We start from the raw sequence: 98,933 nt of genomic DNA, 5'->3' as shown, positions 1-98,933 counted from the left end.
GTGCGGCCATAGTGGGTGATAGCCCTGTACGCGAAAGTCTCTTGGCCATGAAATCGAGTAGGACGGGGCACGAGAAACCTTGTCTGAATATGGGGGGACCATCCTCCAAGGCTAAATACTACTGACTGACCGATAGTGAACTAGTACCGTGAGGGAAAGGCGAAAAGAACCCCGGAGAGGGGAGTGAAATAGATCCTGAAACCGTATGCGTACAAGCAGTGGGAGCAGACTTTGTTCTGTGACTGCGTACCTTTTGTATAATGGGTCAGCGACTTATATTCAGTGGCGAGCTTAACCGAATAGGGGAGGCGTAGCGAAAGCGAGTCTTAATAGGGCGTTTAGTCGCTGGGTATAGACCCGAAACCGGGCGATCTATCCATGGGCAGGTTGAAGGTTAGGTAACACTGACTGGAGGACCGAACCGACTACCGTTGAAAAGTTAGCGGATGACCTGTGGATCGGAGTGAAAGGCTAATCAAGCTCGGAGATAGCTGGTTCTCCTCGAAAGCTATTTAGGTAGCGCCTCACGTATCACTCCAGGGGGTAGAGCACTGTTTCGGCTAGGGGGTCATCCCGACTTACCAAACCGATGCAAACTCCGAATACCTGGAAGTGCCGAGCGTGGGAGACACACGGCGGGTGCTAACGTCCGTCGTGAAAAGGGAAACAACCCAGACCGTCAGCTAAGGTCCCAAAGTCATGGTTAAGTGGGAAACGATGTGGGAAGGCTTAGACAGCTAGGAGGTTGGCTTAGAAGCAGCCATCCTTTAAAGAAAGCGTAATAGCTCACTAGTCGAGTCGGCCTGCGCGGAAGATGTAACGGGGCTCAAACCATGCACCGAAGCTACGGGTGTCACGCAAGTGACGCGGTAGAGGAGCGTTCTGTAAGCCTGTGAAGGTGAGTTGAGAAGCTTGCTGGAGGTATCAGAAGTGCGAATGCTGACATGAGTAACGACAATGGGTGTGAAAAACACCCACGCCGAAAGACCAAGGTTTCCTGCGCAACGTTAATCGACGCAGGGTTAGTCGGTCCCTAAGGCGAGGCTGAAAAGCGTAGTCGATGGAAAACAGGTTAATATTCCTGTACTTCTGGTTATTGCGATGGAGGGACGGAGAAGGCTAGGCCAGCTTGGCGTTGGTTGTCCAAGTTTAAGGTGGTAGGCTGAGATCTTAGGTAAATCCGGGATCTTAAGGCCGAGAGCTGATGACGAGTGTCCTTTAGGACGCGAAGTGGTTGATGCCATGCTTCCAAGAAAAGCTTCTAAGCTTCAGATAACCAGGAACCGTACCCCAAACCGACACAGGTGGTTAGGTAGAGAATACCAAGGCGCTTGAGAGAACTCGGGTGAAGGAACTAGGCAAAATGGCACCGTAACTTCGGGAGAAGGTGCGCCGGTGAGGGTGAAGGACTTGCTCCGTAAGCCCATGCCGGTCGAAGATACCAGGCCGCTGCGACTGTTTATTAAAAACACAGCACTCTGCAAACACGAAAGTGGACGTATAGGGTGTGACGCCTGCCCGGTGCCGGAAGGTTAATTGATGGGGTTAGCGAAAGCGAAGCTCTTGATCGAAGCCCCGGTAAACGGCGGCCGTAACTATAACGGTCCTAAGGTAGCGAAATTCCTTGTCGGGTAAGTTCCGACCTGCACGAATGGCGTAACGATGGCGGCGCTGTCTCCACCCGAGACTCAGTGAAATTGAAATCGCTGTGAAGATGCAGTGTATCCGCGGCTAGACGGAAAGACCCCGTGAACCTTTACTATAGCTTTGCACTGGACTTTGAATTTGCTTGTGTAGGATAGGTGGGAGGCTTTGAAGCGTGAACGCCAGTTTGCGTGGAGCCATTCTTGAAATACCACCCTGGCAACTTTGAGGTTCTAACTCAGGTCCGTTATCCGGATCGAGGACAGTGTATGGTGGGTAGTTTGACTGGGGCGGTCTCCTCCTAAAGAGTAACGGAGGAGTACGAAGGTGCGCTCAGACCGGTCGGAAATCGGTCGCAGAGTATAAAGGCAAAAGCGCGCTTGACTGCGAGACAGACACGTCGAGCAGGTACGAAAGTAGGTCTTAGTGATCCGGTGGTTCTGTATGGAAGGGCCATCGCTCAACGGATAAAAGGTACTCCGGGGATAACAGGCTGATACCGCCCAAGAGTTCATATCGACGGCGGTGTTTGGCACCTCGATGTCGGCTCATCACATCCTGGGGCTGAAGCCGGTCCCAAGGGTATGGCTGTTCGCCATTTAAAGTGGTACGCGAGCTGGGTTTAGAACGTCGTGAGACAGTTCGGTCCCTATCTGCCGTGGACGTTTGAGATTTGAGAGGGGCTGCTCCTAGTACGAGAGGACCGGAGTGGACGAACCTCTGGTGTTCCGGTTGTCACGCCAGTGGCATTGCCGGGTAGCTATGTTCGGAAAAGATAACCGCTGAAAGCATCTAAGCGGGAAACTTGCCTCAAGATGAGATCTCACTGGAACCTTGAGTTCCCTGAAGGGCCGTCGAAGACTACGACGTTGATAGGTGGGGTGTGTAAGCGCTGTGAGGCGTTGAGCTAACCCATACTAATTGCCCGTGAGGCTTGACCATATAACACCCAAGCAATTTGCGTCGAATGAGCAGATTGCGGTATATGAAGACGAAGTGAACCGAAAGTTTGCCACGCACAAAACACCAAAGACTGTCACATACCCGATTCGCTGGAGCGTTGTCCAAGCAACGAGCCGGCTACCGAATTTCTTGACGACCATAGAGCATTGGAACCACCTGATCCCATCCCGAACTCAGAAGTGAAACGATGCATCGCCGATGGTAGTGTGGGGTTTCCCCATGTGAGAGTAGGTCATCGTCAAGATTAAATTCCAAAACCCCTATCTGCGCAGGCAGGTAGGGGTTTTGTCTTTTCTGGGCTCCGACGCGGCGCACCCCGACAAATTTGCACAGTTATTTTCGAGCCAGCCCACTAGAATAGGCTCAATTTCCTACAGAGTCAGAGCCTCTATCTATGCCGGATCCGGTTGACACCCCTCAGGTGTCGGAACTGCCCCTGGACGAGCTGGTGGCTTGCCACGAGTGCGATCTGCTGATGCGCAAGCCCCAGCTCGGCCTGGGTGAAAAGGCCCAGTGCCCACGCTGTGGGTACGAACTCTATGCCCACCGCCACAATGTCGTCGAACGCAGCCTGGCGCTGGTGATCGCGGCCCTGCTGCTGTACGTCCCGGCGAACTTTTTGCCCATCATGCAACTCAATCTTCTGGGGCGTACTTCCGACGACACGGTGTGGAGCGGCGTCCTGGGCCTGCACCACACCGGCATGACCGGCATCGCCGTCGTGGTGTTTCTGTGCAGCATGGGCATTCCCCTGCTCAAGCTGCTGTGCCAGCTGGCGGTGCTGCTGAGCATCCGCTGGGATATCGGCCGCAGCTATGGCCTGCTGCTCTATCGCATTTACCATCACCTGCGTGATTGGGGCATGCTCGAGGTCTACCTGATGGGCGTGCTGGTCGCCATCGTCAAGTTGGCGGACCTCGCGGAGTTGAGCCTGGGTCTTGGCCTGGCCTGTTTTGTCGGTCTGTTGTTGCTGCAGATCCTGCTGGAGGTGGTGATGTCTCCCCATCAGATCTGGCAGGCGTTGTCGGGAGAGGATGAACATGCGGGCGATTGATGCAGGTATCCTGATCTGCACGGAATGCCATGAGCTGAACCGGCACGAGCCGGATACCGACGGGCAGCTTTGCACCCGCTGCGGTGCCCAGGTGCATCCGCGCCGTCCCAACAGCCTGATGCGCACCTGGGCCCTGCTGCTGACCTCGGCGATTCTCTATATCCCGGCCAACATGCTGCCGATCATGACCGTCAGCTCCCTGGGCAAGGGCGACCCGGACACCATCATGTCCGGCGTCATCACCCTGGTGCAACATGGCATGTTTCCGATTGCCGCCGTGGTTTTTGTCGCCAGTATTCTGGTACCCACGTTCAAACTGGTGGGCATCGGCCTGCTACTGTTCTCGGTACAGCGTCACCAGCCGCTGTCGGCCCGGCAGCGAATCATCATGTACCGTTTCATCGAATTCATTGGCCGCTGGTCAATGTTGGATATTTTCGTGATCGCCATCCTGGTGGCGATCGTCAACTTCGGCAGAATCGCCAGCGTCGAGGCCAACCTCGGCGCGGTGGCCTTCGCCAGTGTGGTGATATTGACGATGCTTGCTGCAATAACCTTTGACCCCCGACTGATTTGGGACAACACGGAGTCGGACGACGACAATGAGTGATCTGCCAAAAGCCAAAACCCGCCCGGCATCGAACTGGTCGGCCATCTGGGTTCTGCCACTGATCGCCCTGATCATCGGCGGCTGGCTCGGCTGGCGGGCCTACAACCAGACCGGTATCGAGATCCAGGTACGTTTCGAGAGCGGCCAGGGCATCCAGGCCAACAAGACCGAAGTCGTCTACAAGGGCATGCCGATCGGCAAGGTTAAGGCCTTGACCCTGGACACCGAGGGCTCTACCAAGGGGGTGAACGTCACCATCGAGATGAACAAGGACGTCGAGTCGTCCCTGCGCACCAACACCCGCTTCTGGCTGGTCAAGCCGAATGTCTCCCTGGCCGGTATCACCGGCCTGGAAACCCTGGTCTCGGGCAACTACATTGCCGTCAGCCCGGGTGATGGCGAACCGGCGCGCAAGTTCAAGGCACTGTCCGAGGAGCCGCCGCTCTCGGACCTCAAGCCCGGCCTGCATATCACCATCAAGGCTGACCGGCTGGGTTCGCTCAATCGCGGCAGCCCGGTGTTCTACAAGCAGATCCAGGTCGGCCAGATCAAGAGCTATGCACTGTCGCCGGACCAGAACATGGTTGAGCTGAAGGTTTTCATCGAGCCGGCCTATGCCAGCCTGGTGCGCAAGCACACGCGTTTCTGGAACGCCAGCGGCATCAGTATCGACGCCAACCTGTCGGGGGTGAAGTTGCGCAGCGAGTCCCTGGCCAGCATCGTCGCCGGTGGCATCGCCTTCGCCACGCCGGAAAACCGCAAGGACAGCCCGCCCACCGACCCGAGCCTGCCGTTCCGCCTCTACGAGGACTTCGATGCGGCCCAGGCGGGGATCCGGGTGAAGGTGAAGCTCAGCGATTTCGAAGGCTTGCAGGCCGGCCGTACGCCGGTGATGTACAAGGGTATCCAGGTCGGCAGCCTGAAGACCCTGAAGATCGATCCCGACCTGACCAGCGCCAATGCCGAACTGACCCTCGACCCCCTCGCCGAGGATTACCTGGTGGAGGGCACGCAGTTCTGGGTGGTCAAGCCGTCGATTTCCCTGGCCGGGATCACCGGCCTGGAAGCGCTGGTCAAGGGTAACTACATTGCTGTGCGGCCTGGCGACAAGGGCGGCCGTCCCCAGCGCGAGTTCGAGGCACGGGCCAAGGCGCCACCGCTCGACCTGCGTTCACCCGGCCTGCACCTGGTGCTGTTCACCGACAACCTCGGTTCGCTGGAAGTCGGCAGCCCGATTCTCTACAAGCAGGTCAAGGTCGGTTCGGTGCAGAGCTACCAGTTCTCCCGCGACCGCAAGCAGGTGGTGATCGGCGTCCATATCGAGAAAGAGTACGAGGGCCTGGTCAACGCCTCGACCCGCTTCTGGAATGTCAGCGGCATCACCCTGACCGGCGGCCTCACCGGCGGCATCCAGGTCAAGAGCGAGTCGTTGCAGACCCTGATCGCCGGCGGGATCGCCTTCGAGACCCTGCGCGAGAAGGCTCCGCTGAAACGGCGTATTCCACGTTTCCGTCTGTTCCCCAACCACGAGGCGGCCGAGCAGCAGGGTACCCTGATCACCATCCGGGTCGACCGTGCCGACGGCTTGCGCCCTGGTACGCCGATCCGTTTCAAGGGGCTGGATGTCGGCAAGATCGAAAGCGTCGACCTCAGCGATGACCTGCAGTCGGTACTGCTGTCGGCACGCATTACCGAGGTGCCGGAGAAGATCGCCCGGGTCGGCAGCCAGTTCTGGGTGGTCAAGCCGGAGCTGGGCCTGATCAAGACCGCCAACCTGGAAACCCTGGTCACCGGCCAGTACATCGAGGTGCAGCCGGCGACGAAGAAGCAGGGCGCACAGACGAGCTTCGTTGCGCTCAAGCAACCACCGGAGGCACAGGTGGCCGAGGCCGGCCTGAGCCTGACCCTGAGTGCCCCGCGCCGTGGTTCGCTGAAGGAGGGTGTTCCGGTGACCTATCGCGAGGTGGCGGTGGGCAAGGTCACCGGCTACGAACTGGGCGCGACTGGCGACCGGGTACTGATCCATATCCTGATCGAGCCGCGTTATGCGCCGCTGGTGCGCACTGGCAGCCGCTTCTGGAACAGCAGCGGGTTCGGTTTCGATGTCAGCCTGTTCAAGGGCGCGACGGTGCGTACCGAGTCGCTGGAGACCCTGATCCAGGGCGGTATCGCCTTCGCCACGCCGGATGGCGAACGGATGGGCGCGGCGGCACGGCCGCAGCAGACCTTCGCGTTGTTCGACAAGTCAGAGGATGAATGGCTGACCTGGGCGCCGAAGATCCCGCTGGGCAAGTAGCCACGAATCCGGGACAAACAAAAACGCCGCGATCCAATGATCGCGGCGTTCTTGTTTACAGCCCGTGGAATCAGGCCTCGTCCAGCTCCGGCTCCGCAGCCTCGCTGTTGAGCGTGGCCCGAACCTGGTCCAGGCGACGAATGTACTTCCAGTCCGCTTCGTCGATATAGATTCCGTTCGGGCCGCTGCCGCCTTCCAGGTCGATGGCCACATGGGCCGAGACCTGCGGCTTCACGCTCGCCAGGATCGGCACGAAGCCCAGTTGCAGGCTGGTCTCCAGCAGCGCCGCCTGGTTGCGCTCGTCGATGTCCGCCGCCTCGTCGAGGTAGTACGGCAGGCGCACGCGACCGGCCAGGTCACGGTCCATCAGGTGCAGCAACAGGTACATGTTGGTCAGCGCCTTGATGGTCATGGTGGTGCCGTTGGACGCCGCGCCATCGATGTCGGTGTGGATCACCGGCTGGCCATGGACCTTGGTGATTTCGAACGCCAGTTCGAACAGGTCCTTCAGGCCCAGCTGGTTGTGGTTGGCCGCCACCAGCCGCGCCAGGTATTCCTTGGCCTCTTCGTTCTTGTTGTCCTGCTCGGCGCTCTGGGTCAGGTCGAACACCGACAGCGTCTCGCCTTCCTCGTACTGGCCGGCGCTGTGGATGATCTGGTCGATGTGCTTGAGCGCTTCCTTGTTCGGCGCCAGAACGATGCGGAAGCTCTGCAGGTTGGACACCTGGCGCTTGTTGATCTCGCGGTTGAACAGCGCCAGTTGGTGCTCGAGGCTGTCGTAGTCGCTGCGGATGTTGCGCAGGGTCCGGGCGATGTCGGTGACCGCGGCGCGACGGGCCTTGCCCAGGGTCAGGGCTTCGTCGGTGCGATGGTCATAGGCGTTGATCAGCAGTTGCAGGCGGCGCTCGACGTCGTCTTCGCTGTCGAACTTGGCCACGCCCTTGAGGCGGACCTGGGCATACAGCGCCTCGATCTGCCCATCGACCCGCTGCAGGCCCTGCCAGCTGTCCTGGTAGTCGTTGAGCAACGGCAGCAGGTTGTCCATGGAGTCATCGACCGGCTCCATGAACGGCGTACCGAACGGCAGGTCCGCCGGCAGCAACTGCCGACGACGCAGGGCATCGTCGAGGGTGCGTTGCTTGGCTTCCATGTCGCCGATCTGCCGGCCGACCAGTTGCAGCTTGGCCGACAGTTGCTGGACGCGTTCGGTGAAGGCATCGCTGGAACGCTTGAGTTCGTCCTGGGCGGCTTCCATCTGCGCCAGTTGTTCCAGCTTCTCGGGCTCTTCGGCGGACAATGTCTCGGCCCGGCGGAAGTCTTCCAGCGCCTTCTGCGCATCCAGCACCTGCTGGTACAGCGCTTCGGTCTGCGACTTGCTCGTTGCCCGGTCGGCGGCCACGGCCTGCTGGGTCTTGAGCTGCTTGAGTTCCTTTTCCAGGCGCTCCTTCTGGTCACGCAGGGCCGCGCGGTCGGCCAGGGCCTGCAAGGCCGGCGGTTCGATGTGCGACAGGTCGATGGCAAGGCCGGGAGCGACGAAGCGTTCACCCTTGAAGCCGTCGAGGATCAGTTCCAGCGACTTGACCCACTCGCCCTCGTCATCCAGGGCGATGCCATGTTCACCCAGCGGCAGGCTGAACAGCGAACTGTTGAACAGGCGCATCAGGCGCTCGACGTCCTGCTGCGAGAACTCTTCGCGCAGGCGGGCATAGCTGTTGTTGTCGGCGTGATCGAGTTGCTGCTTGACCGACTTGAGGCGTTTTTCCAGATCGCGCAGGCGCTCTTCCAGGTCCTCGGCACTGAACTGCCGGGACTGGGCCAGGGCGCCGGCGAGTTCGTCGTGGGCATCCTTGGCGGCCAGCAGTTGCTGTTCCAGCACCTTGACGTCGTCGACCAGGGCGAAGCGATGCTTGAGCACCGACAACTCGCCGAGCCAGCGCTGGATACCGCTGATCTCCCGCTCCAGGCGCATCAGTTCCTGGGTGCTGCCGCGCTGGTCGTTCTGCAGGGCGTCCTGTTCCCGGCGGTAGTGCTCGGACTGGATCACCAGTTCTTCCTTGCGCGCTGTGGCGTAGTCCGACCAGGTGCCCAGCAGCGAGTCCAGCAGCGGCGAGATGCGGTGCAGCTTGCCGCGCAGCACGTCGCGCTGGCGTACCCCGGCGGCCAGCGCCTCCACCAGCGGACCGGCGGCGACCAGCGAGTTGTAGTCCTGCTCCATGCGCCGTACATCGCGGAACGCTTCCTCGCAGGCGGCGATATAGTCGACGCTGCCGGAGCGCAGGCTGTGCTCGAAGGCATCGAGGAACAGCTGCTTGAGCTTGGCCGCGGTGATCTCGCGCATGTGCAGCAGGTTGATGAACAGCGCGCGGAAGGTCTTCAGGCTCTGCTCGCTGGTGGAGCGCAGCGGGATCAGGGTCAGGTCCAGCGGGATCGAGGTGTGCCCGCCGACCAGCAGCCGCCGCAGCTCATCGGGCTTGAGCTCATAGGCCTTCAGGCCGTTGCGCTCGAGGTTGTTGAACAGCTCCTTCTGGCGCAGGCAGGTGTCGTCCTTCTGGTAGTGCGCCAGGTCCAGTTGTCCGGCATAGGCGAAGAACTGGTGGCCGAAACCGCCGCCCGGGCCGCGCCCGACCACGCCGATCACATGCGGGCCGTGGGGCAGCGAAACTTCCACGAGGATGTAGCTGGTGTCGCTGGCGAAGTAGAAGCGGCGCGACTGCTCCAGGCTGTACTTGCCGAAACTCATGTCCGACATGCGCGCCAGGATCGGGAACTGCAGGGCGTTGATCGACGCCGACTTGCCGAGGTTGTTCGCCCCGTACACCGACAGCGGGTTTTCCAGCGGGAACAGCCCGAGGCTGTAGCCGGCGGTGTTCAACAGGGCGAAGCGGCGAATGCCGTAGCGTTCCTGGCTCATGCATCCATCTCCTGCTGCTCGTCGGCGATGGCCCGGGCCAGCGCGTCTTCTTCACTTTCTTCCCGGGTTTCGTCGAATTCGCTGAGGTCCAGCGGGTCGTCGGTCTCCAGGAGTTTTTCGTCGCTGTCCTCGTCGACGATCACCGGCGTCGGCAACGGCAGCACGCTGTGCAGGCTGGCCGCCATGTCGCGGTCCTGCTGGACCGACAGGCAGACATCGAGGAAGCGGTGCATCGGCGGCAGGAAGCGGAACAGGCCGGGCTCTTCCAGGGCGAAGCCGAGCTGGCTCATGCGGCGCAGGATCTTCTCTTCCAGCTCTTCCTGGCTGGTGACTTCGGCCTGGACGAACAGGTCGCGGTACTTCTCCAGCAGCGAGGGCAGTTCGTCACGGCCGAGACTGCCGCCGTCGAGCACGGCGATCGGGTCGCGGCCCTGGTCGGCCAGGTGCTCGACCAGGATGAAGGTGAACAGCGCCAGGCGCTGGGCGGTCTTGTTCACCTGCGCCGTGGCATTGTCCGGGACGAAGTAGTAGAAGCCGCGGGTATCGCAGACCAGTTCGAAGCCGAGCGCCTTGAACAGCGTGCGGTACTGGTCCTGGCAGTTCGACAGTTGGGCGTACAGCTCCGGATCGCGGCGGCTGATGTGATAACCCTTGAACAGCTCGCGAAAGATCGGCGCCAGCTGGGACAGTTCGGAAAGATCAAGATGCATGAGGTGTGCTCGCGGAATTCTCGGCGCTGTCTTCGACACGCGAGAGCAGGGCGAAGGAGCGTAGGCTGACCAGGTGCTCCTGTGTGTAGTAGTCGCGGCGTTCGAGACGCTCGCGCTGGAAACGTTTCTCCCGCGACAGGCGCGAGAACCAGTAGAGCAATTCGTCGGTGGCGCCGTCCGGCTCCTGTTCCAGCAGCCAGCTCATCAGGTCCGGCATCGGCAGGGCGTCGGTGCAGCGTTCGAGCATTTCCTTGACCGTGCGCGGGGCTCGTGGCGAATCGCCGCCGCGGGTTGCCTTGTGCGCCTTGGGGAAGCGCGACGGCTTGGCCTCGAAGCGGGCCAGCGCATAGACATAGGCTTCGACCTGGCCGGAACTGCCGAGGAAGGTGCTCTGCGGTCGGGTGAACATCGGCATCGCCGCCTGCGGCACGGCGTCGAGGCCCTTGCGACGGATCACCGACAGTGCCAGCGCCGCGCCACGGGTCACGGCGTTGTGCCGGCGGGCTTCTTCACGCAGTGGCAGCAGCAGTTCGCGGGCATGACGCAGGGTCAGCTGGGCGCTGGTCTGCATTTCCAGGATGCGCGCGTGGGTGCGCAGCAGCATGTCGTCATCGACCAGGTGACCCAGGCGCTGCTGCTCGCCGAGCATGCGCAGCAGGACGTTCTCGACCTTGCGCACGCCCTGTTCGAAGGCACCGTCGGCGTTCACCAGCTGGATCATCGGCTCGACGTACTCGTCCCAGGTCGCCAGGACCTCGGCATAGCGCTGGCGCAGCGGAATCTGCCGGTCGCTGGTCTTGGCCCGTTCGGCGACGGCGACCAGGGCCTGTTCGTCGTTGGCGAGCTTTTTCAGCACGTCGCGCACGCGCATGTCGAGCAGGCGCAACTGGCGCGCCAGGTCGTTGCCATCGCGGATCTCGAAGGCATCCTGGATGTAGCCGGCCAGGCGTTCGAGGTGACGCAGGTAGGCTTCGATCTCCAGGCACAGGCCCAGGCGATGCTCGCGGCGCAGGTAGGCCAGGAAATCATGGATCTGCGCGTTCAGCTCGAAGCGGTTCGGGCTTTTCGCCACCGGCACCAGGATGTCGAGGCGGATCCACACGTCCAGCAGGCTGGTGATGTCCTGGGGCGTGCTTTCCAGTTGCTGGGCGGCCAACTGCTGACGCAGCTCGCCAAGGCTCATGGTGCCTTGGTCGAAGTGTTCGCACAGAGGCTCCAGGAGTGCCCAGTGTTCGGCGAGGGCGCGCAGGACGCGCTTGGGTTCGATCATGGGAATGGCCGACTGATTGGCAAATTAAAAGGGGAGATTGTACTGCATGAAACGGCTTGTTGACCCGCGGGTGATCAGAGGTACGCGGTTATTGCGATCAACTGCGGGCGATCTTGGCCGAAGGGCGGTAGAATCAGCGCCCTGAACTTATCCACAGATGGCCGCCCCTTGTTGATCGAGTCCCGCCGCCGCGCCTATCTGACCGCCATGCAGGTGGTCCACTGGCTGCCCCGCACCGAACTGCCGTTCGCCGCGCCGTCGCGCCCGGAACTGTTTGTCGAGCCCGAACCGCTGGTCGAGATACCGGCCGAAATCACCGCGCCGGCCCCTGAAGTGCGCAAGGTCGCGGAACCGTCGGCCAGGCCCGCCGAGCGGCCGAAAATCGAAGTGCCGCGGCCGTCCGCGAGTGCCCGTGCCGAAAGCAAGCCAAAGGTCGAGGCAGAGGAAACTCCCGCACCGGTCAAGGCGCCCGTGGTGCCGCCGCCGCGTTTCTCCCTGCAATTGCTGCGGGCCGGGCGTTGCCTGCTGCTGGTCGAGCTGGTGACCGGCCAGCCGTTCCAGAGCCGCGATCCGTCCTACCTGCTGCTCAAGGACATGTTGCGTGCCGCCGGCCTGCCGGATGCGCCGCAGATCATCGGCGAGCCGGTACGTTGGCCGCTGCTGGCCCGCGGCAACCTGGACCAGGGCCCGGACGCGGCCCGCGAGTTCGTCCAGGGCTTTGTCCAGGCACGGCTGGAAGAGGCCGAGTGCGCCTGTCTGTGGCTGATCGGTCTGCCGGCGGTGCGTTTCGCCGGTGAGGTCGATGCCCAATCCTACAACCGCGAGCTGCAGGTCGAAGGCCTGGGCTCGGCCTGGGCGCTGCCTGGCCTGGAATTACTGATGGACGAGCCGCAGCGCAAGGCGGATGTCTGGCAAGCCATGCGTCGGCTGATGGCGCGTTGGAAACACAACGATGAGTGATGCGGTAAGTTTTCGCCTGGCCACCGAGGCGGACCTGGATGCAATCCTGAAGATCGAATACGCGGCGTTCAGCCATCCCTGGACCCGCGGCATCTTCACCGATGCCCTGAAGTCCTACCAGGTGTGGCTGATGTTCGAGGGCAACCAGCAGGTGGGGCATGGGGTGATCCAGGTGATCATCGATGAGGCGCACCTGTTGAACATCACCGTCAAGCCGGAAAACCAGGGCCGTGGCCTTGGCCTGCGGCTGCTCGAAGAGCTGATGAAACGGGCCTACGACCTCGGCGCCCGCGAGTGTTTCCTGGAGGTTCGCGACAGCAACCAGACCGCGTACCGGCTGTACGAGCGCTATGGCTTCAACGAGGTCGGCCGTCGTCGTGACTACTACCCGGCGGTCGGTGGGCGCGAGGATGCGCTGGTGATGGCCGCGACGCTGGTCGACTGATCCGGCCCGATTCGAGAGTGCTGCAAACGACGGCGTGACCCCGAGCGCGGGTCGGTTGTCAGAGAACAGTGCATCAATCTCGAGGCTTTACAGCATGAACGAACTACAAGACCTGATTGATAACAACGAGCGCTGGGCCGCTGCGATCAAGGAAGAGGACCCGGAGTTCTTCGCCAAGCTGGCACGCCAACAGACGCCGGAGTTCCTCTGGATCGGCTGTTCCGACGCCCGTGTACCGGCCAACGAGATCGTCGGCATGTTGCCGGGTGATCTGTTCGTCCACCGCAACGTGGCCAACGTGGTGTTGCACACCGACCTCAACTGCCTGTCGGTGATCCAGTACGCGGTGGACGTGCTCAAGGTCAAGCATATCCTGGTCACCGGCCACTACGGTTGCGGCGGCGTGCGTGCGTCGATGCAGGACCGCCAGTTCGGCCTGATCGATGGCTGGCTGCGCTCCATTCGCGATCTCTACTACGAGAACCGCGAAGCGCTGGCGAAGCTGCCGACCGAGGAAGAACAGGTCGACCGCCTGTGCGAGTTGAACGTGATCCAGCAGGTGGCCAACGTCGCCCACACCAGCATCGTCCAGAACGCCTGGCATCGCGGGCAGAGCCTGTCGGTGCATGGCTGCATCTACGGGATCAAGGATGGTCGCTGGAAGAGCCTGGACACCACCATCAGCGGCTTCGAGCAACTGCCACCGCAGTATCGCCTGCGGCCGGTCGGCGCGCCCTGAGTCAAGGCTGCCGGGTTCCGGTAGGAGAGAAAGACGGGGGGAGCCGGCAAGCTGGCTCCCCCCGTCTGCTTTTCAGGATCAGATATGGGGGGCTTCGGTGGTCGGTTTCGGCGCCGGCTCACGCAGTTGCTTGAGCTGGGTCTTGACTGAAGTCGTGGTGCATTTCTTCTGCGCATCGGCCTTGCTCAGGTTGCGCACCGAGACATAGAACAGCTCACAGGTCTGTTCCTTGTTGGTCACCTGCCAGTTCTGCGTGCAACGGGTGAGCAGGGTCTTCGGATCGCTACCCGGCTTCTGCCCCATGCCCGCCTGCCAGCAGGCCGCGCTCAGGTCCTGGCCCATCACTTTCAGGCCGGCCGCATCGGCCTTGGCCTGGTCGCCGTTGTAGTTCGACGGATCGGCCGCATACCAGATATAGCTCGGATGGTTGGAGCCCAGTACCGGTACCGTCACCCCGGTCGTCGGGCTGATCTCGGCCAGGCCGAGCACCGCCACCGTGGCGCCATACTGCTGCTTGATCCAGTTACGCACCGGCGCACCGAACGCCACCATCGGCAGGGCCGTGCCCTTGGCGGTCACGCTGACTTGCTTGACCATGGTGGTCTGGTAATCGGTGAAGTAGCCGTACACGCCTTCCAGGGTGCTGCCGGCGCTGGCGGGTGCGGCGATCGGGGCGATGTCGATGATGGTCTGGTAACCCGGCGTCTGCTCCTTGGGAATGCCGTTGTCAGTCAGCAGTTCGGCCCAGCGGTCGGTGGTCTTCGACTCCAGATAGTCCTGGGCCTGGGTCAGCGAGTAATCCGGCGGGAAGTGCAGCAGTTCGACGCTCTTGCGGTTGTCCAGGGCCATGCCCAGCGGCAGGAACAGGTACCAGCTGTACTCCCACTTGCCGTCGGTATTGAGTTTCGACGCCCCCTTGTAGGCCAGGTCGCCAGCGTCCAGCAGGGCCGCCAGCGGCTTTTCGTAGCCATCCGGAACACCGCTGAAGTGGGCGTAGAGCTGGCCGTTGTCGGTTTTCACCGTCACCTTGGCACTGCTGTAGCCGTCGCGTTGCACGCTCTGGTTCAGGTAGTGCTCGGCGGTCTGTTCCAGTGTCCAGTTGCGGTAGCAGATCACGTTGCAGTTGTTGGGGTAGGCGAACAGTTGGGTGACCCGTTCGGTGCTGCCCAGTTTCAGGTCGGCGTCGGCGTGGGCAGTGGCCATGCCCAGGGTCATGGCGGCGAGGGTGAACGTCAGTCCTGCGAGTTTCGACATGCTCATATCCTTTTCAGCGTAGGGCCCCCGTGTGGGGGAAGTACATAAAGGTACAGCCGGAACAGCGTGGAGCGGTTTTTCAGAAATCTTTTCTGATAATTTGCGGTGGCCAGGGACTAGTGCGACTTGGAGCTGGTCAACGGAAAACCGGGAAAGAAGTGCACGCAAAGGCTGCTGACGACCAGCATCAGTGCGGCGAAACACCACTGCCGCGTGCTCCACTGGGTCCAGTAGCAGACTGTCTGCCAGGGGCTGCGCCAGAAGGAGCCCGCCGGTTCGATGGGCTTGCGCTGGCTGTCGGTCAGGCCGACCAGGCCAATGCCCAGCACCGAGACCATTCCCAGCAGCCCCAGGGCCGCCCAGAACACGCCGGTGATGATCAGTTGCAGCACACCGTGGCGGATCAGCAGGACACGACCGTTGGCAGAAAGACGCTTGGGCAGCAGGTGTTCAGTCAGCCAGACATCGAGGGGGGAGAGGTTCCAGGCCAGCACCACCCACCAACTGGCCACGGTCCGCCCCAGCAGCGCCAGTGCGCCGGCGATGATCAGCGAGCCGAACACGGCCCCCTCCATGGTTTGGCCCTTGCCCAGATGCCCGGCCATGCCCGGAACCAGTGCCAGCAGGTAGGCCAGCGTCAGCAGCAGCCCGAACAGAATCCAGCCATGGTCCGGCACGTTGCGGGGCAGGTACTTGTGCCAGAAGAATACATCCGGTTCGGGCAGGCGCTCGATCAATCGCGGGTGGCGGTGGGTCAGTTGTTCGCTCAGTTGCTGGCAGGCCTGCCAGTCGGCACCGGAGAACTTGCGGATCTTGCGGAATTTCTGCCAGCGACTGCCTGAACCGAGCAGCAGGTGCGCCGCCATGTGTTCCGACGACGGTGAAGGTTGCACCTGGGCGCGGGCCAGCAGGTTCTGATAGAAGCCTTCTTCATGGCAGCGGCCCAGCAGCGCCTGCCACAGCCACTCGGGCTCCGGTGTCACACCGGTACGCTCGTCCCAGCCGAACAACTGGCAGACCCGCTCGAACAGCGGCAGGCTCCACTGGTTTTCGTGAAGCATCTGCAGCAGCAGGTGTTGCCATTGCAGGCGACGGTCGAAGATTCTCAGCCAGGGCTGCCCGCTGTAGTGCTGCAACTGGTTGATGAACTCGCGTTCCTGGCCGGCCTCCAGCTGTGCCTGGAGTTCCTGCCGGTACCCTTGCAGCAGGTCGGCGGACAAGGTCTGCTCCTGCTCCGGCGCCATCCGTACGGTCTGCCAGGGCGTCAGCCATTCCCGTTGCTGCACGGCCCAACCGAGAATGGCGCCGCGCAGGCCCGGCTGCTCGAAGCACAGGCGCAGCAACGCCTGCTCGAAGGCGCTGGCACAGTCCTGCTGGACAGCCTGTTCCCAGCGTTCGGGCAGATGCTCGGGGCTCAGGCCGGACATCAGCGCTCGGGCCCGGTCCTCGGCCTGCTGCGCTGCGGATGGCCCGTTCGGCGGCTGCAGTGGCGGCAGCCTCGACCCGTCCGGCTGTTCGGGCGCCTCGACGACCACTGCGGGCTCGGGAGGACGTCTTTCGACCACGACCTCGTCGTCATCGCGCCAGCGGGCAATGTCCAGAGCCTCTTCATAGGCTTCGCGCAGGCGCTGGAAGGCCTCGGCATTCTCGTCCGGGCGGGTGACCTTCAGCAGTCGCGCATAGCTGCGCTTGATACTGCGCTCATCGGCGTCTTCGGTCAGTTGCAGGATCGACCAACAGTCCATGTCGCAACTCCCTTAGTGCCAGATGCCGTTGTCGAGCCTGTTCAGCTGTTCGGTCAGTTCACTGCGTGCCTCGCGAATCCGCCGTTCGTCCTGGCTGTCCAGCACCTGCTGGAACTGGCCGGCCAGGTAGCCGATGCGTTCGCGCAGCTCGCCCAGGCTTTCCTGGTAGAGACGCTCCAGGCGGGCGGTCAGCACGGTATTGACCTGCTGGTCGCGTGGGTGGATCTTGAGCTGGCTCAAGGCCTGCAGGCGTTGCCGGATTTCCTCTGGAGTGAGCACGCCAGGGTTGTTCTCGATCACCAGCGAGTGCTGTTCACCGGTCAGCGGCACGGTGACCTGGGCTTCGAGCAGGCCGTTGTTGTCATAGGTGAAGCGCACATCCAGCTCGACCTCGCCGGCCTTGCGCTTGGGCACCGGCATTTCCAGTTCGCCGAGGAAGACGTTGTCGCGCACCAGGCGGCTTTCGCCCTGGTAGATCTTCAGTTTCACCACTTCCTGGTTGTCGTGCAGGGTGTACACGTTCTTGACCCGGCTGACCGGGACAATGCTGTTGCGCTCGATGATCGGCAGGTAGTGCCCGCTTTCGATCTGCTGGCCGTACTGCTGGGAGGTCTCGATACCCAGGGTGTAGGAGCAGACATCGGTCAGCACCACTTCCTCGAGGGCCGCCGAGCGGGCCTTGAGCGCGGCCTGGACGGCCGCACCGTGGGCCACCACCTCATCGGGGTTGAGGCTGATGGACGGGAAGCGGCCGAACAGCCCGGCCGCGAGCTTGCGCACCAGCGGCATGCGGGTGGTGCCGCCGACCAGGAGGATCTCATCGAGATCGCTGACGCGAATCCGCGCATCGCGCAGGGCGCGTTCGATCGGGCCGCGCAGGCGTTCCAGCAGCGGCGCGTAGAGATCGGCCAACTGCTGCTGGGTGAAGGTCTGGCTCCACTGGCGGCCATCGACCCGCAGGGTGAATTCGGCGCTCGGTTCCTGGCCGAGGGCCTTGCGTACCCGCTCGGCCTCACGGCGCAGGGGCTGGATCACGCTGGCCTGGTCCGGGAAGTCCGGTGCGTTGCGCTGGCTGTCGACAAAGCATTCGAGCAGCGCGGCATCGAAATCCTCACCGCCGAGGAAGTTGTCGCCGGCGCTGGCGCGAACTTCCATCACGCCATCGAACAGCTCGAGGATCGACACGTCGAAAGTGCCGCCGCCGAGGTCGAAGACCAGGAACGAGGTTTCCTTGTCGCGCTGGTGCAGGCCGTAGGCGAGGGCCGCCGCAGTGGGCTCGTTAATCAGTTTGTCGACCTTGAGCCCGGCCAGTTCACCGGCGATTCGCGTGGCCTTGCGCTGGGCATCGCTGAAGTAGGCCGGGACGCTGATCACCGCTTCGTGCACGGTTTCGCCGTAGGCGCGTTCGACGTCTTCCTTGAGGCTCTTGAGCACCAGTGCGGAAAGCTCTTCTGGGCGGAACAGGCGATCGCCCAGGCGCACTTCCTGGGCACTGCCCATGTGGCGCTTGAACAGCGCGGTGGTGCTGCGCGGGTGGGTGTGCAGACGCTCCTTGGCGGCTTGGCCAACGAGGATCCGGCCTTCGTCGTCGAGTCCGACCACGCTCGGCGTGAGGAACTGGCCGAGTGCATTGGGCACCAACTCGCTGGCCTCACCGCGCCAGACGGCGACAAGGCTGTTGGTGGTTCCCAGGTCGATCCCTACGATCATTGCGCTGAACTCCCTTTGCGATCTGCAAAAAACTGAAACAGAAATAATCCGCTCAGGATATTACCTGAGGATGGAGGGGGTAAAGAGGGTGGTAGCACTTGGCCATTATTGGTTTGGGGAGGGGGAAGTCCTGGTAGGCTTTGAGGGTCCTGTTCGCGGATGAACCGGGGCGCCGGCGGTCCGGCGCTCCGGTTTATGCGCGAACGGGGCCCCGAATCAGGCGGTAAAGCGCAGGGCGTTGGTCAGGTCGCCCATCGGCTTCTGCCCGCGGGCGTTCATCGCCTCATCGCGCTCCCTGATGCCGTCGAGTTTCTCCAGCTGGAACACGCGAGTGATCAGGCGCAGGATCGACGCGGTGTCGTACACCGTGTGGTCCACCGTGCCCTTGCGCGCGAAGGGCGAGACCACCAACGCCGGAATCCGCGTGCCCGGGCCCCAGCGGTCGCCCTTGGGCGGTGCCACGTGGTCCCACCAGCCGCCGTTCTCGTCGACCGTGACCACCACCACCATGTTCTGCCACTGCGGGCTTTCGCGCAGTACCTTCAGGGCCCGCACGATATGCCGGTCGCCGGCGGCCACGTCGGCGTAGCCGGCGTGCATGTTGAGGTTGCCCTGGGGCTTGTAGAAGGTCACAGCCGGCAGTTTGCCGGCTGCGGCGTCGGCGAGGAACCTGTTGGTGGCGGTCTCGTCGCCCAGCCCGCCATCACGCAGGCGCTTGGCTCGTTCTGCAGGATTTTCCGGGCCCTGGCGGGTGAAGTAGTTGAACGGCTGGTGGTGATACTGGAAGTTCGGGATCTTCGGAATGCCGCCCGAGTCCTTGAACTGCTCCAGGGTCACCTGCCAGGCACCGGCATACCAGGCCCAGTCGATGTTCTTCTTCGACAGCTTGTCGCCGATGTGCTCGTGGGTCTGCGGCACCAGCACGGTCGGCAGGTCCGGCTTGGCGTAGTCCGGACGCTCGGGGTCGCGGATCCAGGTCGGCCAGTACGGCGGCGCCATGGTGTTCACCGCGTAGCCGTCGGGGGTCAGCGCGCTCGGGCCGAACTGCGGCGGGCCGCTCATGGCGCTGGCCGGGGACTTCTCCAGCGGCATCAGGCGCGGGTCGGTCGGATCATCGCTTTGCACCTTGGCGATCTGCGACTTGGCCACCGAGTTGGCGGCATCCGGGTAGAACGGCACCTTGGCGCTGATCAGGTACTGGTGGTTGAGGAACGAGCCGCCGAAGGCGCCCTGGAAGAAGTTGTCGCAGAGCACGAACTCCTTCGCCACGTCCCACAGACGCAGGGAGTAGCGGGTCTGGGCGTAGTAGCCCATGGTCAGGCCGCCAGAGTCGGCCCAGGCGACGAAACGGTCGTTCTTGCCGCCGTTGATCTGCATCTGGTTCTGGTAGAACACGTGCCACAGGTCGCGGGTGACCAGGCCCAGGGGCAGGTCTTCGCCGTTCGGGCCCTTGAGGGCGTAGGGGGCGTTGGGCAGGTTTTCCTGGAACTGGGTTTCCACCGGGTAAGTCACGCCGTCGAGGCTTTGCGGGCCGACCTGGAGCACGCCGCCCCAGGTCGGAGGCAGGGTCTGCAGCAGGCTGCCATCGCGGTCGTATTGCTGGTAGTCGGCCGGCTTGAGCGAGGACAGCGGTTTCTCCACGCCCGGGAAGTCGCCGAACAGGTTGTTGAAGCTGCGGTTCTCGGCGTAGATCACCACCACGGTCTTGACCTGTCCCTGCAACGCCTTGTCCAGCGCGGCACCGGACAGCTCCTTGACCTCGGGCTGCTTGCCCGGCTCGCCTGGCGAGCCACAGGCACTCAGGGTCGCGCCAGCCCCCAGCACGGCGACACCACCGAGAAAACGGCGGCGGCTGGTATTGGTCGGGGTGTCGGCATCGGCGGCCGGCGACTGCTCGGGGGCTTTCTCGTCACTCATCCTGGGTTCCTGCTGGCTGGGTTAGACGTAACAAAATATTTCGCATCGCACGCTAGCAACGCAATATGACAGAACGGCGACGACCGCTCTGCGTCGGGCCATGCAGTATGCCTGTTGGGGACGGGGAGGAAAGTGCTGGCGTTAGGCCGACGAACGCTGGCCTGGCTGGCGCGTGTCTTGGCCAGCCAGGCTGAATGCCCCGCTACGGCATCACCGGCCCGCTATAGGCCAGGGTCGTCCCCAGCGCCCACAGCAGCACCAGCACCAGCGGCGCATGCACCAGCAACTGCACGAAGGAGAAACCGATCAGGTCGCGCGCCTTCAGGCCCAGCACGCCGAGCAGCGGCAGCATGTAGAACGGGTTGATCAGGTTCGGCAGGGCCTCGGCTGCGTTGTAGATCTGTACCGCCCAGCCCAGGTGGTACTTGAGTTCGTTGGCGACCTGCATCACGTACGGCGCCTCGATGATCCACTTGCCGCCACCGGACGGAATGAAGAAGCCCAGCACCGCCGAGTACACGCCCATCAGCAGCGCATAGGTGTCATGGGAGGCGATCCGGGTGAAGAAGGTCGAGATGTGATGCGCCAGGGTCTGGGCATCGCTGCCCTTGACCGTGGTCATCAGCGCCGCGATCGAGCCGTACAGCGGGAACTGGATCAGCACCCCGGTGGTGGTCGGCACGGCCCGCGATACCGCGTCGAGGAAACTGCGCGGGCGCCAGTGCAGCAGGGCGCCCACCATCAGGAACAGGAAGTTGTAGGTGTTCAGCCCGGAGATGGCGCTGATCGCCGGCTTGCTCGAGAACTCGTGGAACAGCCAACCGGCGGCCAGCAGGGCCAACAGCAGGGTCAGCAGCGGGCTGTGTTCCAGCCATTCGCCAGGCCGGGTGCGCGGGCTCAGCGGTGGCAGGTTGAAGCTCGGGTCGACGCCGCAGGCCCTGGCATCGCGAGCCGTGTTGGGCCCGGGCGCGGTGGCGTAGGCCACCACCAGCGAGACCACGATCAGCGCCAGCAGCAGTGCCCCGGATTGCCAGAGGAAAATGGTCTGGGTGAAGGGAATGACCCCGGTGATCGACAGGATCGACGGCGGCAGGCTGGCCGGATTGGCCTGCAACTGTGCGGCGGACGACGACAGGCCCAGTGCCCACACCGCGCCAAGACCGAGGTAGGCGGCGGCCCCGGCGGCGCGGTAGTCCATGTGCAGGTCGGTACGTCGGGCCAGGGCCCGCACCAGCAGGCCGCCGAACACCAGCGACAGCCCCAGTTGAGCAGTGACGCGACCATCGAAATCAGCGCCACCCAGGCCACGGCCGAGCGGCCGTTGCCGGGAATGCGTGCCAGGCGGTCGATCAGCCTCACCGCGGGCGGTGAGCTGGCGACCACATAACCGCCAATGACCACGAAGGCCATCTGCATGGTGAAGGGAATCAGGCTCCAGAAGCCATCGCCGAACGCCATGGCGGCATCGGTCGGTTTGGCGCCCATGGCCAGGGTACCCAGGGCGACGACGATCACCGCCAGTGCGGCGAACACCCAGGAGTCGGGAAACCAGCGCTCGGCCCAGTTCGAGCAGCGCAGGGCAAAGCGGGCATAGCGGCTTTCATCAATGTCGGCAGCCATGGAAGTACCTCGGTTTTCTTATGATTGTAGGGAGGACAGCCGCCCCGATGGAGGCGACCGGAACCGCTCAAGAATGCGGTATTCACCGCTCGCTGCAAAGGGCTGGCGAATGAGTACGGACGGGTACTGATTGTCGAAAAATGGAACCGGCTACGCATATTTCTGCTAAAAAGTGACCCGATGACAGGTTTGAGGTTGTGGTCGCCGCCGAGTGCACTAACCTTTGCCCCTTGCCGGCCGAGTGCTGATTCGGCTCACTTGTCTGTTTCCGTTACAGGTTGGCCCGCCCCTGCGGCTGTCCCCGAATACGCTATTCCGAGTTCTTTATGACCGTTGATGCCTATCCACGAAACCGCCGTTTCTCCCGGTCCGACTACAAGACCCTGGGCCTCGCTGCATTGGGCGGTGCGCTGGAAATCTACGATTTCATCATCTTCGTGTTTTTCGCCCTGACCCTCAGCCAGTTGTTCTTCCCGCCGGAAATGCCCGAATGGCTGCGGCTGCTGCAGAGCTTCGGGATTTTCGTCACCGGTTACCTGGCGCGGCCGCTGGGCGGCATCCTGATGGCGCATTTCGCCGATCGGCTGGGGCGCAAGCGGGTGTTCAGCCTGAGCATCCTGATGATGGCCTTGCCCTGCCTGCTGATCGGGGTGATGCCGACCTACGCCCAGATCGGCTACTGGGCGCCGCTGCTGCTGTTGCTGCTGCGGGTGCTGCAGGGCGCGGCAGTGGGGGGCGAGGTGCCCAGTGCCTGGGTGTTCGTGGCCGAGCATGCACCGCCCGCGCATCGGGGGTATGCCCTGGGTGTGCTGCAGGCCGGGTTGACCTTCGGGTACCTGCTGGGCGCGCTGACGGCGACCTTGCTGGCGCGGGTCTACAGCCCGGCGGAGATTCTCGATTTCGCCTGGCGCTTGCCGTTCCTGCTCGGTGGGGTGTTCGGCGTAATCGGGGTCTGGCTGCGCCGCTGGCTCAGTGAAACCCCGGTGTTCATGGCCTTGCAGGCCCAGCGCGAAGCGGGCGGCGAGTTGCCGCTGCGCACGGTGCTGCGCGAGCACCGGCGCTCGATCGTGCCGGCGATGCTGCTGACCTGCGTGCTGACTTCAGCGGTGGTGGTGCTGGTGGTGATCACCCCGACCGTCATGCAGAAGACTTTCGGCATGAGTGCCAGTCATACCTTTGCCCTGAGCAGCCTGGGTATCGTGTTCCTGAATATCGGCTGTGTACTGGCCGGCCTGCTCGCCGACCGCATCGGCGCCTGGCGCGCCGTGTCGTTCTACAGTCTGTTGCTGCCGGTGGGTATCGGCCTGCTGTATGCCTGTCTGATCCAGGGGGGAGCCTGGATCAACCTGGCCTATGCCGTGGCCGGGCTGGCCTGTGGCGTGGTCGGCGCGGTGCCGTCGGTGATGGTCGGGCTGTTCCCCAGTCGCATCCGCGTGTCCGGTATCTCGTTCACCTACAATATTGCCTACGCTCTCTGGGCCAGTACCACGCCGCTGCTGCTGATCGGCCTGATGCCCTGGAGCCCGTGGGTCTGCGTGGGCTACTGCCTGGTCATGGGGGCGGTCGGGTTGCTCACGGCCTTGTATTTCGGCGGTCGGATCGCAATGAGTGTCGATTCGCGGCCTTGTATCGGGCACTGACCGGCAATGGAGGGGCATCCGCCGGAAAGCGGTTTTTCGAGGAGATAAAGGTTCTGACATCCTGAACAGGACAATGCACGGAGTGGCGGCGTCGGTTCAGGCATTTTCCCGCAAGAGGCATTTCGAAATGGATTTTCGTGTACTTCTGGCCGTGGGCATCACCTTCGGCATTTCCCTGGCAGCCCCGCTGGCGGGATCCGCCGACGGGCCGTGGCCCCGCAACGCGTCGTCCGGGGCCAGCGCCTCACCTGTCCCGGCCTGGCCGGCTTGTCCGCAAACGCCAGTGCCGCATGGCGTCGGTTACCCTGTCCGAACGGACTTCATCCAGCATTCCTCGTCCCTGACGAGAGCGGTGTTTCGTTCGGCTCTCCATCGGCGGCAGGCCGAAGGCGCGCGATTGAGCGGCCATCTCGATGAGCTGCCACTCAAGGAGCATTTGCCGGTGTGGGTGTTCTGAGCCGACTCAGCGGGTCTGCGTGACTTTTTTCAGGAAGCGCGGTTGATCCGGATTGCGCCCGCGCAACTCGGCCAGTTTCGCCGCCATCAGGTAGAAACCCTGGATCATGGTGAATGGCTCCAGCAGCGGATGGGCAGTGGCAACGCTGGGCAACTCCGCGCCGGGTGTGCCGCTGGGTGCGACCACCATGACCTGGGCCCCACGCAGACGCATATCGTCGGCGAAGGCCAGGGTGCCGGCCTGCTCCGGTCCGGAGGGTGCGAATATCAGCACCGGATAACCGGCCTCGATGATTTCCATCGGTCCGTGGCGCACTTCGGCGCTGGAAAAGGCTTCGGCCTGGATACCCGAGGTTTCCTTGAGTTTCAGCGCGGCCTCCTGGGCGATCGGCAGCGCCGGGCCGCGGCCGATGACGATCATCTTATCGGCATGCCGCAGCACCTTCAGGGCCAGTGTCCATTCCTCGTTTGCCGCCTCGGCCAGGGCCCCGGGCAGGCTTTGCAGGGCTTCTTGCAACGCGCTGTCGTGGCCTCGCCGGGCGCCCAGGGCCGCGACGGTCTGCACGCCGGCCATCAGCATCGCCACGTAGCTCTTGGTCGCCGCCACGCTCTGCTCCAGCCCGGCCGGCAACAGCACCTCGGCATCACTGGCGGCGGCCAGCGGCGAGTCGGCGGTGTTGACGAAGGCCGCGACGCTGGCGCCCAGGCGCTTGAGATAGTCGACGCTGGCGATCAGGTCCGGGCTCCTGCCCGATTGGGACAGCGCCGCCACCCAGCATTTCTTCAGGCGCAGCGGTGGTTGTTGCAGGCTGACCAGTGACAGCGGGATCGACAGCCAGGGAATTCCCAACTGGCTCATCATGGCGTAGCCGAAGAAGGCGGCGGCGTGATCGGAGCTGCCGCGGGCGACACTGATGACCAGCTCCGGCAGGTCGCTGGCCAGTTGCTCCGCCAGTGAATGGATCGCGCGGTCCTCATCGAGCATGTGTTGCACGACGGCGGGGATCGACAGGGTTTCCTGGTGCATCAGCGACATGACAGTGTTACCTGGGTGCTTCAGCCACGCGGGCTGTCGGGTAGGGAGAGAAGGTCGCCGGGAATGAAACTCAACCCGGCGGCGTCCATGGCCATGCTCAGCGCGCCCACAGCGGCGCGTCATGGGTGAAATGGGCGGCGACGATCTCTGGCGGAAACGGCACCACCTGGCGGATCAGTTGTTCGAGCACCGGGGCCAGGGTCGACGCCTGGTGGAACAGGCCGCCGCCAATCGCGATGCGGCTGACATCCAGCGCCACCGCAAGGTTGGCAACCTGCACCGCCATACCGGCGATCCGTTGTTCCAGGGCCTGGCGTACGGCGCGGTCGTCACTGTCGAACAGGTCCAGGGCACGGTGGCCTTGGCCGAGCATCTCGTTCGCCAACTGGGTGAGGGCGCTGCCCGAGAAGAACTCCTCCAGCGGCGCCGCGCCTTTTTCGTGGGTTCGCCACAGATCCGTGCGCGACGGGTCGAGAAAGGGTTCCAGCATATAGCCGATCTCCATGGCCGCGCCGTTACGACCACGAATCAGGCGGCCGTTGGCGATGGCCGCGGCGGCGAGGCCGGTGCCGAGGTTGAGGTAGATCGCATCCTCGATCCCCGCCAGCGACCCCCAGCGTGCTTCCGCCAGGGCCCCGGCCTTGACATCGTTGTCGAGCATCACGGCGGCGGTGCCCAGGCCGCCGCCGAGCAGCGCCGGCAGGTCGAGTGCCTCGAACCCAGGCGTATTCGGTGCCATCAGCAGCCGGCTGCCGCGCACCACGCCGGGAAACACCGCCGCCACGCTGGCTACCGGCACCTCCCCAAAGTCGGCAATACAGCCACGGGCGGCCTGGAGGATACGCTCCAGCGCGGGCTCGCCCCGCAGGCCATCGGCATGGGTCGCCAGCCTGCGGGTACTCAGGTGCCGGCTCGACGGGTCATAACAGGCGACCTGGGTCTTGGTGCCGCCGACATCAATCGCCAGCAGCACGCCTGGGCTGGGCACCTGGGCGCCCGGGGTATTCAACGGCTCGAACATCGTCGCGATCACTTCTTGTCGAAAGGCCAGAGCCGGTGTGCCCGTGCCCAGAGCAGATAAGCCACGCAGCCTGCGGCGACCCACACCAGCGACCATTGGATCGGGTAGGCGCCGGGGGCGTTGTGGTTGGAGGCGAAGTAGATATAGACCCAGCCCACCAGCGCGACGAGCGCCGGGATCGGGTACAGCCACATCTTGTAGGGGCGCTCCAGGTGCGGCTTGGTCTGGCGCAGCACGAACAGCGAAATGATCTGGGCCACCGACTGCACCAGAATCATCACCGTGGTCAGCAGCTGGATCAGCGTGGTCAGGTCGGTGAGGCGGCCGATCATGAACCCGACCGAGGTCAGCACGCCCATGCTCAGGATGCCGTAGACGGGGAAATCATGCCTGGCGTGAGTGACGCTGAAGGCATTGAAGAACACCTTGTCCTTCGCCGCCTCGAACGGCACCCGCGAACCGCCCAGCAAGCCGGCGAATACCGAGGCGACGGCGGTGATCAGGATCAGCACGGTGACCACGTCCGCGGCGGTGCTGCCCCAGGTTTCGCTCAACACCACCGAGGCCACGGACTTGTAGGCTGCGGAGTCCGGGTCGAGCATGCGGTGCCAGTCCACCACACCCAGCACGCCGACCTGCATCAACAGGTAGACCGCGAGGATGCCGAGGATCGACAGCACGATCGACCTGGGAATCACCCGGCCCGGCTGTTCCACTTCACCGGCCAGATAGGCCGAGGTGTTGTAGCCCAGGTAGTCGTAGATGCCGATGGTCAGGCCGCCGGCCACGCCTAGCCAGAAACTGCTATCGCCGAGGTTGAACGCGCCTTCCGGGAAGCTGAAGGCCAGGTCGGCATGGAAGTGGCTGAGGGCGGCGACAATCAGCGCGCCGATGCTGATCAGCATGATCACCCAGAGCCCGATGCTCAAGCGGGCGATCGACTCGATCCTGCGCCAGAGCAGGAAGATGATGCCCCAGATCAGGACCAGGCCGATCAGGTTACCGGCGGTCTGGCTCATGTCCGGCCAGAACCAGGTCAGGTATTGCACGAAGCCGATGATACCGGTGGACATGATCAACGGGATGAACAGCATCGCGGTCCACACGAACAGGAAGGGCAACAGCTGGCCCGTACGTCTGCCGAAGGCTTCGCGCAGGTAGACGTAGGTCCCGCCGGCGCCGGGCAGGCACGCCCCGAGTTCGGCCCAGACCAGGCCGTCGCATAGCGCCAGCAAGGCACCGAGGATCCATCCGAGGTAAGCCTGCGGACCGCCCATGATGACGATCATGGTGGGAATGGTAATGAAGGGACCCACGCCGCACATCTGGCTCATGTTCAGGGCCGTGGCGGGAAACAGACCGATCTTGCGCTTGATGCCGGACGAACCCTGCCCGGTGGGAGTGGTTGTGCTCATGCGTGACGACCTCTTGTGCGAGTGACGGAAGGTGGAGGGCAGGTGGCAAGGGTGTTGCGCGCCGGCGGCGGCTTCCATCGACTCGGTATCATTATTGTTATGGGGTGCGCTGGCCCCTGAAGCGGCTGCGACCGATGCGTAGAAAAACACGCCAATAAAATTAATTCAACTTGATTTAATTAATTGGCGGCAACGATCATCCGCCCATGAAAAATCCACAGCACACCCGTACGGTCACCACCGGCACCAACGCCGAACACGCCCGCCTGCACAACCGCCGGGTGATTCTCGAAGCGATTCGCCTGGGCGGACGCCTGACCCGCGCCGACCTCACGCGCCTGACGTCGCTGACCGCGCAGACGGTTTCGAACATCGTCACCGAACTGCAGGAAGAGGGCGTGCTGCTGGTGCATGCGGCCCAGAAGATCGGTCGCGGCCAGCCGCCGGTGCCGTTGTCGATCAACCCGCAGGGTGGGTATTCCATCGGCTTTCATGTCGAGCAGCACTCGATCATCGGTGTGCTGCTCGACCTGCTTGGCGACGCTCAGGCCCAGGTCACCCACGCGGTCAGCTATCCGAGTTTCGACGACGCGCTGCCGCTGCTGCTCGATACCGTGGGGCAGTTCCGGGCGCTACGTCCTGATGGGCGTTTTCTCGGAGTAGGGGTGGCGTTGCCTGGGCCGTTCAGCGTCGAAGGCATGACCTCGGTGGGGCCGACGGCGATGTCCGGTTGGGATGATCCGCAGATTCCGACACGCCTGCACCAGGCCGTCGGCTTGCCGGTACTGATCGAGAACGATGCCACGGCCGCGAGCATGGGCGAACGGCTGTACGGGATTGCCAGCGACCTGCACCACTTCGTCCACCTGTTTATCGGCAGCGGCCTTGGGGCCGGCTTGTACCTGGGCAATCGCCTGTATTCCGGGCACTGGCACAACGCCGGGGAAATCGGTCACATGACGGTGGTGCCCGGCGGCAAGGCCTGTCATTGCGGCAACCAGGGCTGTCTGGAGCGCTATATCTCGATTGCCGCGCTGCTGGAACATCTGGGGCAATCCGGCGACCAGGACCTGGCGGCCTGGAATTTCGACGATCCACGTTTCAAGGCCGGTGTCGACTCCTGGCTGGACGAGGCCGCGCCGGCGCTGCGCCAGGCGATCAACATCCTTGAATCGTTGCTCGATCCACAGACCATCCTGATCAGCGGTTTCCTTCCGCAGGCGATCCTCGCCCGGCTGGTGGCCCGGCTGGAACCCTTGCATCGCTCCATCAGCTGCCGCCCGGATCGTGAATACCCGCGCATCCAGCTGGGCACCGCCGGGCACGATGCGGTGGCGTTGGGGGCGGCGGCGTTGATGATCCTCGCGGAGATCAGCCCGGACTATGAAGCCTTGCTCAAACCGGAGTGAGCCGGCTTATAGTGACTTCATTCAAGAGATGATGCCGCGAAGTCTCCACTGATTTCGGCGTTGTGGCACTGGCACAGGAACGGCTCATGGCTCGGTTTGCTCACTATTCCCTCAACACCCGTGGCCGGGATTTCGCCGTGGGCGACATTCATGGTCATTTCAGCCGCTTGCAGGCCGCGCTGGACCAGATCGGGTTCAACCCCGAATGTGATCGGCTGTTCAGCGTCGGCGATCTGGTCGACCGCGGGCCCCAGAGCGAGTTGGCCCTGCAATGGCTGGAGCGCCCCTGGTTCGCCGCGGTCCAGGGCAACCACGAGGCGCTGGCGATCCAGCATGCCCAGGGCCTTTCGCTGGACCAGGCGATGTACCGTGCCAGCGGTGGCGGCTGGTTTATCGACAGCAGCGCGCAAAGCCAGCGCCGGTTCGCCGCCGGTTTCGCCCGGCTGCCGATTGCACTGGAGGTCGAGACCCGACTCGGGCCGGTGGGGATCGTGCACGCCGACTGCCCCTTTGCGAGCTGGGGTGAACTGCGGGACTACCTGTCGGGTGATACTCAGGCGCAGATCGCGGTAGAGGAGGTCTGCCAGTGGTCGCGCAGCCGTGTGAGGAACCATGACACCACTGGTATCCGGGAGGTCAGGGCCGTGCTGGTCGGGCACACCACGCAGCGCCAGCCCACCGTGCTGGGCAATGTCTATCACATCGACACGGGCGGCTGGAGCAACGGGTGTTTCACGCTGGTGGAACTCGACGGGCTGGGCTTCGTCAGGCCTGACGCCAACTGACCGCTTCGATGCCGAACTTCTCGGCCACCGGCTTGCTGGTCTTTTTCACCCGTTCTCGGCCGAACCTGCCGATTCGGCCGACGCCGGCGTCGCAACTGGCCCAGTGCCAGGCCTCGGCGTTGTCCATGCGTTCGCAGCGGATGATGAAGGACTTGGGGGTACCGTGAAGGGTGTAATCGATAACGTACAGCTTTGCCGTGCTCATGGATGTGGAACTCCTCCCTGTTGTCTTGGGAGTGATCCCCCTGTACCGGAAAAATTCCGTCGATCAGCCCGGCGGTCCGTTGTGGCAAATAACTCGGAACAGTCCTTCAGAAAAAATCCCGATAGCCGATGGCAAGGACAGATAGCCGTATTTCCCTTTTGCCATCGGTGCGCACCATGTTCAACAAACGCTTGAAGCAGGAGCTGTCGGCTCTTCGCGAGGAATTGTCCAGTCTCCATCAGGTCAGGGAAAGTCTTGAACAGGAAATGCTCGTGCTCACACTGGACGCCGATGGCCGCATCCAGTCCGTCAACAGCAACTTCATCACGGAAATGCTCTACCAGAGCAGCGCCCTGGTCGGTCGTCATATTGAGGACTTCGTGCCGACGTACCTGAAAAGCTCGGATTTTCACCAGCGCTTCAAAAACGCGCTGACCCGCGCCGAACATTTCAGCGGGGCAATACGCCTGCTGCGCGGCAATGGCCAGGAAGCCTGGCTGCGCTCGATCATGCAGCCGATCCGTGGCTCCGATGGCCGAGTGCGGAGTTTCTCGATCTTTTCCAACGACCTGACCCGCACCATCGAAGGTTCTCGTGAGCACGAGAACCTGATCGGCGCCTTGCTGCGTTCCACGGCGGTGATCGAATTCAACCTGGCCGGTGAGGTCCTGACCGCCAATGATCGGTTCCTCAATGGCATGGGCTATAGCCTGGCGCAGATCAAGGGCAAGCATCATGGCATCTTCTGCGAACCGGGGGAGGTCAACAGCCCCGAGTACCAGGCGTTCTGGCAGCGCCTGAATGCCGGTGAGTTCATCGCTGGCCGTTTCAAGCGCGTGGACAGTCATGGCCGGGTGGTCTGGCTGGAGGCGTCCTACAACCCGGTGCTCGACTCCAACGAGCGGCTGTACAAGGTGGTGAAGTTCGCCACCATCATCACTGACCAGGTGAACCAGGAGCAGGCGGTGGCCGAGGCGGCGAATATCGCCTACAGCACTTCGTTGCAGACCGACGCCAGTGCCCAGCGCGGCACCACCGTGGTGACCCAGGCGGTCGACGTGATGCGTGATCTGGCGCAGCACATGCAACATGCCGGCGAGGGGATCGAGGCGCTCAACGCCCAGTCCCAGGTGATCGGCACCATCGTCAAGACCATCAGCGGCATTGCCGAACAGACCAACCTGCTGGCGCTGAACGCCGCCATCGAGGCCGCGCGGGCGGGTGAACAGGGGCGCGGGTTCGCGGTGGTGGCCGATGAGGTTCGCCAGTTGGCTTCGCGAACCAGCCAGGCGACCGACGAGATCGTCACCGTGGTGCGCCAGAACCAGGACATGGCCCGTGATGCGGTGTCGCTGATGAACAGCGGCAAGACCCAGGCCGAGGAGGGCCTGGCGTTGGCGGCCGAGGCCGGCACGGTGATCGTCGAGATCCAGGACGGCGCCCAGCGGGTGGTCAGCGCGGTCGGGCAGTTCGCCAACCAGCTGGGCACCTGATGCGGGGCCCGGTCAACGGCGATGGGCGGACGGTCGACTCCCGTCCGCCGCCTGCGACTTCTAGGGCTTGAGTGCCACGACCATATCGATCTCGACCGAGGCATTCTTCGGCAACTGGAACACCCCGACCGAGGTCCGGGTGTGCACGCCAGCTTCGCCGAAGACGGTATAGAGCACTTCCGAAGCGCCGTCGGCGACTTCGCTCTGCTGGGTGAAGTCCTCGGCGCTCTGGACGAAGACGCTGATCCGCAGGATCTTGCGGATCCGTTCCAGGTCGCCGTCGAGCATCTGCCGCAGAATCGCCAGGGCCCGCATGGTGCTGATCCGGGCACCGTGCCGGGCCTGCTCCAGGGTGGTCTGCGCGCCGACACGACCGGTCACCATCACCGTGTTGTCGACCCGCGGAATCTGCCCGCTGACATAAATCTCGAGATCGTTCTGCACCGCCGGCACGTAATTGCCGCCAATCTTCATTTCACCTTCGAAGCTGTAGCCGAGCTGATCGGCGACCTGGGCGAAGCGTTCGTTTCTGGATTGCGGCATCGTTATCTTCCTGATGATGGTGAGTGTCGTGGGGGGTGCCCAGCCTGGCTCGGCCGGGTCCGACATGCAGCAGATCATACGGCTCTCAGGCGCAACAATCACGATCAAGTCAGCGCTTGCACGCAAGCGCGGCCGCTGCAACACAGGTAAACTTGCGCCTTTCACAAAGGAGTTCCCATGAGCCACTACCAGCCCGGCATCCTCGCCAAGCCTGTACCCCCGCAGGCACGCCATCTGTTTTTCGCCCTGGAGTCCGCCGAGGCCTTGCCGGCTGCGCTCGACAACCTGGCCCGGCTGGTGGATGGGAAAAACGCCGTGGTCGGTTTTGGCGAGTCGCTGGTGCAGGTGCTGGGGGCTCGGATCGAGGGGTTGCGCACGTTCCCGGTGATCAGTGGCCCGGGTGTGGACAACCCTTCGACCCAGCAGGCGCTGTGGTGCTGGCTGCATGGCGAGGACCGCGGCGAACTGTTGCACCGCAGCCGCGAGCTGGAGCTGGCACTGGCGCCGGCATTGAAGCAGGTACAGATGACCGAGGCCTTCCGCCACAAGACCGGCCACGACCTGACCGGCTATGAGGACGGTACCGAGAACCCGGTGGACGAAGCCGCCGTCGAGGCGGGGATCGCCGCGGGCGATGTGCCCGGCCTGCACGGTGGCAGTTTTGTCGCGATCCAGCAGTGGCAGCATGACCTGGAGCGGTTTGCCGCCATGCCGTCCCATGAGCAGGACAACATCATGGGCCGCCGCAAGAGCGACAACGAGGAGCTGGAGGACGCGCCGGAGTCGGCCCACGTCAAGCGAACCGCCCAGGAAAGCTTCGCCCCCGAAGCGTTCGTCGTGCGCCGTTCCATGCCCTGGGCAAACGAGCAGGGCGCCGGCCTGATGTTCGTCGCCTTCGGACGTACCCTGGATGCCTTCGAGGCTCAACTGCGGCGCATGAGCGGGCTGGATGACGGGATCACCGACGGCCTCTACCGCTTCAGTCGGCCGATCACGGGCGGCTACTACTGGTGCCCGCCGCTGAAGGATGGCCACCTTGACCTGAGCGTACTACTGGCCGGTTAAGCCGAGTCGTTTTTTTTCGGCCTGGGAACTAGACTTGCAGTGTAGCTTGCTCGCAGTTGAGCCCGGTCGGCGATGCCTTCGCACTCTTGGCCCGCCCGCCGGCTGCGAGCCTGGCCCCTGGCGGAGGCGGCGGTGTTTGCTGGCGTCATCCGCCAGCGTGCAAGGGTGCGACTCAGGCCCTGTCAGGGCTGGGAGTTTTTCTCATGTTACCCCTACGTTCCCCTTGTTCGTGGCGCTGGCCGTTGGGCTGCTGACCACGGGCGTCCTCCGGCTGCAGGCTGCACCTGCCGACAGTGAACCGATCAACATGGCAGTGGTGCAACTGGCGCCACAGCAACAGAATGGCGTGGAGTACCTCAGCGGCGGTATCGGCGAGGATGAGCTGAAGGCACTGGCCCAGACCCGCGGCTACAACCTGCACATCGTTTCTTCCTCGGGGCCGCAGGACAAGTACCTGGCCGATGTGAACATCTCGATCAACAAGGCCGGTGGCGAGTCGGTGCTGAGCCTGATCCAGGTCGGTCCGCTGGTCTACGTGAAGCTACCGGTGGGGCACTATCAGGTCGTCGCCAGCCACGACGGGCATCAAAGCCGGCAGGATGTCGTCATCGATGGCAAGGGCCCCCAGACGCTGAACGTGCACTGGAAGGACGCCTATTGAGTGGGCGCCGCTCGCCGGCCGACTCAGGTTCGACTGATCCAGGCGTGCTGGAAGGTCTTCCTCGGGTCGGCTGTTCGTCGCAGGAAAACTCCGCTGACGAGCAATAGCCCGGAACATACCCGGATTGTCGATTTTGGGGATGCACAATCGACGTCTTGCGCATAGGCTGCGTACACCGGGGCCAGGGGTCCCGCAACCTATTCTGGAAACGAGGCGGGATGATGGGCAAGTTGCGAGTCGGGATCATTTTCGGTGGGCTGGGCGCGGAGCACGAGGTGTCGTTGCAATCGGCCAAAAACGTGGTCGATGCGTTGGACCGCGAGCGCTTCGAGCCGGTGCTGATCGGTATCGACAAGCAGGGACGCTGGCACCTCAATGACAGCTCCAACTTCCTGCTCAACGCCGAGAATCCGGCACTGATCGCGCTGAACCAGTCCAATCGCGAACTGGCCGTGGTGCCGGGCAAGGTCGGCCGGCAACTGGTCGAGGCCGGCAGCCAGGCCCTGCTGGACCAGGTCGACGTGATTTTCCCGATCGTCCACGGCACCCTCGGCGAAGACGGCTGCCTGCAGGGGTTGCTGCGCATGGCCGACCTGCCGTTCGTCGGCTCCGATGTGCTCGGCTCGGCGGTGTGCATGGACAAGGACATCAGCAAGCGCCTGCTGCGCGATGCCGGCCTGGCCGTGACCCCGTTCATCACCGTCAACCGCGCCACGGCTGCGCGGCTGGACTTCGATCAGGCCCGGGCCAAGCTCGGCCTGCCGCTGTTCATCAAGCCGGCGAACCAGGGCTCGTCGGTGGGGGTGAGCAAGGTCGAGGACGCCGGGCAATTCCAGGCGGCCATGGCGCTGGCCCTGGGGTTCGACGAGAAGGTACTGGTGGAGTCGGCGGTCAGCGGCCGGGAAATCGAATGCGCGATCCTCGGCAACGACCAGCCGATTGCCAGTGGCTGTGGTGAGATCGTCGTACGCAGCGGTTTCTATTCCTACGACAGCAAGTACATCGATGCCCAGGCCGCCGAGGTGGTGGTACCGGCGGCCATCAGCGAGCAGGCCAGCGAGCGCATCCGCAGCGTGGCGCTCGAAGCGTTCCAGGTGCTCGGTTGCTCGGGGCTTGCCCGTGTCGATGTGTTCCTGACCGACAGCGGTGAAGTGCTGATCAACGAGATCAATTCGCTGCCGGGCTTCACCCGCATCAGCATGTACCCCAAGCTGTGGCAGGCGGCGGGGATGACCTACAGCGAGCTGGTCAGTCGCCTGATCGAACTGGCGCTGGAGCGGCACGAAGCACGGCGTGGATTGAAGAACAGCCGTTGAGGTCGGGGCACGACGTTACCTGGGTACGGGGTGCCGCTAGCGTACGGGGGCAACCCGGTTGCCATAGCCATTGTCAGGAGGACAGCATGTCGTTGAGTCACCGTCCGGTCGAGGCGCGGGATCTGCCCGTGATCTGTGGTTTTGCCCAAGGCGAGGAGGAACTGTTCTTCTTCTTTCCCAAGGCCCGTTACCCGCTGACCGTCGAGCAACTGCAGGGCTCGGTCGACCAGCGTTCGGACTCGACCGTGGTCGAGCTGGACGGCGAGGTGGTGGGCTTCGCCAACTTCTATCAGTGGGAGCAGGGCGGCACCTGCTCCATCGGCAACGTGGTCATTGCCCCGCATGTCCGTGGGCGTGGGGTGGGCGAGTACCTGGTCCGGCTGATGATCCGGATTGCCCGGGAACGTCATCAGGCCAGCGAAGTGCGCCTGTCCTGCTTCAACCGGAACCTGGCGGGCTTGTTGTTCTATCCGAAGCTGGGCTTCGTGCCCTATGGCATCGAGGAACGACAGGACTTCAAGGGGCGGAGGGTGGCGCTGATCCAGTTACGTTGGGCTGGTGAGCAATCAGCTGGCGCCATTCAGACCAGGTGAAGCAGGTAATCTCGCCATTCCCGGCTGTTCGAGCATTTCTGTGCAGTTTTTCAGGCAGGTGTGGGTATCTTGGCAATCGCCTGTCTTCGCCTTGGGATAGCATGGGTTCTATCGAATGGGCCTGGAAGGCATGGGCGAGAGGCGAGGCATGCAGACCCTGATCAGCGATTACCAGCACGGTGAGGTGGTGGGCAGCCACTGTCACAACGAGGCGCAACTGGTCTATGCGACCCGGGGCGTGATGTATGTGTGCACCGAGCAGGGCAGTTGGGCCATTCCCACCGGTCATGCGCTGTGGGTGCCGGGCGGCGTTGCCCATGAGATTCGCATGAGTGGCGAGGTGCGCATGCGCACCTTGTTGATCGACCCGGCGCTGCACCCGGTGGCGGTGCTCCAGTGCCAGGTGATCCAGGTGTCGCACCTGCTGCGTGAATTGATCCTCGCTTCGGCGCAGGGCGGCAGCGAGGAACGACGCTATCATCTCGGGGCACTGATCCTGCTGGAGCTGCAGGCTGCCCGACAGGTCGACCTGTACATTCCGGCGCCCCGCGATGCCCGTCTGCGTACCTTGTGTACCCGCTTCATCGACCAGCCCGCGCAGGAGTGGACGCTGGAGCAGTGCGGTGCACAGTTGAACATGAGCTCGCGAACCTTCGCCCGGCTGTTCCAGCGCGAACTGGCGATGTCCTTCGGCGAGTGGCGCACCCGTGCGCGGCTGGTGCTCAGCCAGCAGAGCCTGGCCCAGGGCACGTCGATCCTCGACGTGGCGCTCGAGTACGGTTATCAGAGCGCCAGCGCCTTTGCCGCGGTTTTCAAGCGCGAACTGGGACACACGCCGCGGCAGTACCGCATGAACGAGCCGACAGGTTGTCCCGTTTGATGCTGCGGTTGTCCCGATCACGGGAGAACCGCCCCTAGGCCGCCACCTACTCTGGGATTCACGATCCTGACTGTGAATTCCGTCGATGCACTCACTCCCTTCCCGACGCGCCAGGCCCATCGCCCTGGGCGCCTTGCTCGCCTTGTTGACCGCCTGCGGCGGTACCTCGGCACCCTCACCACTGACTCAGCCGATTGCCAGCCAGGACAGCAATCCGCTGGCGACACTGCCGGCCGGTGCCAGCGATCAGCCACTGCCCGAGCGCTGGTGGCAGTTGTATCAGGATCCGGTTCTCGACCAGTTGGTACAACAGGCGCTGCGCCACAACCAGGACCTGGCCCGGGCTGATGCCAACGTCCAGGCGATGCTGGCGGGGATTGGCGAGCTGGATGCACAGCGCTGGCCTTCGACGCAAACCCGTTTTGCGGCGCAGTATGGCAAGACCGCCAACGACCAGACCCTGGCCCAGGCCACGGACAGTCATGCGCCGGCGCAGTGGACCTTCGAACCGGGCATCGAGCTGGCCTACCAGGTGGACATCTGGGGTCAGGTGCGTCGTGCCATCGAGCGTGCGCGGGTGCAGGCGGGCGCGGTGAGCGATGCCCGTGACCTGCTGCGGATCAACGTGGCGGCACAGACCAGCCGGGCCTATCTGGATCACTGCACTTACGGCGCGCAGTTGGGCGTGACGAACCATTCGTTGCAGACCGTCGAGCACAGCCTTGAACTGACCGAAACCCAGCGCAGGGCCGGGATCGCCACCGAGCTGGATACCCTGCGGCTGCGTAGCCTGCGTGATCGCCTGCGGGCCGAATTGCCGCTGCTCGACGCCCGTCGGCGGGTGGCCGTGTATGAGCTGAACATGCTCACCGGCCAGGCTTCCGGCAGTGACCCGCAGTGTGCGGTCATCCCCAGGTTGACGGTGGCGTTGCCTGTCGGCGATGGCTGGCATCTGCTGGAGCGTCGTCCGGACATCCGCCAGGCCCGGCGCAACCTCGAAGCGGCCGTATTGGCCAGCGATATCGCCAGGGCGGATCTCTATCCCAAGGTGAGCTTCGGCGCGTCGCTGACTTCATCGGCCCAGTCACTGCACGAACTGGGCGACAGCCGCTCGGTGATGTTCGGCATCGGTCCGCTGATCAGTTGGGAGTTCCCCAATATCAAGGCCAACCGCATGCGAATCGACAGGGCCCGGGCACTGGAGCAGGCACAACTGGCCGGCTTCCGCGGTGCGGTCCTCGCGGCTCTTGCCGATGTGCGCCAGACCCTCGCCCTGTTCGATGGCCAGCGCCAGCGTGCGGCGGCGCTCCAGGCAGCCCTGCAGGACAGTGAACGCAGCTATGCCCTGGCGCAAACCCACTACCGCGCCGGTACGGTCGACGCCCTGCAACTGCTCGACAGCGAGCGCGAGCTGATGAATGTGCGCCGCCGTGAAGTCCAGGCGCGAGGCGAGCTGGCGCGCAGCGAGGTCAATCTTTTCCGGGCCCTGGGCGGCGGCTGGCAGCCGCTCGCCGTCGGTCACGCCAACACGCAATCAACGAGTCCCGAAGCTGGAGTAGAACCATGAACCTTGCCGTCGATGAACAGACCCTCGCCCAGGGCGAGCAATTGCGCAAGAAGGCCCGGCGGCGGCGCCTGATGCTGCTCGGGGGCGCAATCGCGGTGCTCGGGGCGCTGGGGTTCGGCAGTTGGTGGGCGACGACCGGGCGCTACCTGGAAAGCACCGATGATGCCTACGTGCGCGCCGATTGGGTGGCGCTCAGTGCGCGGGTGCCGGGTTACGTCGCCGAGGTGCTGGTGCAGGACGACCAGCCGGTAAAGGCCGGTGACGTGGTGGTGCGCCTACAGGACCGTGATTACCAGGCCCGGCTGGCCCAGGCCCAGGCTGCAGTCGCCGAGGCGCAGGCGGCGCTGGTTGCCGGGCGGGCGAGCCGCCAGGTTGCCGCCGAGCGCGTCGGCTTGCAGCAGCAGGCCATCGCCGTGGCCCAGGCGCAGGTGCGCAGTGCGGATGCGGAGAACCAGCGGGCCGAGCTGGATCGACGGCGTTACCAGGGGCTGGCGCGGGACGATGCCGCGACCGTGCAGCGCCTGGAAAGCGCCAATGCCAGCGCGCAGCAGGCCATGGCGGCGTTGCAGGGCGCCCAGGCCGGCCTGCGCCGGCAGCAGGCCCAATTGGGGGAGTCCCGGGCTCGCCTGCAACTGGCCGAAGCCGAGATCCAGCAGCAGATCGCCGCGCACGCCAGTACCGTGGCTCGTGCCAGGCTGGCCGAACAGGACGTCGAGGACACCCTGATCCGTGCGCCGATCGATGGCGTGGTCGGCCAGCGGCGGGTCAGGGCCGGGCAGTACCTGGTGGCCGGCCAGCCGATGCTGGCGGTGGTGCCGGTACGCCAGGCCTACGTGGTGGCCAACTACAAGGAAACCCAACTGGCGGACATGCGTCCCGGCCAGCCGGTGGAGATCCATGTCGACAGCTTCTTCCATCGGCCGCTGCACGGCCGGGTGGTCAGCTTCTCGCCGGGATCGGGCAATGTGTTCGCCTTGCTGCCTTCGGACAATGCGACGGGCAACTTCACCAAGATCGTCCAGCGTTTCCCGGTGCGGATCCAGCTCGACCCCGATAATGAGGTGCTGCCGATACTGCCCGGCATGTCGGTCACCACCGTCGTCGACACCCATCGTCAGGAGACGCGCAATGAGCGTTGAGGCACCGGTTTCGCCGCGCGCCTGGGTGGCGGTGATGGGCGGGTTGCTCGGCTGTTTCATGGCCGGCATGAACGTCCATGTCACCAGCGCCGCGCTGCCGGAAATCGAAGGCGCGCTGGGGGCGACTTTCGAGGAGGGCTCATGGATTTCCACCGCGTATCTGGTGGCGGAAATCATCATGATCCCGCTGACCGCCTGGCTGGTCGAAGTGTTCTCTCTGAGACGGGTGATGTGGACCGGCTCGCTGATCTTCCTGCTGGCTTCGATCGCCTGTTCCTGGGCGCCGAACCTGCCGGTGATGATTGCCATACGTGTGGTTCAGGGCGCGGCGGGGGCAGTGCTGATTCCGCTGTCGTTCCAACTGATCATCACCGAGTTGCCGGCCAGCCGGATGGCCATGGGCATGGCGCTGTTCAGCCTGGCCAACAGTGTCGCCCAGGCGGCCGGGCCGTCGATCGGTGGCTGGCTGACCGACGCCTACTCGTGGCGCTGGATCTTCTATCTGCAACTGTTTCCCGGCATCGCGCTGCTGCTGGCGGTGGCCTGGGCGATCGAGGCCAGGCCGATGAACCTGGCGCTGTTGCGCCGGGGCGACTGGCTGGGCATCGGCGCCATGGTGGTGGGGCTGGGCGGGTTGCAGATCGTCCTGGAGGAGGGCGGACGCAAGGACTGGTTCGGCTCCGGCGAGATTCGCTGGCTGTCGCTGGCGGCAGGCGTGGCCTTGCTGGTCTTCGTGCTGTCGCAACTGTTTGGCCGGCGCGCGTTCATCAACCTGCGTTTACTGGGGCACTACAACTTCGGCGTGGCCAGCGTGGCGATGTTCATCTTCGGTGGCGCGACATTCGGGCTGGTGTTCCTGGTGCCCAACTACCTTTCCCAGGTGCAGGGCTACAACGCCCATGAGATCGGTGTCAGCCTGATTGCCTACGGCGTGGTGCAATTGGTGCTGGCGCCGGTGATGCCGCGGCTGATGGGCTGGTCGAGTCCGAAGATCATGGTGGCGACCGGGTTCCTGATCATGGCCCTGGGCTGCTGGCTCGGGGCGTTTCTCGACGCCGATAGTGCGGCGAACGTGATCATTCCTTCCACCGTGGTCCGCGGTATCGGCCAGCCCTTCATCATGGTGGCCTTGTCGGTGCTGGCGGTGGCCGGGCTGGACAAGCGCCAGGCGGGTTCGGCCTCGGCGCTGTTCTCGATGTTGCGCAACCTCGGCGGGGCGGTGGGCACGGCGGCGCTCACGCAAATCGTGGCAATGCGCGAACGCTTTCATTCCGAGCGCATTGGCGAGGGAGTGAATGTCTTTGTCCCTGCCGTCCAGGAGCGCCTGGGACCGACGGTGGGCGACTGGCTGCCGGACCAGCAGCAGGCATTGGCGATGCTGGGCAAGACGGTGCAGCATCAGTCCTGGCTGATGGCTTATGGCGATGCGTTTTTTGTCGCCTGTGTGGCGCTGCTCGGTTGTGCCTGTGCGGCGCTGTTGATGCGGCGTCAGGGCGGTGGCTGATGCGTTGAGGCTCGCGGATAAATCCCCCACAAGTGCTCGCGCCGTGCATGAATCCTGCGAACGACGCTGTCACTGTGGGGCCAGGCGGTCCGGCGTCCCGGTTTATCCGCGAAGGGGGCGAAGCCCTCACCACCTGACTCTCAGGTGGCCAGCATTCCGGTGGGTGCTGGCAGCAGGCTTCAGGAGGGAGCCAGCACTTTTTCGGCGGGCATAAAAAAACGGCTTACCTTGCGGTAAGCCGTTTTTAGTACTTGGTGGCTACACAGGGACTTGAACCCCGGACCCCAGCATTATGAATGCTATGCTCTAACCAACTGAGCTATGTAGCCAAGTGGCGCGCATTATTCGCTCTGAACGATGATGTGTCAAGCAAATATCTGAAAATTTTCTCTACGCTATCAAAAACTTAACGCCCAACGGCGAAATCCGTGGGCGTTGCCCGTCTCAATTCAGGCGGAAGCGCCCGGTATTGTCACTCAGGGCCTTGCTGCCTTCGCTCAGGGTGTCCGCCGCGCGGTTCACCGCCCGCGCCCCTTCGAGCAGCCGGACCGCCGCCTGATCGACCTGCTGGATATTGCCGCTGACCTCGTCCGCAGTGCTGGCCTGCTCGTCCACCGCCGTGGCGATCTGGGCGAGGGTGTCGGTCACGCTCTGCACGGCGCTGGCGATTTCCACCAGGCGCTGGCCCAACCCGGTGACCGATTCGGCATCGGTCTGCGCCTGGACGCAAGCCGCTTCCATCAGGGCCACGGCCTGGCTCACGGTGGCCCGCAGGCTGTCGACGGTGCTGGCGATCTGTGCGGTGGAGCTCTGGGTGCGCTGCGACAGGCTGCGCACTTCGTCCGCGACTACGGCGAAGCCACGGCCCTGTTCACCGGCCCGGGCCGCCTCGATGGCGGCGTTGAGGGCGAGCAGGTTGGTCTGTTCGGCCACGCCGCGGATGGTGTCGACCACCAGTTGGATCTGCTGGCCCTGTTCGCTGACCCGGCCCAGCGCCGTGGCGGTTTCGTTCAGGCGCTGGTTGAGCTGCTGGATGCTGGCAGTGGTGCGCTGGCTGTCGCGGCTGCTGTCCGAGGCGATGCGCCGGGTATTCTGGGCGCTACCGGAGGCCTGTTCGCAGCTCTGGGCGACGCCCTGGGAGGTGGCCGCCAACTGCGTGGCCGCCGCGGCGATCTGGCTGATCTGTTGCTGCTGCGCCTCGACCTCGTTGAGCGCACCGCTGGAATGGCTGTTGAGGGTACGCACGGCGTCGCTCAGTTGAAGGGTTTCATGGTCGACGCCCTGCAGGCTGGTACGCAGTTGCACCACCGCCACGTTCAGCGCGGTACTGATGGCCGCCAGTTCGTCACGGCCTTCGACCGGCACTTGCAGGCACAGGTTGCCGTCACGCAGGGATTCGGCCAGCAGGGTGATACCGCTGGCGCTGCGGCGGATCGAGGCCTGCAGGCAGATGAACAGGTACAGCGCAGCCAGCAGCAGGCAGCCGAAGATCGCCGCCACCAGGCTGAACTGGCCGGTGGCCGAGTCGTGGTAGTGGTCCAGGCGGCTGTCGAGGGTGTTCAGCGAGTCCTGGCGCAGGTCGGCCAACTGGCCGAGCAGGGTGTCGAGGGTTTTCTCGAAACCCTCGGGCTTGAGGGTGATGCTGCCGCCGAACATGCCGTCATCCAGCGCCTTGAGGCCTTCGTCCAGGTGCTTGAGGTTTTCCTGGTAGCGTCCGGCCCAGTCCTGCAGGGCCGGTGGCAGGCGGGTTTGCAGCTGGGTGCCGGTCTTGGCCAACTGGTCGCGGGCGTCACCGATACGGCTGCGCAGGTCCTTGAGTTGCAGGCGGCTCTGCAGGCTGAACTGGCCGGAGACCACCGAGGCCTGGCCGACGCTGGCCAGGCGGCCGACCCGCTCGATCAGGTCGGGCGCGTATTGGGTGGAAATCTGGGTCAGCAGGTAGGTTTCCATCCAGGAGGCGAGGATCAGCCGGCTGTCCATGGCGATCTGTTCGCGCAGGCCTTGCAGGGCGCTCAGGGCGGAGGTGAAACGGTCATAACCGTCCGGCCACCAGCCGACCTTGCTCAGGCTGGCCGAGTCGAGGCCGGAGACGGTGGCTTGCAGCACCTGGTAACGCTTGAGGGTGTCGGCATCGGCGCCTTCGCTCTGCAGCGCCTGGCCCAGTTGTTCAAGGGCCTGGTTGATCTCGGGCTGGGCCTTGTCCAGCAGGGCCATGGCGGCGAGGGTGGCAGGCGTCGGCTGGCGATTGGTCTCCGTGGCCTTCCAGCGAGCCGCACGGTCGCGCTGGGCGGTGAGCAGGTTGTCCAGGCTGTCCAGCGCCAGCAACTGGCGGACGCCGGCACGTTCTTCGCCGATCAGTGCCAGTTTGCTGCGGTAATCCTGGCCGATCATGTACAGGCTGCCCATCAGCGGGACGATGAACAGCAGGAACAGCACCTGAAATTTGCGGGCAAAACCGAATCGTCCGAGCAGTCGCATTCCCGGTGATAAAAAAGCGTGCATTGCCGACCACTCCTCAAGGCATCCGCACCGTTGGAGTGCGCTCATGACGGGTTGGTCATGACGGATGCCGTCGTTAAAGACCTCGGAAGTTTCGCCAGTGAGGGCGTTATCGGCCGGCCGCTGTAGCGAATCTTCCCATTCTCGTGGCCCTTTGTAAGGAACCGCGCTGTAGGAATCAGGGCACGCAAGATTCAGACCAGTAGCAAAGAGCTATCAATGGTTTTTCGTCGGATTAAATTGATCGTTAGCTCAACAAGTATCTGGTCTTGATGCACTAAAAAATGGCACATTGACGCACCTGCACCTGTGCATCCATCCGCGTCACGGACTACCTCATGGCTCTCACTGAAACCTCTTCCGGCCCGATGCCGACGTCGGCGCCCGCGCAATCCAGCCCGCTGGTGATGCGCATCATCGGCGCCGTGGCGCTGGCCCACCTGATCAACGACCTGATCCAGTCGGTCCTGCCGTCGATCTATCCGATGCTCAAGGACAGCTACGGGCTGACCTTCACCCAGGTCGGGCTGATCACCCTGACCTTCCAGGTGACCGCATCGCTGCTGCAACCCTGGGTCGGCTTCTATACCGATCGGCATCCGAAGCCGTTGCTGTTACCGGCGGGAATGATCTGTACGCTGATCGGGATTCTGATGCTGTCCCAGGTCGGCAGTTTCCCACTGATTCTGTTGGCTTCGGCACTGATCGGCGTGGGCTCCTCGACCTTTCACCCGGAAGCCTCGCGTGTGGCGCGCCTGGCTTCGGGAGGGCGCTACGGGCTGGCGCAGTCGACCTTCCAGGTTGGCGGTAACGCCGGTTCGGCCTTCGGCCCGCTGCTGGCCGCGGCGATCATCATTCCGTTCGGTCAGGGCCATGTCGCCTGGTTCGGGCTGTTCGCCCTGTTTGCCCTCGGCGTGCTCTACGGCATCAGTCGCTGGTATCGCGCGCACCTGAACCTGTTCAGGCTCAAGCAGGGCCAGAAGGCCACTCACGGCCTATCGAAAGGGCGGGTGCTGGGGGCGCTGGTGGTGCTCGGCCTGCTGGTGTTTTCCAAGTACTTCTACATGGCCAGTTTCACCAGCTACTTCACCTTCTACATGATCGAGAAATTCCAGCTGTCGGTCGCCAGTTCGCAACTGCACCTGTTCCTGTTCCTTGGCGCGGTGGCGGCGGGGACCTTTGCCGGCGGCCCCATCGGCGACAGGATCGGACGCAAGGCGGTGATCTGGTTCTCGATCCTCGGTGTCGCGCCGTTCACCCTGGCATTGCCGTATGTCGACCTGTTCTGGACCACCGTGCTCAGCGTGGTGATCGGTTTCATCCTGGCCTCGGCGTTCTCGGCGATCGTGGTGTTCGCCCAGGAACTGGTGCCGGGTAACGTCGGCATGATCGCCGGGGTGTTCTTCGGCCTGATGTTCGGCTTCGGCGGGATCGGCGCGGCGCTGCTGGGGCATCTGGCGGATATCCACGGCATCGAGTACGTCTACACGATGTGTTCGTTCCTGCCATTGTTCGGAGTGTTGGCAGTGTTGCTGCCAAGGACGAAAAAGGCCTGAGCCGGGCAGCGGGCCGGCTTGCCCCGGTCAAGGGCAGCCGGTTTGAACCTGCGGAAACGGACCGGGCGATCAGCTATCCGGGACAATTTATGATGTTTTTGTGCACGATAGCGCGATAAAGATTTTGATTCGCCAGCCGAAACAGGCTTAATAGCAAAGGGCCATAAACCTGTCTGGTCCGGCTGTTTGCCTCTCACTTCCCCGGATGGTGGTCGTCGCAATGAAAATAAAAAACAAACTCGTCCTGGCCTTTGTGCTGGTCGCCTTCATCCCCGTGAGCCTGGTGGCGGTCATCTCGGTGGTGAATATCCGGACTGAGGCGGTCGATCAGTTCATTGATGGCAGCACCCGGGAAATACGCCAGATCGACGGCAATATCCGGCAATTCTTCGACGGCACGCAGCAGAACGTCGATCAGATGGCGACCGATCCTGTATACACCTCCGTTGACAGCCTCAAGCACTACGAGACCGCCGATGCGGCCAGCCGGCCCCTGCCTCCGGCGGCCAGGCAGGTCATCGATGCGTTTGCCCGTTATGGCGCGACGCACCCGGCGGCCGCGATTCTTTCCATAGGCCTGGAGGACGGCACCTACGCCAAATGGCCGGACGATCCGCAGCTGGCCAACTACGATCCGCGCGTACGTCCCTGGTACAAGGCGGCCATGGCCAGCCCCGGAAAGACCGTTCGTACCCCCGCCTATTACTATGACAAGGACGCCGTGGCACTGGTGGGCAGCGCCCGGGCGATGCTCGATGCTTCCGGCAAGCCCAAGGGGGTATTCGTCGTCAGTGTTTCGCTGAAGAACCTCACCGAACTGGTCAAGAGCATCAAGCTCGGCCAGAGCGGCTACGTGATGCTGATCGAGGACGGCACCGTACTGGTCGACCCGCGCGATGCTGCCCACGGCTTCAAGAAGCTCAAGGACCTCGGCGAGCCTTACGCCAAGCTGGCGGCTACCGGAGAGGGCTCCACCGAAGTGCAGATCGATGGGGTCAACTATATGGCCAACATCTGGACTTCGCCGGGCCTCGGCTGGCGCTATGTCGGCCTGATCCAATACGACGAAGTGATGGCGGGGGCGACCCGCATGACCTATGTCACGGCGCTGATCGTGGTGGTGCTGGCAGTGATTTTCGCCTTGCTGGCCGCAGCGTTCTCCAAGGTGATCGTCAAGCCGATCGGCCAGGTCAGTACCGGCTTGCAGTCGATTGCCGAGGGCGAGGGCGACCTGCGTCGTGATCTCGATGTTCAGGGCAAGGACGAAACCGCGGAGTTGGCCGGCTGGTTCAACAAGTTCCTGGCCGCCATTCGCCAGTTGATCCAGCGCATCGGCGCGGCCTCGACCAATCTGCAGGATGCCTCGCGGGTCAACAGTGAGGTGGCCAGCAACATGAACGAGGCTGCCGGTCGCCAGCGTGAGGCGGTGGAACTGGTGTCCACGGCCTTCAACGAGATGGTCGCCACCGCCAACGAAGTGGCCCGCTCGTGCAGCACCGCGGCCACCTCCGCCGAGAGCGGACATCAGCGTGTGGCGGAAGGCAAGCAGCAGATCGAGCAGACCACCGAGAACGTCAATCGCCTGGGGCGCCGCCTGACCGAGTCGTCCCAGGCCATGGTCGAACTGGAGGAGGGCAGCCGCAGCATCAACCAGATTCTGGGCACCATCCGCGCGATTGCCGAGCAGACCAACCTGCTGGCGCTGAACGCCGCGATCGAGGCTGCGCGGGCCGGTGACCAGGGGCGGGGTTTTGCGGTGGTTGCCGATGAAGTGCGGGCGCTGGCCAAGCGTACGTCGGATTCCACCGGCGAAATCGACCAGTTGCTCAACGCCCTGGGCAGCAAGACCCAGGAGGTTTCGCAGAAGATGGAAAGCTGCCTGGACCTGTCGCGAGCCAGCGTCTCCTCCATCGAGAGCGCGCGGGGCAGCTTCGAGGGTATCGAGCTGTCGGTCAACGAAATCCGCGACCAGAACCTGCAGATCTCGGCGGCGGCGGAGGAGCAGCACAGTGTCGCCGAGGAGATCAACCGGCATATCCAGCAGATCTACGATGAGGCACGGCTGGTCGAAAGCCTGGCCAATTCGGCGCAGGAAGACTCCGGTCGGCTGTCGCATCTGTCGGAGGAGTTGAATGGGTTGGTCGGGCGGTTCAAGTCGTAGAGGGCATCGCCGGGGAGGGGGCAGCCTGATTCCCTCCCGGGTTCTGAACTTGAGGTAAGTCCAATCCCTGGTGTGACGCTATCCCGGATATACGGTTGTGAGCGTCGATGCTTTAAGGGGGATGGTCTTCAGGCGAAAAGTCTTAAGGCAGTATCGCTCTCGTGGAATTTTGTCGAGAGGAATCATGTGGTTACAGTTGTTGTAAGCGATCTTTCCACACTCCCCGCGTTTATTCTGTAATCGCTCTTCTAAACAATAGTGAATGACCTGCCGTCTGTTTGAGAGTTTCAGTTTGAGGCTGTATGGGAACTATCAGGGATAACAACTAGCCGGCCTCTTTGGCTCTCCCTTGAATCCCGGGGCAACTACGCCAATTGTCGCACAGCAACTGCGTAATATATGGGAGCTGCTTTTGCACTCTCTTGGGGCGGGATGCCGCATTTTGAGTCATGGTGACTTGAATCGATCAGTGATGCGAAGGGAGCGGCCTTCTTGTGTCCCTGGTTGGCTGTCCAAGGCAATGCGGGAAGATAGCGGGGGTTATTCGTGGCGAGGCTGCGAAGCGTCTCTGTGCAGCCATTTCCTACTTTTTGTATCAGCTTTAGACACATTCGGGCATCTTTCGTTAGTGTCTGAGTGCCAGTATTTATGCGGTGCAGGAGTAGTAAATTTTTTCCAGTGCTATTGCAGGGTATTTCAATAACCTTATCCTGGTCAAGGACTTAATAGTGTAAGAAAAGGGCGTTAGACTTCTTCGGAAATTGTGCTTTAATCGAGTGCTTTCATGCCGCTGGCATATGAGTCTCCCTGTGTTGCAATACTTGTGGGCGTCAGTTTGTTTTTCATGGCTTGGAGCCTTGGGCAGCAAGAAACGGAAGAAAAGCACCTATGGATGCACTATTTGTAACACCTGATTCTTCGGCAAAGGCCTATCAGGGGCTGGCAAGCGTATATTCCGCGATAGAGCCGCCGACGTGGTCGTTGCTGCTGGCCGAGTCCTGTCGCAGCAAGGGCTTCGAGGTCGGTATCCTGGACTGCGATGCCGAGAAGCTGAGCCTTGAACAGGCGGTTCTGCGTGTCGAGTCCCACCGGCCGAGGCTGGTGGTGTTCGTCGTCTACGGACAGAACCCCAACTCCGGCACGACCAGCATGATTGGCGCCCTCGAACTGGCCGCCGCGCTCAAGGAACAGTCGCCCCTGTTCAAGATCTGCTTCGTCGGCTCGCACATCAGCGCCTTGCCCAGAGAGGTTCTGGCACATTCCTGTGTCGATCTGGTGCTGCTCAACGAAGGCGTCTATGCCCTGCATTCGCTATTGGCGAGCAATCTGGGCGATGACCTGTCTTCGATCCGGGGAATCGGTTACAAGCAACGTGGTCCGGCGAACTTCCCCATGCCGGTGCTCAATCCGCCCGAGCGATTGGTTCCCCAGGAGCGCATGGACATCGACATGCCAGGGTATGCCTGGGACCTGTTGCCCTACAAGGAACGTCCCCTGGACCTCTACCGGGCGCATTTCTGGCACGCCGGTTTCGACCATGCCCAGCGTACGCCTTTCGCGGCGATCTATACGTCGCTGGGCTGCAACTTCGGTTGCAACTTCTGCATGATCAACATCGTCAACCGGACGGACAACTCGGAGTCCGCCGATGCCGCCAGCTTCCGTGGCATGCGCTTCTGGAGCCCGGCCTGGGTGATGCGCGAGATGGAAAAGCTGGCCAGGCTTGGCGTGCACACGTTGCGTATCAGCGACGAGATGTTCTTCCTCAACCGCAAATTCTACGAGCCGGTCCTGCGCCAGGTGATCGAACGCGAGTTCGATTTCAACATGTGGACCTACTCGCGCGTGGACACGGTACGTCGTGACGCCCTGGAGCTGTTCAAGCAGGCAGGGGTCAACTGGTTGGCGCTGGGGGTCGAGGCGGGCAACCAGATGGTTCGCCAGGAGGTGTCCAAGGGCTCCTTCAAGGAAGTCAACATTCGTGACGTCTGCGACGTGATCCGGCAGACCGACATCAATGTGATCAGCAATTTCATTTTCGGCTTTCCGGACGATACGTTGGAGACGATGCAGGAAACCCTGGATCTGGCCATCGAGTTGAACTGCGAAATGGCCAACATGTATCCCTGCCAGGCATTGCCGGGCAGCCCGATGAACCGGATCGCACGAGAGGAAGGCTGGAAGCTGCCCTCGAGTTATGAAGGGTATGCGTTTCTGTCCTATGAATGCGAGCCCTTGCCCACCAAGCACCTGTCGGCGGCACAGGTACTGAAGTTCAGGGATGAGGCCTGGCAGCGTTATTTCACCAATCCGACCTACCTGAATCTTGTCGAGCAGAAATTCGGGCCCACGCAGCGCCTGAATATCGAAGACATGACTCGGATCAAGTTGCGGCGGAAACTGCTGGGGGACTAGCCTGTGATCATAACGCGTACACCCTATCGTATTTCGTTCTTCGGCGGTGGCACCGATTATCCAGGCTGGTTTCGTGAGCAAGGGGGCTCGGTCATCTCCACCTCCATCGACAAGTATTGCTACATCAGCTGTCGTCACCTGCCACCGTTCTTCGACCACAAGTACCGGATCGTCTACTCGACGATCGAAAACGTGATGGAGCCGGAAGAAATCAAGCACCCCGCAGTACGTGCCGTATTGCGGCACATGGAGTGCGACCGTGGCCTGGAGATACACCATGATGGCGACCTGCCGGCGCGTTCCGGGCTAGGTTCAAGCTCATCGTTCACCGTGGGCCTGCTGCATGCGTTGAAGGCGCTCGATGGGAAACAGGTGTGCCAGGACTCCCTGGCGAAACTGGCCATTCATGTCGAGCAGGATGTCATCAAGGAAAGTGTCGGCTCGCAGGATCAGATCGCAGCAGCCTATGGTGGTTTCAATCGCATCGATTTTCTGCGTGATGGCAACTTCAAGGTATCTCCTGTCATCCTGCCCGAGTCGCGGCTGCGCCACCTGCAAAATCACCTCATGCTGTTCTTCACCGGATTTTCCCGGATTGCTGCGGAAATCGCACAATCGAAAATCCAGAACATATCCGTACGTCATAGCGAACTGACGCAAATCATGCAGATGGTCGACGAGTCCTTGTCGATCCTTCAGTCCAACAGTTCGCTGGACGAGTTCGGTGAGCTGCTGCATGAGGGCTGGAAGCTGAAGAAGGGCCTGTCTGACCGGGTCAGCAACCCCGACCTGGATGCGATCTATGAAGCCGCCCGATCAGCCGGCGCGACCGGTGGGAAGTTGCTGGGTGCGGGTGGGGGCGGTTTCATGCTGTTTTTTGTCAAGCCAGAGCTGCAGTGGCGGGTTCGCGAACGCTTGAAGGCTCTGATTCATGTGCCTTTCCAGTTCGAGAGTTCCGGTAGCCGGGTCGTTCTTTATCAGCCTAACGGACTTTAAGCATGTCACAGCGTCTCTCAAGGCACTCGCGAATCTACATCGCGGGGCACCGTGGAATGATTGGCTCGGCATTTGTCCGGCATTTCACCGTAGCCGGTTTCACCGATCTGCTCCTGCGTGGGCACGACCAGTTGGAACTCACCGACAAGTCGGCAGTCGATGCGTTTTTCGCCGAGCAGCGTCCCGAGATCGTCATTCTCGCGGCGGGCAAGGTGGGAGGTATTGTCGATAACGTCAATTATCCGGCCGACTTCATTACCCGTAACCTGGAAATCCAGGCCAATGTCATCCAGAGCGCCCACCGCCATGGTGTGCGGCGACTCGTGTTCTTCGGCTCGTCCTGCATGTACCCGCGTGAGTGTCCGCAGCCCATGGCTGAGGACGCGCTGTTGAGTGGAAAGCCGGAGATGACCAGCATCGCCTATGCGATGGCCAAGCTGGCCGGGGTTCATATGTGCCTGGCGTACAACCGGCAGTATGGCGAGCAGCGTTTCATTCCCGTGATTCCGAACAGCGTATACGGCGAGAACGACAACTTCGATCCCCAGTCCGGGCATGTGCTTTCGGCGTTGATCAGCCGCTTTCATGCCGCTCACAAGGCGCAGCAACCGCTGACCACGTTGTGGGGTACCGGCACGCCGCGGCGCGAATTCCTGTGTGCCGATGACCTGGCCGCCGCCTGTCATGTGTTGCTGGAAGCGGATCTTTCGACCGTCGAGCTGCCGATCAATATCGGCTCGGGGCATGACCTGTCCATCCGGGAGTTGGCCCAACTGATCGCGACTGTCGTCGGCTACCGCGGCGAGATCGCCTGGGACACCCAGCGACCGGATGGCACTCTGCGCAAGTTGCTGGACAGCTCGCGCATCCTTGAACTGGGTTGGCAGCCGTCGATCTCCCTGGAGGCGGGCATCCGCCGAACCTATGCATCTTTTCTGGAGAGCAGCCATGCATGAACCTGAACCCGTGCTCGCCACTTACCTGGAAGAGAAGGCGCATTGGGTCTGGCGGGAGACCTTGAAGATCCACCGGCATACGCCGGAGACCCGGGTCGCCTCGTCGTTATCACCCATCGAGATTTTCGTGGTGCTCTACTACGGTGGTTTCCTGCGGCAGAATCCGGCCGATCCCCTCTGGCCAGGGCGTGACCGTTGCATCATCAGCAAGGGCCATGGTTCGTTGTGCATGTACCCGATTCTTGCCGACCTGGGCTATTTCCCCGCCGATGAGCTGGAGCGTGTGTGCCAGGAGGGCAGTTTCCTCGGCGGAATCCCCGACCCGGTGATTCCCGGCTATGAAACGGTCAATGGTTCTCTGGGGCACGGCGTCGGTGTCGGTGCCGGCATGGCCCTGGGCCTGAAACGGCGTGGCCGTGACCAGCAGGTCCATGTGGTCACCGGCGATGGTGAATTGCATGAGGGCTCGAACTGGGAGGCCTTCATGTTTGCTGCGCAGCATCAGTTGGATAACCTCACGGTGATTGTCGACAACAACCAGATCAGCATGCTCGGCCCCACCGACAGCATCGTTTCCCATCGTGACCTGCATGCCAAGTTCACCGCATTCGGCTGGCAGGTTCAGGTCGTGGAGGATGGCCATTCTCCGCAGGCCATTGCCGCTGCGCTGAGTGCCAGCCGAGCCTCCGGCGAGCCGCAACCCGGGCGATCATCGTCAATACCCGCAAGGGGCATCGGGTGCCGGGCCTGGAAAACGCGCCGTTGTCGCACATCACCCCGATTGCGCCGCAGTTGATTGATGAGTTGCTGGGAGTCGAATCATGAGTGACACGCTGCAGTCGATAAAGCCACGGGCGATGCGTGACACGCTGCTGGCGTCCATCGTCGAGGCCATGGAGGCCGATGACGACATTTTCTTTGCCACCGCCGACTTCGGTTCGCCGGTGCTCGACCAGATCCGCGAGCGTTATCCACAACGGTTCGTCAATGTCGGGATCGCCGAGCAGAACCTGATCAATGTCTCGGCGGGGCTGGCTCTCGAAGGGTTCAAGGTGTTCGCGTATGCGATTGCACCCTTCATCACCATGCGCTGCTTCGAGCAGATTCGCGTGAACCTGGCGCTGCTTTCCACCGTGCGGCCCATGAACGTGAACCTGATCGGGGTGGGGGCCGGCTACAGCTATGTGGTCTCCGGTCCGACTCATCAGTGTTACGAGGACCTCACACTGATGCGCAGTCTGCCGAACATGCAGGTGCTTTCGCCGGCCGACCAGGTGACGTCGGCCGCACTGGCCTCCCGCTGCCTGGAGCGTCCGGGGATCAAGTACCTGCGTCTGGATGCCCAGGTCCTGCCGGTGGTCTACACACAGGGCGCGCCGGATCTCGCACGTGGTTTCCAGGTTCATGGTGACGGTGACGCGCTTTGTCTGGTCTCCACCGGATACATGACACAGACCGCTCTCAAGGCCGCCGAACGCCTGGCGAGCGATGGGCTGCGCGTCACCGTGGTCGACCTGTTCGACCTCAGCGGTTTTGATGAGCAGGCGCTGATTACCCTGTTCGCCAGATTTCGTGGTGTCGTTTCACTGGAAGAGGGGTTCGAGGGGCGTGGTGGCCTGGACGCCCTGCTCTTCAATCTGCTGGCTCGGCGCCTGCCCGAAACTCGCCTGTTCAACGTGGGCGTGGCTCCCCAGTACCGGTTCGAGCTGGGTGAGCGGACCGCGCTGCACGAGCAGGTCGGTATCGGGGTCGATGCAGTGACCCACAAGGTCCGCGATTTTCACGCTTCACTCTCTCTTTGATTCCATGCCCAGTAGCAAGACGGAGCAATCTTCGATCATGAAATACCCCTTGATGCGCAACAACATCCTGCGTGAAGACCTGGATGCGGTCATCGAACATCTGCGACAGGATGATCCCAAGCTCACCCATGGCGAGCATGTGAAAGCCTTCGAGGCGGAGTGGTCGCAGTGGCTTGGGGTCAAGTACAGTGTTTTCGTCAACTCGGGGGCCTCGTCGAACCTGTTGACCATGGCCTTGCTGAAATTGCGCTATCCACAGGGCGGCGAGGTGATCGTGCCATCCCTGACCTGGGTATCGGATATCGCCAGCGTCCTGCAGAACGGTTTTACCCCGGTTTTCACCGATATCGATCCGCGTACCCTGTCCATGGACCCCAGGCAGATCCTCGACAAGCTGAGCGAGCATACCCGGGCGGTGTTCCTGACCCATGTCCAGGGCTTCGATGGCATCGATGACGAGGTGCTGGCGGAACTGGATCGCCGGGGTATTCCGCTGATCGAGGACGTGTGCGAGTCGCACGGTGCCGAACACGCCGGACGGCGCTTGGGCAGCATCGGCTGGGTGTCGAACTTCTCTTTCTACTATGCCCACCACATGAGCACTATCGAGGGCGGGATGATCTGCACCAATGACCCGCTCGTCTATCAGCAGGCCCGCATGCTGCGTTCCCATGGCATGGTGCGCGAGGCCAATGATCCGCAGACCCAGGCCGAGTACCGGGCTGCCAACCCCGAGCTCAATCCCGACTTCATCTTCGCGTTTCCCGCCTTCAACACCCGTAACACCGAGATCGGCGGAATTCTCGGGCGCAAGCAACTCAAGCGCCTGTCGGCCAACGTCGAGCGCCGCACGCAGAACCTGCATCGCTTCCTCAGCCAGATCGATCCGCGCAAGTACCGTACCGATTTCAAGTTGGAAGGTTCGAGCAACTACGCGTTCAACCTGGTCCTGCGCGAGCCCGATGACGAGTTGGTCGAGCGGCTCATGGTCCACATGCGCGAGGGCGGCATCGAGTTTCGCCGTGGCAGTGCCGGTGGCGGTAACCAGCTGCGCCAGCCATACCTGAAAGGGATCGTGCCGGACGGCTACTATCGCGAGTTCCCCGAGACCGAACACATCCATTTCTACGGCTTCTACATCGGCAACTTCCCGGATCTGCGTGATGAGGAAATCGATGAGTTGTGCCGCTATCTCAATGATGTCTAAGCCATGACGGTCCGTACCGCGATTATCCTCGCCGGGGGACTGGGTACCCGGCTGCGCAGCGTCGTCTCCAGCGTTCCCAAACCGATGGCACCGATCAATGGCCGGCCGTTTCTGGAGTACCTGCTCGATTACTGGATCGAGCAGGGCATCTCGCGCTTCATTCTGTCGGTGGGGTACCAGTGCACGGTCATCACCGAGCACTTTGGCGGGCGCTATCGTTCTGCCGAAGTGGAGTATGCGATCGAGCACGAGCGCCTGGGGACCGGCGGTGGCCTGTTGTTGGCGGCGGCGATGCTCAAGGATGAAGACGCGTTCGTGCTGCTCAACGGCGATACGTTCTTTGCCGTCGAGCTCGCGGCACTCGACCGTTTTGCCCGCAAGGCCGGTTCGGACTGGGCGCTGTCGCTGTTCCGGGCCGAGGAGGCGAACCGCTACATGGGCCTGGAACTGACCGATGAGCAGCGGATTCTCTCGCTGGCATCGCAGCGCGGGTTGCCGGGTTGTCTCGCCAACGGTGGCGTCTACTGGGTACGCCGGGACAGCCTGGCCAGTTCGCCGTTCGTGGCCGGCAACAGCGTGTCGCTGGAGGATGAGCTCTTGCCGACATTGTTGGCGCGCGGGGCCTGCCTGTCCGGGTTCGCCGCCGAGGGTTCGTTCATCGATATCGGCATTCCCCATGATTACCAGCGTGCCGGGCAGGTGCTGAACACGTCGGAGCTGCGCGGTTGATGCTCCCGGGGATGATGGCCGCCCAGGGTTGCCACGGCATTTACATTTCTTACTCACTCGAAAAAGGAAGCAGACGATGAGTCTCAATATTCTCGTGACCGGCGGAGCCGGCTATCTGGGGTCCACGCTGGTCCCCGCGCTGTTGGCGGCTGGGCACAAGGTCACGGTACTGGATAACTTTCTGTTCAAGCAGGCCAGCCTGAACCATGTATGCCACGACCCCAACTTCACGGTGGTGAGGGGCGATATTCGACTGGAGAGCGTCATGGCCCCCCTGTTGAGCAAGGCCGATGTGGTCATCCCCCTGGCCGCTCTGGTGGGGGCGCCGATCTGCAATGCGGACCCGGTGGGAGCCTCGAGTATCAACCACGACGCGATCAAGTTGATGCTGCGCCTGATGTCGCCGCAACAGCTCGTGCTCATGCCGACCACCAACAGCGCGTATGGCACCGGCGATGCCGACAACTTCTGCAACGAGGACTCCCCGTTGCGGCCGATTTCCCAGTACGCCAAGGAAAAGGTCGAGGTCGAAAAGCACCTGATGCAACGTGAGAACGCCATCAGCTTCCGCCTGGCAACCGTCTTCGGCATGTCGCCACGCATGCGCACGGACCTTCTGGTCAACGACTTCACCTATCGTGCGGTGTATGACCGATTCGTCGTGTTGTTCGAGAGTTCGTTCAAGCGTAACTACATCCATGTGCGGGATGTCGCGCGAGTCTTTCTGCATGGCCTGGAGAACTTCTCGTCGATGAAGGGCGAGGTCTATAACGTCGGCCTGTCGGACGCGAACATCTCCAAGCGCGAGCTGTGCGAGCGGATTCAGGCACATATTCCTGATTTCGTGTTTCTCGAAGCGCCCGTCGGCAAGGATCAGGACCAGCGCAACTACGTGGTTTCCAATGCCAAGGTGGAGGCAACCGGCTTTTGTCCCATCATGTCGCTGGATGACGGCATCCGTGACCTGATCAAGGGCTTCACCATGATCAAGAACTCTGTCTACGGTAACGTCTGACCCTGTCGCTCTCCCTGGTTGAATGAAAGGATCGTCATTTGCTCAAGAACCCTTCGCGGCAACACCTGGTACGCAATGTGATTCGCCATCGTTCCATGATCCAGGCGCTGGCGGTCCGCGATCTGCAGAACCGTTATGCGGGAACCCTGGGCGGGATGGTGTGGACCTTCATGCATCCGCTCGCTGTCGTGGTGGTGTTCTATTTCGTCTTCGCGGTGGGCTTTCGTGCCCAGGGGCCGGTAGGGACTCCCTTCGTCCTCTGGTTCGTCTGTGGTCTGGTGCCGTGGTTCTTCTTCAGTGAAGCGCTGCAGGCCATTACCCACTCGATCACCCGTAACGATCACCTGGTGAAGAAGACCGTCTTTCCGACGGAGGTCCTGCCGGTGGTCCACCTGGTGTCCGGGCTGGTCCCCCATGGGGTGTTCCTGCTGGTGTTGGCGGGCATGATGCTGTTCTATGACGTGACGTTCCTTTGGCAGCGCCTGCTGTTCGTCTACTTCCTGCTCTGCATGAGTGTCCTGCTGTTGGGGCTGGGCTGGTTGCTGGCGGCCTTGCAGGTGTTCTATCGGGATATCGGCCAGGCGCTGACGATCCTGCTCAATCTGTGGTTCTGGAGTACCCCGATCGTCTGGTCGCTGGAGATCATGCCTCCCGCCATCCGCGAGTGGGCGGTCTATAACCCGATCTACTACATCATCCAGGGCTATCGTGGGCTGTTGATCTTTCCAACGGTATCCTGGCCGCCGATGAGCCAGACACTGGTTTTCTGGGGTGTGAGCCTCAGCCTGTTTTTCCTTGGCTCAGCCATTTTTCGCCGGCTGAAGCCGGAATTCGCGGATGTTCTCTAAACGCCATGCCGAACGATATCGCCCTCTCCGTGACGGATGTCTCGAAGAAATTCAGGTTGTTCGCTTCACCCCGCGAGCGTCTTGTCGAGGCGCTGCATCCGTTGCGCAAGCAGTATCATCGGGAGTTCTGGGCACTGCGCGGGGTTTCCTTCGACGTGATGAAGGGGGAGATCATCGGCGTGCTCGGGCGCAACGGCTCGGGCAAGTCGACGCTGTTGCAGATCATTTGCGAGGTGATGCAGGCGACCACCGGCAGTGTCCAGGTCAATGGCAAGATCTCTGCCCTGCTGGAGCTGGGGGCGGGGTTCAACCCGGAGTTCAGTGGACGCGAGAACGTGATTCTCAATGGCGCCATCATGGGGTTTTCCCGGAGCGAGATGATCGCAAGGATGCCCGCCATCGAGGCTTTCGCCGAGATTGGCGAACACTTCGACCAGCCGGTGAAAACCTACTCGTCCGGGATGTTCGTCAGGGTCGCCTTTGCGGCGGCGATTCATGTCGAGCCGGAGATTCTGGTGGTTGACGAGGCCCTGAGTGTCGGCGATGCGAAGTTTCAGCATCGCTGTTTCCAGCGCATTCGCGAGTTTGTCGAGCAAGGCAAGACCATTCTGTTCGTGTCCCACAGTGTCGACACGATGCTGCGCTTGTGCAGGCGCGGGCTGGTGATCGACCACGGGAACCTGTGTTACGACGGTCCGATTGCGAGTGCGGTGAACGTGTACCAGAACCTGTTGTTCGGGACACAGGCAGTAGAACCGCCGACTGCCGGTGAGCTGGAATCGTCCCATGCCGAGCAGGCCCGGCTGCTGGGCAGCGGGCGTGCGGATGTCGTCGCTGGCCGGCCTTTCTACAACGACCATGAGACGCGTCTGGGCAGTGGCCAGGTGCAGGTCATCGATATCGAGATTCTCGCCGATGGGCGTTGCGATCCGCCCCGGATTCCTGCGAATCAGCCTGTGCAATTGCTGGTCAAGTTGCTGTTCCATGAAGCGCTGGAAGGGGTTTCGGTCGGCTTTGGCATCGTTTCGCTCGACGGTACCTATGTTTTTGGAACCAACCTGCACATGCAGGGCGCGCCGTTGCTGTCGGCGGGTGCCGGTGAGTGCCTGGTGATCAGGTTCGATTGGCAGGCCCGCCTGGTCGGCGGCGAGTATTTCCTGAATGTCGGCTGCTCGCAGATCACCGCCGAGTCCGACCGTTTCCTGGACGTGCGGCGTTCGGTGAGCCGGCTCACCTTTGCCGACACACCGGGCATTACCGGTTTTGTCGATTTGCAGGTCAAGCACGAAGTCTTGTCGTCGTCCGGCATGGAGGAGGCCCGCTCATGAGTTTGAAGCGACCTCTTGTTCTCGGTTATCCGAGAAGCGGTTTCACATTGTTGCTCAGTGTCATCGCGGAAATACGCCGCGTGACCGGGCTCAGCGATCCCGCACCGGGTGGCGCGTTCCTCCAGGCATTCTGTCAAACGGTGGGGGAGCAGGTCGCGCTGCGCATACAGGACGTTTTCGAGCGGCGGGGATTGGCCCAGGCGCTGATCTACAACAACAACTTCAGGTACCTGCCAGGAGGGCCGAAGTGGGTGAAGGGCGATGCCCCGCGGACCGCCTGTTTTCGCAAGTACATCGGCGTCAGGGGGCGGGGGATTTCACCCTGATCACTTCGCACCCGGTGGAGATCCTGTCCGTCTATGGAACGGCCCACTCCCATGTGGGGCCGGATATCTGGCCGACCCACCCGGCCTTCAGCGAGCACCAGCGCTTTGCATCCATGCGGCACCCTGCCGGAACTGTGTCGTCGGCCTGCTTTTCGTTCAATGCCCTGGCCAGCGAGTACATTCAGCGCTTCATTCCCCCGAACAGGATAACGACGAGCTGCGCCAGCGCATCGCCCTGTACAAACTCTCCGACCTGAATTTCTTCGAAGCCCTGGCTGGCCCGCTGCAAGCCTATCTGCGGGTTTTCGAGGACTACGCCAGCGCGTATCACATCATGCGCTGGGAGGATCTCATCCAGGCGCCGGTGCCGACCATCCTGGGGCTGGCCGAAGCCCAAGGGGTTTTCCTGGATGCGCAGCAGGCGGCCGAGATCTGGCAACGTATCGACCATGTCAACCTGACCGGTGCGCATCGGCACAACCTGCGGCGAGGGCAGGGAATCGTCGGTGGTTGGCGGAACTGGCTGACCAATACCCACCTGGATATCCTGCGTGACCACGGTCTGGAGCGCATGGGGCAACGTTACGGCTACGGCGTTTTCGAGGCGCTCGACGAGGGTGCCTACACACCGTTCCAGCGCGAGCTGGCAGGGTTGCTGGAGCGGCGCGAGATCTTTCGTGACTATGGCGACGAGGACCTGTTCGGCTTTGCGTTCAACAAGTCGAACCTGGATCTCGAGCGTTTTGCATTCAAGCGTTATGCGTGGAAAAGACATACTCAGATCGAGCGCTCGACCTGTTCGGACGATGAGCTGGTGGCGCAGGTCTCCGCTTGTGCCGAGGAGACTTGCGAGGTCATCAACGCCGCGCTGGCCTGCTGGCTCGACAACGGCCTGCCGCAGGCCGGTGTCAGCGAGCGGGTGGAACGGGTGATCCGTGCGCTCGAGCCGCTGCATCTCGAGACGCAGGTGCTCGATGGCTATCGTGAGCAACTGTTGGCGGCGGGAGACGCTCAGTGCGCGGCCGGGCCCTCGGCCGCCGCGGGCACGCCGGTGTTGCTCGAAAGTTTCGGAACCACAAACATCGTCGCCTATGCCGGTCGCTACTACGGTGTACCGCAGGCATTGGGCGCACTGGATTTCAGCAGCGATATCGGGCATTTGCCGGGTATCCAGGTCGACGAGCGACTGGCGGACCTGCTTGTACGGATTAGACATTCATGAACAACCTGCAATTTTGCGCGCCGCGGCTTGATGCGTTCCTGGAGCTGCTGGAACCGTCATGGTCGAACCAGGGCCTGGTCGTCCGGCTGATCGGAGACAATACCCTGGCCCGGGACCTGGCGGAGGCCGCGCAGGCCCGAGGGGTCGGGCTGTTGCGCGAGTTGCCCCGGGAGGATGAGGTAGCCGCTGGTGCGCAGTGGATCATCTTCACGGAAGAGGACGGTGCGCGCCTGGCAGACCAATTGCTGGCCTGTGTCGGTTTGAGCGACGTTTCACTGCTGGCCCCGATCACCGATCATCATTTCAGCCGCCGGCCGCTGTTCCTGGTTTCCATTCCCAAGTCGGGGACTCACCTGCTCTATGAGCTGGCACGGGCCCTGGGTTATCAGGAAGGCGTGGTGCTGCCGGAGTTTCCCAAGCCGCAAACCTGGTACTGCGTCGAATACAGCAACTCGCATACGGTAGCGGCCGATTTCTTTGTCGACAGCGTGCGGCGTTCCAGTTTCGGAAATCGCCATCATGCGTTCCTGTCTTCGCCGGCATTGTTCATGTACCGCCACCCGCTGGATATCCTGGTGTCCGAGGCCAACTACTATGAGCGTGAAGGCAAGACCACCTTTGCGGGCTGGCTGAGTGGTCTCGATGTGGCTGGGCGGATCAGCCGCCTGCTGGACGACAACTGGCTGCTGGGTTCCTTGCGGCAGCGCATTGGCGGTTTCCTGCCCTGGCTGGACTTTCCCAATGTCGCTTCGCTGTCCTTCGAGGAACTGATTGGTGCGGCCGGTGGCGGGCGGGAGGCGGATCAACTGCGCCTGATCTGGTCCATCCTGCTCAAGCTCCAGGCTCCGGGCTCGCCGGTGGCCATTGCCGCGAAGCTGTTCAACCGTGACTCCGCCACATTCCGTTCGGGGCAGATCGGTGGCTTCCGGCAGGCAATGGCTGCGGCGGATATCGCCCGTTTCGTCGAGCATAACCAGGACTTGCTGAGCACCCTGGGATACCCCCTCGACGGCAGCATCGATTTGCCGGCCAACCGGCGCGGACGCCAGGCTTCGCCACTGCGTTATGCGACCGAGACATTCGATGAGACACCCATCCTGCTGGAGGGCGATTTTTTCAGCTGCAATCTGGTGCGTTTCAGGAGGCGCCTGTACGCACTGCCTCTGCAGGTCGGGGCTGTTGACCTGCGTGCCTGCTCCGAAGCGCAACTGGCAGCCTTGCCTTCGGCAACGTCGATCGGCGAACTCAAGGCCCTGCTGCTGCTGGGGAGGAGTGCGGTCGAGGAGCGCCAGGTCGTCCTCCAGGAGGTATCCCGTCTCCTGGTTGGGCGCTCTGCCGAACCGGAGGAGGGCCTTCGCTGGTGACGACATATAACGGCTTCAATGTGTTCAGGATCCAGCAACGTTTCATAGGGCTACGCCAGGCGGCCGGTCCCATGGATCTTTCCGGCAGCTTGCAAACCCTGCTCAAGCGTTATCCGACCAGCGACCTGCTGATCGCCAGAACACTGGATGAACTGGCCGAGCATATCGATGGCTTGTCCATGGTGATGCGTGGGTATGACACCCGGAATGAGGGCGAATCTGACCTGCACGGACAATTACAGGATGCCAATCGCGAACTGGCGTACCAGTTGGAGCGGGCCAACGCACGTATAGACAGCATGGAACAGATGTTGCACCACTTGAGCCAGCCCTGGTGGCAGCGCCTGTGGAGTCGGATCACCAGCAAGCCAGGAGGGCAATCATGAATCAATTGGCAGTGGCCGTTCCCTGGAATCAGAGCCACTACATTCCCTGGCGTGGGTGCCACCCGTTGTATCGGGCGCTGTTCGAGTCGATGCCTGAGGGAGTGAGCATCAACGCCTGGGATAACGTTGCCTTGCGGCATCTGCTGGAGCGATCCGAGCCTTTGCGTCAGCGGCTGCTGGCGGCGCTGGCGAGTCAGTCCGGCAATCAGTGGCCGGAACCCTGCTCGAGTTGTTTCGGACCTGAAAACCGCCTGCTGACGCAGGCGTTGCCGGGCGCTATCGAATTCTTTCACTCCATTGCGTTTCCCAGCCTGACCCGGCCCTTTGTGCTGCATTGCGAGTCCTTGCGTGGCCTGTTTGCACCGTGGGCAACAGCGCAAGCCAGCATCGGCGAGCAGTTGCCGCGCATTCGCGAGCATTACCGTGCATTGCTGGGAGGCCCCTGGTGTCTGGGGGTTTTCTCGGCACAGGCGGATACCCTCGTGGCGCTGAACGATTTCCTTGGGTTGCCGCAGTTGCAGTCCCGGTTGTTCACGTCCTGCCTCGGTTTACCGGTCTCCGCGGTTCAGGCTCGTGGGCGGCTTCCCGATAAGCCGTCGCTTGCCCGTCCACGGTTCCTGTTCGTATCGGTCCCGGACCATGAGAGCGACTTTTTCAGCTGTGGTGGGCATCGTGTCCTGCGCTTCTGGAAGGCATTCTGCGCCGCTGGCCACAATGGCCTGCTCAGCATGGCCTGTGAGCGCCCTGACGCCCAGGCCCTGGTCGCCGCAGGCGTGGACCTGGCCTTTGTCGAGCAGCAGACCGGTCGCAGCATTCTGTGGGCCAGCCCTGCCCAGGCCGATGTCGAAGCCTTGATGGCGGGGTCGCATGTGCTGCTGCAACCGGCCGATGTGTTGTGTCCGTTCGAGATTCTCCAGGCCATGAGCCTGGGCTGCGTGCCCGTGGTTTCGGCGCTTCGCGGGGTTGGCACGTACTTGCAGGATGGCCAGGGCGGTCTGATCGTCGGTACCGAGCCCGAGATAACCGATCCCTGGCTGCTTCCGGTGCGCCAGGAGCATGAGCAAGCCTTGCTTGTCGATGAATTGCTGGCGCGTATTCCTGGCTTGCTGCAGCCGCAGACTTACCTGGCGTTGCAGGAGCAGGGCCATCGGAGAGCGGTGACGGAGTTCTCCGGGCAGGCGTTTGCCGGGACGTTCTGGGCACAGGTCCGTCAGCTTCACGTGGACAGTTCCACGCCTGCTCCCTCAGCGAACGGCCCGGGTGTGCCGCTCGTGGACGGGGGGCTGCTGGACATGACCGGTTTACGGCGGGCGTTCAGCCAGGATGCCCGCCCGCGGATGCGGATCAATACCGGAGAGCGCAGTGTCTGGTCCGTGGGTGGCTGTTTCGTGCTCGTGGAGGGCAACTCTTCCCTGCATGCCCACGATTGCTCGGTATTGGCTCAATACACCCGCCCTCAGGCGCGGCCCGCGATATGGGCCAACAGCCTGCTCGAACTGGCGGGAGCCTATCTGCCGCAGGAAGGAAGGGTGGATCAGCCCGAACCGTCGGCGCTGGTGAAACTGTTGTCGAGATGGCTGATGCCTTTTCCCTGGCTGCACAGCCAATGCTCGCAATGGCTGCGTCGCTGTCGTCGTGCGCGGCAGCCGCAAGCGAGCCGCACCCCGAGCCCGCCAGTGGGGGCGGCAGAGCAGCCACACCTGGTCGTGGAAGGTTTCCATGGCTACAACATCATCCGCTATGGAAAGCGTTTTTACGCCATCCTGCAAAGCGATGGGGCATTCGAGCCCAAGCATCTGGAGACTTCGCACTCCGGCCGCTACCACAGTGGCGTGGATTTGCAGGCTGTCGAGCAACTGGTCATTGCGAGCCTGGCGGGCGGCGTGGACAACGACACGCTTGCGAATCAATCGTCCGTGGCGCACAGGAGGTGAACATGACGCTATCTCATGCAAGGCCAGCGGTTCATCTCTGGGTCTATAACCATTCGTTCTACGGTATCAGTGACCAGGTCGATTTCCTGGTGATGGCGCTGCAGCAGCAGGGTTACCCGGTCAGTGTGGGCAAGCGTCCGAGCGACAGTCGCTTGAATATCGTCATCGAAAACTTCTCCGAGAGCACCCGGGACACGCTCATCGATTTCTGCGAGTCCCGTGGCAAGCGGGTGGCGGTCATCATGACCGAGCACCTCGACTTCGTGGACGACCAGATACTGATCCACGGCGACCCGCTCTGGAACAACAACGACTACATGCACCCGGCGGTGCAGGTGGCGCGCATCCAGCACCTGTTCGAGTGCCTGCCTCATATCTGCGCGTTCCTGATGCTGGGAGACTTGCCGGAATTGATCAACATGGACAAGTTGCTGCCCGGCGTCCCCGTGCGGGCCATCGGTTTCCCCTCGCTGCCGAAAGTCGCTCCCGATCCCGGCGACTCTGCGCAAAGCGATCTGTTGTTCACGGGGGCCGTCACCGAATACCGCGGGCGCATGCTCGACAGATTGCGTGGTGAGGGTTTCTCGATCGCGTGCCCGGAGCGTTTCGTTTCCCGTGGGCAACGCGATGCCCTGAACCGTTCGGCACGGCTGGTGCTCAATATCCCCCAGCGCCTGGATTGGCGCTGGTTGTCGCTGATGCGCATCATTGCCGCCCTCCGGGTGGGAAGGTGACCGTTTCGCTGGGCACGGCCGACACCTCGCAGATCGCCGCCTGCTGCCCTCAGATCAACCTGGAACACACCGATTGGCTCGACGTATTGCGTGGCCATGTCGAAGGCAAGGATGCCCTGTATGTGCGCATGCATGCGGAGTATGAAGCCATGGCGGCAAGGTTCATGCTGAAACACCCGTTTCCGCATGATCTTTTCGATTACTGGCAAATGATCGATCGCGTGCCTTATTCCGGAAATGGAGGTGAAAGATGGACGCAGAGTTATCCACAATGAGGCGTACCGTCATGCCTGCCAGCGCTAGGTCCTGCGTACCCGACACACAGGAGCAGGAGCCGCTGATTTCCCTGCTGCTGCCGACTCGTGGACGCCCGGAACTGGTCGAACGTTTTTTCGCCAGCGTGGTTGCCACGGCAGAATGCCTGTCCGCCGTGGAGGTGATCCTGTATGTGGACGACGATGACCCCGGTAGCCACGACCTGCATTGCGACGCGGTGCATACGGTGCGGCTCATCGGGCCCAACCAGTCCATGGGGGCCTATAACACCGCCTGCCTGCACGCCTCGCGGGGGCAGATCATCGTGTTGGTCAACGATGACATGGTCATGCGTACGCCCGGTTGGGACCGCGAGCTCAGGGCCCTGAATCGGCGTTTCGCCGACCGGGTGTATCTCGGCTACTGCAACGACCTGCTGAAGAAGGGCGGCCTGGCCACGTTCCCCATCCTGTCACGCAGCACCTGCGAATTGCTGGTCGACCCTTACCCGGCCGCCTATGCCGGCGCGTTCATCGATTTCCATCTGTTCGACATCTTCAAGCGTATCCAGCATGAGGGGTTCGATCGCATCGTCTATCTGGACGACGTGGTCTTCGAGCATCTGCATTATCGGACGGGCAAGGCTGACTTCGACGAAACCTACAGCAAGCGTGGGCGTTTCAAGGATGACCCCATTTTCATCACCCTGGGTGACAATCGTCGTGATGCCGCCAGGCGTGTCGTCCGGGCGTTGCGCGGCGAGTCCGTGGGCGAGGCGGTACTCAGTGCCGCCTCGGGTGATGGGCCGGCGAAGGAGCGGGGTGCCTTGTTCTTTTACTTCAGGCGGATCTTTCTTGACCGGCAGCTACCCTTGCGTTGGCGCACCTATCTGTGGATCTGGTTCACCCTGCGCCACTCGGCAGCCCATGGCCTGTTGAAACCCTTTGTCAAAGGGTGAGTCTTTGGAATCCGCCACGAACAGGTGCTGTGTACACCTGTCGTTTTCAACGCTGGAGAAGCAACTGATGAGCAGTGATGAAACCAGGCACCTGCCCGAGCCGGTGGAGCGCGATCTGCACTGGCAGTCGATCGAGATCGACAAGAGCGCACATGCCGCCCTCATGGGGCAGAAACCCGTTGTCCTGTGGTTTACCGGGCTGTCGGCCGCCGGCAAGACCACTATCGCCAATCTGGTGGAAAAGCGTCTTCACGCGTTGGGGCGCCACAGTTATCTGCTCGATGGCGACAACGTACGGCAGGGGCTGAATGCCGACCTGGGGTTCAGTGATGAGGACCGTGCGGAGAATATCCGCCGTGTTGCGCATGTCGCGAAGCTGATGGTGGATGCCGGGTTGATCACCCTGGTGTCGTTCATCTCGCCTTTTCGGGCCGAGCGGGCGATGGCACGGGGCTTGTTCGAGGAGCACGAGTTCTACGAGATATTCATCGACACACCGTTGGCGGTCGCCGAAGAGCGCGATCCCAAGGGGCTGTACAAGAAGGCGCGCAGTGGCCAGCTCAAGAACTTCACCGGCATCGACTCGGTCTACGAGGTCCCGCAAGCCCCGGACATTCATATTGAAACGGTGCGCATGAGCGCCCAGCAAGCCGCTACTCATGTGGTGGATCATCTGATCCGCCAGGGATGCCTTGCTTCCAGCCACGCTGTTGCCTAGCTGTTGTCTCATACGCCGAATACGAAAACGCCGCGATCAACGCGGCGTTTTCGTTCTGCATGACGTGTGGCGGGTCCCACGTATCGGAGAAGGTCTGATATCAGCTCAAATCGATTGATCCAGGCTGCAGCCATGTTTTCCCAATATATGGGATATCAATTTATATATTGAGACTATTGGTATCTCGGGTTTATAGTCGCCTCCATCAGCTCCACGCCCTCACTGTCCAAAAACAACTTTCAGGTGAAGCGATGCAGGCGCAATTGATCGCGCTCGATTGGGGGACGACCTCACTTCGGGCCTACAAACTCGCCGCGGGCGGCCAGGTGCTCGAACAGCGTTCGCTGTCGTCGGGTATCATGCAGTTGCCCAGTGTGCCGCGGATGATCGCTGGCCAACGGTGCGCCGATGGTTTTGAACTGGCTTTCGACGAGGCCTGTGGCGACTGGCTCGATGCCCAACCCGGGCTGGCGGTGATCGCCTGCGGCATGGTCGGCAGCGTCCAGGGCTGGTCCGAGGCTACCTATCGCGACACTCCGGCGAATGTCGCCAGCCTGGGCACCGCTCTCAACACCGTGCGCAGCCTGCGTGGCGTCGATGTGCATATCGTGCCCGGCGTGATCGAGCGTTCCCGCCTGCCGAACGTGATGCGCGGCGAAGAGACACAGGTCCTCGGCGCGCTGCAAGGCCTGCCGGCGGACGCTGGCGGCCATCTGCTGATCGGCTTGCCGGGCAGCCATTCGAAATGGGTCGAGGTGGCTGACGGCTGCATCGTCCATTTCGACACCTTCATGACCGGCGAGCTGTTCGCCGTACTCAGTGAACACAGCATCCTGGGGCGTACCCAGCAGCGCGGTGCGCCCTTCGACAGCGAGGCGTTCGATCGCGGCGTCCGGGTGGCGCTCTCCTGCGAGGGTGAAAACGGCCCTCTCTCGACCTTGTTCAGCGCACGCACGCTGGGGCTGACGGGCGAACTGAGCCCGGCCGGACAGACCGACTACCTGTCGGGCCTGTTGATTGGCCATGAGCTTGTCGCCCTTGCCAATGCCCAGCGCCGTCGACGCGACAGCGCCGACCTGCCGTCGATCATGCTGATCGGCAATGCCCAACTTTGTGCCCGCTACAGCCGGGCGCTCGAGCGTTGCGGTTTTGCCCGGGCAAGCCTGGCCGAACACGCCACCGAGCGTGGTCTGTGGCACCTGGCCGAAGCCGCCGGGCTGCTGGGCCGGACGCCTGCGTTCAATTAGACAAGAGGTCTGACATGCTCAAGCAAGCACTGGCGAAAAACGGCCTGATCGCAATTCTTCGCGGTCTGCGTCCGCAAGAGGCGGCGGCCATCGGCGAGGTGTTGTACCAGGCCGGTTTCCGTGTCATCGAGGTGCCGCTCAACTCTCCCGAACCGTACGAAAGTATCCGCATTCTGCGCAGCCTGTTGCCCGCCGATTGCCTGATCGGTGCCGGCACGGTGCTGACCCCGGAACAGGTCGGGCAGGTGAAGGCCGCAGGGGGGCAGGTGATCGTCATGCCCCACAGTGATCCCCGGGTCCTGCGGGCGGCCAGGACGGCAGGGCTGTACCTGTCGCCAGGTGTCGCCACGCCGACCGAGGCCTTCGCCGCGCTGGCCGAAGGCGCCGATGTGCTGAAGATGTTCCCCGCCGAGCAGATGGGCCCGGCAGTGGTCAAGGCCTGGCTGGCGGTGCTGCCGGCGGGAACGTTGCTGATCCCGGTCGGCGGAATCACTCCGGACAACATGCCAGCGTTCGTCGAGGCGGGCGTCAGTGGTTTCGGCCTGGGCTCCGGGCTGTTCAAGCCGGGGCTGAGTGCCGACGAAACGGCGCTGCGGGCCAAGGCTTACGTGCAGGCCTGGAACGCATTGCGTTAAGACTTCCCGGCGCCGTGTGCGCTGCATCCCGACAAGAGAGACGACACGATGAAAATCACCAAGCTGACGACCTTTATCGTTCCGCCACGCTGGCTGTTCCTCAAGGTCGAAACCGATGAAGGCGTGACCGGTTGGGGCGAGCCGGTGGTCGAAGGTCGGGCCCACACGGTCGCGGCGGCGGTCGATGAGTTGTCGGATTACCTGGTCGGCAAGGACCCGCGCAATATCGAGGACATCTGGACCGTGCTCTATCGCGGCGGCTTCTATCGTGGCGGCGCCGTGCACATGAGCGCCCTGGCCGGGATCGACCAGGCGCTGTGGGACATCAAGGGCAAGGCCCTGGGAGTGTCGGTCAGCGATCTGCTGGGTGGTCAGGTGCGCGAGCGTATCCGCGTGTACTCGTGGATCGGCGGCGACCGTCCGGCCGACACCGCCCGGGCTGCCAGGGAAGCCGTCGGCCGGGGGTTCACTGCGGTGAAGATGAATGGCACCGAAGAGCTGCAATTCGTCGACAGTTTCGAAAAGGTCGACCTGGCCCTGGCCAACGTCGCCGCCGTGCGCGACGCGGTGGGGCCGAACGTCGGCATCGGCGTGGACTTCCATGGCCGGGTGCACAAGCCAATGGCCAAGGTGTTGATGAAGGAACTCGACGCCTACAAGCTGATGTTCATCGAGGAGCCGGTGCTCAGCGAAAACTACGAGGCCCTGAAGGAGCTGGCACCGCTGACCAGCACGCCGATCGCGCTGGGGAGCGTCTGTTTTCGCGCTGGGATTTCAAGCGGGTGCTCAGCGAAGGTTACGTCGACATCATCCAGCCGGATGCCTCCCATGCCGGCGGCATCACCGAAACCCGCAAGATCGCCAACATGGCCGAAGCCTATGACGTGGCGCTGGCGTTGCATTGTCCGTTGGGCCCGATTGCCCTGGCGGCCTGCCTGCAACTGGATGCGGCTTGCTACAACGCCTTCATCCAGGAGCAGAGCCTGGGCATCCATTACAACGAAAGCAATGACCTGCTGGATTACGTCAGGGACCCTCGGGTGTTCGACTATGACCAGGGGTTCGTGAAGATCCCGAATGGCCCGGGGCTGGGCATCGAGATCAACGAGGCCTACGTGACGGAACGCGCCGCCATCGGTCATCGCTGGCGCAACCCGATCTGGCGCCATGCCGACGGCAGTTTTGCCGAGTGGTGATGGCGGGCTGATCCATCAGGGAGGGGCCGTGAGCGGACCCCGACATCGTTGTGAATGAACGCCCTCAATAACCATAAGAAGAGGCACACCCATGCAACCGGAAGTCCTGACCGGGCAGGCGTCGTTGCTGACGCCGAGCCGCAAGCGCTTTTTCATCATGGTCCTGCTGTTCATCACCGTGGTGATCAACTACCTGGACCGCAGCAACCTGTCGATCGCCGCCCCCGCGTTGACCAGTGAACTGGGGATCGACCCGATTCATGTCGGGCTGATTTTCTCGGCGTTCGGCTGGACCTACGCGGCGATGCAGATCCCCGGTGGCTGGCTGGTGGACCGGGTGCCACCACGCCTGCTCTACAGTCTGGCGCTGTTGTTGTGGTCGGCGGCCACGCTGCTGCTCGGTTTCGCTGCCAGCTTCATCGCGCTGTTCGTCCTGCGCATGGCCGTGGGGGCGCTGGAAGCTCCCGCCTATCCGATCAACAGCCGTGTGGTGACCACCTGGTTTCCCGAGCGCGAGCGCGCGACCGCCATCGGTTTCTACACCTCCGGGCAGTTCGTCGGGCTGGCCTTTCTGACGCCGCTGCTGGCCTGGCTGCAGCATCGATACGGTTGGCACATGGTGTTCATCAGCACTGGTGTGGTGGGCATTCTCTGGGCGTTCGTCTGGTACGCGGTGTATCGCGAGCCGCGGGAGTTCAAGGGGGTCAACCCGGCGGAAATCGACCTGATCCGCGAGGGCGGCGGGCTGGTGGATATCCAGGCCGAGACCGCCCGGCGCAAGGCGCCGTTCAGCTGGACCGACCTGGGTATCGTGTTGAGCCAGCGCAAGTTGTGGGGCATCTACCTCGGGCAGTTCTGCCTCAATTCGACGTTGTGGTTTTTCCTGACCTGGTTTCCGACCTATCTGGTGAAATACCGCGGCATGGATTTCATCAAGTCCGGCCTGCTGGCCTCGGTGCCGTTTCTCGCGGCTTTCGTCGGCGTGCTGTGCTCGGGGCTGTTCTCCGACTGGCTGATCCGCCGTGGCGCGACGCTCGGTCTGGCCCGCAAGTTGCCGATCATCGGCGGCCTGCTGATTTCCACCGTGATCATCGGGGCCAACTTCGTCGAATCGACACCCTGGGTGATCGCCTGCCTGGCGCTGGCGTTTTTCGGCAACGGGATGGCCTCGATCAGTTGGTCGCTGGTCTCGACCCTGGCGCCGGCGCGCCTGTTGGGGCTGACGGGCGGAGTATTCAACTGCATCGGCAACCTGGCGGCGATCGCCACGCCGATCGTGATCGGCTTTCTCGTCAGCGGCGACTCCTTCGCCCCCGGGATCACCTACATCGCCGCGCTGGCATTGATCGGCGCGCTGTCCTATGTGGTGCTGGTGGGCAAGGTGGCGCGGATCGAACTCTAGGCAAGGGCAAGAGCGGGCGACCATAATGCCGCCCGTTCTCTCGCTCATTGTTGAAGGCCGGATATGCAGGAAGACGCCGCGAAAAACGCCAAGGACGCCGCACCGACGGGGACCCAGACGCTGCTGCGCGGTCTTGCGGTGGTCCAGGCCGTGGCCAGTGGGGCCCGCGATCTCAAGGAGATTGCCCGGCTGATCGGCACCACCCGCAGCACCACCCATCGCCTGGCCAGTTGCCTGGTGGAGGAGCGCTATCTGCGGGTCGTGCCGCAAATCGGTTACCTGCTCGGCCCCAGGCTGATCGAGCTGGGGTTCCAGGCGCGCGAGGCCGTACCGCTGGTGACCCTGGCCGGGCCGTACCTGGATGAGTTGTCGGCGCTGACCGGCGATACCATCCACCTGGCGATCCGTGAAGACGATGACGTGCTGTACCTGCACAAGAATCCCGGCCGTAATGGCCCGGAAATGCGTTCGCGGGTCGGGCACCGCATGCCGTTGGCGCGCACCGGGATCGGCAAGGCGTTGCTGCTCGATGACTCGCCAGAAGAGTGGCAGCGCCTGTATCGGATCAGTTTGCCGGTGGGCGGCAGGACCCCGTCATGGCCGTTGCAGCCGGTCTCATCCTGGGAGCAGTTCGAGCAGCGCATGCTGGAATACGTGGCGGGGGGCTACGCCTTCGATCTGGAGGACAACGAGCCGTCGATCCGCTGTGTCGCGGCGCCGATACGCGATGCCAGCCAGCAGATCGTCGCCGGGATCAGCATCGCCAGTACCGTGCCCTATATGCCGTTGGAGAAAATGGCCGAGCTGGTGCCGTTGATCAAACAGGTCGCCGCCCGGCTCTCCGCGGAGTTGGGGGCGAGGGCCTGAGTGCTATAGCGGGGTGAGGATGTTCATCACGGTATCCAGGGCGACCCGGGTATCGTCGAGCTGCACCAGCGAGGCATGTCGCGCACCGAGGGCGTCGCGATTCTGGATGGCGGTGAGGATCGCCTTGTGCCGGGGTAGGCTGAGCCCTTGAATATCGGGGCGGCGGTTGGTGATGCTGATGGATTCGCGCAGGGGCAACGACAACATGTTGCACATGTAGGCGAGCAGATCGTTGCGGGTGGCGTCGGCGATCGCCCGGTGGAAATCCAGGTCCGCCTGCAGCAGCTGCTCGTGGGTCTGCGCCTTCTCCATGGCCAGGTAGGCTTTTTCGATCACCGCGATGTCTTCGTCGGTGGCCGTGGTGGCGGCCATCGCGGCGATTTCCGGTTCCAGGATCCGGCGCACGCCGGCCAGGGTGTTGAAAAACTCGCTGTGGGGCGTCGACTGCATCAGCCAGGTCAGCACGTCGGGATCGAGCAGGTGCCACTTCGGGCGCGGGCGCACCACTGCACCGACCCGCGGCTTGGAGTACACCAGGCCCTTGGCGCTGAGCACCCGGGTGGCTTCGCGCAGCACCGAGCGACTGACCTGGTACTCCTCGCACAGCGTCGACTCCATGGGCAGGCGCTCTTCCGGCTTGAAGCGTCCGGAGACAATCTGCATGCCCAGTTCCTGAACGATCCGGTTATGCATGCTCTTGCGCGGAGTGTTCTTGCGTGGCTTGGAGGGCTGCTGATCCATGGACGGGACGGTGCTCTGGTGAAAAGGGTTGCATCATAACATCGCTCCCGGCTTCATCAGGTGCTCTCGCGTGCCTGAGCCGCCGGGTGACGACGCCATGGCCTGCCGGTCAGTGGGAATGCCGCGGGATCTCGGCGCCACGGCAACCTACCAGGAAGTCGAAGTCGCAGCCCTGGTCGGCTTGCAGCACATGGTCGATGTACAACTGGCGATAGCCGCCCGCGATCGGTGGCTTCGGTGCCTGCAGGTCGGCCATGCGCGCCGCCAGTTCGGCGTCCGGAATGTCCAGGTGCAGGCGGCCATTGGCACAGTCGAGTTCGATCCAGTCGCCCTCCTGCACACAGGCCAGCGGGCCGCCGGCCGCCGCTTCCGGCGCGACGTGCAGCACCACCGTGCCGTAGGCCGTGCCGCTCATGCGTGCGTCGGAGATGCGCACCATGTCGGTGACACCCTGGGCCAGCAGCTTGGCCGGCAGCCCCATGTTGCCCACTTCCGCCATGCCGGGATAACCCTTGGGCCCACAGTTTTTCATCACCAGCACCGAGCTGGCGTCGACCTCCAGTTCCGGGTCGTTGATCCGCGCCTTGTACTGGTCGAAGTTCTCGAACACCACCGCCCGACCGCGATGCTGCATCAGTTCGGGGGTCGCGGCCGAGGGCTTGAGCACGGCCCCCAGAGGAGCCAGGTTACCACGCAGGACGCAGATGCCGCCGTCCGCCCGCAACGGGTTGGAGAGCGGCCGAATCACTTCGTCCTTACCGTAGATCGGTGCGTCCCGGGTGTTCTCGCCGATCGACCTGCCATTCACGGTGAGGGCGTCGGGGTGGGGAATCAGGTTGGCTTCGCCGAGGCGGCGCAATACCGCCGGCAGGCCACCGGCATAGTAGAACTCTTCCATCAGGAAGCGCCCGGACGGTTGCAGGTCGACGATGGTCGGCATGCCGCGGCCGATGCGGGTCCAGTCGTCCAGATCGAGTTCGACGCCGATGCGCCCGGCGATCGCCTTCAGGTGAATCACCGCATTGGTCGAGCCGCCGATGGCGGCGTTGACGCGGATGGCGTTTTCGAAAGCCTGCCGGGTGAGGATCTTCGACAGTTTCAAGCCTTCCCGGACCATCTCCACCGCCCGCATGCCGGACATGTGCGCCAGCACGTAGCGCCGCGCGTCGACCGCCGGAATCGCCGCGTTGTGGGGCAGGGATGTGCCCAGTGCCTCGGCCATGCAGGCCATCGTCGAGGCGGTGCCCATGGTGTTGCAGGTGCCGGCCGAACGCGACATGCCGCCCTCGGCCGCGAGGAAGTCGTCGAGGCTGATGGTGCCCGCCTTGACCTGTTCGCTGAGCTGCCAGACCACCGTGCCCGAGCCGATGTCCTGGCCCTTGTGCTTGCCGTTGAGCATCGGCCCGCCAGTGACGACGATGGCCGGCACGTCGCAACTGGCGGCGCCCATCAGCAGCGCCGGGGTGGTCTTGTCGCAACCGGTGAGCAGCACCACGCCGTCGATCGGGTTGCCGCGAATGGCTTCCTCGACGTCCATGCTGGCCAGGTTGCGGGTGAGCATGGCGGTCGGACGCAGGTTCGATTCACCGTTGGAGAACACCGGGAACTCCACGGGAAAACCGCCGGCCTCGATCACCCCGCGTTTGACATGCTCGGCGATCTGGCGGAAGTGCGCGTTGCACGGGGTCAGCTCCGACCAGGTGTTGCAGATGCCGATGATGGGCTTGCCATGGAACTGATGGTCGGCGATGCCCTGGTTCTTCATCCAGCTGCGGTACATGAAGCCGTTCTTGTCGGCGGTACCGAACCAGTGGGCGGAACGCAGGTCGAGTTTTTTATCAGACATGGTCAGCTCTCTTATCGTAAGACTATATTGTGCTTCCTGCGGGCTAAAATAAGCTCAAAATCTCATGTTTGGAAGTGTTGTTGAGTAAATAGTAATACTATATAGTCGGTTTCAACTGAGGTAGGGCGTTGCGCTCTGGCGCCGTTGCCCGCGTTACCACTCGTGCTTGGCAGGCAATCAGGAGAAGCTTCATGCGTTTGGTCCAGTTCGAATTGAGCAACGGCGAGCGTCGGGTGGGAGTGGTCGAGGAGGGCCAGGTACGCGAGGTGCGTCTGGCGCGCACGGTGCGCGAGCTGGCACTGGCCGCCATCGAGGCGGGCGTCGATCTGCGGTGTCAGGTGGAGAGCCTCGGCCTGGGTGCCGGCCACGACTACGCCACGTTGCTGGCCGAGCTGAGAGTGCTGCCGCCGCTGGATCACCCGGACCCGGCCCACATGCTGGTCAGCGGCACCGGCCTGACCCATCTGGGCAGTGCGGCGGCGCGGGACAAGATGCACCAGCAGGCCGGTGACGACAGCGCGATGACCGACAGCCTGCGGATCTTCAAATGGGGTGTGGAGGGCGGCAAACCCGCCTCCGGTCAGGCCGGCGTGCAACCGGAATGGTTCTACAAGGGCGACGGCAGCATCGTCGTGCGCCCGGGCCAGCCCTTCGCGTTGCCACCCTTTGCCGAAGACGCCGGCGAAGAGCCGGAAATCGGCGGCCTGTATGTCATCGGCCACGATGGCAAGCCTTATCGCCTGGGCTTCGCCGTGGGCAACGAATTCTCCGACCATGTGATGGAGCGCAAGAACTACCTGTACCTGGCCCACTCCAAGTTGCGCAATTGCAGCTATGGTCCAGAGCTGCGGGTGGGCGAGCTGCCCCGGCACCTGGTGGGCAGCAGCCGCATTTTGCGCAATGGCGAGGTCGTGTGGCAGAGCGAGTTCCTCAGTGGCGAAGCCAACATGTGCCACAGCCTGGAGAATCTCGAGTACCACCACTTCAAGTACAGCCAGTTCCTGCGTCCGGGTGACGTGCACATTCACTTCTTCGGCACCGCGACCCTGTCGTTCGCCGACGGTGTACGTACGCAGCCGGGCGATGTGTTCGAGATCAGTCAGGCGGAGTTCGGTGCGCCGTTGATCAATGGTGTGGGCGTCGTCGACGCGGTGCTGGTGCCCGGAGCCATAGGGATGCTTTAGGGAAAGCGACACAAGCCCGGCTCCTACAGGGATCGTGTTGCGCCAATGCCCTTGTGCCAGGGCCCACAACCTCATCGGCGTCTGAAAACAAAAGCAAGCCAGGAGGCCTCATGTCGTGGACCGCTGTGACTGAACACCGTGCGCAACTGGGCGAAGGCCCGTTCTGGGACGCGCCCGGTCAGGCCCTGTATTGGGTCGATATCGCCGGCCGGCAGGCGCTGCGCCTGAGCGGCGCCGGCCTGCAGGCCTGGCAGTTGCCGGAGCCGGTGTCGGCCTTTATTCCCTGTGAGAGCGGCGATGCTCTGGTGACCCTGAGCAGTGGCGTGTATCGATTGGATCTCGCCAGTGCGCCACAGGCGCCGCGCCTGACGCTGCTGTGTATCGCCGATCCGCAACCGGGCAACCGCGCCAACGAGGCCCGCTGCGATGCCCAGGGTCGACTCTGGCTGGGCACCATGCAGAACAATATCGGCGAGCGGGGCGAGGATCTTCCCGTACGGCATCGTCGCGGTGGTCTGTTCCGGATCGATGCCGATGCACGTGCGACGCCTCTGTTACGCGGCCTGGGGATCCCCAATACCTTGCTGTGGAGCGAGGACGGCACCCAGCTGTATTTTGGCGACAGCCTGGACGGCACGTTGTATCAGTATCCGATTGCCGGCGACGGCCAGCTCGGGCCGGCGCAGGAGTGGTTCGGCCCACATCCGCGTGGCGTGCCCGACGGTTCGGCGATGGACGCCGAAGGCTATTGCTGGAACGCCCGTTGGGACGGAGGCTGCCTGCTCAGGCTGGCCCCCGATGGCGAAGTCGACCGGCTGATCGAATTGCCCGTCAGCCGGCCCACCAGCTGCGTATTCGGTGGCCCGGACCTGCGCACCTTGTACATCACCAGCGCCGCCAGCCCGTTCGAGCACCCCCTGGATGGTGCGGTGCTGGCCATCGAGCTGGACATCCCGGGGACACGCTGTCATCGATTCGCTGGATAGTTTTACCCGCATCAGGTTGCACCGCTTCACAACTCGTTCTCATGAAAGACACAACAAAAACAAGGAGTCACCTCATGAATCGTCATCGCGGTATCCGTTCCCTGTGCTGTGCCGCCCTGGCGGTATCGGCGTTCGGCCTGGGCAGTCTGTTGCAGGCTGCCGAACCGGTGAAGATCGGCTTTCTGGTCAAGCAGGCGGAGGAGCCCTGGTTCCAGACCGAATGGGCTTTCGCCGAAAAGGCCAGCAAGGACAAGGGCTTTACCCTGATCAAGATCGCCGTGCCGGACGGCGAGAAAACCCTCTCGGCCATCGACAGCCTCGCCGCCAACGGTGCCAAGGGCTTCGTGATCTGCCCGCCGGACGTGTCCCTGGGCCCGGCGATCGTGGCGAAGGCCAAGGCCAACGACCTGAAAGTGATCGCCGTGGATGACCGCTTCGTCGACGCCAGCGGCAAGTTCATGGAAGACGTCCCCTACCTGGGCATGGCCGCGTACGAAGTGGGCCAGAAACAGGGCGCCGCGATGGCCGCCGAAGCGAAGAAGCGCGGTTGGGACTGGAAGGACACCTACGCGGTGATCAATACCTACAACGAGCTCGACACCGGCAAGAAGCGCACCGACGGTTCGGTCAAATCCCTGGAGGCCGCCGGCCTGCCGAAAGACCACATCCTGTTTACGCCGCTCAAGACCCTCGACGTGCCGGGCAGCATGGATTCCACCAGCTCGGCACTGGTGAAACTGCCGGCTTCGGCGAAAAACCTGATCATCGGCGGCATGAACGACAACACCGTGCTGGGTGGCGTGCGTGCCACCGAGAGCGCGGGTTTTGCCGCCGCCAATGTCATTGGTGTCGGGATCAATGGCACCGACGCCATCGGCGAACTGAAGAAACCCAGCAGCGGCTTTTTCGGCTCGATGCTGCCCAGCCCGCACCTGGAGGGCTACAACACCGCGAGCATGATGTTCGAATGGGTCACCACCGGCAAGGAACCACCGAAGTACACCGCGATGGATGAGGTGACGCTGATCACACGCGACAACTTCAAGCAGGAACTGGAAAAGATCGGCCTGTGGAAGTGACGGTCGGTTTTGCTCGGCGGCCTTGGCGACGGGGCCGCCTGGTCGGGGTGACGAGGTGGTTATGCATGCGCAATTGAACAGACAGCAGCACAGTGTTGGCGCCAGTTTGTGTTTCAACGGGATCGGCAAGACCTTCCCCGGGGTCAAGGCGCTGGACGGTATCAGTTTCACTGCCCACCCGGGGCAGGTCCATGCCCTGATGGGGGAGAACGGCGCCGGCAAGTCGACCTTGCTCAAGGTTCTCGGCGGTGCCTACAGCCCCAGCAGCGGCCATCTGCAGATCGGCGGGCAGACGATGGCCTTCAAGTGCGCCGCCGACAGCATCGCCTGTGGCGTGGCCGTCATCCACCAGGAGTTGCACCTGGTGCCGGAAATGACCGTGGCGGAGAACCTGTTCCTCGGGCATTTGCCGAGCCGTTTCGGGGTGATCAACCGCAGCGCTTTGCGCCAGCATGCGCTGGACTGTCTCAAGGGCCTGGCCGACGAGATCGACCCGCAGCAGAAGGTGGGCCGCCTGTCCCTGGGCCAGCGGCAGTTGGTGGAGATCGCCAAGGCCCTGTCCCGTGGCGCCCATGTGATTGCCTTCGACGAACCCACCAGCAGCCTGTCGGCCCGGGAGATCGAACGCCTGATGGCGATCATCGGACGCCTGCGGGACGAGGGCAAGGTGGTGCTCTACGTGTCCCATCGCATGGAGGAAGTGTTCCGTATCTGCGATGCGGTGACCGTATTCAAGGACGGGCGCTACGTGCGTACCTTCGAGGACATGAGCACGCTGACCCACGATCAGCTGGTCACCTGCATGGTCGGTCGCGACATTCAGGACATCTACGATTACCGCCCTCGTCCACGCGGCGCGGTGGCGCTCAAGGTCGATGGCCTGCTGGGGCCGGGGTTGCGCGAGCCGGTGAGTTTCGAGGCGCACAAGGGCGAGATTCTTGGCCTGTTCGGCCTGGTCGGGGCGGGCCGTACCGAGCTGCTGCGCCTGCTGGGTGGCCTTGAGCGGATGACCGCCGGCAGCCTGCAACTGTGCGATGAGGCTCTGCAGTTGCGCTCGCCGCGCGACGCCATTGCCGCCGGTGTCCTGCTGTGCCCCGAGGACCGCAAGAAGGAGGGCATCATGCCGCTCTCCAGTGTTGCCGAGAACATCAACATCAGCGCCCGCCGCGCCCATTCCACCTTTGGCTGGCTGTTGCGTGACGGTTGGGAGAAGGGCAACGCCGACAAGCAGATCAAGGCGCTGAAAGTGAAAACGCCCAATCCGGCGCAGAAAATCCTGTATCTGTCCGGGGGCAATCAGCAGAAGGCCATTCTGGGTCGCTGGCTGTCGATGCCGATGAAAGTCCTGCTGCTCGACGAGCCGACCCGCGGCATCGATGTCGGCGCGAAGGCCGAGATCTACCAGATCATCCATGACCTGGCGGCCAGCGGGATTGCGGTCATCGTCGTGTCCAGCGACCTGATGGAAGTGATGGGCATTTCCGACCGCATCCTGGTGCTGTGCGAAGGCGCGATGCGGGGCGAAAAGAGCCGTGAACAGGCCAATGAATCCAACCTGCTGCAACTGGCCTTGCCGCGCCAACGCGCCGATGGCCTGGAGAACTGAGAGGTGACCATGACAAGCCAAAACAATACGTTGCCAGTCGCGCGCAAACCCCTGGACCTGCGCAGCCTGCTGGACAACTGGGCGATGCTGCTGGCCGCGCTGGGGATCTTCGTCCTCTGCACCCTGCTGATCGACAACTTCCTGTCGCCGCTGAACATGCGGGGCCTGGGCCTGGCGATCTCCACCACCGGCATCGCCGCCTGCACCATGTTGTATTGCCTGGCGTCCGGGCATTTCGACCTGTCGGTGGGCTCGGTGATCGCCTGTGCCGGGGTGGTGGCCGCCGTGGTGATGCGGGACACCGACAGCGTGTTTCTCGGTATCGCCGCAGCGCTGCTGATGGGGCTGCTGGTCGGGCTGATCAATGGGATCGTGATTGCCAAGCTGCGGGTCAACGCCCTGATCACCACGCTGGCGACCATGCAGATCGTGCGGGGCCTGGCCTATATCTTTGCCAACGGCAAGGCGGTGGGCGTGTCCCAGGACTCGTTTTTCGTCTACGGCAATGGCCAGTTGTTCGGTGTGCCGGTGCCGATCCTGATCACCATCGCCTGCTTCCTGTTCTTTGGCTGGTTGCTCAACTACACCACCTACGGGCGCAATACCATGGCCATTGGCGGTAACCAGGAGGCGGCGTTGCTGGCCGGGGTCAATGTCGATCGGACCAAGATCGTCATCTTTGCCGTGCACGGAGTCGTGGGTGCCCTGGCCGGGGTGATCCTGGCATCGCGCATGACCTCGGGCCAGCCGATGATCGGCCAGGGCTTCGAGCTGACGGTGATTTCCGCCTGCGTGCTGGGCGGGGTGTCGTTGAGCGGTGGGGTGGGCATGATTCGGCACGTGATTGCCGGGGTGCTGATTCTGGCGATCATCGAGAACGCGATGAACCTGAAGAACATCGACACGTTCTACCAGTACGTGATTCGCGGTTCCATCCTGCTGCTGGCGGTGGTGATCGATCGCCTGAAGCAGCGCTGATCCTTCGGCGCAAGCTATCGCCGTACCTCCAACCTGCTGGAGCTGCAGAGCCTCGACAAGGCCCGGCAGCTCCAGCAGGTTTTCAGTTGGCCGAGAACCTCAGGATGGTGTTCTGGGTATAGGTCTGGCCCGGATCCAGCCGCGTGGTCGGGAAGCCCGGCTGGTTCGGCGAGTCGGGGTAGTGCTGGGTTTCCAGGGTGAACGCCCCCCAATGTGCATAGACCTTGCCCGCCTTGCCCTTGACCGAGCCGTCGAGGAAATTGCTGGTGTAGAACTGCACCCCGGGCTCGCTGGTGTAGAGCTGCAGGTGGCGACCGGATTGCGGGTCGTGCACCTCGGCGGCCAGTCGGCTGACGTCGCCCTTGGCATCCAGGACCCAGTTGAAGTCGAAGCCACCCTGCTTCGGCTCGGCGAACTTGAGCTGTGGATGATCATCCCTGATGTGCTGGCCGATGGCGGTCGGCTGACGAAAATCCATCGGCGTACCGGCCACCGGAGCCAGTTCACCGGTGGGAATCAGGCTGCGGGTGACGGGGGTGTAATGGCTGGCGTACAAGGTGGCGAGTTGCTTGAGCACATCACCGTTGCCGGCTCCGGCGAGATTGAAGTAGCTGTGGTTGGTGAGGTTCAATACCGTTGGTTGGTCCGTGGTTGCCTTGTAGTCGATGCGCAGCTCGTTATGGTCGTTGAGGCTGTAAGTGACCTCGACATTCAGGTTGCCGGGAAACCCCATTTCCCCCGCCTTCGAGAGGTAGCTCAACTTCACCCCGACCGAGTCCTTGCCGCTGACCGGCTGGGCTTTCCAGACCCGCTTGTCAAAACCCTGCGGGCCGCCGTGCAGGGAATTGGGGCCATCGTTGAGCGGCACCTGATAACGCTTGCCGTCCAGCTCGAACGCACCGTTGGCCAGGCGATTGCCGTAGCGGCCGATGGTGGCGCCGAAGAACGCGGTACCGCTCTGGTAGCCCTGGACATCGTCGAAGCCCAGTACCACGTCGTCGACCTTGCCGTTCCTGTCCGGCACCTTCAATGACTGCAGGATGCCGCCGTAGGTGATGACCGTGGCCTGTAGGCCATGGCTGTTGCGCAACACATACTGCTCGATCGCGGTTCCATCATGGGTCTTGCCAAAGGCCTTGTGTTCGCTGGACAGGCCACTGGCCTGGAGGCCCTGGCTGGCAATCATCAGGGACAGTCCAAGGCCGCAAAGCGGGTGTCGGGAGTGCAACATGGTCGAACCTCCATTTATTGTTTTAAGTTGAATAGTTCTACTAATTTGCGATATTTTGTCGTTAAGGCAGTAGATTTATAGCCTGATCTGTCGTTTTTTCAATATAAAATAAGACTAATTGGATTGGCAGGTGAAAGTGGGAACTCCAGCACACCCGGGGTCCAGCGGCCTGCATTCAAGTGCCTACCGTGGAGTAACCGTCATATGAGTCATGAAGCAGGCGCCGTGTACACGGATCTGAAAGGCAAGACCGTGCTGATTTCCGGTGGGGCTTCCGGGATCGGCGAGGCCATGGTCTGCGCTTTTGCGCGGCAGGGGCCAAGGTCGCCTTCGTGGATATGGCCAAGACCCAGGGGGAGCGGCTGGTGGCCCGACTGTCGGCCGAAGGTCACAGGGTCGAGTTCGCTCACTGCGATATCACCGACGAGATCGCCTATAAGGTGGCGATCGAAGGCTTTGCGCAAACCCTGGGGCCGGTGACTGTCCTGGTGAACAATGCCGCCAACGATGTCCGTCACACCCTGGATGAAGTGGACTCGGAGACTTTCGAGAAGCTGATCTCGGTCAACTTGAAGCATGCCTTTTTCGCCAGCCGGGCGGTGGTGCCGATGATGAAGGCCGCCGGGGAGGGCGCGATCATCAATCTGGGCTCCATCGGCTGGATGATGGCCTCCAGCGGGTACCCGGTCTACGCTGCCAGCAAGGCGGCGACCCATGGCATGACCCGGGCCCTGGCACGGGAGCTGGGGCCATGGCGTATCAGGGTCAACACCCTGGTGCCAGGCTGGGTGATGACTGAAAAGCAGCTGGCGCTGTGGGTGGACGATGCCGCCAGGGAACTGATCAGCCGCAGCCAGTGCCTGCCGGGGAGCGTCGAGCCTGTCCATATCGCGAACATGGCGCTGTTCCTCGCTTCCGAGGTGTCGTCCATGTGCTCGGCGCAGAACTTTATTGTCGATGGGGGGTGGGTATAAAGTTGGGTCAGTAGGGGCTGGCCCGTTCCTACGCGGGGGGCCAGCCTCGATCCAACACGGTGTGTCGTCGACAACCGGCAACCCACCCTGAATGCGGCAAAGCTTGAACCGGGATGAGTTGACCTCTACACACTGACGCCCAATAGATCAGGGCAAACATAGGACGCCAGATGTTTCGCTCTCTTTACCGTAAACGCATCCGGCATATGTGTGGGTGTGCCTTGTGGCTTTTGTGTCTTGCGATGAGCCAGGTTTGGGCTGTGGAAGCCGAGCCCAAGAAGCTGATCAGTTCAGCCGTCGGCGATACGAGCATCCAGGTGTCCGAACCAGAGCTGGAGTCCAAGGCGGATGACATCGAAAAAATCGTGACCTTGACGCGCGAAGGTTCCCAGCCGATCACGCTCCGCGACCTCTACTACTACGTTCTCTATACAGACCCGGACCCCACCCATGCACCGAACATGATCGTGCAAGGCTTCAGTGGTGGCGCTAATTGTTGCGATACGTTGCACGTCATCAGTTTTTCGCCAACGCTGCATATGCAAGATATCGAGGCTCTCAATTCGGATCAGATCGATATACAAGCGGTCGCTCATGACGGGCCGACATTGGGTTTCTACGATTTCAGTTTCGCATCTTGGCATCACTCATTTGAAGGCAGTCCTGCACCGCAGATCTCGCTCAGTTGGGATGCCGCACAAGGACGCTATGTACTGGACGTTGATGCTATGCGCAAACCGGCGCCATCGTATGCCGAGTTGGAGGAAGATGCGCAGGAGCTCTTGAAGGAAGAGATCGATAGCAAGGATCCGTGGCCGCCCACCCTGTTATGGGGCGATATGCTGACCTACATCTATTCTGGCAACAGTGCGTCGGCCCGAACCTTGATGGATACGGCATGGCAGCCGAGATGGGGCGACAAGGAGCGGTTTTTTACCTGTTTCAGCCGGCAACTGTATGCAGGTTGGCTCTGGGGTCACATGGACATCGGTCACTTGATGACGGCCGATACCGACTTTCCAGAACCGATGAACCTGCCGGAGCCTGTGCAGCGAGCTGAGTCTCTGAACTGCCTCCGATGAGTCGCCGATGGTAAGGGGATCTCCGGTTGTAGGTCATATCGGAGCGCCCACAAAAAAGCCGCGAATCAACGCGGCTTCTTCGATTCCAGCAACGCTTACACGTTGAAGCGGAAGTGCATCACGTCACCGTCCTTGACGATGTAGTCCTTGCCTTCCAGGCGCCATTTGCCGGCTTCCTTGGTGCCCGCTTCGCCCTTGTACTGGATGAAGTCGTTGTAGGCGATCACTTCGGCGCGGATGAAGCCTTTTTCGAAGTCGGTGTGGATCACGCCGGCAGCCTGGGGGGCGGTGGCGCCGACACGCACGGTCCAGGCGCGGACTTCCTCGACACCGGCGGTGAAGTAGGTCTGCAGGTTGAGCATTTCGTAACCGGCGCGGATCACTCGGTTCAGGCCAGGCTCTTCGAGGCCCAGGGCTTCGAGGAACATGTCCTTCTCTTCACCGTCTTCCAGTTCGGCGATTTCCGCCTCGATCTTGTTGCACACCGGCACCACCACTGCGCCTTCCTCGTCGGCGATGGCCTTGACCACGTCCAGCAGCGGGTTGTTCTCGAAGCCGTCTTCGGCGACGTTGGCGATGTACATCACCGGCTTGGTGGTCAGCAGGTGGAAGCCGCGGATCACCGCCTTTTCTTCCGCGCTCATGTTCTTCATCAGGCTGCGTGCCGGCTTGCCTTCGGTGAAGTGGGCGATCAGTTGTTCCAGCAGGCCTTTCTGGACCACGGCATCCTTGTCACCGCCCTTGGCGTTGCGCGCGACCTTCTGCAGTTGCTTCTCGCAGCTTTCGAGGTCGGCGAAGATCAGTTCCAGGTCGATGATCTCGATGTCGCGTTTCGGGTCGACGCTGTTGGCGACGTGAATCACGTTGTCGTCTTCGAAGCAGCGGACCACGTGGGCGATGGCGTCGGTTTCACGGATGTTGGCCAGGAACTTGTTGCCCAGGCCTTCGCCTTTCGACGCACCGGCCACCAGGCCTGCGATGTCGACGAATTCCATGGTGGTCGGCAGGATGCGCTTGGGATTGACGATCTCGGCCAGGGCCGCCAGGCGCGAATCGGGCATCGGCACGATGCCGCTGTTCGGCTCGATGGTGCAGAAGGGGAAGTTCTCTGCCGCGATACCGGATTTGGTCAGGGCGTTGAACAGGGTGGATTTGCCGACGTTGGGCAAGCCGACGATGCCGCAGTTGAATCCCATGGTGTTTCCCCTCGGGTAAAGAGTCAGGCCTTCTGGGTGTGCAGGTTTTTCATCGCACGGTTCCATTCACCGGCGAGAATATCCGGCAGCACGCCGAGGGCAAAATCGATGCTGGCATCGAGTTTTTCCTGTTCGGCGCGTGGCGCACGACCCAGGACAAAGTTTGAAACCATGCTTGCAACGCCGGGGTGGCCAATGCCGAGCCGCAGGCGGTGAAAGGTGTTCTGGTTGCCGAGCTGCGCGATGATGTCGCGCAGGCCGTTGTGACCGCCATGCCCGCCGCCCTGCTTGAGCTTGGCAACGCCGGGCGGCAGGTCGAGTTCGTCGTGCGCCACGAGGATTTCTTCAGGCTTGATGCGGAAGAATCCAGCCAGTGCCGAAACGGCCTGGCCACTACGGTTCATGTAGGTGGTGGGAATCAGCAGGCGAACATCCTGACCCTGGTGACTGAAGCGCCCGGTCAGGCCGAAATACTTGCGATCGGCCACGAGGCTGATGCCTTGTGCCGAAGCGATGCGTTCAACAAAAAGGGCCCCTGCGTTATGCCGGGTCTGTTCGTATTCGGTGCCTGGATTACCCAGGCCAACGATCAGTTTGATGGCAGTCACGACAGGGGCCCTTCTATGGAATGGTGGATAACAACGCCGTTGGCGGTTGCGGCGAAAGTGGACGAAAAGTGCTCATTTACCATGATGTAAACTCCGCATTCTCGCCCGCTTTCTCGCTACGTTCCAGTCCGCGATGTTTCCAATCACTCCGGCGTCAGAGTGAAATTACTCTGCAGCGCCTTCTGCTTCTGGAGCAACACGTGGAGCGTGAACGTTGGCTACTGCCTTGTCGTCACCGTGTGCCAGAGCTACGAACTCAACGCCTTTTGGCGCCTTCAGGTCGGACAGGTGAATGATCGAACCGACTTCGGCGTTGGCCAGGTCGACTTCGATGAATTCAGGCAGGTCCTTGGCTTCGCAGGAAACTTCGATCTCGTTCACGACGTGGGAGATCTCGCCGCCTTTCTTCACTGGAGCCGCTTCGTTGATGAAGTGCACAGGAACGGTAGCGGTCAGTTTCTTGCCAGCGACAACGCGAACGAAGTCGGCGTGCAGGATGAACTGCTTGGCTGGGTGACGCTGCAGGGCCTTAACGATCACGTTCTGCTTGGTGCCACCCACGTTCAGCTCGATCACGTGGCTGAAGGCAGCCTCGTCTTCGAACAGCTTGGCAATTTCTTTTGCCAGGATGGTGATGGACTCAGGAGCCTTGTCGCCACCGTAGACAACGGCAGGAACCTGGCTGGCGAGACGACGCAGGCGGCGGCTCGCACCTTTCCCCAGGTCGTTACGCGCTTCGGCGTTCAGGATGAAATCAGTCATTTTGTATCTCCAAAATAGCCATCTTCCGAGCACGTCTGCGACCGACGTGAGCGGTATGGGCAAAAAAGCCCCGCCCCAACATGTGTGTTGGGGCGGGGCGCTTTACGTCAACGGGTGGTCTGCCAGGGCCGGGCCCTTAGCGGAACATCGCGCTGATCGATTCTTCGTTGCTGATGCGGCGAACCGCTTCGGCGACTACCGGTGCGATATCCAGTTGACGGATACGTGCACAGGCTTGTGCTGCGGCGGACAGCGGGATGGTGTTGGTCACCACCAGCTCGTCCAGCACGGAATTTTCAATGTTCTCGATCGCCCGGCCCGACAGCACAGGGTGTGTGCAGTAGGCAAAGACCTTGGCAGCGCCATGTTCCTTGAGGGCTTTCGCCGCGTGGCACAGGGTGCCGGCGGTGTCGACCATGTCGTCGACGAGAATGCAGGTGCGGCCTTCGACGTCACCGATGATGTGCATCACTTCGGAGTGGTTGGCCTTCTCACGACGTTTGTCGATGATGCCCAGATCCACGCCCAGCGACTTGGCAACGGCACGTGCACGCACGACGCCGCCAATGTCCGGAGACACGATCATCAGGTTTTCGAAACGCTGGTCTTCGATGTCATCCACCAGAACGGGGGAGCCGTAGATGTTATCTACCGGGATATCGAAGAAGCCCTGGATCTGGTCAGCGTGCAGGTCAACCGTGAGGACACGGTCGATGCCTACCACGGTGAGCATGTCAGCCACGACTTTCGCGCTGATAGCCACACGTGCGGAGCGCGGACGGCGATCCTGACGGGCGTAACCAAAGTAGGGGATCACCGCAGTGATTCGGGTGGCTGAGGAACGGCGGAAGGCATCAGCCATCACGACGAGTTCCATCAGGTTATCGTTGGTCGGAGCGCAAGTCGGCTGAATGATGAAGACGTCTTTACCGCGGACGTTTTCATTGATCTCAGCGGTAATCTCGCCGTCGGAGAATTTTCCGACAGAGATGTCACCGAGAGGGATATGCAGCTGACGTACGACACGCCGAGCCAGATCGGGGTTGGCATTCCCCGTAAAGACCATCATCTTGGACACGCGCAGTACCTGAAGGCTGAGGGTAACCTGGATGAGTATTAGAAAATGGCAGGGGCGGCTGGATTCGAACCAACGCATGGCAGGATCAAAACCTGCTGCCTTACCGCTTGGCGACGCCCCTGTATCTGTTGCTACGAGTAGCTGCTACTCGCATTCCTGGAGCAGACTTTGCAACTTTCGGTGCAACATCGAGATGTTGCTGCCTTTGGCTACAAACCCTGTATGGGTCTCTGCAAGAAGGGCCGAGACTTTATCAGCTTCAGCTTTGTTTGGGAAGGCCCCAAACACACAACTTCCAGTTCCGGTCAGTTTCGCTTCGGTAAATTTACCCAGCGAACTCAAGGCATTACGTACTTCCGGATAACGCCTTGAAACAACCGGCAAGCAGTCATTTCGACTGTTTCCCTCGGGAACGGGGCGCACTTTAATGGGCGCGGAGTCACGTGTCAACAGCGGATCCGAAAAAATTTCTGCTGTACTTACAGAGACTTGCGGGACAAGCACGACATACCACGGTTCCTCGGGGTCCACCGGTGTGAGCTTTTCCCCGACACCTTCGGCGAAAGCCGCATGGCCGCGGACGAAAACCGGCACGTCGGCACCCAGGCTCAGGCCCAGGGCCGCCAGGCGGTCCTCGTCCCACTTCAGTTGCCACAGATGGTTCAGGCCGAGCAGGGTGGTCGCGGCATTCGAGCTGCCGCCGCCGATGCCGCCACCCATGGGCAGGATCTTGTCGATCCAGATGTCCGCGCCGAGCGTCGATCCGGATTGTTCCTGGAGTTTTTTCGCCGCGCGCACGATCAGGTTACTGTCGTGGGGCACGCCGTCGAACTCGGTGCGCAGGTGGATCACCCCGTCGTCACGCAGGGCAAAGCGCAGCTCGTCACCGTGGTCGAGGAACTGGAACAGCGTCTGCAGCTCGTGATAACCATCGGCCCGGCGGCCGATGATGTGCAGCATCAGGTTCAGTTTGGCCGGCGAGGGCAGGGTCAGTTGGCGGGCGCTCATGTCATTGCCCCAGCCGGCGTGGCTGCCAGTCCTTTACGACGAGCGTGACGTCGAGATCCTGGCCGTGCAGCTTCAGGCGCTCGGGCAGCCAGTAGCCGTTCTGTTCGGCATAGCTCTGGTATTCGACCTGCCAGCCGTCCTGCTCCAGGGTGGCGAGCCGGCTGTCGTTGTCCAGGCTCAGGCGGCTCTTGCTGTCGGGTGCGGGCAGGCCGCGGACCCACCAGACCAGATGGGAAACCGGCAGTTTCCAGCCCAGTTGCTCCTCCAGCAGGGCTTCGGGGCTTTGCGCCTCGTAGCGGCCCTGGTTGGCCACTTCCAGCGAGACCTGGCCGGGACGCCCGGTCAGGCGCGCGGCACCCCGGCCCAGCGGGCCGGACAGGCGAATGTCGTAGTAGTCCTGGCGCTGCAGCCAGAACAGTGTACCGCTGCCGGAGTCCTTCGGCGCACGGATGCCGACCTTGCCGTTGATCTGCCAGCCATCGAGGCTGCTCAACTGCTGCTTGTGGCTGGCCCAGCGGGCCGGGTCGCCGTGGCCCTCGACGGACTCACGGGCGCCGAAGCCCGCACAACCGGCGAGCAGGGCGATCAGGCTGAAAACAACGAGGTGGCGCAGGAACATAAGCTTAAAGAGTCTCGGAACCGGTCAGGCGTTTGATGGTGCCACGCAGGATGGGGCTGTCGGGCTGGTCCTTGAGGAACCTGCCCCAGATTTTTCTGGCTTCGCCCTGCTTGCCATTGGCCCACAGGACTTCGCCCAGGTGCGCCGCGACCTCCTGGTCGGGGAAGCGCTCCAGAGCCTGACGCAGCAGGCGCTCGGCCTCGTCAAGGTTGCCCAGGCGGAAATTGACCCAGCCGAGGCTGTCGAGCACGGCGGGATCTTCCGGGTTCAACTGGTGCGCCTTTTCGATCAGTTCCTTGGCTTCGGCATAGCGGGTGGTGCGATCGGACAGAGTGTAGCCGAGGGCATTGAGGGCCATGGCGTTGTCCGGTTCGCGCTTGAGAATCGCCCGCAGGTCCTTTTCCATCTGGGCCAGATCGTTGCGTTTCTCCGCCTGCATGGCGCGGGTGTAAAGCAGGTTGAGGTCGTCCGGATACTGCAGCAGCGCCTGTTGCAGGACTTTCCAGGCCTGCTCGCCCTGATTGTTGGCGGAGAAGATCTCGGCTTCGATCAGGTACAGCTGGATCGCGTAGTCCGGCTGCTCGTCACGGGCCGCGGCGAGCCGCTTCGAGGCCTCGGCGCCACGGCCGCTGGTGACCAGGATGTCGGCCTGGCGCAGTTGGGCCGGCAGGTAGTCGTTGCCCGCACCGACCTGTTCGTATTCTTCCAGGGCGCCCTGCGGGTCGTTTTTCTCCTCGGCGATGCGGCCGAGGTTCAAATGGGCGGAGTCGACGTGGCTGTCACGGGCGATCAGTTCCTCGAGATAGCCCTTGGCCTCGTCCCAGGCCTTGGCTTCCAGGCAGACCAGTGCCAGGGAGAAGCGCAGTTCGTCGTCTTCCGGATACTGCTGGACCAGGTTGGAGAACTGCACCTTGGCGTCGGCCATGCGGTCCTGTTCGACCAGCATGCGCGCATAGGTCAGGCGCAGGCGCTTGTCTTCCGGGTACTTCCTGATGCTTTTTTCCAGCAGCGGAATCGCTTCCTTGCCGCGATTGAGGTTCTGCAGCAGGCGCGCGCGCAGCAGCAGCGGCGCGATCTCGCCATCTTCCGGCGGGTTGTTCTCCAGCAGCGTCAGGGCGCCCTGGTTGTCGCCGTCCTGTTGCAGCAGCAGGGCCTTGCCGAAAATCAGCTGGCCGTTCTTCGGATGCCTGACCAGCAGGCGGTCGAAGCTCTTCATCAGGCCGTTGCGGGTGTCCTGGTCGGTGTCGGCGGCCGACAGGGCGAGGAAGTCGAAGTGGGTATCGCCCTTGCCCTGCAGGACTTTCTCCATATAGACCATGGAATCGTCATAACGCCCGCCGCGGGCCAGCTGGATGGCGGCCGCACGCTGTGCTTCGAGATCGTCCGGGGCGTTTTTCGCCCAGATCAGCGAGGTGTCGAGGGCGGCCTGGTCGGCACCCAGGTACTCGGCGATGCGGAAGGCGCGCTCGGAGATGCCCGGGTCCTGGGTGTTAATCGCCTGGGTGACGTAGTTGTCCAGGGCAATATCGAAACGATTTCGCTGTCCGGCCAGTTCCGCGCTCAGCAGGCTGAAGACCGTGTCTTCACTGAAGGAGCCGTAGACCTTGGGCTTTTCCGGGGCCGCCGTGGTTTCCTCGGCCGGCGGTGTATGGGCCGGCGACACGGGTGCCAGGGCCTGGCAGCCGCTGAGGAAGGCAAAAGCGAGAAGCAACGCGGACGATCTATTCATATAGGAGAAGGGCAACTAACCTGCGGTCGGGCCATCATGACACAAGCGGTGGGCAGAACCATACCCGAGACCGCTCACCGGGGGCACTAATAGCAACGTTCGATTATGACAATAGTCGGCGGTGGTTGTTCTGAACCGGGTGAAGTAGGACAATTGTCGGCTTCTCGACATCATCAGCGACCTTGAATGGCCTTCCTCGCACTCGGCATCAACCACAAGACGGCCTCCGTAGACGTGCGCGAGCGCGTGGCGTTCACTCCCGAGCAGTTGGTGGAGGCGCTGCAGCAGCTCTGCCGTCTGACCGACAGCCGGGAAGCCGCTATCCTCTCCACCTGCAATCGCAGCGAACTGTATGTGGAACAGGATCACCTGGCGGCGGAGACGGTACTGCGCTGGCTGGCCGATTATCACCACCTGAGCCTGGAAGAGCTGCGTGCCAGCGCCTATGTGCACGAGGACGATGCGGCCGTTCGTCACATGATGCGTGTCGCCTCCGGGCTGGATTCGCTGGTGCTCGGCGAGCCGCAGATTCTCGGCCAGATGAAGTCGGCCTATGCCGTGGCACGCGAAGCCGGAACCGTCGGTCCGCTGCTCGGGCGGCTGTTCCAGGCCACCTTCAGCGCCGCCAAGCAGGTGCGCACCGATACCGCCATCGGCGAGAACCCGGTGTCGGTGGCGTTTGCCGCCGTCAGCCTGGCGAAACAGATTTTCAGCGACCTGCAGCGCAGCACCGCGCTGCTGATCGGTGCCGGCGAGACCATCACCCTGGTCGCCCGCCACCTGCACGAGCAGGGCGTCAAGCGTATCGTGGTGGCCAACCGGACCCTGGAGCGGGCCAAGACCCTTGCCGAGGAGTTCGGTGCCCATGCGGTGCTGCTGGCCGACATTCCCCAGGAGCTGGTGCACAGCGACATCGTCATCAGCTCCACCGCCAGCCAGTTGCCGATTCTCGGCAAGGGCGCCGTGGAAAGCGCACTGAAGCTGCGCAAGCACAAGCCGATCTTCATGGTGGACATCGCCGTCCCCCGGGATATCGAGCCGGAAGTCGGCGAGTTGGACGACGTTTACCTCTATACCGTCGACGATCTCCACGAAGTGGTCGCCGAGAACCTCAAGAGCCGCCAGGGCGCCGCGCAGGCGGCCGAGGAACTGGTGAGCAACGGCGTCGACGACTTCATGGCGCGCCTGCGCGAGCTGGCCGCGGTGGATGTGCTGCGTGCCTACCGCCAGCAGAGCGAGCGCCTGCGTGACGAAGAATTGCAAAAGGCCCAGCGTCTGCTGGCCAATGGCAACAGCGCCGAGGACGTGCTGATGCAACTGGCCCGCGGCCTGACCAACAAGTTGATGCATGCGCCCAGTGTGCAACTGAAGAAGTTGTCCGCCGAAGGCCGTCTCGATGCGCTGGCCATGGCGCAGGAACTCTTTGCCCTCCGTGAGGGCTCATCGGATAGCTTTTCGGATAAGAAACCGCAATGAAAGCGTCACTGCTCAAAAAGTTGGACGTCCTCCAGGACCGTTTCGAGGAACTGACCGCCTTGCTTGGCGATGGCGAGGTCATTTCCGACCAGGCCAGGTTCCGCACCTACTCCAAGGAGTACGCCGAGGTCGAGCCGATCGTCGCCGCCTACCAGCAGGTGCTGAAGGTGCAGGCGGACCTCGAGGGCGCCCAGGCGCTGCTCAAGGACAGCGACCCGGACCTGCGCGAAATGGCGGTCGAGGAAGTCCGCGAGGCCAAGGAGCAACTGGTCGAGCTGGAATCCACCCTGCAACGCATGCTGCTGCCCAAGGACCCCAACGACGGTCGCAACGTGTTCCTCGAGATTCGTGCCGGTACCGGCGGCGACGAGGCGGCGATCTTCTCGGGCGATCTGTTCCGCATGTACTCGCGTTACGCCGAAAAACGCGGCTGGCGGGTGGAGATTCTCTCGGAAAGCGAGGGCGAGCATGGCGGCTATAAAGAGGTCATCGCCCGGGTCGAGGGCGAGAATGTCTACGGCAAGCTGAAATTCGAATCGGGCGCCCATCGTGTGCAGCGCGTACCGGCCACCGAGTCCCAGGGGCGTATCCATACCTCGGCCTGCACCGTGGCCGTGTTGCCCGAGCCGGACGAACAGGAAGCCATCGAGATCAACCCGGCCGACCTGCGCATCGACACCTACCGCTCCTCGGGGGCGGGCGGCCAGCACGTGAACAAGACCGATTCGGCGATCCGCATCACCCACATTCCGTCCGGGATCGTGGTCGAGTGCCAGGAAGAGCGTTCCCAGCACAAGAACCGGGCACGGGCCATGGCCTGGCTGTCGGCCAAGCTCAATGACCAGCAGGCCAGCGCCGCCGCCAACGCGATTGCCAGCGAGCGCAAGTTGCTGGTGGGCTCCGGCGACCGCTCCGAGCGTATCCGTACCTACAACTTCCCCCAGGGCCGGGTCACCGATCACCGTGTCAACCTGACCCTGTACTCCCTGGACGAGATCATGGCCGGTGGGGTCGAGGCGGTGATCGAACCGCTGCTGGCCGAATACCAGGCCGACCAACTGGCGGCGCTGGGTGACTGAATGACTATTATTGCCAGCCTGCTGCGCGCCGCTGAACTGCCCGACTCGCCAACCGCGCGCCTGGACGCCGAGTTGCTGCTGGCGGCGGCCCTGGGCAAATCCCGCAGTTACCTGCACACCTGGCCGGAAAAGATCGTCAGCAGCGAGGACGCGCAGACCTTCGGCGATTTCCTCCAGCGCCGCCGCGAAGGTGAGCCGGTGGCCTACATCCTGGGCCAGCAGGGCTTCTGGAAGCTCGACCTGGAGGTCGCGCCGCACACCCTGATTCCGCGCCCGGATACCGAGTTGCTGGTGGAAGCCGCCCTGGAACTGCTGCCGGCCACCCCGGCCAGGGTGCTCGACCTCGGCACCGGCACCGGCGCGATTGCCCTGGCCCTGGCCAGCGAGCGCCCGGCCTGGCAGGTCACGGCGGTGGACCGCGTGCCGGAAGCGGTGGCCCTGGCCGAACGCAATCGCCAGCGTCTGGGCCTGGATAACGCCACGGTGCTGCACAGTCACTGGTTCAGTGCCCTGCAAGGCCTGCGTTTTCAATTGATCATCAGCAACCCCCCCTACATCGCCGCGGCCGATCCGCACCTGGCCGAGGGTGACGTGCGCTTCGAGCCGGCCAGTGCACTGGTGGCCGGTGCCGATGGCCTGGATGACCTGCGCACGATCATCGCCCAGGCACCCGCGCACCTGGAGGCCGGTGGCTGGTTGCTGCTCGAGCACGGTTACGACCAGGCCGACGCGGTGCGCGGGCTGCTGGCGGCGCAAGGTTTCAGCGAGGTGCACAGCCGCACCGACCTGGGCGGTCATCAGCGCATCAGCCTGGGACGGCTGCCGTGCTGAACGATCAGGAGCTGTTGCGCTATAGCCGGCAGATCCTGTTGCGACAGGTCGATATCGACGGCCAGTTGCGCCTGAAACACAGCCGGGTGCTGATCGTCGGTCTTGGCGGCCTCGGTGCGCCGGTGGCCCTGTACCTGGCTGCCGCCGGCGTGGGCGAGTTGCACCTGGCGGATTTCGACAGCGTCGACCTGACCAACCTGCAACGCCAGATCATCCACGACACCGACAGCGTCGGTTCGAGCAAGGTCGACTCGGCCGTGCGCCGGCTGACCGCGCTCAACCCCGAGGTGCGCCTGGTCGCCCATCGCCAGGCCCTGGATGAGGACAGTCTGGGCGTGGCCATCGCCGCTGTCGACCTGGTGCTCGACTGCTGTGACAACTTTGCCACCCGCGAGGCGGTCAACGCCGCGTGCGTGGCGGCCGGCAAGCCGCTGGTCAGCGGAGCGGCGATCCGTCTCGAAGGCCAGTTGTCGGTGTTCGACCCGCGTCGCGCCGACAGCCCGTGCTACCACTGCCTGTACGGCCACGGCAGCGAAGCCGAGTTGACCTGCAGCGAGGCCGGAGTGGTTGGCCCGCTGGTGGGATTGGTCGGCAGCCTGCAAGCCCTGGAGGCGCTGAAGCTGCTCGCCGGCTTTGGCGACCCGCTGGTTGGCCGGTTGTTGCTGGTCGATGCCTTGAGTACGAAGTTCCGTGAGCTACGGGTCAAGCGCGACCCGCAGTGCAGCGTCTGCGGTAGCCGCCATGCGTGAGGCGCCGATCGGGGTGTTCGACTCGGGTGTCGGCGGCCTGTCGGTACTCAATGAAATCCACCGCCTGCTGCCCAACGAATCGCTGCTGTATATCGCCGACTGTGGGCACATTCCCTACGGTGAAAAAAGCCCGGAATACATTCGCCAGCGTTGCGAGGTGATTGCCGGCTTCCTGCGCGAGCAGGGGGCCAAGGCATTGGTGATCGCCTGCAATACCGCCACTGTCGCCGGGGTCGCCGACCTGCGCCAGCGTTACCCGGACTGGCCGCTGGTGGGCATGGAGCCGGCGGTCAAGCCGGCCGCCGCCGCCACCCGCAGTGGCGTGGTCGGGGTGCTGGCGACCACCGGTACCTTGCAGAGCGCCAAGTTCGCCGCCTTGCTCGACCGCTTCGCCAACGATGTGCGGGTGGTCACCCAGCCCTGTCCCGGGCTGGTCGAGATGATCGAGGGCGGCGACCTGCACAGCCAGGCCCTGCGCCAGCTGTTGTCCAGCTATGTCGAGCCATTGCTGGCGGCCGGTTGCGACACCATCATTCTCGGCTGCACCCACTATCCGTTCCTCAAGCCGCTGCTGCTGGAGATGGTTCCGGCCTCCATCAGCCTGATCGACACCGGCGCCGCAGTAGCCCGGCAGCTCCAGCGCCTGTTGCAGGCCCGCGACCTGTTGTCCACGGGGCCAGCCCGCGAGGCGCGGTTCTGGACCAGTGCTGATCCGCATCACCTCGGAAAGATCCTGCCGATGCTATGGAATAAGCCAGGCAGCGTGGAAAGCTTCGAACGTTAGGAAAATTCTTGAAAAAGCCCTGGAATTTGCTGAACTTCTGCCTCGCGTCACGCTTCTATTGAAGGTCTTCCTCGCTGTAAAACATCCCTTTGAAATAGGATATTTCTGATGAAGAGATTGTTCTGTCTGGCTGCGTTGACGGCCGCGACCCTGATGTATGGCGTGACGGCACAAGCGGCCGGTGTCGAGTTTTCCCTTGGCCAGACCAGCGATTCGACCCAGACCTACCGCTTGGGCCTGCAATGGGATTGGGATAAAAGCTGGTTGCAAAGCGATGTCGGTCGCCTGACCGGCTACTGGAACGGCGCCTACACCTACTGGGACGGCGATAAGGTCTCCAGCAACCACAGCCTGTCGTTCTCGCCGGTGTTCGTGTACGAGTTTTCCGGGGCTTCGGTCAAACCCTATATCGAGGCGGGGATCGGCGTGGCGCTTTTCGCCCACACGGAAATCGAGGACAACAAGCTCGGCTCGGCCTTCCAGTTCGAGGACCGTCTCGGTTTCGGCCTGCGCTTTGCCGGTGGGCATGAAGTGGGGATTCGCGCCACCCACTATTCCAATGCCGGTATCCGCACGCCGAACGACGGTATCGAAAGCTACGCCCTGCATTACACGATGCCGCTGTAGCGTCCCGTCGTTCAGCCCTCGAAGCGCCCGAGCAACGGCTGCGGCCGTGCCGCCGGTTTGGCCAGCAGCAGTTGCGCGGTGCCCAGGGCGCGTTCGAGGAAACCGCCTTCGCAGTAACACAGGTAGAACTCCCACAGGCGCAGGAAATACACGTCATAGCCCAGCTCGGCCAGGCGCGGATGGGCCTGCTGGAAATTCTCGTGCCACAGGCGCAGGGTGCGCGCGTAGTGCAGGCCGAAGTCCTCCATGTGCAGCAGGTTCATGTCGGTGTGTTGACCGGCCACCTCAAGCAGCTTCTGCACACTGGGCAGCGCCCCGCCAGGGAAGATGTAGCGCTGGATGAAGTCGACGCTGTTCTTCGCCTGTTCATAACGTTGCTCGCGGATGGTGATGCTCTGCAGCAGCATCAGGCCGTCGCTCTTGAGCAGGCGGGCGCACTGGCGGAAGTAGTCGGGCAGGAAACGATGGCCGACGGCTTCGATCATTTCGATGGAGACCAGCTTGTCGTATTGGCCGGTGAGGTCCCGGTAGTCTTCCAGCAGCAGGGTGATCCGGTCCTGCAGGCCCAGGGCCTCGACGCGTTGGCGGGCATAGGCCAGCTGTTCGCGGGACAGCGTGGTGGTGGTGACCTTGCAGCCGTAGTGCTGGGCGGCATGGATCGCCATGCTGCCCCAGCCGGTACCGATTTCCAGCAGGTGATCGCCCGGCTTCAGTTCCAGCTTCTGGCAGATGCGTTCCAGCTTATTCAACTGGGCCTGTTCCAGGCTGTCTTCGGGGCTGAGGAACTGCGCCGCCGAGTACATCATGGTCGGATCGAGAAACTGCTCGAACAGGTCGTTGCCCAGGTCGTAGTGAGCCGCGATGTTCTTGCGCGAGCCCTGGCGGGTGTTGCGATTGAGCCAGTGCAATCCCTGGATGAAGGGCCTTCCCAGTCGGGCCAGGCCGCCTTCCATGGCATCGAGCACGTCGAGGTTGCTGACGAACACGCGGATCACCGCGGTCAGGTCCGGGCTGGTCCAGTAGCCATGGATGAAGGCCTCGCCGGCGCCGATCGAGCCGTTGCCGGCGACCAGGCCCCAGGCCGCCGGGTCCTGGACATGGATCTCGCCCAGCAGGCCGCTGCCGGGCTGGCCGAACAGCTGGCGCTCGCCGTCCTCGACCACCAGCAACTGGCCGTGACGCAGCGCTCTCAACTGGCGCAGCACGCCACGGCGCAGCAGACCGGTGCTGAAGCGGTTGGCGCTCCACAGGTTGTTCCTGGTCACCAGGCTAGGACTTTTCATGACGTTGTTCCTCGGGTTGCGCGGTGGCAATGCTGAAGGCGCCATCGGCGGCCTGGTGGGAGAAGAGGGGTGTCCGTTTGAGCAGCAGGCGCAGGGCCTGCCAGTAGATCGACAGGCAGGTCTTGGCGCTCATCCAGGGAAAGCGCCACAGGTGGCGATGCAGGCTGGCCCGGTCCAGGTCCTGGCGTTGCAGGTCGAGGGTGGCATCGAACAGCTTCAGTTCGCCCTGCCAGTCGGCCATGTGCACGCCGAGGCGTTCGCCGGGCTGGCTGAAACTCATACGGTATTGCAGGTCGCGGGGCAGGAATGGCGAGACATGGAACGACTTCGCCGCCGTGACATGCTGATGGCCCGCGCCGTTGGCGGCGAGCACGTAGTGGTAGCGCTCGCCCCAGGGCGTGTTGGTCACCTCGCAGAGAATCGCCGCCAGGCGCTCGTCGCTGTCGAAGCAGTAGAAGAAACTCACCGGGTTGAACGACAACCCCCAACTGCGTGGTTGCGTCAAAAGGCGCACGGCGCCTTGCGGCGCCTGGCCGAGGGCCAGGGCAACCTGCTGGCGTACCGCATCGATCAACGGCATGCCCTGACGGGTGAAGGCGCACAGGTGGTCGGTCTCGCGCCAGGCAAAGGGCGCGAAGCGGTGGCGGCCGGCCAGGGGGGAGAGGCCGAGGACGTTGTCCTGCTCGGCGAGGTCCAGGTACAGCAGGCCGATCCGGTAGCGGAAGGCGTGGCCCCTGGGCGCAAAGCGCCGGTGGCTGATCCAGCCGCTGTACAGGGCGCTGTTCACAGCTGCTCCCCGAAGGCACCGGCCACCCGCAGGGCGCTGGTCACGCCGTCTTCGTGGAAACCGTTGGCCCAGTAGGCGCCACAGTAGTAGGTATGGCGATCACCATACAATTCCTCCCAGCGCTGCTGCGCGGCGATGGCGGCCAGGTTGTATTGCGGGTGGGCGTAGGTGTAGCGGGCCAGAACCTTGCGCGGGTCTATGTCGGCCGTCTGGTTGAGGCTGACGCAGAAGGTGGTGTCGCTGACGAGACCCTGGAGAATGTTCATGTTGTAGGTCACTGCCGCCTGGCGCTGGCCGCCGAGGCGATAGTTCCAGCTGGCCCAGGCCAGTGGGCGCTGCGGCAGCAGGCGGGTGTCGGTGTGCAACACCACCTCGTTGTCGGCGTAGGGCAGGGCACCGAGGATCTGCCGCTCGGCCTCGCTCGGTTCGGCCAGCAACCCGAGGGCCTGGTCGCTGTGGCAGGCGAACACCACCTTGTCGAAGCGTTCGCTGCCGGCGGCGCTGTGGATAACCACGCCCTGTTCGTCGCGTTCGACCCGGGTCACCGGGCAGTTGAGGCGGATGTTCTGGCGAAAACTGGCGGTCAAGGGGGCCACGTAGCTGCTTGAACCGCCCTCGATGACCCGCCACTGCGGACGGTCGTTGACCGACAGCAGGCCATGGTTGCTGAAGAAACGGACGAAGAACTGCAACGGGAAACCGAGCATGTCCGCCAGTGACATCGACCAGATCGCCGCCCCCATCGGCACGATGTAGTGCTGGATGAAGCGTTCGCCGTAGCGGCCATCGCGCAGATAGGCGCCGAGGGTGGTGTCGGCGGCGATGCGCTGTTGCTCGAGGTCGGCGAGGGCCTGGCGGTTGAAGCGCAGGATGTCGCGCAACATGCCCCAGAAGCCGGGCGACAGCAGGTTGCTGCGCTGGGCGAACAGGCTGTTGAGGTTGTTGCCGTTGTACTCCAGGCCGCTGGCCGGGTCATGCACCGAAAAACTCATTTCGGTGGGCTTGTGGCTGACCCCGAGCTGGCCGAGCAGGCGGATGAAGTTCGGGTAGGTCCAGTCGTTGAAGACAATGAAGCCGGTGTCGATGGCATGGCGTTGGCCGTTGACCGTGACTTCGACCGTATGGGTGTGGCCGCCGATCCATTCGGCGGCTTCGAACAGCGTGATCGAGTGCTGCCGGTTGAGCAGGTAGGCGCAGGTCAGGCCGGAGATACCGCTGCCGATCAGGGCGATCTTCATGAGCGGTCCTCGGTCTGTTGGCCGTTGCGCGCCATGCGCT

General features: G+C 62.8%; 83 protein-coding genes, 2 tRNA genes, 2 rRNA genes and 5 pseudogenes (2 of these 92 only partly in view). 62 read left to right on the top strand and 30 right to left on the bottom strand.

All coding sequences use genetic code 11. The features are described from left to right. The 5 genes from ACZ5KU_RS27195 to ACZ5KU_RS27175 form a co-directional block, all read left to right on the top strand. Positions 1–2,586, top strand: a 23S ribosomal RNA gene (locus tag ACZ5KU_RS27195) (it extends 305 nt beyond the left edge of the window). A gap of 149 nt (positions 2,587–2,735) precedes the next feature. After that, a 5S ribosomal RNA gene (gene rrf / locus ACZ5KU_RS27190) occupies positions 2,736–2,851 on the top strand. Between the two features lie 150 nt (positions 2,852–3,001). Then, positions 3,002–3,661 carry a paraquat-inducible protein A gene (locus ACZ5KU_RS27185; RefSeq protein ID WP_054063335.1) on the top strand — a complete coding sequence of 220 codons (660 nt, stop codon included), beginning with the start codon at positions 3,002–3,004 and terminating at the stop codon, positions 3,659–3,661. Further along, the gene (locus ACZ5KU_RS27180; protein WP_054059590.1) at positions 3,648–4,271 is read left to right on the top strand and encodes a paraquat-inducible protein A; all 624 of its coding nucleotides are present in this window, start codon (positions 3,648–3,650) and stop codon (positions 4,269–4,271) included. Before ACZ5KU_RS27185 ends, ACZ5KU_RS27180 begins: the two co-directional genes overlap by 14 nt. Then, complete coding sequence (locus tag ACZ5KU_RS27175) at positions 4,264–6,567, top strand: PqiB family protein (RefSeq protein ID WP_054059589.1); 2,304 nt, start codon at positions 4,264–4,266, stop codon at positions 6,565–6,567. Before ACZ5KU_RS27180 ends, ACZ5KU_RS27175 begins: the two co-directional genes overlap by 8 nt. Positions 6,568–6,637: 70 nt before the next feature. Here ACZ5KU_RS27175 and mksF read toward each other — a convergent pair whose 3' ends face one another. Genes mksF through mksB form a run of 3 tightly spaced genes read right to left on the bottom strand, consistent with a single transcriptional unit; the run spans position 6,638 to position 11,458 of the window. Then, positions 6,638–9,478: an Mks condensin complex protein MksF gene (gene mksF, locus ACZ5KU_RS27170; RefSeq protein WP_054059588.1), complete on the bottom strand. Its 2,841-nt coding sequence runs from the start codon at positions 9,476–9,478 to the stop codon at positions 6,638–6,640. After that, the gene (mksE, locus tag ACZ5KU_RS27165; protein ID WP_464736504.1) at positions 9,475–10,188 is read right to left on the bottom strand and encodes an Mks condensin complex protein MksE; all 714 of its coding nucleotides are present in this window, start codon (positions 10,186–10,188) and stop codon (positions 9,475–9,477) included. Before mksE ends, mksF begins: the two co-directional genes overlap by 4 nt. Then, the gene (gene mksB, locus ACZ5KU_RS27160; protein WP_054059586.1) at positions 10,178–11,458 is read right to left on the bottom strand and encodes an Mks condensin complex protein MksB; all 1,281 of its coding nucleotides are present in this window, start codon (positions 11,456–11,458) and stop codon (positions 10,178–10,180) included. Before mksB ends, mksE begins: the two co-directional genes overlap by 11 nt. Positions 11,459–11,626: 168 nt before the next feature. Between mksB and ACZ5KU_RS27155 the strand changes: the two genes are divergently transcribed. The 3 genes from ACZ5KU_RS27155 to can all read left to right on the top strand — a co-directional run bounded on the left by ACZ5KU_RS27155 (position 11,627) and on the right by can (position 13,602). Beyond that, on the top strand, positions 11,627–12,418 hold the full coding sequence (locus ACZ5KU_RS27155) for a hypothetical protein (protein ID WP_054059585.1): 792 nt from the start codon (positions 11,627–11,629) through the stop codon (positions 12,416–12,418). Then, positions 12,411–12,863, top strand: coding sequence for a ribosomal protein S18-alanine N-acetyltransferase (rimI, locus tag ACZ5KU_RS27150; protein ID WP_054059584.1), 453 nt, complete (start codon positions 12,411–12,413; stop codon positions 12,861–12,863). Before ACZ5KU_RS27155 ends, rimI begins: the two co-directional genes overlap by 8 nt. A 94-nt stretch (positions 12,864–12,957) precedes the next feature. Then, positions 12,958–13,602: a carbonate dehydratase gene (can, locus tag ACZ5KU_RS27145; RefSeq protein WP_054059583.1), complete on the top strand. Its 645-nt coding sequence runs from the start codon at positions 12,958–12,960 to the stop codon at positions 13,600–13,602. A 78-nt stretch (positions 13,603–13,680) separates the two neighbouring features. Here can and ACZ5KU_RS27140 read toward each other — a convergent pair whose 3' ends face one another. From ACZ5KU_RS27140 to ACZ5KU_RS27120, 5 genes and pseudogenes are all read right to left on the bottom strand, one after another. After that, positions 13,681–14,856, bottom strand: coding sequence for a hypothetical protein (locus ACZ5KU_RS27140; protein ID WP_464736503.1), 1,176 nt, complete (start codon positions 14,854–14,856; stop codon positions 13,681–13,683). 116 nt (positions 14,857–14,972) lie between these two features. Next, positions 14,973–16,601, bottom strand: coding sequence for a J domain-containing protein (locus ACZ5KU_RS27135; protein ID WP_464736502.1), 1,629 nt, complete (start codon positions 16,599–16,601; stop codon positions 14,973–14,975). 12 nt (positions 16,602–16,613) lie between these two features. After that, positions 16,614–18,311 (bottom strand): molecular chaperone HscC, encoded by a 1,698-nt coding sequence (locus ACZ5KU_RS27130; protein WP_273826337.1) that lies wholly within the window; start codon positions 18,309–18,311, stop codon positions 16,614–16,616. A gap of 216 nt (positions 18,312–18,527) precedes the next feature. Next, positions 18,528–20,228 (bottom strand): acid phosphatase, encoded by a 1,701-nt coding sequence (gene acpA / locus ACZ5KU_RS27125; protein ID WP_464736501.1) that lies wholly within the window; start codon positions 20,226–20,228, stop codon positions 18,528–18,530. 202 nt (positions 20,229–20,430) lie between these two features. After that, positions 20,431–21,848 (bottom strand): annotated as a pseudogene (locus tag ACZ5KU_RS27120) (short-chain fatty acid transporter). 326 nt (positions 21,849–22,174) lie between these two features. Here ACZ5KU_RS27120 and ACZ5KU_RS27115 point away from each other — a divergent pair. Together ACZ5KU_RS27115 and ACZ5KU_RS27110 are read left to right on the top strand one after the other, a co-directional pair. Continuing rightward, positions 22,175–23,488 (top strand): MFS transporter, encoded by a 1,314-nt coding sequence (locus ACZ5KU_RS27115; protein WP_054060190.1) that lies wholly within the window; start codon positions 22,175–22,177, stop codon positions 23,486–23,488. A gap of 127 nt (positions 23,489–23,615) precedes the next feature. Next, on the top strand, positions 23,616–23,945 hold the full coding sequence (locus tag ACZ5KU_RS27110; protein WP_152973043.1) for a hypothetical protein: 330 nt from the start codon (positions 23,616–23,618) through the stop codon (positions 23,943–23,945). Positions 23,946–23,951: 6 nt separating this feature from the next. Here ACZ5KU_RS27110 and ACZ5KU_RS27105 read toward each other — a convergent pair whose 3' ends face one another. The 3 genes from ACZ5KU_RS27105 to ACZ5KU_RS27095 form a co-directional block, all read right to left on the bottom strand. Continuing rightward, a complete protein-coding gene (locus ACZ5KU_RS27105) occupies positions 23,952–24,980 on the bottom strand; it encodes an SIS domain-containing protein (protein WP_054063343.1) in 1,029 nt (342 codons plus the stop codon). 97 nt (positions 24,981–25,077) lie between these two features. Further along, a complete protein-coding gene (locus tag ACZ5KU_RS27100; protein ID WP_464736500.1) occupies positions 25,078–26,001 on the bottom strand; it encodes an ROK family protein in 924 nt (307 codons plus the stop codon). Positions 26,002–26,009: 8 nt separating this feature from the next. Beyond that, the gene (locus ACZ5KU_RS27095; protein WP_464736499.1) at positions 26,010–27,416 is read right to left on the bottom strand and encodes an APC family permease; all 1,407 of its coding nucleotides are present in this window, start codon (positions 27,414–27,416) and stop codon (positions 26,010–26,012) included. Positions 27,417–27,622: 206 nt separating this feature from the next. Here ACZ5KU_RS27095 and ACZ5KU_RS27090 point away from each other — a divergent pair, with 206 nt between their 5' ends. Together ACZ5KU_RS27090 and ACZ5KU_RS27085 are read left to right on the top strand one after the other, a co-directional pair. Beyond that, entirely contained in the window at positions 27,623–28,825 is a 1,203-nt protein-coding gene (locus ACZ5KU_RS27090; protein WP_054060185.1) for an ROK family transcriptional regulator, read from the top strand. Positions 28,826–28,911: 86 nt separating this feature from the next. Then, entirely contained in the window at positions 28,912–29,610 is a 699-nt protein-coding gene (locus ACZ5KU_RS27085) for a metallophosphoesterase (protein WP_054060184.1), read from the top strand. Here ACZ5KU_RS27085 and ACZ5KU_RS27080 read toward each other — a convergent pair. Continuing rightward, positions 29,591–29,815 (bottom strand): DUF6555 family protein, encoded by a 225-nt coding sequence (locus ACZ5KU_RS27080; protein ID WP_054060183.1) that lies wholly within the window; start codon positions 29,813–29,815, stop codon positions 29,591–29,593. The genes ACZ5KU_RS27085 and ACZ5KU_RS27080 overlap by 20 nt on opposite strands. Positions 29,816–29,943: 128 nt before the next feature. Between ACZ5KU_RS27080 and ACZ5KU_RS27075 the strand changes: the two are divergent. Beyond that, positions 29,944–30,768, top strand: a pseudogene (locus ACZ5KU_RS27075) (PAS domain-containing protein); the annotation flags it as partial. Positions 30,769–30,876: 108 nt separating this feature from the next. Continuing rightward, on the top strand, positions 30,877–31,308 hold the full coding sequence (locus tag ACZ5KU_RS27070; RefSeq protein ID WP_416773564.1) for a methyl-accepting chemotaxis protein: 432 nt from the start codon (positions 30,877–30,879) through the stop codon (positions 31,306–31,308). 60 nt (positions 31,309–31,368) lie between these two features. Here the strand turns inward: ACZ5KU_RS27070 and ACZ5KU_RS27065 are convergent, their stop codons facing one another. Further along, a complete protein-coding gene (locus ACZ5KU_RS27065; protein ID WP_054060182.1) occupies positions 31,369–31,851 on the bottom strand; it encodes a RidA family protein in 483 nt (160 codons plus the stop codon). A gap of 177 nt (positions 31,852–32,028) precedes the next feature. Between ACZ5KU_RS27065 and ACZ5KU_RS27060 the strand changes: the two genes are divergently transcribed. From ACZ5KU_RS27060 to ACZ5KU_RS27025, 8 genes are all read left to right on the top strand, one after another. After that, the gene (locus ACZ5KU_RS27060; protein ID WP_054063347.1) at positions 32,029–32,916 is read left to right on the top strand and encodes a Dyp-type peroxidase; all 888 of its coding nucleotides are present in this window, start codon (positions 32,029–32,031) and stop codon (positions 32,914–32,916) included. Positions 32,917–33,145: 229 nt separating this feature from the next. After that, positions 33,146–33,577, top strand: a complete 432-nt coding sequence (locus tag ACZ5KU_RS27055) for a carboxypeptidase regulatory-like domain-containing protein (protein ID WP_464736498.1) — start codon at positions 33,146–33,148, stop codon at positions 33,575–33,577. A gap of 221 nt (positions 33,578–33,798) precedes the next feature. Beyond that, positions 33,799–34,893, top strand: coding sequence for a D-alanine--D-alanine ligase (gene ddlA, locus ACZ5KU_RS27050; protein WP_054060191.1), 1,095 nt, complete (start codon positions 33,799–33,801; stop codon positions 34,891–34,893). 86 nt (positions 34,894–34,979) lie between these two features. After that, positions 34,980–35,486, top strand: a complete 507-nt coding sequence (locus tag ACZ5KU_RS27045) for an N-acetyltransferase family protein (RefSeq protein ID WP_464736497.1) — start codon at positions 34,980–34,982, stop codon at positions 35,484–35,486. 148 nt (positions 35,487–35,634) lie between these two features. Beyond that, positions 35,635–36,366, top strand: a complete 732-nt coding sequence (locus ACZ5KU_RS27040; RefSeq protein WP_054060178.1) for an AraC family transcriptional regulator — start codon at positions 35,635–35,637, stop codon at positions 36,364–36,366. An 85-nt stretch (positions 36,367–36,451) separates the two neighbouring features. Further along, on the top strand, positions 36,452–37,933 hold the full coding sequence (locus tag ACZ5KU_RS27035) for an efflux transporter outer membrane subunit (RefSeq protein ID WP_464736496.1): 1,482 nt from the start codon (positions 36,452–36,454) through the stop codon (positions 37,931–37,933). After that, a complete protein-coding gene (locus ACZ5KU_RS27030; protein WP_464736495.1) occupies positions 37,930–39,072 on the top strand; it encodes an HlyD family secretion protein in 1,143 nt (380 codons plus the stop codon). The genes ACZ5KU_RS27035 and ACZ5KU_RS27030 overlap by 4 nt, the downstream gene beginning before the upstream one ends. Further along, the gene (locus ACZ5KU_RS27025; protein ID WP_464736494.1) at positions 39,062–40,576 is read left to right on the top strand and encodes a DHA2 family efflux MFS transporter permease subunit; all 1,515 of its coding nucleotides are present in this window, start codon (positions 39,062–39,064) and stop codon (positions 40,574–40,576) included. The genes ACZ5KU_RS27030 and ACZ5KU_RS27025 overlap by 11 nt, the downstream gene beginning before the upstream one ends. 252 nt (positions 40,577–40,828) lie before the next feature. Here the strand turns inward: ACZ5KU_RS27025 and ACZ5KU_RS27020 are convergent. Next, positions 40,829–40,905 (bottom strand) — tRNA-Met (locus ACZ5KU_RS27020). 115 nt (positions 40,906–41,020) lie between these two features. Further along, on the bottom strand, positions 41,021–42,232 hold the full coding sequence (locus ACZ5KU_RS27015) for a methyl-accepting chemotaxis protein (protein ID WP_416773562.1): 1,212 nt from the start codon (positions 42,230–42,232) through the stop codon (positions 41,021–41,023). 1,181 nt (positions 42,233–43,413) lie between these two features. Between ACZ5KU_RS27015 and ACZ5KU_RS27010 the strand changes: the two genes are divergently transcribed. From ACZ5KU_RS27010 to ACZ5KU_RS26880, 27 genes and pseudogenes are all read left to right on the top strand, one after another. Further along, positions 43,414–44,631, top strand: a complete 1,218-nt coding sequence (locus ACZ5KU_RS27010) for an MFS transporter (RefSeq protein ID WP_054060606.1) — start codon at positions 43,414–43,416, stop codon at positions 44,629–44,631. A gap of 205 nt (positions 44,632–44,836) precedes the next feature. Then, a pseudogene (locus ACZ5KU_RS27005) lies at positions 44,837–45,937 on the top strand (cache domain-containing protein); the annotation flags it as partial. A gap of 87 nt (positions 45,938–46,024) precedes the next feature. Beyond that, positions 46,025–46,792, top strand: a complete 768-nt coding sequence (locus ACZ5KU_RS27000; protein ID WP_416773561.1) for a methyl-accepting chemotaxis protein — start codon at positions 46,025–46,027, stop codon at positions 46,790–46,792. An 888-nt stretch (positions 46,793–47,680) separates the two neighbouring features. Beyond that, positions 47,681–49,207: a B12-binding domain-containing radical SAM protein gene (locus ACZ5KU_RS26995; protein WP_464736493.1), complete on the top strand. Its 1,527-nt coding sequence runs from the start codon at positions 47,681–47,683 to the stop codon at positions 49,205–49,207. A gap of 3 nt (positions 49,208–49,210) precedes the next feature. Continuing rightward, positions 49,211–50,203, top strand: coding sequence for a GHMP family kinase ATP-binding protein (locus ACZ5KU_RS26990; protein WP_054060609.1), 993 nt, complete (start codon positions 49,211–49,213; stop codon positions 50,201–50,203). A gap of 2 nt (positions 50,204–50,205) precedes the next feature. Then, positions 50,206–51,159: a GDP-L-fucose synthase family protein gene (locus ACZ5KU_RS26985; protein WP_464736492.1), complete on the top strand. Its 954-nt coding sequence runs from the start codon at positions 50,206–50,208 to the stop codon at positions 51,157–51,159. Continuing rightward, complete coding sequence (locus ACZ5KU_RS26980; protein WP_464736491.1) at positions 51,152–51,955, top strand: transketolase; 804 nt, start codon at positions 51,152–51,154, stop codon at positions 51,953–51,955. The genes ACZ5KU_RS26985 and ACZ5KU_RS26980 overlap by 8 nt, the downstream gene beginning before the upstream one ends. 25 nt (positions 51,956–51,980) lie before the next feature. After that, positions 51,981–52,961, top strand: a complete 981-nt coding sequence (locus ACZ5KU_RS26975; RefSeq protein ID WP_054060612.1) for a transketolase family protein — start codon at positions 51,981–51,983, stop codon at positions 52,959–52,961. A 37-nt stretch (positions 52,962–52,998) separates the two neighbouring features. Then, positions 52,999–54,168 (top strand): DegT/DnrJ/EryC1/StrS family aminotransferase, encoded by a 1,170-nt coding sequence (locus tag ACZ5KU_RS26970; RefSeq protein WP_204375752.1) that lies wholly within the window; start codon positions 52,999–53,001, stop codon positions 54,166–54,168. A gap of 3 nt (positions 54,169–54,171) precedes the next feature. Continuing rightward, positions 54,172–54,897: a sugar phosphate nucleotidyltransferase gene (locus ACZ5KU_RS26965; RefSeq protein ID WP_054060614.1), complete on the top strand. Its 726-nt coding sequence runs from the start codon at positions 54,172–54,174 to the stop codon at positions 54,895–54,897. 76 nt (positions 54,898–54,973) lie between these two features. Then, entirely contained in the window at positions 54,974–55,912 is a 939-nt protein-coding gene (locus tag ACZ5KU_RS26960; protein WP_054060615.1) for an NAD-dependent epimerase/dehydratase family protein, read from the top strand. Between the two features lie 38 nt (positions 55,913–55,950). After that, entirely contained in the window at positions 55,951–56,760 is an 810-nt protein-coding gene (locus tag ACZ5KU_RS26955; protein WP_054060616.1) for an ABC transporter permease, read from the top strand. A 5-nt stretch (positions 56,761–56,765) separates the two neighbouring features. Further along, positions 56,766–58,088 carry an ABC transporter ATP-binding protein gene (locus tag ACZ5KU_RS26950; RefSeq protein WP_054060617.1) on the top strand — a complete coding sequence of 441 codons (1,323 nt, stop codon included), beginning with the start codon at positions 56,766–56,768 and terminating at the stop codon, positions 58,086–58,088. Beyond that, positions 58,085–58,414 (top strand): hypothetical protein, encoded by a 330-nt coding sequence (locus tag ACZ5KU_RS26945; RefSeq protein ID WP_464736490.1) that lies wholly within the window; start codon positions 58,085–58,087, stop codon positions 58,412–58,414. The genes ACZ5KU_RS26950 and ACZ5KU_RS26945 overlap by 4 nt, the downstream gene beginning before the upstream one ends. Positions 58,415–58,748: 334 nt before the next feature. Beyond that, positions 58,749–59,636 carry a hypothetical protein gene (locus tag ACZ5KU_RS26940; RefSeq protein ID WP_464736489.1) on the top strand — a complete coding sequence of 296 codons (888 nt, stop codon included), beginning with the start codon at positions 58,749–58,751 and terminating at the stop codon, positions 59,634–59,636. Further along, positions 59,633–61,000 carry a sulfotransferase family protein gene (locus ACZ5KU_RS26935; protein WP_464736488.1) on the top strand — a complete coding sequence of 456 codons (1,368 nt, stop codon included), beginning with the start codon at positions 59,633–59,635 and terminating at the stop codon, positions 60,998–61,000. Before ACZ5KU_RS26940 ends, ACZ5KU_RS26935 begins: the two co-directional genes overlap by 4 nt. Before the next feature lie 71 nt (positions 61,001–61,071). Next, positions 61,072–61,386 (top strand): hypothetical protein, encoded by a 315-nt coding sequence (locus ACZ5KU_RS26930; RefSeq protein WP_464736487.1) that lies wholly within the window; start codon positions 61,072–61,074, stop codon positions 61,384–61,386. Continuing rightward, positions 61,383–63,320, top strand: coding sequence for a glycosyltransferase (locus tag ACZ5KU_RS26925; RefSeq protein WP_464736486.1), 1,938 nt, complete (start codon positions 61,383–61,385; stop codon positions 63,318–63,320). The genes ACZ5KU_RS26930 and ACZ5KU_RS26925 overlap by 4 nt, the downstream gene beginning before the upstream one ends. Positions 63,321–63,322: 2 nt before the next feature. Continuing rightward, positions 63,323–64,054 carry a hypothetical protein gene (locus ACZ5KU_RS26920; protein WP_464736485.1) on the top strand — a complete coding sequence of 244 codons (732 nt, stop codon included), beginning with the start codon at positions 63,323–63,325 and terminating at the stop codon, positions 64,052–64,054. Continuing rightward, a complete protein-coding gene (locus ACZ5KU_RS26915; RefSeq protein ID WP_464736484.1) occupies positions 64,051–64,329 on the top strand; it encodes a hypothetical protein in 279 nt (92 codons plus the stop codon). The genes ACZ5KU_RS26920 and ACZ5KU_RS26915 overlap by 4 nt, the downstream gene beginning before the upstream one ends. 11 nt (positions 64,330–64,340) lie before the next feature. Further along, the gene (locus ACZ5KU_RS26910; RefSeq protein WP_054060622.1) at positions 64,341–65,267 is read left to right on the top strand and encodes a glycosyltransferase family 2 protein; all 927 of its coding nucleotides are present in this window, start codon (positions 64,341–64,343) and stop codon (positions 65,265–65,267) included. Between the two features lie 67 nt (positions 65,268–65,334). Then, positions 65,335–65,985, top strand: coding sequence for an adenylyl-sulfate kinase (cysC, locus tag ACZ5KU_RS26905; protein ID WP_054060623.1), 651 nt, complete (start codon positions 65,335–65,337; stop codon positions 65,983–65,985). A gap of 251 nt (positions 65,986–66,236) precedes the next feature. Beyond that, positions 66,237–67,232, top strand: coding sequence for a 2-dehydro-3-deoxygalactonokinase (locus ACZ5KU_RS26900; RefSeq protein WP_464736483.1), 996 nt, complete (start codon positions 66,237–66,239; stop codon positions 67,230–67,232). A gap of 14 nt (positions 67,233–67,246) precedes the next feature. Further along, on the top strand, positions 67,247–67,867 hold the full coding sequence (locus ACZ5KU_RS26895; RefSeq protein ID WP_054060625.1) for a 2-dehydro-3-deoxy-6-phosphogalactonate aldolase: 621 nt from the start codon (positions 67,247–67,249) through the stop codon (positions 67,865–67,867). Between the two features lie 48 nt (positions 67,868–67,915). Beyond that, a pseudogene (gene dgoD, locus ACZ5KU_RS26890) lies at positions 67,916–69,063 on the top strand (galactonate dehydratase). A gap of 91 nt (positions 69,064–69,154) precedes the next feature. Further along, positions 69,155–70,465, top strand: coding sequence for an MFS transporter (locus ACZ5KU_RS26885; protein ID WP_054060627.1), 1,311 nt, complete (start codon positions 69,155–69,157; stop codon positions 70,463–70,465). A 63-nt stretch (positions 70,466–70,528) separates the two neighbouring features. Further along, positions 70,529–71,332: an IclR family transcriptional regulator gene (locus tag ACZ5KU_RS26880; RefSeq protein ID WP_054060628.1), complete on the top strand. Its 804-nt coding sequence runs from the start codon at positions 70,529–70,531 to the stop codon at positions 71,330–71,332. A gap of 3 nt (positions 71,333–71,335) precedes the next feature. On the opposite strand, the gene ACZ5KU_RS26875 is transcribed toward ACZ5KU_RS26880, so the two are convergent. Further along, positions 71,336–72,073 carry a FadR/GntR family transcriptional regulator gene (locus ACZ5KU_RS26875; RefSeq protein WP_054060629.1) on the bottom strand — a complete coding sequence of 246 codons (738 nt, stop codon included), beginning with the start codon at positions 72,071–72,073 and terminating at the stop codon, positions 71,336–71,338. A 109-nt stretch (positions 72,074–72,182) separates the two neighbouring features. Further along, positions 72,183–73,919 (bottom strand): IlvD/Edd family dehydratase, encoded by a 1,737-nt coding sequence (locus ACZ5KU_RS26870; protein ID WP_054060630.1) that lies wholly within the window; start codon positions 73,917–73,919, stop codon positions 72,183–72,185. A 191-nt stretch (positions 73,920–74,110) separates the two neighbouring features. Between ACZ5KU_RS26870 and araD1 the strand changes: the two genes are divergently transcribed. From araD1 to araH, 5 genes are all read left to right on the top strand, one after another. Further along, the gene (gene araD1 / locus ACZ5KU_RS26865; protein WP_054060631.1) at positions 74,111–75,103 is read left to right on the top strand and encodes an AraD1 family protein; all 993 of its coding nucleotides are present in this window, start codon (positions 74,111–74,113) and stop codon (positions 75,101–75,103) included. A 110-nt stretch (positions 75,104–75,213) separates the two neighbouring features. Continuing rightward, positions 75,214–76,089, top strand: coding sequence for an SMP-30/gluconolactonase/LRE family protein (locus ACZ5KU_RS26860; protein WP_054060632.1), 876 nt, complete (start codon positions 75,214–75,216; stop codon positions 76,087–76,089). 74 nt (positions 76,090–76,163) lie between these two features. Continuing rightward, the gene (locus ACZ5KU_RS26855; protein ID WP_054060633.1) at positions 76,164–77,168 is read left to right on the top strand and encodes a substrate-binding domain-containing protein; all 1,005 of its coding nucleotides are present in this window, start codon (positions 76,164–76,166) and stop codon (positions 77,166–77,168) included. A 61-nt stretch (positions 77,169–77,229) separates the two neighbouring features. Continuing rightward, on the top strand, positions 77,230–78,774 hold the full coding sequence (gene araG, locus ACZ5KU_RS26850) for an L-arabinose ABC transporter ATP-binding protein AraG (RefSeq protein ID WP_054060634.1): 1,545 nt from the start codon (positions 77,230–77,232) through the stop codon (positions 78,772–78,774). A 9-nt stretch (positions 78,775–78,783) separates the two neighbouring features. Continuing rightward, the gene (gene araH, locus ACZ5KU_RS26845; protein WP_054063361.1) at positions 78,784–79,752 is read left to right on the top strand and encodes an L-arabinose ABC transporter permease AraH; all 969 of its coding nucleotides are present in this window, start codon (positions 78,784–78,786) and stop codon (positions 79,750–79,752) included. Positions 79,753–79,834: 82 nt separating this feature from the next. Here the strand turns inward: araH and ACZ5KU_RS26840 are convergent, their stop codons facing one another. After that, on the bottom strand, positions 79,835–80,983 hold the full coding sequence (locus ACZ5KU_RS26840) for an aldose epimerase family protein (protein WP_464736482.1): 1,149 nt from the start codon (positions 80,981–80,983) through the stop codon (positions 79,835–79,837). A 204-nt stretch (positions 80,984–81,187) separates the two neighbouring features. Between ACZ5KU_RS26840 and ACZ5KU_RS26835 the strand changes: the two are divergent. Further along, positions 81,188–81,957 (top strand): annotated as a pseudogene (locus ACZ5KU_RS26835) (SDR family NAD(P)-dependent oxidoreductase). 260 nt (positions 81,958–82,217) lie between these two features. Further along, on the top strand, positions 82,218–83,039 hold the full coding sequence (locus ACZ5KU_RS26830; RefSeq protein WP_464736481.1) for a hypothetical protein: 822 nt from the start codon (positions 82,218–82,220) through the stop codon (positions 83,037–83,039). A 95-nt stretch (positions 83,040–83,134) separates the two neighbouring features. On the opposite strand, the gene ychF is transcribed toward ACZ5KU_RS26830, so the two are convergent. From ychF to ACZ5KU_RS26790, 8 genes are all read right to left on the bottom strand, one after another. After that, the gene (gene ychF / locus ACZ5KU_RS26825; RefSeq protein ID WP_054060638.1) at positions 83,135–84,235 is read right to left on the bottom strand and encodes a redox-regulated ATPase YchF; all 1,101 of its coding nucleotides are present in this window, start codon (positions 84,233–84,235) and stop codon (positions 83,135–83,137) included. Between the two features lie 23 nt (positions 84,236–84,258). Next, positions 84,259–84,843, bottom strand: a complete 585-nt coding sequence (gene pth, locus ACZ5KU_RS26820) for an aminoacyl-tRNA hydrolase (RefSeq protein WP_054060639.1) — start codon at positions 84,841–84,843, stop codon at positions 84,259–84,261. A 165-nt stretch (positions 84,844–85,008) separates the two neighbouring features. Continuing rightward, positions 85,009–85,605: a 50S ribosomal protein L25/general stress protein Ctc gene (locus ACZ5KU_RS26815; protein ID WP_054060640.1), complete on the bottom strand. Its 597-nt coding sequence runs from the start codon at positions 85,603–85,605 to the stop codon at positions 85,009–85,011. 136 nt (positions 85,606–85,741) lie between these two features. Beyond that, positions 85,742–86,683: a ribose-phosphate pyrophosphokinase gene (locus ACZ5KU_RS26810; RefSeq protein WP_003171603.1), complete on the bottom strand. Its 942-nt coding sequence runs from the start codon at positions 86,681–86,683 to the stop codon at positions 85,742–85,744. A gap of 46 nt (positions 86,684–86,729) precedes the next feature. Then, a tRNA-Gln gene (locus ACZ5KU_RS26805) sits at positions 86,730–86,804 on the bottom strand. Between the two features lie 23 nt (positions 86,805–86,827). Next, positions 86,828–87,691, bottom strand: a complete 864-nt coding sequence (ispE, locus tag ACZ5KU_RS26800) for a 4-(cytidine 5'-diphospho)-2-C-methyl-D-erythritol kinase (protein WP_464736480.1) — start codon at positions 87,689–87,691, stop codon at positions 86,828–86,830. 1 nt (position 87,692) lies between these two features. Further along, positions 87,693–88,310, bottom strand: coding sequence for a lipoprotein insertase outer membrane protein LolB (gene lolB, locus ACZ5KU_RS26795; RefSeq protein WP_054060642.1), 618 nt, complete (start codon positions 88,308–88,310; stop codon positions 87,693–87,695). Positions 88,311–88,314: 4 nt separating this feature from the next. Beyond that, positions 88,315–90,039: a tetratricopeptide repeat protein gene (locus tag ACZ5KU_RS26790; protein WP_464736479.1), complete on the bottom strand. Its 1,725-nt coding sequence runs from the start codon at positions 90,037–90,039 to the stop codon at positions 88,315–88,317. Positions 90,040–90,225: 186 nt separating this feature from the next. Between ACZ5KU_RS26790 and hemA the strand changes: the two genes are divergently transcribed. The 6 genes from hemA (at position 90,226) to ACZ5KU_RS26760 (ending at position 95,585) form a co-directional block, all read left to right on the top strand. Continuing rightward, positions 90,226–91,515: a glutamyl-tRNA reductase gene (gene hemA / locus ACZ5KU_RS26785; protein WP_054060644.1), complete on the top strand. Its 1,290-nt coding sequence runs from the start codon at positions 90,226–90,228 to the stop codon at positions 91,513–91,515. Then, the gene (prfA, locus tag ACZ5KU_RS26780) at positions 91,512–92,594 is read left to right on the top strand and encodes a peptide chain release factor 1 (RefSeq protein WP_054060645.1); all 1,083 of its coding nucleotides are present in this window, start codon (positions 91,512–91,514) and stop codon (positions 92,592–92,594) included. The genes hemA and prfA overlap by 4 nt, the downstream gene beginning before the upstream one ends. Next, positions 92,595–93,425 (top strand): peptide chain release factor N(5)-glutamine methyltransferase, encoded by an 831-nt coding sequence (prmC, locus tag ACZ5KU_RS26775; protein WP_054061764.1) that lies wholly within the window; start codon positions 92,595–92,597, stop codon positions 93,423–93,425. Beyond that, positions 93,419–94,174, top strand: a complete 756-nt coding sequence (locus tag ACZ5KU_RS26770; protein ID WP_416770537.1) for a molybdopterin-synthase adenylyltransferase MoeB — start codon at positions 93,419–93,421, stop codon at positions 94,172–94,174. Before prmC ends, ACZ5KU_RS26770 begins: the two co-directional genes overlap by 7 nt. Beyond that, complete coding sequence (gene murI / locus ACZ5KU_RS26765; RefSeq protein ID WP_416770535.1) at positions 94,167–94,958, top strand: glutamate racemase; 792 nt, start codon at positions 94,167–94,169, stop codon at positions 94,956–94,958. Before ACZ5KU_RS26770 ends, murI begins: the two co-directional genes overlap by 8 nt. A gap of 108 nt (positions 94,959–95,066) precedes the next feature. After that, positions 95,067–95,585, top strand: coding sequence for an acyloxyacyl hydrolase (locus ACZ5KU_RS26760; protein WP_054060979.1), 519 nt, complete (start codon positions 95,067–95,069; stop codon positions 95,583–95,585). 11 nt (positions 95,586–95,596) lie between these two features. On the opposite strand, the gene ACZ5KU_RS26755 is transcribed toward ACZ5KU_RS26760, so the two are convergent. The 4 genes in view from ACZ5KU_RS26755 to ACZ5KU_RS26740 are tightly spaced (each overlapping or abutting the next) and all read right to left on the bottom strand, a layout consistent with a single transcriptional unit that may run on beyond the window. Then, entirely contained in the window at positions 95,597–96,868 is a 1,272-nt protein-coding gene (locus tag ACZ5KU_RS26755) for an SAM-dependent methyltransferase (protein ID WP_054060980.1), read from the bottom strand. Then, positions 96,855–97,655 (bottom strand): DUF1365 domain-containing protein, encoded by an 801-nt coding sequence (locus tag ACZ5KU_RS26750; protein WP_054060981.1) that lies wholly within the window; start codon positions 97,653–97,655, stop codon positions 96,855–96,857. The genes ACZ5KU_RS26755 and ACZ5KU_RS26750 overlap by 14 nt, the downstream gene beginning before the upstream one ends. After that, positions 97,652–98,893: an NAD(P)/FAD-dependent oxidoreductase gene (locus ACZ5KU_RS26745; protein WP_464736478.1), complete on the bottom strand. Its 1,242-nt coding sequence runs from the start codon at positions 98,891–98,893 to the stop codon at positions 97,652–97,654. The genes ACZ5KU_RS26750 and ACZ5KU_RS26745 overlap by 4 nt, the downstream gene beginning before the upstream one ends. Beyond that, on the bottom strand, positions 98,890–98,933 hold the end of the coding sequence (locus ACZ5KU_RS26740; RefSeq protein ID WP_054060983.1) for an SDR family NAD(P)-dependent oxidoreductase. It continues 739 nt past the right edge of the window; the window shows 44 of its 783 coding nt (coding positions 740–783); its start codon lies off the right edge, out of view; the stop codon is at positions 98,890–98,892. Before ACZ5KU_RS26740 ends, ACZ5KU_RS26745 begins: the two co-directional genes overlap by 4 nt.

The organism is Pseudomonas sp. Tof1 (genome assembly GCF_055390395.1).
The sequence above is the reverse complement of the archived record's forward strand: the minus strand, read 5'-3'. Positions and strand labels throughout refer to the sequence as shown.

What these genes read in the sequence shown, in the direction of transcription:
- ACZ5KU_RS27185 (WP_054063335.1), top strand. Translation starts at nt 3,002, where the DNA reads ATGCCGGATCCGGTTGACACCCCTCAGGTGTCGGAACTGCCCCTGGAC.
- ACZ5KU_RS27180 (WP_054059590.1), top strand. Translation starts at nt 3,648, where the DNA reads ATGCGGGCGATTGATGCAGGTATCCTGATCTGCACGGAATGCCATGAG.
- ACZ5KU_RS27175 (WP_054059589.1), top strand. Translation starts at nt 4,264, where the DNA reads ATGAGTGATCTGCCAAAAGCCAAAACCCGCCCGGCATCGAACTGGTCG.
- mksF (WP_054059588.1), bottom strand. Translation starts at nt 9,478, where the DNA reads ATGAGCCAGGAACGCTACGGCATTCGCCGCTTCGCCCTGTTGAACACC.
- mksE (WP_464736504.1), bottom strand. Translation starts at nt 10,188, where the DNA reads ATGCATCTTGATCTTTCCGAACTGTCCCAGCTGGCGCCGATCTTTCGC.
- mksB (WP_054059586.1), bottom strand. Translation starts at nt 11,458, where the DNA reads ATGATCGAACCCAAGCGCGTCCTGCGCGCCCTCGCCGAACACTGGGCA.
- rimI (WP_054059584.1), top strand. Translation starts at nt 12,411, where the DNA reads ATGAGTGATGCGGTAAGTTTTCGCCTGGCCACCGAGGCGGACCTGGAT.
- can (WP_054059583.1), top strand. Translation starts at nt 12,958, where the DNA reads ATGAACGAACTACAAGACCTGATTGATAACAACGAGCGCTGGGCCGCT.
- ACZ5KU_RS27140 (WP_464736503.1), bottom strand. Translation starts at nt 14,856, where the DNA reads ATGTCGAAACTCGCAGGACTGACGTTCACCCTCGCCGCCATGACCCTG.
- ACZ5KU_RS27135 (WP_464736502.1), bottom strand. Translation starts at nt 16,601, where the DNA reads ATGGACTGTTGGTCGATCCTGCAACTGACCGAAGACGCCGATGAGCGC.
- ACZ5KU_RS27130 (WP_273826337.1), bottom strand. Translation starts at nt 18,311, where the DNA reads ATGATCGTAGGGATCGACCTGGGAACCACCAACAGCCTTGTCGCCGTC.
- acpA (WP_464736501.1), bottom strand. Translation starts at nt 20,228, where the DNA reads ATGAGTGACGAGAAAGCCCCCGAGCAGTCGCCGGCCGCCGATGCCGAC.
- ACZ5KU_RS27115 (WP_054060190.1), top strand. Translation starts at nt 22,175, where the DNA reads ATGACCGTTGATGCCTATCCACGAAACCGCCGTTTCTCCCGGTCCGAC.
- ACZ5KU_RS27110 (WP_152973043.1), top strand. Translation starts at nt 23,616, where the DNA reads ATGGATTTTCGTGTACTTCTGGCCGTGGGCATCACCTTCGGCATTTCC.
- ACZ5KU_RS27105 (WP_054063343.1), bottom strand. Translation starts at nt 24,980, where the DNA reads ATGTCGCTGATGCACCAGGAAACCCTGTCGATCCCCGCCGTCGTGCAA.
- ACZ5KU_RS27100 (WP_464736500.1), bottom strand. Translation starts at nt 26,001, where the DNA reads ATGTTCGAGCCGTTGAATACCCCGGGCGCCCAGGTGCCCAGCCCAGGC.
- ACZ5KU_RS27095 (WP_464736499.1), bottom strand. Translation starts at nt 27,416, where the DNA reads ATGAGCACAACCACTCCCACCGGGCAGGGTTCGTCCGGCATCAAGCGC.
- ACZ5KU_RS27090 (WP_054060185.1), top strand. Translation starts at nt 27,623, where the DNA reads ATGAAAAATCCACAGCACACCCGTACGGTCACCACCGGCACCAACGCC.
- ACZ5KU_RS27085 (WP_054060184.1), top strand. Translation starts at nt 28,912, where the DNA reads ATGGCTCGGTTTGCTCACTATTCCCTCAACACCCGTGGCCGGGATTTC.
- ACZ5KU_RS27080 (WP_054060183.1), bottom strand. Translation starts at nt 29,815, where the DNA reads ATGAGCACGGCAAAGCTGTACGTTATCGATTACACCCTTCACGGTACC.
- ACZ5KU_RS27070 (WP_416773564.1), top strand. Translation starts at nt 30,877, where the DNA reads ATGCGTGATCTGGCGCAGCACATGCAACATGCCGGCGAGGGGATCGAG.
- ACZ5KU_RS27065 (WP_054060182.1), bottom strand. Translation starts at nt 31,851, where the DNA reads ATGCCGCAATCCAGAAACGAACGCTTCGCCCAGGTCGCCGATCAGCTC.
- ACZ5KU_RS27060 (WP_054063347.1), top strand. Translation starts at nt 32,029, where the DNA reads ATGAGCCACTACCAGCCCGGCATCCTCGCCAAGCCTGTACCCCCGCAG.
- ddlA (WP_054060191.1), top strand. Translation starts at nt 33,799, where the DNA reads ATGGGCAAGTTGCGAGTCGGGATCATTTTCGGTGGGCTGGGCGCGGAG.
- ACZ5KU_RS27045 (WP_464736497.1), top strand. Translation starts at nt 34,980, where the DNA reads ATGTCGTTGAGTCACCGTCCGGTCGAGGCGCGGGATCTGCCCGTGATC.
- ACZ5KU_RS27040 (WP_054060178.1), top strand. Translation starts at nt 35,635, where the DNA reads ATGCAGACCCTGATCAGCGATTACCAGCACGGTGAGGTGGTGGGCAGC.
- ACZ5KU_RS27035 (WP_464736496.1), top strand. Translation starts at nt 36,452, where the DNA reads ATGCACTCACTCCCTTCCCGACGCGCCAGGCCCATCGCCCTGGGCGCC.
- ACZ5KU_RS27030 (WP_464736495.1), top strand. Translation starts at nt 37,930, where the DNA reads ATGAACCTTGCCGTCGATGAACAGACCCTCGCCCAGGGCGAGCAATTG.
- ACZ5KU_RS27025 (WP_464736494.1), top strand. Translation starts at nt 39,062, where the DNA reads ATGAGCGTTGAGGCACCGGTTTCGCCGCGCGCCTGGGTGGCGGTGATG.
- ACZ5KU_RS27015 (WP_416773562.1), bottom strand. Translation starts at nt 42,232, where the DNA reads ATGTTCGGCGGCAGCATCACCCTCAAGCCCGAGGGTTTCGAGAAAACC.
- ACZ5KU_RS27010 (WP_054060606.1), top strand. Translation starts at nt 43,414, where the DNA reads ATGGCTCTCACTGAAACCTCTTCCGGCCCGATGCCGACGTCGGCGCCC.
- ACZ5KU_RS27000 (WP_416773561.1), top strand. Translation starts at nt 46,025, where the DNA reads ATGAACGAGGCTGCCGGTCGCCAGCGTGAGGCGGTGGAACTGGTGTCC.
- ACZ5KU_RS26995 (WP_464736493.1), top strand. Translation starts at nt 47,681, where the DNA reads ATGGATGCACTATTTGTAACACCTGATTCTTCGGCAAAGGCCTATCAG.
- ACZ5KU_RS26985 (WP_464736492.1), top strand. Translation starts at nt 50,206, where the DNA reads ATGTCACAGCGTCTCTCAAGGCACTCGCGAATCTACATCGCGGGGCAC.
- ACZ5KU_RS26980 (WP_464736491.1), top strand. Translation starts at nt 51,152, where the DNA reads ATGCATGAACCTGAACCCGTGCTCGCCACTTACCTGGAAGAGAAGGCG.
- ACZ5KU_RS26975 (WP_054060612.1), top strand. Translation starts at nt 51,981, where the DNA reads ATGAGTGACACGCTGCAGTCGATAAAGCCACGGGCGATGCGTGACACG.
- ACZ5KU_RS26970 (WP_204375752.1), top strand. Translation starts at nt 52,999, where the DNA reads ATGAAATACCCCTTGATGCGCAACAACATCCTGCGTGAAGACCTGGAT.
- ACZ5KU_RS26965 (WP_054060614.1), top strand. Translation starts at nt 54,172, where the DNA reads ATGACGGTCCGTACCGCGATTATCCTCGCCGGGGGACTGGGTACCCGG.
- ACZ5KU_RS26960 (WP_054060615.1), top strand. Translation starts at nt 54,974, where the DNA reads ATGAGTCTCAATATTCTCGTGACCGGCGGAGCCGGCTATCTGGGGTCC.
- ACZ5KU_RS26950 (WP_054060617.1), top strand. Translation starts at nt 56,766, where the DNA reads ATGCCGAACGATATCGCCCTCTCCGTGACGGATGTCTCGAAGAAATTC.
- ACZ5KU_RS26945 (WP_464736490.1), top strand. Translation starts at nt 58,085, where the DNA reads ATGAGTTTGAAGCGACCTCTTGTTCTCGGTTATCCGAGAAGCGGTTTC.
- ACZ5KU_RS26940 (WP_464736489.1), top strand. Translation starts at nt 58,749, where the DNA reads ATGCGCTGGGAGGATCTCATCCAGGCGCCGGTGCCGACCATCCTGGGG.
- ACZ5KU_RS26935 (WP_464736488.1), top strand. Translation starts at nt 59,633, where the DNA reads ATGAACAACCTGCAATTTTGCGCGCCGCGGCTTGATGCGTTCCTGGAG.
- ACZ5KU_RS26930 (WP_464736487.1), top strand. Translation starts at nt 61,072, where the DNA reads ATGGATCTTTCCGGCAGCTTGCAAACCCTGCTCAAGCGTTATCCGACC.
- ACZ5KU_RS26925 (WP_464736486.1), top strand. Translation starts at nt 61,383, where the DNA reads ATGAATCAATTGGCAGTGGCCGTTCCCTGGAATCAGAGCCACTACATT.
- ACZ5KU_RS26920 (WP_464736485.1), top strand. Translation starts at nt 63,323, where the DNA reads ATGACGCTATCTCATGCAAGGCCAGCGGTTCATCTCTGGGTCTATAAC.
- ACZ5KU_RS26910 (WP_054060622.1), top strand. Translation starts at nt 64,341, where the DNA reads ATGCCTGCCAGCGCTAGGTCCTGCGTACCCGACACACAGGAGCAGGAG.
- cysC (WP_054060623.1), top strand. Translation starts at nt 65,335, where the DNA reads ATGAGCAGTGATGAAACCAGGCACCTGCCCGAGCCGGTGGAGCGCGAT.
- ACZ5KU_RS26900 (WP_464736483.1), top strand. Translation starts at nt 66,237, where the DNA reads ATGCAGGCGCAATTGATCGCGCTCGATTGGGGGACGACCTCACTTCGG.
- ACZ5KU_RS26895 (WP_054060625.1), top strand. Translation starts at nt 67,247, where the DNA reads ATGCTCAAGCAAGCACTGGCGAAAAACGGCCTGATCGCAATTCTTCGC.
- ACZ5KU_RS26885 (WP_054060627.1), top strand. Translation starts at nt 69,155, where the DNA reads ATGCAACCGGAAGTCCTGACCGGGCAGGCGTCGTTGCTGACGCCGAGC.
- ACZ5KU_RS26880 (WP_054060628.1), top strand. Translation starts at nt 70,529, where the DNA reads ATGCAGGAAGACGCCGCGAAAAACGCCAAGGACGCCGCACCGACGGGG.
- ACZ5KU_RS26875 (WP_054060629.1), bottom strand. Translation starts at nt 72,073, where the DNA reads ATGGATCAGCAGCCCTCCAAGCCACGCAAGAACACTCCGCGCAAGAGC.
- ACZ5KU_RS26870 (WP_054060630.1), bottom strand. Translation starts at nt 73,919, where the DNA reads ATGTCTGATAAAAAACTCGACCTGCGTTCCGCCCACTGGTTCGGTACC.
- araD1 (WP_054060631.1), top strand. Translation starts at nt 74,111, where the DNA reads ATGCGTTTGGTCCAGTTCGAATTGAGCAACGGCGAGCGTCGGGTGGGA.
- ACZ5KU_RS26860 (WP_054060632.1), top strand. Translation starts at nt 75,214, where the DNA reads ATGTCGTGGACCGCTGTGACTGAACACCGTGCGCAACTGGGCGAAGGC.
- ACZ5KU_RS26855 (WP_054060633.1), top strand. Translation starts at nt 76,164, where the DNA reads ATGAATCGTCATCGCGGTATCCGTTCCCTGTGCTGTGCCGCCCTGGCG.
- araG (WP_054060634.1), top strand. Translation starts at nt 77,230, where the DNA reads ATGCATGCGCAATTGAACAGACAGCAGCACAGTGTTGGCGCCAGTTTG.
- araH (WP_054063361.1), top strand. Translation starts at nt 78,784, where the DNA reads ATGACAAGCCAAAACAATACGTTGCCAGTCGCGCGCAAACCCCTGGAC.
- ACZ5KU_RS26840 (WP_464736482.1), bottom strand. Translation starts at nt 80,983, where the DNA reads ATGTTGCACTCCCGACACCCGCTTTGCGGCCTTGGACTGTCCCTGATG.
- ychF (WP_054060638.1), bottom strand. Translation starts at nt 84,235, where the DNA reads ATGGGATTCAACTGCGGCATCGTCGGCTTGCCCAACGTCGGCAAATCC.
- ACZ5KU_RS26815 (WP_054060640.1), bottom strand. Translation starts at nt 85,605, where the DNA reads ATGACTGATTTCATCCTGAACGCCGAAGCGCGTAACGACCTGGGGAAA.
- ispE (WP_464736480.1), bottom strand. Translation starts at nt 87,691, where the DNA reads ATGAGCGCCCGCCAACTGACCCTGCCCTCGCCGGCCAAACTGAACCTG.
- lolB (WP_054060642.1), bottom strand. Translation starts at nt 88,310, where the DNA reads ATGTTCCTGCGCCACCTCGTTGTTTTCAGCCTGATCGCCCTGCTCGCC.
- ACZ5KU_RS26790 (WP_464736479.1), bottom strand. Translation starts at nt 90,039, where the DNA reads ATGAATAGATCGTCCGCGTTGCTTCTCGCTTTTGCCTTCCTCAGCGGC.
- hemA (WP_054060644.1), top strand. Translation starts at nt 90,226, where the DNA reads ATGGCCTTCCTCGCACTCGGCATCAACCACAAGACGGCCTCCGTAGAC.
- prfA (WP_054060645.1), top strand. Translation starts at nt 91,512, where the DNA reads ATGAAAGCGTCACTGCTCAAAAAGTTGGACGTCCTCCAGGACCGTTTC.
- prmC (WP_054061764.1), top strand. Translation starts at nt 92,595, where the DNA reads ATGACTATTATTGCCAGCCTGCTGCGCGCCGCTGAACTGCCCGACTCG.
- murI (WP_416770535.1), top strand. Translation starts at nt 94,167, where the DNA reads ATGCGTGAGGCGCCGATCGGGGTGTTCGACTCGGGTGTCGGCGGCCTG.
- ACZ5KU_RS26760 (WP_054060979.1), top strand. Translation starts at nt 95,067, where the DNA reads ATGAAGAGATTGTTCTGTCTGGCTGCGTTGACGGCCGCGACCCTGATG.
- ACZ5KU_RS26755 (WP_054060980.1), bottom strand. Translation starts at nt 96,868, where the DNA reads ATGAAAAGTCCTAGCCTGGTGACCAGGAACAACCTGTGGAGCGCCAAC.
- ACZ5KU_RS26745 (WP_464736478.1), bottom strand. Translation starts at nt 98,893, where the DNA reads ATGAAGATCGCCCTGATCGGCAGCGGTATCTCCGGCCTGACCTGCGCC.